Origin of the sequence: Flavobacterium sp. LAR06 (genome assembly GCF_041946075.1) — a bacterium.
Classification (GTDB): Bacteria; Bacteroidota; Bacteroidia; order Flavobacteriales; family Flavobacteriaceae; genus Flavobacterium.
Genome location: NZ_JAUTYT010000007.1, coordinates 172727 through 288069, shown reverse-complemented (window position 1 = coordinate 288069; position 115343 = coordinate 172727). Strand labels below are relative to the sequence as shown.

General features: G+C 34.0%; 100 protein-coding genes, 3 tRNA genes and 1 other RNA gene. 45 read left to right on the top strand and 59 right to left on the bottom strand.

Annotated elements, in window-relative coordinates; translation table 11 throughout:
• Positions 1-44: 44 nt before the first annotated feature.
• Entirely contained in the window at positions 45-1514 is a 1470-nt protein-coding gene (locus tag Q7C23_RS12570) for an MFS transporter (protein WP_375032844.1), read from the top strand.
• 90 nt (positions 1515-1604) lie between these two features.
• Here Q7C23_RS12570 and Q7C23_RS12565 read toward each other — a convergent pair whose 3' ends face one another.
• From Q7C23_RS12565 to ffs, 5 genes are all read right to left on the bottom strand, one after another.
• The gene (locus Q7C23_RS12565; protein WP_375032843.1) at positions 1605-2099 is read right to left on the bottom strand and encodes a hypothetical protein; all 495 of its coding nucleotides are present in this window, start codon (positions 2097-2099) and stop codon (positions 1605-1607) included.
• Positions 2100-2187: 88 nt separating this feature from the next.
• Positions 2188-2844: a fructose-6-phosphate aldolase gene (gene fsa, locus Q7C23_RS12560; RefSeq protein ID WP_375032842.1), complete on the bottom strand. Its 657-nt coding sequence runs from the start codon at positions 2842-2844 to the stop codon at positions 2188-2190.
• Between the two features lie 154 nt (positions 2845-2998).
• Positions 2999-3199: a hypothetical protein gene (locus Q7C23_RS12555; RefSeq protein WP_375032841.1), complete on the bottom strand. Its 201-nt coding sequence runs from the start codon at positions 3197-3199 to the stop codon at positions 2999-3001.
• A gap of 4 nt (positions 3200-3203) precedes the next feature.
• A complete protein-coding gene (locus tag Q7C23_RS12550) occupies positions 3204-4007 on the bottom strand; it encodes an SDR family oxidoreductase (RefSeq protein ID WP_375032840.1) in 804 nt (267 codons plus the stop codon).
• Between the two features lie 157 nt (positions 4008-4164).
• Positions 4165-4262, bottom strand: an RNA gene (gene ffs, locus Q7C23_RS12545) — signal recognition particle sRNA small type.
• An 88-nt stretch (positions 4263-4350) separates the two neighbouring features.
• Here ffs and Q7C23_RS12540 point away from each other — a divergent pair.
• Positions 4351-5403, top strand: coding sequence for a glutaminyl-peptide cyclotransferase (locus tag Q7C23_RS12540; RefSeq protein WP_375032839.1), 1053 nt, complete (start codon positions 4351-4353; stop codon positions 5401-5403).
• Positions 5404-5492: 89 nt separating this feature from the next.
• Positions 5493-6731 (top strand): imidazolonepropionase, encoded by a 1239-nt coding sequence (gene hutI / locus Q7C23_RS12535; RefSeq protein ID WP_375032838.1) that lies wholly within the window; start codon positions 5493-5495, stop codon positions 6729-6731.
• 83 nt (positions 6732-6814) lie between these two features.
• Here the strand turns inward: hutI and Q7C23_RS12530 are convergent, their stop codons facing one another.
• A complete protein-coding gene (locus tag Q7C23_RS12530; protein ID WP_072972025.1) occupies positions 6815-7693 on the bottom strand; it encodes a hypothetical protein in 879 nt (292 codons plus the stop codon).
• 96 nt (positions 7694-7789) lie between these two features.
• Between Q7C23_RS12530 and Q7C23_RS12525 the strand changes: the two genes are divergently transcribed.
• Complete coding sequence (locus Q7C23_RS12525; RefSeq protein WP_375032837.1) at positions 7790-8827, top strand: formimidoylglutamase; 1038 nt, start codon at positions 7790-7792, stop codon at positions 8825-8827.
• Positions 8828-8962: 135 nt separating this feature from the next.
• Positions 8963-10213 (top strand): DEAD/DEAH box helicase, encoded by a 1251-nt coding sequence (locus Q7C23_RS12520; protein ID WP_026984469.1) that lies wholly within the window; start codon positions 8963-8965, stop codon positions 10211-10213.
• Here Q7C23_RS12520 and Q7C23_RS12515 read toward each other — a convergent pair.
• Positions 10210-12396 (bottom strand): response regulator, encoded by a 2187-nt coding sequence (locus tag Q7C23_RS12515; RefSeq protein WP_375032836.1) that lies wholly within the window; start codon positions 12394-12396, stop codon positions 10210-10212. The genes Q7C23_RS12520 and Q7C23_RS12515 overlap by 4 nt on opposite strands.
• Positions 12397-12714: 318 nt before the next feature.
• On the opposite strand from Q7C23_RS12515, the gene Q7C23_RS12510 reads away from it, so the two are divergent.
• On the top strand, positions 12715-12843 hold the full coding sequence (locus tag Q7C23_RS12510; protein WP_375032835.1) for a hypothetical protein: 129 nt from the start codon (positions 12715-12717) through the stop codon (positions 12841-12843).
• A 72-nt stretch (positions 12844-12915) separates the two neighbouring features.
• Here the strand turns inward: Q7C23_RS12510 and Q7C23_RS12505 are convergent, their stop codons facing one another.
• Both Q7C23_RS12505 and aroC read right to left on the bottom strand, forming a co-directional pair.
• The gene (locus tag Q7C23_RS12505; protein WP_375032834.1) at positions 12916-14208 is read right to left on the bottom strand and encodes a dicarboxylate/amino acid:cation symporter; all 1293 of its coding nucleotides are present in this window, start codon (positions 14206-14208) and stop codon (positions 12916-12918) included.
• A gap of 52 nt (positions 14209-14260) precedes the next feature.
• Positions 14261-15319: a chorismate synthase gene (aroC, locus tag Q7C23_RS12500; RefSeq protein WP_375032833.1), complete on the bottom strand. Its 1059-nt coding sequence runs from the start codon at positions 15317-15319 to the stop codon at positions 14261-14263.
• A 188-nt stretch (positions 15320-15507) separates the two neighbouring features.
• On the opposite strand from aroC, the gene Q7C23_RS12495 reads away from it, so the two are divergent.
• The 3 genes from Q7C23_RS12495 to Q7C23_RS12485 all read left to right on the top strand — a co-directional run bounded on the left by Q7C23_RS12495 (position 15508) and on the right by Q7C23_RS12485 (position 17772).
• The gene (locus tag Q7C23_RS12495; protein WP_375032832.1) at positions 15508-16335 is read left to right on the top strand and encodes a UDP-2,3-diacylglucosamine diphosphatase; all 828 of its coding nucleotides are present in this window, start codon (positions 15508-15510) and stop codon (positions 16333-16335) included.
• Between the two features lie 161 nt (positions 16336-16496).
• Entirely contained in the window at positions 16497-16997 is a 501-nt protein-coding gene (locus Q7C23_RS12490; RefSeq protein ID WP_375032831.1) for a hypothetical protein, read from the top strand.
• Positions 16998-17274: 277 nt separating this feature from the next.
• Positions 17275-17772: a hypothetical protein gene (locus tag Q7C23_RS12485; RefSeq protein WP_072972045.1), complete on the top strand. Its 498-nt coding sequence runs from the start codon at positions 17275-17277 to the stop codon at positions 17770-17772.
• A gap of 102 nt (positions 17773-17874) precedes the next feature.
• Here the strand turns inward: Q7C23_RS12485 and Q7C23_RS12480 are convergent, their stop codons facing one another.
• The 8 genes from Q7C23_RS12480 to Q7C23_RS12445 form a co-directional block, all read right to left on the bottom strand.
• Positions 17875-18297 carry a protease complex subunit PrcB family protein gene (locus tag Q7C23_RS12480; RefSeq protein WP_375032830.1) on the bottom strand — a complete coding sequence of 141 codons (423 nt, stop codon included), beginning with the start codon at positions 18295-18297 and terminating at the stop codon, positions 17875-17877.
• A gap of 25 nt (positions 18298-18322) precedes the next feature.
• Positions 18323-19459, bottom strand: a complete 1137-nt coding sequence (gene bshA, locus Q7C23_RS12475) for an N-acetyl-alpha-D-glucosaminyl L-malate synthase BshA (protein WP_375032829.1) — start codon at positions 19457-19459, stop codon at positions 18323-18325.
• Between the two features lie 364 nt (positions 19460-19823).
• Complete coding sequence (locus tag Q7C23_RS12470; protein ID WP_375032828.1) at positions 19824-20270, bottom strand: hypothetical protein; 447 nt, start codon at positions 20268-20270, stop codon at positions 19824-19826.
• A gap of 103 nt (positions 20271-20373) precedes the next feature.
• A complete protein-coding gene (locus Q7C23_RS12465; protein ID WP_375032827.1) occupies positions 20374-20856 on the bottom strand; it encodes an ABC transporter ATPase in 483 nt (160 codons plus the stop codon).
• A 90-nt stretch (positions 20857-20946) separates the two neighbouring features.
• On the bottom strand, positions 20947-21738 hold the full coding sequence (locus tag Q7C23_RS12460) for a (Fe-S)-binding protein (RefSeq protein ID WP_056194314.1): 792 nt from the start codon (positions 21736-21738) through the stop codon (positions 20947-20949).
• 129 nt (positions 21739-21867) lie between these two features.
• Positions 21868-23205, bottom strand: coding sequence for a 4Fe-4S dicluster domain-containing protein (locus tag Q7C23_RS12455; protein ID WP_375032826.1), 1338 nt, complete (start codon positions 23203-23205; stop codon positions 21868-21870).
• 6 nt (positions 23206-23211) lie between these two features.
• The gene (locus Q7C23_RS12450; protein ID WP_375032825.1) at positions 23212-24177 is read right to left on the bottom strand and encodes an MlaD family protein; all 966 of its coding nucleotides are present in this window, start codon (positions 24175-24177) and stop codon (positions 23212-23214) included.
• A 50-nt stretch (positions 24178-24227) separates the two neighbouring features.
• A complete protein-coding gene (locus Q7C23_RS12445; protein WP_375032824.1) occupies positions 24228-25346 on the bottom strand; it encodes an N-acetylmuramoyl-L-alanine amidase in 1119 nt (372 codons plus the stop codon).
• Between the two features lie 82 nt (positions 25347-25428).
• Between Q7C23_RS12445 and Q7C23_RS12440 the strand changes: the two genes are divergently transcribed.
• Both Q7C23_RS12440 and Q7C23_RS12435 read left to right on the top strand, forming a co-directional pair.
• Complete coding sequence (locus tag Q7C23_RS12440; RefSeq protein WP_375032823.1) at positions 25429-28128, top strand: putative LPS assembly protein LptD; 2700 nt, start codon at positions 25429-25431, stop codon at positions 28126-28128.
• A gap of 24 nt (positions 28129-28152) precedes the next feature.
• A complete protein-coding gene (locus tag Q7C23_RS12435; RefSeq protein ID WP_375032822.1) occupies positions 28153-28533 on the top strand; it encodes a RidA family protein in 381 nt (126 codons plus the stop codon).
• On the opposite strand, the gene Q7C23_RS12430 is transcribed toward Q7C23_RS12435, so the two are convergent.
• The 5 genes from Q7C23_RS12430 to Q7C23_RS12410 form a co-directional block, all read right to left on the bottom strand.
• Positions 28514-28888, bottom strand: a complete 375-nt coding sequence (locus Q7C23_RS12430) for a methylglyoxal synthase (RefSeq protein ID WP_072973259.1) — start codon at positions 28886-28888, stop codon at positions 28514-28516. The genes Q7C23_RS12435 and Q7C23_RS12430 overlap by 20 nt on opposite strands.
• Positions 28889-28898: 10 nt before the next feature.
• A complete protein-coding gene (locus Q7C23_RS12425; protein ID WP_375032821.1) occupies positions 28899-29750 on the bottom strand; it encodes an N-acetylglucosamine kinase in 852 nt (283 codons plus the stop codon).
• A gap of 131 nt (positions 29751-29881) precedes the next feature.
• The gene (gene gap, locus Q7C23_RS12420; RefSeq protein ID WP_026984486.1) at positions 29882-30886 is read right to left on the bottom strand and encodes a type I glyceraldehyde-3-phosphate dehydrogenase; all 1005 of its coding nucleotides are present in this window, start codon (positions 30884-30886) and stop codon (positions 29882-29884) included.
• Positions 30887-30982: 96 nt separating this feature from the next.
• Positions 30983-31969, bottom strand: a complete 987-nt coding sequence (pfkA, locus tag Q7C23_RS12415; RefSeq protein WP_072972069.1) for a 6-phosphofructokinase — start codon at positions 31967-31969, stop codon at positions 30983-30985.
• 308 nt (positions 31970-32277) lie between these two features.
• Complete coding sequence (locus tag Q7C23_RS12410) at positions 32278-36765, bottom strand: translocation/assembly module TamB domain-containing protein (protein ID WP_375032820.1); 4488 nt, start codon at positions 36763-36765, stop codon at positions 32278-32280.
• Between the two features lie 206 nt (positions 36766-36971).
• On the opposite strand from Q7C23_RS12410, the gene tsaD reads away from it, so the two are divergent.
• The 8 genes from tsaD (at position 36972) to Q7C23_RS12370 (ending at position 43929) form a co-directional block, all read left to right on the top strand.
• Positions 36972-37994 (top strand): tRNA (adenosine(37)-N6)-threonylcarbamoyltransferase complex transferase subunit TsaD, encoded by a 1023-nt coding sequence (gene tsaD, locus Q7C23_RS12405; RefSeq protein WP_072972072.1) that lies wholly within the window; start codon positions 36972-36974, stop codon positions 37992-37994.
• Between the two features lie 2 nt (positions 37995-37996).
• Complete coding sequence (locus Q7C23_RS12400; protein WP_375032819.1) at positions 37997-38710, top strand: 16S rRNA (uracil(1498)-N(3))-methyltransferase; 714 nt, start codon at positions 37997-37999, stop codon at positions 38708-38710.
• 15 nt (positions 38711-38725) lie between these two features.
• Positions 38726-39364 carry a DUF4159 domain-containing protein gene (locus tag Q7C23_RS12395; RefSeq protein WP_375032818.1) on the top strand — a complete coding sequence of 213 codons (639 nt, stop codon included), beginning with the start codon at positions 38726-38728 and terminating at the stop codon, positions 39362-39364.
• Positions 39365-39375: 11 nt separating this feature from the next.
• Positions 39376-39870 carry a TrmH family RNA methyltransferase gene (locus tag Q7C23_RS12390; protein WP_375032817.1) on the top strand — a complete coding sequence of 165 codons (495 nt, stop codon included), beginning with the start codon at positions 39376-39378 and terminating at the stop codon, positions 39868-39870.
• A 158-nt stretch (positions 39871-40028) separates the two neighbouring features.
• Positions 40029-40979 (top strand): zinc metalloprotease, encoded by a 951-nt coding sequence (locus Q7C23_RS12385; protein WP_375032816.1) that lies wholly within the window; start codon positions 40029-40031, stop codon positions 40977-40979.
• A gap of 105 nt (positions 40980-41084) precedes the next feature.
• Complete coding sequence (locus tag Q7C23_RS12380; protein WP_375032815.1) at positions 41085-42176, top strand: AI-2E family transporter; 1092 nt, start codon at positions 41085-41087, stop codon at positions 42174-42176.
• A gap of 2 nt (positions 42177-42178) precedes the next feature.
• Positions 42179-43360: a class I SAM-dependent methyltransferase gene (locus Q7C23_RS12375; RefSeq protein WP_375032814.1), complete on the top strand. Its 1182-nt coding sequence runs from the start codon at positions 42179-42181 to the stop codon at positions 43358-43360.
• Positions 43361-43362: 2 nt separating this feature from the next.
• Entirely contained in the window at positions 43363-43929 is a 567-nt protein-coding gene (locus Q7C23_RS12370; RefSeq protein WP_375032813.1) for a hypothetical protein, read from the top strand.
• On the opposite strand, the gene Q7C23_RS12365 is transcribed toward Q7C23_RS12370, so the two are convergent.
• Entirely contained in the window at positions 43930-44583 is a 654-nt protein-coding gene (locus Q7C23_RS12365; protein ID WP_375032812.1) for a M15 family metallopeptidase, read from the bottom strand. It abuts the gene before it with no gap.
• 199 nt (positions 44584-44782) lie between these two features.
• Between Q7C23_RS12365 and Q7C23_RS12360 the strand changes: the two genes are divergently transcribed.
• Positions 44783-45313, top strand: coding sequence for a hypothetical protein (locus Q7C23_RS12360; RefSeq protein ID WP_375032811.1), 531 nt, complete (start codon positions 44783-44785; stop codon positions 45311-45313).
• A 68-nt stretch (positions 45314-45381) separates the two neighbouring features.
• On the opposite strand, the gene Q7C23_RS12355 is transcribed toward Q7C23_RS12360, so the two are convergent.
• The 16 genes from Q7C23_RS12355 to Q7C23_RS12280 all read right to left on the bottom strand — a co-directional run bounded on the left by Q7C23_RS12355 (position 45382) and on the right by Q7C23_RS12280 (position 71767).
• Complete coding sequence (locus Q7C23_RS12355) at positions 45382-46023, bottom strand: hypothetical protein (protein ID WP_375032810.1); 642 nt, start codon at positions 46021-46023, stop codon at positions 45382-45384.
• Between the two features lie 710 nt (positions 46024-46733).
• Positions 46734-47321: a hypothetical protein gene (locus Q7C23_RS12350; RefSeq protein ID WP_375032809.1), complete on the bottom strand. Its 588-nt coding sequence runs from the start codon at positions 47319-47321 to the stop codon at positions 46734-46736.
• Entirely contained in the window at positions 47321-57082 is a 9762-nt protein-coding gene (locus Q7C23_RS12345; RefSeq protein ID WP_375032808.1) for a SpvB/TcaC N-terminal domain-containing protein, read from the bottom strand. Before Q7C23_RS12345 ends, Q7C23_RS12350 begins: the two co-directional genes overlap by 1 nt.
• Before the next feature lie 80 nt (positions 57083-57162).
• The gene (locus Q7C23_RS12340; RefSeq protein ID WP_375032807.1) at positions 57163-59127 is read right to left on the bottom strand and encodes a T9SS type A sorting domain-containing protein; all 1965 of its coding nucleotides are present in this window, start codon (positions 59125-59127) and stop codon (positions 57163-57165) included.
• A gap of 30 nt (positions 59128-59157) precedes the next feature.
• The gene (locus Q7C23_RS12335; protein WP_375032806.1) at positions 59158-59889 is read right to left on the bottom strand and encodes an outer membrane beta-barrel protein; all 732 of its coding nucleotides are present in this window, start codon (positions 59887-59889) and stop codon (positions 59158-59160) included.
• Positions 59890-59903: 14 nt separating this feature from the next.
• Complete coding sequence (locus tag Q7C23_RS12330; RefSeq protein WP_375032805.1) at positions 59904-60605, bottom strand: outer membrane beta-barrel protein; 702 nt, start codon at positions 60603-60605, stop codon at positions 59904-59906.
• 265 nt (positions 60606-60870) lie between these two features.
• The gene (locus Q7C23_RS12325) at positions 60871-61974 is read right to left on the bottom strand and encodes a fatty acid desaturase family protein (protein ID WP_375032804.1); all 1104 of its coding nucleotides are present in this window, start codon (positions 61972-61974) and stop codon (positions 60871-60873) included.
• Between the two features lie 206 nt (positions 61975-62180).
• Positions 62181-63023 (bottom strand): DUF4249 domain-containing protein, encoded by an 843-nt coding sequence (locus Q7C23_RS12320; RefSeq protein ID WP_375032803.1) that lies wholly within the window; start codon positions 63021-63023, stop codon positions 62181-62183.
• 5 nt (positions 63024-63028) lie between these two features.
• The gene (locus Q7C23_RS12315; protein WP_375032802.1) at positions 63029-65641 is read right to left on the bottom strand and encodes a TonB-dependent receptor domain-containing protein; all 2613 of its coding nucleotides are present in this window, start codon (positions 65639-65641) and stop codon (positions 63029-63031) included.
• A 98-nt stretch (positions 65642-65739) separates the two neighbouring features.
• The gene (locus Q7C23_RS12310; RefSeq protein WP_375032801.1) at positions 65740-66585 is read right to left on the bottom strand and encodes a FecR family protein; all 846 of its coding nucleotides are present in this window, start codon (positions 66583-66585) and stop codon (positions 65740-65742) included.
• A gap of 267 nt (positions 66586-66852) precedes the next feature.
• Positions 66853-67374, bottom strand: a complete 522-nt coding sequence (locus Q7C23_RS12305; RefSeq protein WP_375032800.1) for an RNA polymerase sigma factor — start codon at positions 67372-67374, stop codon at positions 66853-66855.
• A gap of 329 nt (positions 67375-67703) precedes the next feature.
• On the bottom strand, positions 67704-68525 hold the full coding sequence (locus Q7C23_RS12300) for a phospholipase A (protein ID WP_375032799.1): 822 nt from the start codon (positions 68523-68525) through the stop codon (positions 67704-67706).
• A gap of 252 nt (positions 68526-68777) precedes the next feature.
• Positions 68778-68969: a cold-shock protein gene (locus Q7C23_RS12295; protein ID WP_056194237.1), complete on the bottom strand. Its 192-nt coding sequence runs from the start codon at positions 68967-68969 to the stop codon at positions 68778-68780.
• A 300-nt stretch (positions 68970-69269) separates the two neighbouring features.
• Positions 69270-70271, bottom strand: coding sequence for an NADP-dependent oxidoreductase (locus tag Q7C23_RS12290; protein WP_375032798.1), 1002 nt, complete (start codon positions 70269-70271; stop codon positions 69270-69272).
• A 25-nt stretch (positions 70272-70296) separates the two neighbouring features.
• Complete coding sequence (locus Q7C23_RS12285; protein ID WP_375032797.1) at positions 70297-71061, bottom strand: SDR family oxidoreductase; 765 nt, start codon at positions 71059-71061, stop codon at positions 70297-70299.
• A 115-nt stretch (positions 71062-71176) separates the two neighbouring features.
• Positions 71177-71767, bottom strand: a complete 591-nt coding sequence (locus tag Q7C23_RS12280) for a TetR/AcrR family transcriptional regulator (RefSeq protein ID WP_375032796.1) — start codon at positions 71765-71767, stop codon at positions 71177-71179.
• 239 nt (positions 71768-72006) lie between these two features.
• Between Q7C23_RS12280 and Q7C23_RS12275 the strand changes: the two genes are divergently transcribed.
• Together Q7C23_RS12275 and Q7C23_RS12270 are read left to right on the top strand one after the other, a co-directional pair.
• Positions 72007-72276 carry a hypothetical protein gene (locus Q7C23_RS12275; RefSeq protein ID WP_375032795.1) on the top strand — a complete coding sequence of 90 codons (270 nt, stop codon included), beginning with the start codon at positions 72007-72009 and terminating at the stop codon, positions 72274-72276.
• 55 nt (positions 72277-72331) lie between these two features.
• Complete coding sequence (locus Q7C23_RS12270) at positions 72332-72610, top strand: hypothetical protein (protein WP_375032794.1); 279 nt, start codon at positions 72332-72334, stop codon at positions 72608-72610.
• A 99-nt stretch (positions 72611-72709) separates the two neighbouring features.
• On the opposite strand, the gene Q7C23_RS12265 is transcribed toward Q7C23_RS12270, so the two are convergent.
• The 3 genes from Q7C23_RS12265 to Q7C23_RS12255 all read right to left on the bottom strand — a co-directional run bounded on the left by Q7C23_RS12265 (position 72710) and on the right by Q7C23_RS12255 (position 72989).
• A tRNA-Arg gene (locus Q7C23_RS12265) sits at positions 72710-72783 on the bottom strand.
• Between the two features lie 32 nt (positions 72784-72815).
• Positions 72816-72890: transfer RNA gene (locus Q7C23_RS12260), tRNA-Pro, on the bottom strand.
• Between the two features lie 15 nt (positions 72891-72905).
• A tRNA-Ser gene (locus tag Q7C23_RS12255) sits at positions 72906-72989 on the bottom strand.
• Positions 72990-73239: 250 nt separating this feature from the next.
• On the opposite strand from Q7C23_RS12255, the gene Q7C23_RS12250 reads away from it, so the two are divergent.
• The 3 genes from Q7C23_RS12250 (at position 73240) to Q7C23_RS12240 (ending at position 75755) form a co-directional block, all read left to right on the top strand.
• Complete coding sequence (locus Q7C23_RS12250; RefSeq protein WP_375032793.1) at positions 73240-74418, top strand: acetyl-CoA C-acyltransferase; 1179 nt, start codon at positions 73240-73242, stop codon at positions 74416-74418.
• 70 nt (positions 74419-74488) lie between these two features.
• Positions 74489-75250, top strand: a complete 762-nt coding sequence (locus tag Q7C23_RS12245) for an NlpC/P60 family protein (RefSeq protein WP_375032792.1) — start codon at positions 74489-74491, stop codon at positions 75248-75250.
• Positions 75251-75269: 19 nt separating this feature from the next.
• Positions 75270-75755: a hypothetical protein gene (locus Q7C23_RS12240; RefSeq protein WP_375032791.1), complete on the top strand. Its 486-nt coding sequence runs from the start codon at positions 75270-75272 to the stop codon at positions 75753-75755.
• 119 nt (positions 75756-75874) lie between these two features.
• On the opposite strand, the gene Q7C23_RS12235 is transcribed toward Q7C23_RS12240, so the two are convergent.
• The gene (locus Q7C23_RS12235) at positions 75875-76720 is read right to left on the bottom strand and encodes an AraC family transcriptional regulator (protein WP_375032790.1); all 846 of its coding nucleotides are present in this window, start codon (positions 76718-76720) and stop codon (positions 75875-75877) included.
• 119 nt (positions 76721-76839) lie between these two features.
• On the opposite strand from Q7C23_RS12235, the gene Q7C23_RS12230 reads away from it, so the two are divergent.
• From Q7C23_RS12230 to Q7C23_RS12215, 4 genes are all read left to right on the top strand, one after another.
• Positions 76840-77826, top strand: a complete 987-nt coding sequence (locus Q7C23_RS12230; RefSeq protein ID WP_375032789.1) for an aldo/keto reductase — start codon at positions 76840-76842, stop codon at positions 77824-77826.
• A 72-nt stretch (positions 77827-77898) separates the two neighbouring features.
• Entirely contained in the window at positions 77899-78504 is a 606-nt protein-coding gene (locus Q7C23_RS12225) for an NAD(P)H-dependent oxidoreductase (protein ID WP_375032788.1), read from the top strand.
• A gap of 2 nt (positions 78505-78506) precedes the next feature.
• On the top strand, positions 78507-78785 hold the full coding sequence (locus Q7C23_RS12220) for a putative quinol monooxygenase (protein ID WP_375032787.1): 279 nt from the start codon (positions 78507-78509) through the stop codon (positions 78783-78785).
• A gap of 59 nt (positions 78786-78844) precedes the next feature.
• Positions 78845-79312, top strand: coding sequence for a DUF3291 domain-containing protein (locus Q7C23_RS12215; protein WP_375032786.1), 468 nt, complete (start codon positions 78845-78847; stop codon positions 79310-79312).
• A gap of 89 nt (positions 79313-79401) precedes the next feature.
• Here the strand turns inward: Q7C23_RS12215 and Q7C23_RS12210 are convergent, their stop codons facing one another.
• On the bottom strand, positions 79402-80109 hold the full coding sequence (locus Q7C23_RS12210) for a class I SAM-dependent methyltransferase (protein ID WP_375032785.1): 708 nt from the start codon (positions 80107-80109) through the stop codon (positions 79402-79404).
• A gap of 198 nt (positions 80110-80307) precedes the next feature.
• On the opposite strand from Q7C23_RS12210, the gene Q7C23_RS12205 reads away from it, so the two are divergent.
• Entirely contained in the window at positions 80308-81186 is an 879-nt protein-coding gene (locus Q7C23_RS12205) for a LysR family transcriptional regulator (protein ID WP_375032784.1), read from the top strand.
• Positions 81187-81354: 168 nt separating this feature from the next.
• Positions 81355-82635, top strand: a complete 1281-nt coding sequence (locus Q7C23_RS12200; protein WP_375032783.1) for a DUF2130 domain-containing protein — start codon at positions 81355-81357, stop codon at positions 82633-82635.
• A gap of 213 nt (positions 82636-82848) precedes the next feature.
• Here Q7C23_RS12200 and Q7C23_RS12195 read toward each other — a convergent pair whose 3' ends face one another.
• Positions 82849-83622, bottom strand: coding sequence for an META domain-containing protein (locus Q7C23_RS12195; protein ID WP_375032782.1), 774 nt, complete (start codon positions 83620-83622; stop codon positions 82849-82851).
• Between the two features lie 292 nt (positions 83623-83914).
• Here Q7C23_RS12195 and nirB point away from each other — a divergent pair, with 292 nt between their 5' ends.
• From nirB to Q7C23_RS12140, 11 genes are all read left to right on the top strand, one after another.
• Complete coding sequence (nirB, locus tag Q7C23_RS12190; protein WP_375032781.1) at positions 83915-86428, top strand: nitrite reductase large subunit NirB; 2514 nt, start codon at positions 83915-83917, stop codon at positions 86426-86428.
• A 293-nt stretch (positions 86429-86721) separates the two neighbouring features.
• Complete coding sequence (gene nirD / locus Q7C23_RS12185) at positions 86722-87102, top strand: nitrite reductase small subunit NirD (protein WP_375032780.1); 381 nt, start codon at positions 86722-86724, stop codon at positions 87100-87102.
• Positions 87103-87238: 136 nt separating this feature from the next.
• Entirely contained in the window at positions 87239-87823 is a 585-nt protein-coding gene (locus Q7C23_RS12180) for a DUF4202 domain-containing protein (protein WP_375032779.1), read from the top strand.
• A gap of 6 nt (positions 87824-87829) precedes the next feature.
• Positions 87830-89635: an ATP-binding protein gene (locus Q7C23_RS12175; RefSeq protein WP_375032778.1), complete on the top strand. Its 1806-nt coding sequence runs from the start codon at positions 87830-87832 to the stop codon at positions 89633-89635.
• Between the two features lie 292 nt (positions 89636-89927).
• Positions 89928-90587 (top strand): response regulator, encoded by a 660-nt coding sequence (locus Q7C23_RS12170; RefSeq protein ID WP_375032777.1) that lies wholly within the window; start codon positions 89928-89930, stop codon positions 90585-90587.
• A gap of 97 nt (positions 90588-90684) precedes the next feature.
• Positions 90685-92163 (top strand): nitrate/nitrite transporter, encoded by a 1479-nt coding sequence (locus tag Q7C23_RS12165; RefSeq protein WP_375032776.1) that lies wholly within the window; start codon positions 90685-90687, stop codon positions 92161-92163.
• Between the two features lie 100 nt (positions 92164-92263).
• Positions 92264-92419: a hypothetical protein gene (locus Q7C23_RS12160; protein WP_375032775.1), complete on the top strand. Its 156-nt coding sequence runs from the start codon at positions 92264-92266 to the stop codon at positions 92417-92419.
• Positions 92420-92597: 178 nt separating this feature from the next.
• Positions 92598-92963, top strand: coding sequence for a hypothetical protein (locus tag Q7C23_RS12155; RefSeq protein WP_375032774.1), 366 nt, complete (start codon positions 92598-92600; stop codon positions 92961-92963).
• A 203-nt stretch (positions 92964-93166) separates the two neighbouring features.
• Complete coding sequence (locus Q7C23_RS12150) at positions 93167-93799, top strand: hypothetical protein (protein WP_375032773.1); 633 nt, start codon at positions 93167-93169, stop codon at positions 93797-93799.
• Between the two features lie 37 nt (positions 93800-93836).
• Positions 93837-94550 (top strand): endonuclease/exonuclease/phosphatase family protein, encoded by a 714-nt coding sequence (locus Q7C23_RS12145; protein ID WP_375032772.1) that lies wholly within the window; start codon positions 93837-93839, stop codon positions 94548-94550.
• A 3-nt stretch (positions 94551-94553) separates the two neighbouring features.
• Positions 94554-95177 carry a class I SAM-dependent methyltransferase gene (locus tag Q7C23_RS12140; RefSeq protein WP_375032771.1) on the top strand — a complete coding sequence of 208 codons (624 nt, stop codon included), beginning with the start codon at positions 94554-94556 and terminating at the stop codon, positions 95175-95177.
• Between the two features lie 59 nt (positions 95178-95236).
• On the opposite strand, the gene Q7C23_RS12135 is transcribed toward Q7C23_RS12140, so the two are convergent.
• From Q7C23_RS12135 to Q7C23_RS12115, 5 genes are all read right to left on the bottom strand, one after another.
• A complete protein-coding gene (locus Q7C23_RS12135; RefSeq protein ID WP_072972502.1) occupies positions 95237-96043 on the bottom strand; it encodes an ABC transporter ATP-binding protein in 807 nt (268 codons plus the stop codon).
• 114 nt (positions 96044-96157) lie between these two features.
• Positions 96158-97045 carry a nitrate ABC transporter permease gene (gene ntrB / locus Q7C23_RS12130; RefSeq protein ID WP_375032770.1) on the bottom strand — a complete coding sequence of 296 codons (888 nt, stop codon included), beginning with the start codon at positions 97043-97045 and terminating at the stop codon, positions 96158-96160.
• 23 nt (positions 97046-97068) lie between these two features.
• Positions 97069-98298, bottom strand: coding sequence for a CmpA/NrtA family ABC transporter substrate-binding protein (locus tag Q7C23_RS12125; protein ID WP_375032769.1), 1230 nt, complete (start codon positions 98296-98298; stop codon positions 97069-97071).
• Between the two features lie 28 nt (positions 98299-98326).
• Positions 98327-99766, bottom strand: a complete 1440-nt coding sequence (locus tag Q7C23_RS12120; protein ID WP_375032768.1) for an alginate export family protein — start codon at positions 99764-99766, stop codon at positions 98327-98329.
• A 364-nt stretch (positions 99767-100130) separates the two neighbouring features.
• The gene (locus tag Q7C23_RS12115) at positions 100131-100835 is read right to left on the bottom strand and encodes a Crp/Fnr family transcriptional regulator (protein WP_375032767.1); all 705 of its coding nucleotides are present in this window, start codon (positions 100833-100835) and stop codon (positions 100131-100133) included.
• Between the two features lie 187 nt (positions 100836-101022).
• Here Q7C23_RS12115 and Q7C23_RS12110 point away from each other — a divergent pair, with 187 nt between their 5' ends.
• The 3 genes from Q7C23_RS12110 to Q7C23_RS12100 all read left to right on the top strand — a co-directional run bounded on the left by Q7C23_RS12110 (position 101023) and on the right by Q7C23_RS12100 (position 106854).
• Positions 101023-104541, top strand: a complete 3519-nt coding sequence (locus Q7C23_RS12110) for a molybdopterin-dependent oxidoreductase (RefSeq protein WP_375032766.1) — start codon at positions 101023-101025, stop codon at positions 104539-104541.
• Between the two features lie 90 nt (positions 104542-104631).
• A complete protein-coding gene (locus Q7C23_RS12105) occupies positions 104632-106062 on the top strand; it encodes a rubredoxin (RefSeq protein ID WP_375032765.1) in 1431 nt (476 codons plus the stop codon).
• A 156-nt stretch (positions 106063-106218) separates the two neighbouring features.
• Positions 106219-106854, top strand: a complete 636-nt coding sequence (locus Q7C23_RS12100; RefSeq protein ID WP_375032764.1) for a hypothetical protein — start codon at positions 106219-106221, stop codon at positions 106852-106854.
• Positions 106855-107058: 204 nt separating this feature from the next.
• Here Q7C23_RS12100 and moaA read toward each other — a convergent pair whose 3' ends face one another.
• The 9 genes from moaA to glp form a co-directional block, all read right to left on the bottom strand.
• The gene (gene moaA / locus Q7C23_RS12095; protein WP_375032763.1) at positions 107059-108066 is read right to left on the bottom strand and encodes a GTP 3',8-cyclase MoaA; all 1008 of its coding nucleotides are present in this window, start codon (positions 108064-108066) and stop codon (positions 107059-107061) included.
• Positions 108053-108967, bottom strand: a complete 915-nt coding sequence (gene moaCB, locus Q7C23_RS12090; RefSeq protein WP_375032762.1) for a bifunctional molybdenum cofactor biosynthesis protein MoaC/MoaB — start codon at positions 108965-108967, stop codon at positions 108053-108055. Before moaCB ends, moaA begins: the two co-directional genes overlap by 14 nt.
• The gene (locus Q7C23_RS12085; protein WP_375032761.1) at positions 108960-109397 is read right to left on the bottom strand and encodes a molybdenum cofactor biosynthesis protein MoaE; all 438 of its coding nucleotides are present in this window, start codon (positions 109395-109397) and stop codon (positions 108960-108962) included. Before Q7C23_RS12085 ends, moaCB begins: the two co-directional genes overlap by 8 nt.
• Before the next feature lie 136 nt (positions 109398-109533).
• A complete protein-coding gene (gene moeB, locus Q7C23_RS12080; protein ID WP_375032760.1) occupies positions 109534-110610 on the bottom strand; it encodes a molybdopterin-synthase adenylyltransferase MoeB in 1077 nt (358 codons plus the stop codon).
• 9 nt (positions 110611-110619) lie between these two features.
• Complete coding sequence (locus tag Q7C23_RS12075; protein ID WP_375032759.1) at positions 110620-110856, bottom strand: MoaD/ThiS family protein; 237 nt, start codon at positions 110854-110856, stop codon at positions 110620-110622.
• Positions 110856-111647 carry a uroporphyrinogen-III C-methyltransferase gene (gene cobA / locus Q7C23_RS12070; RefSeq protein ID WP_375032758.1) on the bottom strand — a complete coding sequence of 264 codons (792 nt, stop codon included), beginning with the start codon at positions 111645-111647 and terminating at the stop codon, positions 110856-110858. Before cobA ends, Q7C23_RS12075 begins: the two co-directional genes overlap by 1 nt.
• A 5-nt stretch (positions 111648-111652) precedes the next feature.
• Complete coding sequence (locus tag Q7C23_RS12065; RefSeq protein WP_375032757.1) at positions 111653-112225, bottom strand: molybdenum cofactor guanylyltransferase; 573 nt, start codon at positions 112223-112225, stop codon at positions 111653-111655.
• Between the two features lie 182 nt (positions 112226-112407).
• Entirely contained in the window at positions 112408-113154 is a 747-nt protein-coding gene (locus Q7C23_RS12060; protein WP_375032756.1) for a sulfite exporter TauE/SafE family protein, read from the bottom strand.
• 166 nt (positions 113155-113320) lie between these two features.
• Positions 113321-114493, bottom strand: coding sequence for a gephyrin-like molybdotransferase Glp (glp, locus tag Q7C23_RS12055; RefSeq protein ID WP_375032755.1), 1173 nt, complete (start codon positions 114491-114493; stop codon positions 113321-113323).
• Positions 114494-115343: the final 850 nt, after the last annotated feature.

The window sequence follows — 115343 nt, the reverse complement described above, 5'->3', positions numbered from 1 at the left end:
GTCTTCAAAAAACAATAAATTAAAAAATTAACCTTATTACAATTATGAGTTCAGAAAATGTGCAAACCAAATGGGGGCAATTTATCTCATTGATAATCGTCTTCTTCTTTTGGGGTTTTGTTGGATCTGCCAACGATATCCTGATTCCGGTATTTAAAAAAGTATTTACTTTATCTCAGGTACAATCACAATTAGTAGCCTGGGCTTTCTACGTTTCTTACTTTGTAGGATCAATAATCTTTTTTTTAGTTTCTTTAAAAGTAGACGTTTTACAAAAATTTGGATATAAAAAAACACTTTCTGCAGGTTTGATTCTTTCTGCAGTTGGATCATTTTTATTTATTCCAGCCGCTACAATGGAAAGTTTTCCTTTCTTCTTAACTGCTTTGTTTACTGTTGGTTTAGGATTTTCAATTCAACAAATTGTAGCCAATCCTTTAGCCATTAAAATGGGAAGCCCTGCAACAGGGGCGCACCGTTTAACATTGGCAGGGGGTATTAACTCTTTCGGAACAACTATTGGAGCTATCTTATTAGGAATTGCTCTATTCGGAATGGGAGATAACAAGAAAACGTCACTTTCATTAGAAGATATCAAATTACCGTTTATCATCTTAGGTCTTGCTTTTATAGCTGTGGCTATTTTCATGAACTTCTCTAAAATTGAAGATCCCGCAAAAGAAGAGGAAGAAGTAGTTAAAGTCGCACACGAAAAATTCAACATTTTAGATTACCCACAACTATATTTAGGAATGTTAGGTATCTTTATTTATGTTGGAACTGAGGTAACTATCATTAGTAATTTACCGGCTTTATTGCATACTGCCGAATTTGGTAATGTTTTAGAAGACGCCATTGCACCATTTATTGCCCTTTATTGGGGAAGTTTAATGATTGGTCGCTGGAATGGTGGAGTAAACGTTTTCAATACATCAAACCTTGTAAATACTGCTCTTAAATTCATTGTTCCTGCTATCGCATTTGGAGTAATCATTGGAGCTAATATTTTTGCAGGACATGATGTTTCTTCATTTTACATCTATCCAATCTGGATTTTACTATTCATAGCTGTAAGTTTTGTGGGAGGTAAAAATGCCGGAAAAACTTTAATGCTTTTTGGTATATCAGGTGTATTAATGATGTTGATTGGATTGGTTTGTCCAGATCCTTCCATTGCTAAATTCTTCTTTATCTCGGGAGGTTTATTCTTATCTATCATGTGGCCTTCTATCTTCGATTTAGCCATTGCAGGTTTAGGAAAAAACACAGGAAAAGCATCTTCATTCTTAATTATGATGATTCTTGGAGGAGGAGTTATTCCTTTAGTTCAGGGAAGTATCTGTGATATTGATCTAACAAGCCCAGAAGGTATTTTCGGAATCACTTGGACACATTTCTCTTATATCGTTCCATTAATTGGTTTTGCATATTTAGGATTCTACGGGTACTACTGTCCAAAAATATTAAAGAGACAAGGAATTAATCATGTTGAAGGCGGTGGCGGAGGTCATTAATACCTAAAAAATAAAAAAAATCCCAAATTCCAATTTTTACCAATTGAGATTTGGGATTTTTTTTAGCTTATACAATAAGCCAATTGTATTTTATTTTTCCGTCATGATGTTACTCAAATTCTTTTTAAAAATCGCCTTATTTTGCTCTGATAATGTATAAACCACATCCTTATCAGCATGAACAATAACTTTAGCTATATTAGCTTCTAAAAGTGCTTTAGGATCTTTAATTTTTAGTGTACAGGCACCATCAAAGAATCCATCATCTTCAATTGTCTTTCTTGCCTCAATTACAGTTCCATCATTTAAAACAGCTGAAATCGTCATTTCTTTATTCAGCGTTTTAGAATAAAAACCATCCATTACCAATAATAAACGGTAAGAGTTTTTCATTTCCGGACCTTTGAACTCGTGGCGTGTAATGTTATACCTCAAACCTTTGGCAAGCGTCTGAAACTTTACTGTACAGTCTAATTCAAAAGTGGCGACATCACCCGCCTCATTTACTGATTTCAAAACCCTCGCTTGTGCATTTACCTGCAAACCAGCTACTAAAAACAAAAACATTACTAGTACTTTTTTCATATGTAGGTTATTTTTAAGAATAAAAATATAAAAAAAATCGCCACCTTTCACAAGAAAGATGGCGATTCTATGTAATGTTTAAATCCTATTACCTATTTCCTTTTTCGAAATCAGCAACAAACTGAGCTAAACCAATATCAGTTAACGGGTGTTTCAACAATCCTGCAATTGCAGAAAGCGGGCCTGTCATAACATCAGCACCAATTTTAGCACAGTTTACAATATGCATTGTATGACGCACAGAAGCTGCTAAAATTTGAGTTTCGTATCCGTAATTATCATAAATTAATCTAATCTCTTCGATTAAATTTAAACCATCTGTAGAAATATCATCTAAACGACCAATAAAAGGAGAAACATAAGTTGCTCCCGCTTTTGCAGCCAATAAAGCTTGTCCAGCAGAGAATACAAGCGTTACGTTTGTTTTGATTCCTTTATCTGAAAAATATTTTGCAGCCATTACACCTTCTTTTGTCATAGGTAATTTCACTACGATTTGGTCGTGCAATTCAGCTAATTCTTCACCTTCTTTGATCATTCCATCATAATCCAACGCATTTACTTCAGCACTTACATCACCTTCTACAAGATTGCAGATATCAACATAATGCTTCAAAATGTTGTTTTTTCCAGTAATACCTTCCTTCGCCATTAATGACGGATTAGTTGTTACACCATCTAAAACACCTAATGCTTGTGCTTCTTTAATTTGCGCTAAATTAGCTGTATCAATAAAAAATTTCATAATTTATATATTTATAATTGTGTTGAATATTATTTGGGCGTGACCCAATCCCGATAACTATCGGGAGGACTTTCAGCTATATCTTTTGTTCCGTTTCAGTTCACAAAAGGCTCTATTTCCCACGCAAATTCAGCTGCAAAATTACAACTTAAAATTATTTTGAAGTATCCTTTTTATTTAATTGTTTTAATTCATCTCTAATTTCTTCCAAAACTCTTAAAGTATCTTCTTTATAAACTTCTGAATTATTGATTTTATCACTTATCGAACTTAATATTCTGCGAATTACAAACCCTATAACAACAAAAACTAAAACTGCAAAAATAGCAAGTAAAAACTCTCTAATTTCATCCATAATTTTATAATTTATAGTGATTCATTAACATCTTCTCATAAACTTTATCTGGAAGAACACGTTTTAACACAATCGAAAATTTCTGCATAAAGGCACCAACTTTATAATGTCCTTTTGGATTTTTCTCCTGCATAATCTTAAAAATCGCTTCGGCCATTTCATTCGGATTACTTCCTGCATCAACATGCTCATTCATCGTTGCAAGAGTTTCTCCATAAACTTTTTCATAAGCAGAACCCTGAATAACTGGTGCATGATAACGCCCTGAAGCGATATTTGTAGCAAAATCACCTGGCGCCACGTTTGTAATGTCAATTCCAAAAGACTTTACCTCCATTCGTAAAGCTTCCGTAATTAATTCTAAGGCTCCTTTTGAGGCTGAATATACACTTCTGTAAGGCAATCCCATATAACCTGCAATAGAAGTAATATTAATAATCAAACCCGATTTTTGCGCACGCATTTGTGGTAAAACAGCTTTCATCACTTCAATTGGCCCAAAAAAATTAGTCTCAAAATTGTTTTTGATTTCTTCCATCGGAATTTCTTCTAATGGTCCCGTAATTCCAACACCTGCATTATTAATTACAACATCTAATCGCCCTGAAATCTCAATTATTTTTGCAACAGCAGACTCAATCGATTCTGTATTACGAACATCTAAAGTCAATAACGGAAAAATAGAATTAAGAACTTTCTCAGGATTTCTACTCGTTCCATAGACAACGAAACCTTTTTTATGCAAAAATTCTCCAATAGATTTTCCAATCCCTGAGGATCCTCCGGTAATTAAAACGACTTTACTCATTTTGAAAAGTTATGTGTTATGGGGTTATACGTTATGAGTTGAAGCATATAAGTTAAACTTCTGCCGTTTAACAAATAACTTTTAACTTCTGAAAGGTCCAAAAATAAAAAAATCCTCCCGAAGGAAGACTACTTTTGTATTAAATCTAAAAAATAAAAAATGGCAAGCGACCTACATCGCACCGCTCAACCACGTACCCTTGCTATGTTCCCATCCTGGGGGAGTCTGCAGGAGCTGGTCGTGTAGGACTTGCCGGTGCAAATATACAATCTTTTTATATTTTTGCAAGAGCTTTGTTGCTATAAAAATATCGTCGTATATTGGCTTATTCAAATTTTTAACTATGAAAAAATATAACTTCCTAACTGTCATTTTATTAGGAATCACATTAATTGGATGTGGAGATAAAAATAAAAGTGAAAATTCTTTTTTTACTATTGATGATTCTGCTTTTCCAGCACATTTTCTGCCTCAGGAAGCCGTTTCGATCGCAGTTTTAAATCCAAATACAAAGGAAATTGATAGCATTGCTTACTTCGTTAACGACAAAAAAGTTGGAAGTGCTAAAGGTGCAGAGAAATTCAAATTTGAATTAAAGGATCAAAAACTAGGTTACCAATATTTAAAAGCGAGTGTTTATTTTGATGGAGATTTTTCTGATGCAACAAAAAGAATTGAGGTAGTTTCTAATGTTGAACCTAAATTATTAAACTTTAAAATCGTTAATACCTATCCTCATGATAAAAAATCTTTTACCGAAGGTTTAGAATTCTATAAAGACACTTTATATGAAAGTACCGGAGAAAAAGGAAATTCGTTTTTAAGAAAATACGATTATAAAACAGGCAAAACTTTTAAACAAATAAACCTTGAACCAAAATATTTCGGCGAAGGAATTACTTTTATCAACGGCGAATTGTTTCAGCTAACCTGGCAGGAAAAAACAGGTTTTATTTATGACGCTAATACTTTAAAACTTAAAAAAACCTTTACTTACGAAAAAGAGATCGAAGGATGGGGAATGACAAATGATGGTAAATTTATTTATCAATCAGACGGTACAGAGAAAATCTGGAAAATGGATCCTGCAACACAAAAAATGGTCGATTATATCAATGTTTATTCAGGAAGTTCAAAAATAAAAGCAGTAAACGAATTAGAATTAATCAACGGGAAATTTTATGTGAATGTATTTCAAAAAGATGCAATTGCTATTGTAGATCCAAAGAATGGCGCTGTCGAAGGAATTTTAAACATGTCAAGTTTGCGTAAATTAATGACCGATATTGATTCTGGTGATGTTGTAAACGGAATTGCTTACAATCCAAAAACTAAAACCATTTTCGTAACAGGTAAAAACTGGAGCAAAATGTTTGAAATTACAGTTTCAGAATAAATCCATTAAATTTAAATACGAATTTCACAGATTTCACGAGTTAGTTCGTGATAATTTGTGAAATTTGTGTTTTATAACAATATCAATATATGACTACTTTAATTACCAATATAAAAGAACTGCTTCAGGTTCGTGAAACTTCAATTTCTAAGGTTTCAGGAGCCGAAATGGCAATTCTTCCAACTATTAAAAATGCTTTTTTAATTTTAAAAGATAACCTGATTGAAGATTTTGGATCGATGGATAATCTACCTGAAATTCAAGTAGATAAAATTATTGATGCAACAGGACGAATTGTTTTGCCCACCTGGTGTGACAGTCATACGCATATTGTATACGCAGGAAATCGCGAACAGGAATTTGTCGACAGAATAAACGGTTTTACTTATGAAGAAATCGCCAATCGCGGTGGTGGCATTTTAAACTCGGCTAAAAAACTAAACGAAACTTCTGAAGAAGAGATATACGAACAATCCAAACTTCGATTAGAAGAAGTTATGCATTTAGGAACCGGAGCTGTTGAGATAAAATCAGGTTACGGACTTACTGTTGAAGGAGAATTAAAAATGCTGCGCGTTATTAAAAAACTCGCAGAAAATTATCCAATCACCATTAAAGCCACTTTTTTAGGAGCTCATGCTTTCCCACTTCATTACAAGGAAAACAAACAAGGTTATATTGATGAAATTATAACAAAAATGCTTCCGGAAATCGCTCAAAACAAACTAGCTGATTATATTGATGTTTTTTGTGAAACAGGTTATTTTTCTGTTGAAGAAACCGAGAAAATTATGGAAGCCGGAATTCAATTCGGCTTAAAGCCAAAAATCCATGTGAATCAATTCAATTCTATTGGAGGAATTCAGTCTGGAATCAAATTTAAAGCCCTTTCTGTCGATCATCTCGAAATTATGAACCCAGAAGACATTGAAGCCTTAAAAAACATTGAAACAATGCCTGTTGCTTTACCGTCTTGTTCTTATTTTTTAAGTATTCCGTACACGCCTGCCCGTGAAATGATAAAAGCAGGTTTACCTATTGCTTTAGCAACAGATTTCAACCCTGGCTCTACTCCATCAGGAAATATGAATTTTGTTGTTGCAACGGCTTGTATTAAAATGAAAATGACTCCTGAAGAAGCCATTAATGCAGCCACTATAAACGGAGCTTACGCAATGGGACTTTCTGAAACCCACGGCAGTATTACAAAAGGCAAAAAGGCCAATTTAATCCTGACAAAACCCATTTCATCTTACTACCAAATTCCATATGCTTTTGGCAGTAATTTAATTGAAAGTGTTTTTCTGGAAGGAAAGATTTTAAATTAAAAAAAATGCAATAAAAAAAGGTCTGTGAAAAAAACTTCACAGACCTTTAATATTTTAGTGGTATTATTATCCCTCCGGACGTCTTATCTTAAAGAGAAACTAGTTTTAGAAACCAATTCATCATTATCAAAAACATTGATAAAGTAAGTTCCTTTTTCGAAATCTTTACCAATTAAGTCTTCAGAAACCTGTACTGTTTTATTTTCATATTTTACAGTAGTCTTAAAACTATAAGTTAAAGTATTGTCTCCAAAAGTCTCCGTTTTTTTATCTCCTAAAACATTGTTTTTACTATCAATAACTTGTACGTAATACGTTTTATCTCCAGATTTAGCGATTGAGTTTTCAGCAATTGTAAAACTAACTTTTAAAACGTCTGCACGGCTTGCTTTATCTGTTTCAACTTGTTTACCAGAACCTTTTACTTTGTAAGCAATAGTTTTAGTATTTAAAACTGATAATTTAGAACCTTTTTCAACTGTTTTAGCCAATTCTTCGTTTTGACCAACTAATACTTCGTTATACTTTTTAGACTCTCCTAAAACCACAATAGTACTATCTCTTTGAACTGTCAAAACACCATTTTGTTTTTTCAATTCGTCGTTTTCAGCAACTAAAGTTTTCATTTTACCTTGCATTGCCTGAACCTGAGATCTGTATTTAGACACATCTCCTTTAGATTTATTCAAATCGTCCATCAACGCTACTACTTTATCTCTTTCCTGAATTAACTCATCAGACATAGATGTGTTTTCAGCGATAGCAGCATCATAAGTTGCTTTCAATTCTTGCAAATCTTTCATAACAGATTCTTTCTCTGTCATGGTGGTTGTAAGTTCCGTCTTAACTACTTCTGTATCAGAAGACAATTTAAAAATATACACTAAGCTACCAATAAGTAGGACTGCTAAAACTGCGATTACCGCTTTTAGACTTGAGTTGTTGTTCTTTGGGTTTTCCATATTTAAATAATTTTCTTTAAAACAAATTTAAGAATTAATATATCCTAATAACGTAAGTTAATACAATTATATTATTTTTGGACAATATTTTTTTTTATGGAGAATTTAATTCCTTTTACTGTTAATGATTTAGCAAAAGTCACAAATCATCGAAGTGGTGAAATAAAGTTTGGAGAGAAGATGATTGTTATCCCTAAAGGTGCTGACAAGATTGCTTTTCTAAAAGAAAGTGAGGCTAAATATGTGCTTTTGGGAATTCCTGAAGATATTGGCGTGCGTGCAAACTACGGCAGACCCGGAGCAGCATCAGCATGGCAGTGTGCAATAAAAAGTATTGCTAATATTCAGCATAATCGTTTTTGCAAAGGCAGCCAAATTATTATTTTGGGCCAAATAAATGTTGCACAAGAAATGCGCGATGTTGAAAATCTTGATTTTAATGACATTGACGACCGATCTAAATTAAGCCAGTTAGTAGAAAAAATTGACAAGGAAGTTTCTCATATTATTTTCACGATTGTAAAAGCTGGAAAAACGCCAATTATTATTGGTGGAGGACATAATAATGCTTACGGAAATATAAAAGGTTCCGCTTTAGCTAAAGGAAAACCTATAAATGCAATTAATTTTGATGCGCATTCTGATTTCAGAATTTTAGAAGGACGCCACAGCGGAAACGGTTTTTCTTATGCTTATGAAGAAGGTTTCCTGAAAAAATATTTCATTTTTGGACTGCATGAAAATTATACTTCAAAAAGCGTTCTTGATATTATTAAAAAATTAGAAGATCGTGTTCGCTATAATACTTACGACAGCGTAAACATTCGAAAAGAAAAGGAATTCAATAAAGAAATGATCATGGCCTTAGATTTCATAAAAAATGATTCTTTCGGTATTGAAATTGATTTGGATGCCATTCCAAATATCGCCAGTAGTGCCATGACCATAAGTGGCTTTTCTGTAGAAGAATTAAGACAGTTTATCTCTTTCTTTGGACAACATAAAAATGCTACCTATTTACATATTTGTGAAGGTGCCCCAGATTTAGCTGATTCTCCAAATAACAATTTAATAGGAAAATTAATTGGCTATCTGGTAACCGATTTCATCAAGGCCAACAACGAAAAAATCTAATCTAAACTAAAATTTTAATTACTAGTAATTAGTGAATTTCCTAAATAAACCCCAATTCAAATAAACGATTGGCCGAATAAACCTATCTTTGCACAGAATTTTAGTACTTTAAACTAAAATCTTAATACCTAAGATATGTTATTCGAAGATTTATCACTTTCAAAAAGTATACAAAAAGCCGTATTTGAAGAAGGCTACCTAAACCCCACACCTATTCAGGAACAATCTATTCCGATCGTTTTATCGGGAAGAGATTTAATTGGTTGTGCACAAACAGGTACAGGAAAAACAGCGGCATTTGCTATTCCAATTATACATCAGTTACACCGAATTGTAGGCTCATCAAAAAAAGCAAAACAAATTCGTGCTCTTATAGTTACACCAACGCGTGAATTAGCGGTTCAAATTGGACAAAGTTTTGATACTTATGCCAAATACACCAACCTAACTCAATTGACGATTTTTGGTGGAGTTTCTCAAAATCCTCAGGTTGACACTTTAAAAAATGGTGTTGACATTCTGGTAGCAACACCAGGAAGATTATTAGACTTACAGAAACAAGGATTTCTGGATTTAGACCATTTACATACATTGGTTCTGGATGAAGCCGATCAGATGCTTGATATGGGTTTTATAAACGATGTAAAAAAAATCGTAAAATTAACACCTAAAAACCGTCAGACTTTATTGTTTTCTGCAACAATGCCAATTGCGATTCGCGAACTGGCTGAAATGTTTCTGCAAGATCCTGCAAAAGTAGAAGTTTCTCCCGTTTCATCAACTGCTGAAACTGTAGAGCAACGTGTTTATTTTGTTGAAAAAACAGAGAAAAGAAATTTATTATATCATTTAATAAAAAACGAAGAGTTATCAAATGTATTGGTTTTTTCAAGAACCAAACATGGCGCAGATAATGTTGTAAAAGCACTTCGTAAAAAAGATATTCCAGCTGAAGCCATTCACGGTGATAAATCACAAAATGCAAGACAGCGTGTTTTGGATGCATTTAAAAACAAAGAAGTTGGCGTTTTAGTTGCGACAGATATTGCTGCGAGAGGAATCGATATTGATCAATTACCTTATGTAATCAACTTTGATTTACCCAATATTCCTGAGACATACGTTCACCGAATTGGTAGAACCGGACGTGCAGGAAACGGTGGAATTGCTATTTCATTTTGTGGTAAAGATGAAGAACCTTATTGGAAGGACATTCAAAAGCTAATAAAAGTAGATGTAAAAACAATTACGGACCATCCTTACCCATGGCATTCAGGAAGTCCGGAGGCAACGGCTGAAAAACCTAAAAATTCAAACCGAAGCGGTGGCGCTCATAAATCAAGAAAATCAAATGCTTCTAAGCAAAATAAAAAACGTTGGTATTAACCAACGTTTTTTGTTTCTTTTATTAAATAGCTTATAATCTTAAATAGTTTAATTGGCTCAAACGGTTTTACTATAATATCGTTTATTCCTGACGAAATAGACTCATCAGTAATTTCGTCCTTATCAAATGCTGTTAATGCTACAATTGGTGTTGTTATCCCCTTTAAACGAATTCTTTTAGAAGTTTCAAATCCATTCATTAGTGGCATATTAATATCCATTAAAATTAGATCAAAATCTTCTTTCTCAATAATATCCAACGCGCCAAAACCATCATCAACTACTTTGCATACATAATTATTTTTCTCGATAATCTTCTTTGTAACCAACTGATTAATAAGATTATCTTCGACAATTAAGATTTTATAAACCTCGCTGGATGTCAAATCCACTTCTATTTCATCAATAATTTTTTTTGTTTTTTGAGGATCATGTTCAAACGGAATTACAAACGAAAATGAAGTTCCTTCACCAATATTACTTTCCAGATTAATTTTACTGCCAAACAATCCTAAAAGTCGTTTTACGATACTAAGTCCTAATCCGGTACCTTGATAATCCTCCTCTTTTCTTCCGACCTGAACAAATTTCTCAAAAATTTTGTTCTGATCAACAACTGCAATTCCAACACCATTATCTTTTATATGAAACTCTAAAAAATAAAATTTCTCCTCTACTTTATTCAAATTAACAATAATTTCTACTTCTCCGTCTTTTGTAAATTTCAATGCATTGCTAACCAGATTCATTAAAATCTGTGCTAATCTTAATTTATCGCCAATCAGGTATTCAGGAATACAGGGATCAATAAAAACCTTAATTTTGTTATTGTTTTTTTGAGAAAGAAAAGAAAGTGAATTTTTAATCATTGTAATTTCATCTGAGATATTGAATGTCAGATTTTCAAGAATAACTTTATTTTCTTCAATTTTATTAATCTGCAAAATATCATTTACCAAAGAAAGAAGGTAGCGTGCAGAAAACTTTAAGGAACTTAAATGTTGACTTTGTGCCAATTCTTTATGCTCTTCAAGCAGCATATTTGTAATACCCACAACGCCATACAAGGGCGTACGCAATTCATGGCTTATAGTCGAAATAAATTGTGTTTTAAGGAGAGAAGCTTCCTCAGCAATTTCTTTTGCTTCTACAAGCTCTAAATTATGCTTCTTTTTAAATCTGATATTCTTTATCAATGTAATTATCAAAACAAGAAGAATAAGCGAAATTAAAACAAAAAGAATTACAATGATTCTGGATTTTTTTAGACTTTGAGATTGTGAAATTTTTTCGTTCTCAATTTTATCAATCTGCCTTTTGTATTCATCCAATTCCAAATTAAAACCAGCAATAGAGGCTTTTTCCAGTTTTTGCTGATTGTATAATGCTTCTGTAATTTTATTGTATGAAGCCAGATTTTCATAGGCTTCTTTATATCTTTTCTTTCTGGTTAAAAATTTTGAATATTCTAAATGTGCGAAAGATAAATCTGATTGCTCCTCACTGTCTTGTCCCGCATGAATTGCACTTAAGAAATAAGCATTTGCCGTATCATCTTCATTGGAGTAACTTGCATACATTCCGTTAAGCATGTTTACAACAATCTCGGTGGTTTTATCACCATATTTTTCAGTATTGTTTCCAACAAATCTTAAATAGGGGTAACCTTCCTTGAATTTCCCAATATCAAAATAGGCCCAGGCAATATTTACATTCGTAAAGTAAATTTGATTCAAGTCATTAATCTTTAAACCGTACGCTATCGATTTTTTATAATAACTAATTCCTTTATCGAATTGCTTTTTTTCAAAACAATACATATTCCCCAAGTTATTATAGAGATTGTATTTTATAGAATCATTATCTGTTTTATTGGCATAATACAAACTTTTTTTATAGAAGAAAATAGCTTTGTCAACTTCTGACAATTCATTGTAATTAGCAGCAATGATATTATAAGAGCGGGAAATTAAAGAATAATTTTTAGCACTTGTTGCAGAATTTAATGCAACTCGGGATATAATTAATGATTTTTCAAAGTTTGATTCCCGGAATTTAACTAATGCTTCTTTTACAAGCTTATCTGCTTTAACTGAAGCTTCAGTATTAGTTTGTGCTATTAATTTTAATGAAACAATATTCAGTAATAAAGACAGCGCTAAAAATATTCGAAATCTAAACATAGTTAATATATTGCTCTCAAATATACATTATTAAGCTATAAAAAAAGACCTAAATTTTTACAAAATTAATCACGCTCAAAATATGGCAAATTTAGCTTGCTTGTGTTTTTTAAAGGTTAACATCTTAAAACAAGTAAAACCGTAAAATATTTATCAAAATTAACCAGACTCAAGCAACAACCTATATAACAAGAATTATATTGAAAAAATAATATCTTTTTTAACAGGATAATTGAAATAAAATTATACTCTTAACACCTATTTACAGATACAAACCCCAAGTGCCTTATCAAGATTGGTGCATTTAAAATTTAAACTATGTTAGAAAAAATTTTAAAATCTGAAGGATCTGAAAAATTAACAAAAGCACAATTGAAAACTGTTCATGGAGGTGATACGTCTGCTGAACCAGAAACGGAAGAAGGAAGAAAAGGAAAAGTAGCATAATTTTATGCAATAAAATTAAAGCCGTAATAACGAAAGTTATTACGGCTTTTTTTATGTAATTAAAGAAAAAAATTAATTCTCTTCTACTATATTTAATTTCTCTTCCTTATTACTTTCCCATTGCCCAACAACAGAAGTTGCAAGAGCATTTCCTAATACGTTTGTCGCACTTCTAAACATATCACAAAAGTGATCAATAGGTAAAATCAATGCAATCCCTTCAACCGGAATATCAAACATACCACACGTTGCCGCAACTACTACTAAACTAGCTCTTGGCACACCTGCAATTCCCTTACTAGTTAACATTAAAACCAAAAGCATTACCATTTGTGTTCCTAAATCTAAATGAACACCATAAAATTGGGCAATAAAAATACTGGCGAAAGTCATATACATCATACTCCCGTCCAAATTGAACGAATATCCAAGCGGTAACATAAAAGATACTACTTTGTCTTTTACACCAAATTCCTCTAATTCCTCCGTTAATTTTGGAAAAACAGCTTCACTACTTGTTGTTCCAAAAGCGATTGCCAATGGGCCTACAATACGTTTTAATAACTCGGTCATTCTTCCTTTCAAGAAGATGTATCCAATTGCAATTAAAAGAACCCACAAGGTGCTAATTCCGATCAAAAACGATCCAAAGAATTTAAAATAAGTAAGTACTAGCTCTTCTGCATCTCTAATAGCAAATACTCCTGCAATGGCACCAAAAACTCCAATTGGAGCAAAGTTCATTACATAATTCACCATTCTCAACACAATATGAGAAGCTTTATCTAAAGCATTTATTACCGGTTTTACAGTACTTCCTAAGGAAGCTGCAGCCAATCCAAAAAAGATAGAAAATATTACGATTTGTAAAATCTCATTGGTTGCCATTGCTTCGAAAAGACTTTTAGGCACGATGTGCTCCACAAAATTCTCAACAGAAAGTATTTTAGTTTTACCAGTCACTTCTGACGCAGCCGCCATATCAACATGGTCTAATTTTAAACCTACACCTGGCTGTAAAACATTTACATAAAACAACCCAATTAATAAAGATATAAAAGATGCTGTAAAAAACCATGCTAGCGCTTTTCCTCCGATTCTTCCAACCGTTTTAATATCTCCTAATTTTGCAATTCCCACTACTAAAGTGGTGAATACTAAAGGGGAAATTATCATTTGTACTAAACGAATAAAAATGGTTGCCAACATTTTTATTTTATTACTAAACGATTGTGCAGCTTCAGGCGAAATATAATTGTGCAATATAATTCCTAAAGTTGCTCCAAGAACCATAGCAATTATAATCTGCCCTGTTAATCCTGAAAGAAATGATTTTTTTTTGGTTTCTGTAACTTGCTGTTGCATTAATTTGTTGTTTTAAATTAAAATATTAAGACCCTCACTGTCTTAACTTTTATTAATACGTTTTGTTGATCAGGTAAAAATCAGCCAAAACAATCGCCACCATTGCTTCAACAATTGGCACTGCGCGAGGTACTACACAAGGATCATGACGGCCTTTACCGGTCATTGGTGTAATATTTCCTTTATTATCTAATGAATCCTGTGTCTGCATGATAGTCGCAACAGGTTTGAAAGCTACTCTGAAATATATATCCATTCCGTTGCTTATTCCACCCTGAATTCCACCTGAAAGATTTGTTTTTGTAGTTCCGTCTGGATTATATAAGTCATTATGTTCGCTTCCTTTCATCTCAGATCCTGAAAATCCACTTCCGTATTCAAAACCTTTTACCGCATTAATAGAAAGCATTGCTTTTCCTAGTTCAGCATGTAATTTATCAAAAACAGGCTCTCCCAAACCAACTGGAACGTTTTGAATGACACATGAAACAACTCCTCCAACAGTATCTCCTTGTTTACGGATATCGCGAATATATTCTTCCATAATCGCTGCTGATTTTTCATCAGGACAACGAACCGGATTGCTTTCAATTTTTGAAAAATCTAATTCCTGATAAGGAGTATCCAAATGAATTGGACCAACAGAAGAAACGTAAGCATTAATTTTAATTTCAGGTAACATTTGTTTTGCAATAGCGCCCGCTACTACTCTACTTGCAGTTTCACGTGCAGAACTTCTTCCGCCACCGCGATAGTCACGAAAACCGTACTTTTGATCATACACATAATCAGCGTGGCTTGGCCTGTAATTATCTTTTATATGAGAGTAATCGTCTGATTTTTGATTGGTATTTGGGATAATAAAACCAATTGGAGTTCCGGTTGTTTTACCTTCAAAAATTCCAGATAAAAACTGAACTGCATCTGGTTCTTTTCTTTGGGTTACAATTGCTGATTGTCCCGGTTTTCTTCGAGACATTTCAACCTCAATTGCTTCTAAGTCAAGTTCAATTCCTGATGGACATCCATCTATAATTCCGCCTAAAGCTTCACCATGAGATTCTCCAAATGTTGTAACTTTATATAGGGTGCCGTAGCTATTTCCTGCCATTGTAATTTGTTTTGAGCAAATGTAAGTTTTATGAATTAAATTAAAAAATTTAAAGTTGGTATTATTAAGTAAAGACTAAGTTGGATAAAAATCATAATTTATTAAAATTGAAGCCAAATTGGTAACCATTTGATAAAATGAAACTGACTCAAGTTTCTTTTATTTGCTAAACTTCAAATCAGGAAAAATTGAAAAAAAGAAATGTCGAGTTAGTTGTCCTTTCAGATGTTCACTTAGGAACTTACGGAAGCCACGCCAAAGAATTAAACAACTATTTATCAAGCATTAAACCCAAAACTTTAGTCCTAAACGGAGACATTATTGATGCCTGGCAATTTAGAAAATCTTATTTTCCAAAAGCACATTTACGAGTTATTCAACGTATTATAGGAATGGCATCTAAAGGCACAAAAGTGTATTACATCACTGGAAATCACGATGAAATTCTCCGCAAATTCAGCGACATGAACATGGGGAATTTTGCACTCCTTGATAAATTAGTTTTAGATTTAGACGGTAAAAAAGCCTGGATTTTTCATGGAGATGTTTTTGATGCCTCAGTACAACACTCCAAATGGATTGCAAAATTAGGTGGCCTGGGCTATGATTATCTAATCCTAAGCAATCGTTTTGCAAACTGGTGTCTGGCTAAATTAGGCCGCGAACCTTATTCGTTTTCTAAAAAAATAAAAGCAAGCGTAAAAAAAGCAGTAAAATTTATTTCTGATTTTGAAACTACTGCAACTGATTTAGCAATCGAAAAAAATTACGATTATGTAATTTGCGGACACATTCATGAACCAAAAATCACTACCATAGAAAACAAACACGGATCTACTTTATATCTGAATTCGGGTGATTGGGTTGAAAACTTAACCGCATTGGAATACCACAAAAAACGCTGGAAATTATTCACCTATGCCGAATCAAATTTGACTGAAGAAGAAGAAAATTTATTCGAAATGGAAGATATTTTAACTTCACAATTAATTACTTCAATGATTGTTAAAAGGTAAAACATTATATGTAAATAAAAACTCCCTTCCCAAATTTATTTGCTAATCAGTTACATAATAGCCACCAAATAAATATTAATTTACAACAATTTTTCTATTTTTGTAAATTGTATATCATTGTATAACACTAAATTCAAAAAAAATTAACAACCATTTTTTTTATGAAAAAAATTATTTTATCTGCCATTATGCTTTTGGGATTAGTATTTACGGCTCAGGCACAAGAAATTTCAAAAAACGCTTTAGGTTTACGTTTAGGAGACAACAATGGATTTGGTGCTGAAATATCATATCAATTAGGATTGAATCAAAAAAACAGACTTGAATTCGACTTAGGCTGGAAAAACAGTAGTGATGTCGACGCCATTAAGGGAGTAGCTCTTTACCAATGGGTTTGGAATATTGATGGAGGCTTTAACTGGTATGCTGGCGTAGGTGGTGGTCTATCAGCATGGGATTATAATTATGATGGATCTGGATCTCATTACGGTGATGATAGTGGAGTATATGTTTTTGCTGCCGGAGATATTGGTATAGAATATAGATTCAGTGAAGCACCCATTACGCTTTCATTAGATGCAAGACCTGAAATTGGTTCAGGATATTATGACGATGATAATTTTGGATTTGACGTAGGTCTGGGAGTCAAATTCAGATTCTAAAATAAAAGTGAAAAACAACTGTAAAAGAAATCCTGTCGCTTAATTACGACAGGATTTTTTTTGAATCAAGGACAAATTAAACTTCAATTTCTTAATTGGCTGATTGGTAAAAGCTAAATCATTACACGCAAGCAACTTACCATTTACAATGAGTGATTCCACTAATCACCCATATTAATCACCATAAAAATGTGAATTATATAACAATTTTAAAAAGTATTATACGTTTTATCCTTTCATATAAAAGTACATTTGAAAAAAATTAATAACCATTTTTATGAAAAAAATCATTTTATCTGCCATTATGCTATTCGGATTAGCGTTTACGGCTCAGGCACAAGACATTGCTAAAAACGCTCTTGGATTACGCTTAGGAGACAATAACGGATTTGGAGGAGAAATATCGTACCAAAGAGGATTAAACGACAAAAACAGACTTGAGTTCGATTTAGGATGGAGAAACAGTAGCGATGTTGACGCTATTAAAGCAGTTGGTCTTTACCAATGGGTTTGGAATATCGACGGAGGTTTTAACTGGTACGCTGGTGTTGGTGCTGGTATCGCTGCCTGGGATCATGATTATTATAACGGAAATGTTAAATATAATGACAGCGGAACTTATGTTTTTGCAGCAGGTGATATCGGTATCGAATATGGCTTTAAAGAAGTGCCAATCCTATTATCTTTAGACGCAAGACCTGAAATTGGTTCAGGATATTACGACGATGATAATTTTGGATTTGATGTTGGTTTAGGTATCAAATTCAAATTCTAAAATAAAATTAAAAAATAATTGTAAAAGAAGAAAACCTGTCGCTTAATTACGTCAGGTTTTTTTATTTGTAACATTAAGAATCTTAAGACTTCAGAAGAAGTACTATTTAATTATAATCTCTTTTTTAGAGCGCACTTTTACAACCGTATAAGGATAAGTAATTACCTGCATAGTCATAGCATCTGGAGCCGGATTGTTCTCTTTCACAGTGATAATAATATTTTTATCCGTTTCCTCGACTTTTTCAACTCCAATAGAATAGCCACCAGTATTTTTCTCACCCATATTCAAAATAACATAGTTCGAGTTACTAATATCATCCTGTTTCATTTTATCAGCCAAAAGAGGATCGTTTACTAACATTTTGATTTCGTTTGGTTCTGTCAAAATCTCATAAAATTTGATATTTCCACCCCCGTCAGATTGTGTTGTCAAAACTTCATATAATGCTTTTGAATCTGATGCCTTTTTTGATCCGCAAGAAATTAAAACAAAAACTGCTAAAACCGAAATTACTTTTTTCATTTACGTTACTTTAAAATTAATGTTTCTACTCTTTATAATCGTCAATTGCTTTCTGATACAAAGCCTCATATATTGGAAGTATGTTTTTGATATCAAATTTCTTTGCCACTTCAAGAGCATTCATTTTAAACTGATTTAAAACTTCATCATTTTCCAAAATCTTAATCGCATTTGCAGCCATTTCTTCAACATCTCCCACATTGCTCAAATATCCGGAAATACCGTCAAAATTAACCTCTGGCAAACCTCCCGAATTACTTGAAATTACCGGAACACCGCAGGCCATAGCTTCTAAAGCGGCCAAACCAAAACTTTCTGTTTCTGATGGAAGTAAAAACAAATCAGTCAGACATAAAATTTTATCGATTTCATTACTGTTTCCAAAGAAAATTACTTTATCATAAATCCCTAATTCCATGCATAAAACTTCCGCTTTTTCTTTTTCAGGACCATCACCAACCATCATCAATTTAGCCGGCATCACCTTCTGAATATTATAGAAAATCTTAATAATATCCGGAATACGTTTTACTTTTCTAAAGTTACTAATGTGGGTAATAATACGCTCATTTTCCTTCGCCATAACATAACGGTGACAAGGAGCAGTTGGATCCGTTTTTACTTTATCCAGCTCAATAAAATTCGGGATTACCTTTATTTTATTCTTGATTTTGAATAATTTCAACGTATCATCTTTCAAACTCTGAGAAACCGAAGTCACATAATCTGATTTATTGATACTAAAAGTTACAGCTGGTTTATAAAACGGGTGATTCCCTACCAATGTAATATCTGTTCCGTGAAGCGTTGTAATCATCGGAAGATTAATTCCTTCATTTTTCAGCATTTGCTTTGCCATATAACCTGCATACGCGTGTGGAATTGCATAATGCACATGAAGCACTTCTATTTTATATAATTTCACCATATCGACCAATTTACTTGACAAAGCCAATTCATAAGGCTGATAATGGAAAAGAGGATATTCAGGAACGTTTACTTCGTGATAATGAACATTAGGATTTAAAAGTGCCAGTCTAACCGGCTGACTGTAGGTAATAAAGTGGATTTCGTGTCCGCGTCTGGCTAATTCAAGGCCTAATTCTGTGGCTACAACCCCACTACCACCAAATGTCGGATAACAAACTATTGCTATTTTCATGTATTAAATTTAGTACTACGAAAGTACTCAAAAATCACGTTTATTCCCGTATTTAAAATGTTAGATTTTTGTGAATCTTAGAAGTATCAGATTACTAATGCTTTAAATTATATAATATTTATGTGCTGTGATTCTGAATTATGAACAGAAATTTTCTGCTTTAATTTTTATCAGGAGCAGAAATTTCATTTTCAAAAGAACGACCTGTCCCGCTGTCCGTTATATCTTTTATGCCGAACCCCGGCAAAAAAGGATATCACTCCCATCGGGGCTTCTAGATTAGAGGTCTTAGTTTTTATAAGAACTATTTACTGCAAATCTTGTTAAAGTTGAGCTTTTATAAAACCCCAAAAAACCACATTAATTACTTAAAAATTAATTCATTAAAATCCGGAATCTTTTTTTTATTACCATTATACCAACTAGAATAAACAAATTCCTCAATTTCCTGAATGATCTCATTACTTATGACAACATTTGTCTGTTCGATAAAAGCTAAAATACCTGTATAACCAACGATAGTAGGATTGGTATCCATAAAAGGTTTTCCAGATACCTCGTTTATAGTAATTGTCCAAAAGTCCTGACTGAAAGAAGCTGCAAATTTCAAACCGGCCTTCAAAGCAATTTTCCAATCTTCAAATCCATTTATTCCCACATCAATAGAATTATTACAAATTTTCCCTTCAGGATAATTCTCTATAATTTTATCACCAGTTCCGTTCTTTTGAATATTTAAATTTACAACCGCAAGATGCAATCTTCCATTTTTAATTTTCATCCAACGAAACTCCCGACCTGAATAAATCATTATTTAACACTTTTAAAATTATTTTTCAACTTCCTCAACCTTTGAAACAAAAAAAAAGCATAAAACCGAAATTTCATGCCTTTTCATATTTTATAATTTCCTCTTAGAAAAATCTGCTATGCCAGCTATCGGCAGCCGGGACTTCCCAGGACTCATTGAATTCTTCGATATTGTTGACCAAATTATTAAAAACAATCGTATTCTCAGAAACCGATTTATCTTTAACCATTTTCTTGAAATCGATTAATGTTTTATGTGCAATATGCTCCCCATTTTTAAAAGTTACGTTCATTTTATCTAACAAATCAACGTTATACTTTTTCTCCAAACTCTGGATAAATTCCACCGAACTATCTATAGAACATCCAGTAGCCGCTTGCACTTCCTGATTTACAGCCAAAATAATAAATCGGTTGTATTTCAATAAATATGAAGCTTCTAAACTAGTTCCGTGTGCTGCCCATTCTTCCACAAAAACTTTTAGGTCTGTTTCAATTTCAGAAAATTCTTCCTCAGAAAATTTTCTGTTTGATTGATAAATCCAAACTCTGGATTCACCAGGTAAATTTTCAAAAGGTATATACATTTTAATTTTTCTTTTAGTTTTTTTGTTTCAGGCTTCAAGTTTCAAGTTAAAACCTTTGTCCCTTTGAACCTTTGCTTCTTTGACCTTAAATTAAAGATCTTGCGCGTTTGCAATCAACTCTGCAATATCCATTACTTTCACCTGCCCTTCTTTCTCCTGATGTTTTATACCATCAGTTAACATAGTATTACAGAATGGACAACCTGCAGCAATAATATCCGGTTGTACTTCTAAAGCATCTTCGGTACGCAAAACATTCACTTCTTTGTTTCCTGGTTCAGCATCTTTAAACATTTGTGCACCACCTGCTCCACAACATAATCCGTTTGCTTTTGAGCGTTTCATTTCGACTAACTCAACATCCAATTTTTGAATTAAATCTCTTGGAGCTTCATATACTTTATTCGCTCTTCCTAAATAACAAGGATCGTGAAAAGTAATTTTTTTTCCTTTAAACTGACCACCTTCAACAGTCAGTCTTCCTTCATCAATTAACGACTTTAAAAACTCAGTATGATGAATTACATCATATTGACCTCCCAATTCAGGATATTCATTTTTTAAAGTATTAAAACAATGCGGACAAGCCGTAACAATTTTTTTAGCTTCATATGCATTTAAAACCTCGATATTCATCATGGCCTGCATCTGAAACAAAAATTCATTTCCGGCACGTTTTGCAGGATCTCCGGTACAACTCTCTTCTGTTCCTAAAACTGCAAATGAAACATTGGTACGATTTAAAATACGTACAAATGCTTTAGTAATTTTTTTCGCTCTATCATCAAAACTTCCTGCGCAACCTACCCAAAACAAAACTTCTGGTTGTTTTCCTTCGGCTAACATTTCAGCCATTGTTGGCACTACTAAACTTTCTGACATCTTCTTTTGTTGTTAAATCGGTTAATCGCTAAATTGGTTAATCGCACTCTTTACTATAACCTCACTAAAAACCTCAAATATTTTATTCAATCGATTAAACGGTTAAACAAATAACCAATTAAATCTTTTCTAATTCTCGTTTTTCCAGTTCAATCTATCTTGCTGACTGTATTGCCATGGTGCTCCATTGTTTTCAATATTTGTCATCATAGCATTCAACGACATCGGAGCAGCACTTTGTTCCATTACCAAATAACGGCGCATATCCATAATAATAGATAATGGACTGATATTTACTGGACATTCTTCAACACAAGCGTTACAAGAGGTACAGGCCCATAATTCTTCTGGTGTAATATAATCGTTTAATAACGTTTTATTATCCGGAACAAAAACACCTTTATTAGCATCAATGTTTTTACCAACTTCCTGCAAACGATCTCTTGTATCCATCATAATTTTACGAGGAGACAATTTCTTGCCTGTTTGATTTGCCGGACAAGATGATGTACAACGTCCACATTCTGTACAGGTGTAAGCATTTAATAACTGAACCCAGTTTAAATCCTGAACATCGCTTGCACCAAATTTACTCGGAGCAGCATTTTCATCAACCGGCGCCGCCGCAAACGGGTCAGCATTTGGGTCCATCATTAACTTCACTTCCTTTGTAACCGATTCTAAATTATCAAATTGCCCTTCTGGTTTCAAATTGGCAAAATAAGTATTTGGGAAAGCCAAAAGAATATGCAAATGTTTTGAGAAGTATAAATAGTTCATAAAAACCAAAATACCTGCAATATGCAACCACCAAAAAGCCTCAAACAATATAGCAACCAATTCATTTGACATTCCATTAAATACTGGAGCAATAAATTGGCTTATTGGAAAACTTCCTGCTTTATGAAAGTGTGAAAATCCTCCTGGTACATTTTGCAAATGCAAATCGGCAGCATCCATGAATAAAAACAAAAGCATTAAAACTGTTTCGAAATACAAAATGTAATTCGCATCACTTTTTGGAAATCCATTTAAATCCGGATTAATGAAACGTTTCAATCGGATCACATTTCTTCTAATCCAGAAAACGGTAACAGCAAAGATTACCAGTATTGCTAATATTTCAAATGAAGCAATTAAAACATCATAAACTACACCTAAAAAAGGAGCAAAAACTCTATGAGTTCCAAATAATCCATCAATAATAATTTCAAGTAATTCTATATTTATGATAACAAACCCAACATATACTACAATATGCAATGCTCCCGCAACTGGACGTTTCACCATTTTAGATTGTCCGAGAGCAATCATAGCCATGTTTTTCCAACGTGCTTTTGGATTGTCTTTTCGATCTACATCTACTCCTAAGTTTATATTTCTAATGATTTTCTTTATACTTGAAGCAAAAAAACCAAAACCAGCTATCAGAAGTATAGCGAATAAAATATTATCTAAATAACTCATTCTTTATTATTTTTTTTCAGTTGTAGTGGCTTCTTCCGTAGGTGCAACGTATGGTTTGTTTTTCTTTCCAAAAAGAGAAACATTCACATAACGCGTTGGATATAAACGAACATCCTGTAATAATAATTCAAGCTCTTTAGAAGTTTTAGCCAAATTATTATACAAAGCATCATCATTTAATAATTTACCAGCAGAACCTTTTCCAGCATTTAGATTAGCCATAATACCATCAACTTTTGCTAAAGTTTGGTTTAAACTTCTAACTGTTTTACCTAAGTCAGCTTTATTTAAGGAATCTGAGATTTTATTGAAGTTACTTGACATTTTATTAAAGTTAGTAACTGCTCCGTTAATTTGTGCTTTATTAGTATCTAAGATAGAATTAATACTTCCTGAAGCTTTGTGAAACTGCTCCATTGTCTGACTCAATTCTGCTAGTGATTTTTTAAGATCTTCCTGTCCTTTTTTATCCAGAACATTGTTTAATCCAGAAACTAGAGTATTAATATTCTCAAGCATCACATTCAGTTTCTGCTGAATTGGCTCGATTTTACCTCCTAAAGATTCTGTTAGACCTAATTCTACAGCTGGAGTTAACGTTTGCCCATCAACTGCAAGTTCCTTGTCTGCAAGATTTGGTATAATCTTTATCTGTTTTCCTCCAATTAAACTTGGAGAATATAAAGATGCAGTGCTTGATTTAGAAACTGGAAAATCTGTTTTCAATTGCAGTTCTACTAATAGTTTACCAGTATTTTCGTTGATAGTGATTTTATTTACTTTACCAATCGCCAGACCGTTTAAAGTAACGGGTGCAGACTGAGCCAAATCTTCCACATTATCATATTCTACATAAAATGTTTTGTAATTTGTAAAAAGATCTCTGCCTTTTAAAAAGCTGTATCCCCAAATAAATAATAAAATTGACGCGATGACTAAAATAGCCGTTTTAATTTCTCTTGTTAGTTTCAAAATTCTAAGTGTTTGTACAAAATTAATATAAATATTCGAACTTGTGCTTATTATTTAGTAGCGTCCTGAATACTGATTTTTTCGCCGTCCTTGTAAGCAATTAAAAAAGAAGCTCCATATCCTTTACTTTTAGCTTCTTGCAAATATTTTTGTGCCGCCTGGTAATCTGAAGTTTCCTGATAGAAATATTTATAAATATTATTTTCATACAACATTGTGACGTTTGTCAGCCCTTTAAAATTTTTAGGTTCTAATGGTGTTTTCTTGATACTGGCAATTAACTGTACTTTAAAAATAGTTCCTTTAGGTGTATTTTTATTTGCTGGAGGAGTAACAACCGTTTTTGGTTTGGCAGTATCTTTCACCGGTCGTGCATCTGCTAATTCTGGAACTCCAGAACCAAAATACTCTCTTTTATAACTTATAATAGCTTCAGCAATAGCTTTTGCAATATCGTTTTGCCCTTCTTCCGAATTTAAAATATTTCCTTCTGTAGGATTAGATACAAATCCTGTTTCAACTAAAACTCTTGGCATGTATGCTTTATGCAACACCATGAATGGTGCTTGTTTCACTCCGCCCTGACGAAGCTTTTTCCCTAACCTGTCAAAATTATCTTCAATTTTAGTCGCTAATGCGATACTATTATCTAAATATTCTTCCTGCATCAAGGTCATTGCCATCATAGATTCTGGCGAATTTGGATCGTAACCTTCATATTTACGTTTATAATCTTTTTCTAATGTAATAACCGAGTTCTCTTTTTTCGCTGCTTCAAGATTCGATGCTACTTTACTTAAACCCATTACATAAGTTTCAGTTCCATCTGCAGCCGTATTTTTATTCGCATTGCAATGTATAGACACAAAAATATTAGAGTTAGCACGGTTCGCAATATTGGCTCTTTCAACCAAATCGATAAAAACATCGGTTTTACGAGTATAAATAACATTAATATTTGGACTGTCTTCTAATATTTTTCCAACTTTTAACACAATAGCCAATGCAATATTTTTTTCAATTCTTCCGCTATATACGGCGCCAAAGTCATGATCACCGTGTCCGGCATCAAGTGTTACCTTAAAAACATTTGCCTGACTGTATGCGCAAAATGAAATTATAGTTAGAAAAAAACTAAATATTAGCCTAGTTTTGTTAAATATATTCATAAATCTAAAAGTTAATTTTAATAAAATGCAACTGCTATAATTTTTACAATTGATTATTTTTGCCAAAAAATTATATGTAAGTTTGACATGTCAAAAAACAAGCCATACTTTTACAAAAATAGCATTTAAACCTTTGCATACAAACTTATTTAATATCGTTTTATTATCATTTTTCCTAACACTAGGATGTGGTAAATTATATTCGCAAGAGATAAAATCAAAAAAAAACGCATTACCTGCTGTAAAACAAACAGATAAACCCGTCACTACTGTACTTGATACTATAAAACTGGATACTGTTAAGCCTAAAAAGACTTTTCTGGACGGAAAAGTAAAATATAGAGCAAAGGATTATGCGAAAATTGACCAGAAAAGCAAACGCATCACTTTATATAACGAAGCTGAATTATACTATAAAGATGTAGAATTAAAATCGGGTATAATCGTTTTGGATTATGAAAAGGACGAAGTATATGCCGGAAGAATAAAAGATTCTGCAGGTGTTCTGAGTCAATACCCTAATTTTAAGCAAGGAGCCAGTGAAGTTCAGCCAGACTCTATTCGTTTTAATTTCAAAACAAAAAAAGCTTTAATATTCAATTCCAGAACAGAACAAGGTGAATTTAAAATTAAAGCAGCAGTTACTAAAAAAGAAAACGATTCTGTTTACTTCTTACGAGGTGCCCGCTTCACAACTTCAGCAGATGTTGACAATCCCGAATATTACTTTCAAACTAACAAAGTAAAGTTTATTCCCGGAAAGAAAGTAGTTACCGGCTTAACTAATATGGTTATTGCTGATGTACCTACTCCTCTTGCCTTGCCTTTTGCGTATTTTCCAATGAGTCAGGAGAAAAGTGTTTCCGGAATCATCATCCCAAGTTATAACGACTCCAATACAAGAGGATTCTCTTTACAGAATGGTGGTTATTATTTTGCCTTAAGTGATAACTATGACCTGACTGTATTAGGAGATTACTATACCAACGGAAGTTATGCCATGCGTTTTGAATCTTCGTATGCTACAAGATACAAGTATCGTGGAAATGTAAATATCCGTTTTGAAAACCTGATCAACAGCGAAAGAGGTTATCCTGATTATTCGAAGCAAAATATTTATAATATCCAATGGTCACACTCAAAGGATACTAAATCAAATCCGAACTCAAGTTTCTCTGCTTCGGTGAATATGGGTAGTAGTAAATATTTTAAGCAATCTATTAATCAGGCAAACGTTGGATCAAATCTAAACAACACCTTAAGTTCGTCTATCTCCTATAACAAAACCTTTAATACAATCCCGGGAGCCCGTATTGCATTAACGGCAACACATCAGCAAAATACACAAACAGAAGAAATTCAAATGACGTTACCTTCCTTACAAGGTAGTATTGATCGTGTTTATCCTTTTGTGGGTAAAGATGGTGTTAAAAAAGGTTTTATTAAAAACATTAACTTACAGTACAATGTAACAGGGCAAAATAAATTTGTAACAACCGATTCTTTGTTCTTTAAACCTCAAATGTTTACAGATGCACAAATTGGACTGCAACAATCTATTCCGATTAGTACAAACTTTAAAATATTCAAGTACTTTAGTGCGGGAGCATCTACAAATTATCAGGAAACCTGGGTTACTAAAACTGTAGAAAAAAACTATGATTCGAATCAAAACCAAGTAGTTACTCAAACCATCAATGGTTTTGACGCTTACAGAACTTACAACTTTAGCTCTAACTTAGGAACCACAATTTACGGTACTTTTAACTTTGGTGATGACAAAAGAATTCAGTCGATTCGTCACGTCATGAGACCTTCTGTGACCTACGCATACACTCCTAGTTTTGAAAAATATTACGACAATTATTATGTAGATGCTTCAGGAAAGATATCCAACTCTTATTCACGCTTTGATGGAGGTGTTTACGGAGCCCCTAGTAAAGAAAACTCAAACATCGTAGGCTTTGCCTTAAGCAATACTTTTGAAGCTAAAGTAAGAGATCGCGACAGCACAAAGACCGAACCTAAAAAAATAATGTTGCTGAACAACTTAAATTTCAGCACCAGCTATAATTTTAATGCTGACGGAAAAGACATTCTTGCCTGGCAGCCTGTATTAGTAAGTGGAGGGACACAACTTTTTGACAATAAAATGAATGTCAATTTCGGCGCTACATTAGATCCATATGCGATTGACAATTCCGGAAAGAAGATGAATACGTTCAACATTGACAATGGTGGTAGTTTATTTAGAATGACAAGTGCCAACTTAACTTTAAACTATTCATTTTCCAATAAAGGAACAAAAGAAGAAAACAAACAAAGTGAGCGGAATGGTGGTCGTAAAGATGACTTGTTTGGTACCAATACGGACTTAAACGACAGTCGTAATAGCCAGTTTGCCCAAGATAAAGAGGATGACGGCGAAGATGTCATAACCGAATTCTTCAATTCGAAGATTCCATGGGATATGACAATGGCCTATTCCTTAACCTATTCCAATACGAATAGAGAAAGCAAGATCACCAATAACTCCATAATGGTTTCCGTTAATATGGACATTACTCCCAAATGGAAAGGTGGGGTTTCTACCGGTTACGACTTTGTTCAAAAAGGAGTTACCTTTACACAATTTCGTTTTGAAAGAGATTTATTAAGCTGGAGAATGGCTTTTAACTGGACACCACTTGGAGAAAACTCAAACTGGAACTTCTTCATCGGAATTAAATCCGGAGTATTAAGTGATATTAAGTGGAATAAACGAAGTACTTCAAACCGATAATTCACATCGATTAAAATAATTATTATGAAAAAAATCATCTTTACCGAAAAGGCTCCTGCTCCAATCGGACCATACAATCAGGCCGTATTATCTGGAAATACACTTTATGCTTCCGGACAGATTGCAATAAACCCAGCTTCAGGAGAACTTGTTACTGAGAATATCAATGATGAAACAAAACAAGTAATGGAAAACATTGCTGCAATCCTTGAAGCTGCAAATATGACTTTTGAAAACGTTGTTAAAGCAACTATTTTCATTATGGACATGAATAATTTCGCTGCTATCAATACAATTTACGGATCTTATTTTAACGAAAAAACCGCTCCAGCACGTGAAACGGTTCAAGTGGCATGTTTGCCAAAAAATGTCAATGTTGAAATCTCTATAATTGCAGTGCAATAGCATCTAATAATAATTGTGCCGTTGCTTCATTCGTTGCCAGCGGCACATTATGCACATCGCATACACGAATTAACATATTAATATCAGCTTCGTGTGGATGACTTGATAATGGATCTTTAAAAAAGAAAACCATTTTTGTAATACCTTCCGCCACTCTGCCTGCAATTTGCGCATCTCCACCTAAGGGTCCGGAAAGCATTCTTTGGGTTTTAAAACCCGCCGCTTCTGCTTTTCCTCCGGTAGTACCAGTACCAATAAGCTTAATTTTTTCATGGTGTAAAACAGCTTCATTTTTAATCAAAAAGTCAATTAAATCTGCTTTTTTACCATCATGAGCAATAATCGCAATCTCCATGAAACCAGAACTATTGATTAGCAACATGGTATGCAATTAATCCATCAATTGGTCTTCTTAGAACATTACCTAATTGAAGTTCATATTTATCAAATGTTTCTTGTAATTCGTCTTTTAAATAAAATGCGATAGAGCCTACAAAATGCACAGGCACTTCTTTACAATTATCATATTGCTTGATATAATTTTTAACGAAAGATTTCATTCCTTTGAAAATGATTTTTCTACAGAAATCAGAGTCTTTATGTTTGATTAAAAACTTTGCAAAAGTCGCTAAATACGCGTTTGGATTTGGCTCTTTGTATAGTTTATTTTTAATAAAATCAGGATCTAAATCATATTCTTTTTCAAATTCAACAGCCAATTCTTTAGGCATTTTATTGAAGTAATATTTTCTGATTAATTCTTTTCCAAAAACATTCCCACTACAATCATCCATAACGATATAGCCTAATGACTGAACTTTTTGATGCAATACTTTTCCATCAAAATAACTGCAGTTAGAACCTGTTCCAAGAATACTTACAATTGCTTCTTCTCCCTTTGGAGTTGTAGCATAAACGGCTGCATAAGTATCTTCATGAACTTCTACAATTGCGTTAACAAAATACTCCTGAAAGATTTGAGTCAATGCAATTTTCATTCTGTCAGTACCACATCCTGCTCCGTAGAAGAATAAATGTGAGGCATTTTTTTTATTTTGCAAAATATCAAAACGATCGTTTAATCTTTCAATAATTTCCGGACCGTCAAGAATTTCAGGATTTAATCCCAAAGTTTGTGTCGTGAATAATACTTTTCCATTATCATCAATTGCAATCCAATCGGCTTTAGTAGACCCACTATCAACTATTAATTTCATTTTTTTTTGTTTTTGGATTAGTTTTTCTTCAACAAATTAAAAAGTGTATTTTTTACATTAATTAAAGACGAAACAAAATAAGAAAATCCCGTTACTAATTAAATAACGGGATTTTGCAAAAATATATAATATTATTTTAAACCTGCGATATGCACAGATAAATCGATCAATTTACTTGAGTATCCGTACTCATTATCGTACCAAGACACTAATTTGAAGAAAGTTGAATTCAATCCAATACCTGCAGTAGCATCAATGATTGAAGTTCTTTTGTCAGAAATAAAATCCTGAGAAACAACTGCATCTTCAGTATATCCTAAGATACCTTTCATTGTAGTTTCAGAAGCATTTTTCAAAACAGCCATAATTTCTTCGTAAGAAGTCTCTTTAGCTACTTTTACAGTTAAATCTACTGTAGAAACGTCAGCAGTCGGTACACGGAAAGCCATACCAGTTAATTTTCCATTCAATTCCGGAATAACCTTTCCAACCGCTTTTGCAGCACCTGTAGATGATGGAATGATGTTTATGCTTGCAGCACGTCCACCTCTCCAGTCTTTTCTAGAAGGACCGTCAGCTGTCATTTGAGTTGAAGTTGTAGCGTGAACAGTTGTCATTAAAGCTTCTACAATTCCGAAGTTATCGTGAATAACTTTAGCTAAAGGAGCTAAACAGTTTGTAGTACAAGAAGCGTTAGAAACTACTAAATCAGTAGCTTTTGCAGTCTCGTGGTTTACTCCCATTACAAACATTGGCGCATCTGCAGATGGAGCAGAAATGATTACTTTTTTAGCACCACCTTTAATGTGCTCATTTGCAGTTTCGATAGTCGTGAAGATACCAGTACATTCAGCAACTACGTCAACGTCAACTTCATTCCATTTTAAGTCAGCTGGATTTCTTTCTGCAGTGATACGGATATTTCTTCCGTTTACATAAAGTTTTCCTTCTTTTACTTCTACAGTCCCGTTGAAACGACCGTGAACTGAATCATATTTTAATAAGTAAGCTAAGTGATCAACATCTAATAAATCGTTGATCGCAACTACCTCTACATTATCTCTATTGAAAGTTTCTCTAAAAACGATTCTTCCGATACGTCCGAATCCGTTTATTCCTAATTTTACTTTTGACATTTTACTTAATTTTTGCTTTTGTTTTTATTACACTAATTTAAAAGTCTAATTTCCTCACAATAAACTTCTTTCCTTTTTTAAACTTTTTATTTATTTTTATGTTGACATGATGTCAGACACTCTTAATAATTCTCTATCAATTTCAGATTTACCTTTAATTGCTTGCTCTAATGGCGTCAAAGTCACTTTGTCCTCACGAAGTCCAACCATATAGTTCGATTTTCCTTCTAATAAAGACTCTACCGCTTTTACTCCTAAACGGCTTGCCAGAACACGATCAAAACAAGACGGAGAACCACCACGCTGCATGTGTCCCAATACAGAAACTCTTACATCGTATTCAGGTAAATTAGCTTCAACATAATCTTTTAATTCGAAAACGTTTTTACCAATTTTATCCCCTTCGGCAATAACAACTATACTTGATGATTTTCCTGAAGCTTTACTTTTTTGAAGAGAGTCTAGCAATCTGTCTAAACCTAAATCTTCTTCAGGAATAAGGATTTCTTCAGCACCAGCTCCAATACCTGCATTAAGAGCAATGTGCCCTGCATCTCTACCCATAACCTCTACAAAAAACAGACGATTATGTGAACTTGCAGTATCTCTAATTTTATCAATACAATCTACTACGGTATTTAAAGCTGTATCATAACCCAAAGTATGAGTTGTACCAAAAATATCATTATCAATTGTACCTGGAATCCCCATTACAGGAAAACCATATTCTGAATTAAAAATTAAACCTCCGGTAAAACTTCCGTCTCCTCCAATAACAACTAATGCATCTACACCAGCCTTCACAAGATTTTCGTGAGCTTTCTTTCTACCTTCTGGGGTTCTAAACTCAAGAGAACGAGCCGATTTTAAGATCGTCCCACCTTTGTTTACAATATTATTTACGCTTCGAGGTCCCATTTCTTTGAAATCACCTTCGATCATTCCCTGATACCCTCTATAAATCCCTATGCATTCTATATTGTGATAAGCACATGTTCGAACAACTGCTCGTATTGCGGCATTCATTCCAGGTGAATCTCCTCCTGAGGTTAGAACACCAACTTTTTTTATTGTTTTTGGCATTATTTAAGTATTAAAGTGTAAAATTAGCAAACATTCACCACTTTTCGGGTTATGATTGTAATAAATTAATAAAATATGTTAAATTCAAACGTTTTCGTTAATAAGTTTTTTGATATGAAAAAATTCATTTAAAATAATAAAAGCACCTTATTTTAATTAAATCCTTAAAATTAACAATACATTAATGAAGTGTTATAAAAATATGCAACCGCTTGATTTGGTAAAAAAAATTGGAACATCTAAAATTAGCATAAAAAAACCATTCGTTGCTGCGAATGGTTTTATAATTGTACTTTTTTAACAAAAGCTTAAAAATCGTCATTATCCGGAATTAATCCCTGATTATTATTTTGAGGCTGTGGTGGCTTCTCTTCTTCTTTTTTATCGTTCTTCTTTTTATCCTTCCCGGTATCTTTTTTACTAGAGAAATTTATATAATCAGGATTCAGGTTAGAATCTTGCAAATCATCAGGAGAACCTTTTAATGTTCTTTCAAGCTTATGGCTTTTAAACAATTTATTTACCAATTCACTAAAAGTATCAAAATCGACTTCATATGAAATACCGACACCTTGCGTATAACCAATTCCTTGTCCTATATAATTAATATCATTTTCTTTATTAAATAAACGAAGGTTCATAGATCCATCTTCATTTACTCTGTAAAGTATTTCAATATCTCCTACAATCGCAGATTCATTCACTCCTCCAACCGGAACTCCAACTTTTCCGTTAATGGAGATTTTCTCATTAATCTGTGATGAAATATTGGCCACAAACTGACCATCTGCTTCCTGACCAATTCTCTTGTCTGCAGAAATAAAATTCAGATCGATATTAAACTTATCATTGTCCGATTTTATAATTCCGCCTAATAGACTGGCTGCCGTTTCTGCAAATGTTCCAGACAAATCACTTTGATTAAATCCGTCCGGACTCATAAATGAACCTGTGGACAGTAAATACAAAGCCTGAGTTTGTCGAACATCTTTATCATCCAATTTATATTGTATCTCTGATTTTAAAACACTGCTTACAGATGGAAACTGAATGTCAAAATTAGGTTCCGGACTAGCTAAATCCCCTCTTAAACCAATAACAACTTCAACTGGAACTTTTTTATTGAAAGAAGAATTTTCTAAAAGTACAGCTGGATTTGCTGCTGTTCTATACACAGCTTCCAAATTCAACTGGGCTTTCATAGGATTTCCTTCCCAAATGATAGACCCTCCTTTTTTAACCGCAAACTTTTTATCAATTAAACCTCCGTATTTAAAATTATAGGTTCCTTCATATGCCTGGAAATCTCCCCACATATTAAACTTACCAAGTGTATTAATCTTAAATAACAATGATCCATATCCTTTTCCTTTCATTCCATGACCTGAATTTCGATCCAGAATAACTTCAACTTCGGCATCTGGTGTAATATCAAAATCAAATTCTAACTCAAGACCGCCATAGTTTCTGGTTTTCTCAACAATACCATTGGCTAAATTGAACTTCTCTGTTGGCGTCACGAAATGTATCCAGCTGCTTTCACCAACACTTTGTACATTGTTGATCGGAATTTTAACCTGGGTACCTTTTTCTGATTTAGCTGCTACTTTAATAAACAGGCTTTCTGTTGGTCCTTTTATACTGGCTGTTCCGTTAATAAAGGCTGTACCAAAATAAGCTGCATCGTCACTATCTTTAGTGTCAAGTGCCAATAATCGTTTTGAAGTAATAGTTAAGTCTAATTTCCAGTCTCCAAAATTATGATGCTCAATAGCGCCATTCAGCAGCCCTTTTGTTCCGTATTTAGTATCTGTTAATTGATTATTTCTAAACAAGAACTTTTCATCTGTAAGATCAATAACAGTACGATCACTTAATTCGTAATCTGTATTCAGATATGGAATAGTCATCCCTGCTTTCTCAACATACAACCTTCCGTTTATTTCAGGTTTTTTAATATTCCCAACAACAGCTGCATTTCCAGAAACAGAACCACGGACATTAGACAAAACATCTTTACCAACTTTTCCTAAGGTTGCTAAATTAAACCCTTCCAGTTTAAGTTTTAAATCCAATATAGTTTCTTTATTTTCAATGGCAAAATTTCCGCTGGCATTGAATGATTCTGTAAAACCATTATGAATCGATGAGTTTATAGTAAATCTTCTCAGATTCTCATCTCCTGAAATATCAAAATCTAAAGTTCCTAATTCCGTATTATTTAAGTTAAGATGATCTATCTGTATAGATGCTGTGGGCTGATAAACATCTTTATTCTGCTTAAAATTGACGTTCCCGTTTAAATTTCCATTAAATACAAATTTGGAATTTAAAGGCGTTATCTTATTAATATCTACATCTTCAAAATTCAGCACTACATCCTTATAATCAGTACCACGCAAAACTCCATTTAAATCAATTTTTTGATCCTCATGACTTAGTACAATATTATCAATCGTAAAGTTTTTAAAGTTTTTATCAAAAACAATCTGATTGTCATCTCCTTCTTCTTCATTTAAGTACCACAAATAGTCCTTAAATTTCATTTCAGATTTTTTTATACCGACTACGTTATTTTTGTTTTTATCTATAGTGTGAAATAAATCAAGATTAAAATAATCTTCCCCTTTTTCTCCTCCTTTAAATTCTGAACGAACAAACAAAGTATCTTTTGACGTTACATTGATCAAATTAAAATCACGTATTTTATAATAGGGTGTTTTAATACTGTCTAACTCGATAAAGGCATTATAAAGCGGGTTCTTATTATCTATACTTATTCGGATATTATCAAAAGTATTTTTTGCAGCAGTAATTTTTTGCGACTTAAATCTAAACTTAAATTCATTTAAATCAGCATCAATTTTTCCACGTACCACAGTCGAAGAGTCTACATTTACTTCAGGATATAACATCTCAACAACCTTATCATAAACATGAAAATTGAAACGCAAAAATTGTCCTTTTTTAACTTTATAAGGCTTGTAATTGGTATAAAGGCTTCCAACGGAATTCATTACCAATTTACCTAATTGTGCAAATTGGAATTTACCCACAATTTTACCATCAACAATATCGGTTGAATTAACAGTTATAGTTCTCAACCTGTCTTCATCAAAACTTGAATTGATTGTTACTTCATCAAATTCGTAAGTTGCTTTTGGATTTTGATAAATAGCATCTTTTATGTAAATATTTCCGTGTAGATTTTCAATTGAATTTCCTGAAACCTGAACAACCGCATCGCCGGTAAAATGTGAAATAGAATCGTTTATGAATTTAAGTTTGCGTAAATCAGCATTCTCCACATTAATATGGAAATCATATTTGTTCTCACGCGTACTTAAATCAACTAAACCATCAAATGTTAGAGATAAATTAGGATCATTTACAGAAATTTGTCCTTTGTAATAAGGCAGTTTAAAATTCCCATTTACTACTATATTATTATAGGTGTATTTATTATAATCTAATTTTATAATATCACCTTTTATAATGGTGTTAAGATATTTCTGGGTAAAACCAATTCCATCAACATCTAAATTTAAGGTTGTTCTGCCAAGATCTTTTCGCTCAAGTAAAGTTCCGACATCAAAATTCTCCAAAACAATATTTCCTGAATAAGATGCCTTATCAATAAAATCCATGTTGTTTAAATGCAGATCAACATTACCACCACCTAAATCGGTAACCATTTTAAAATTAGCCTCCAGTGCAGTTGTAGAGACTTTGGCCTTTCCAATAATTGTAAATTTTCCAATCCTTTTAAGCTCTTGTGGAAGTCTTTTGCCTAACACAATTGGCAGTAAAGCCACCATATTATCATAACTGGAAACCAGTCTGTCAAATTTCCCATCCATTGAGAATTTTTGCTCTTTGGTTCCTAAGAGGTTTTTAAAATTTATGTTACCAATAATTCTTGAACCATTGGTATCCGTAAGCCTTAAGCCTTTTAAATTAAGATTATTAAGGGGCCCTTTTAATTTTGTTTTAAGCTTAAAATGCTGATTTTTGCCTAATCCATCATAAAAATAACGGATATCATTTGTTGCAATTGATGAGGAATCAATTCTAACATCAAACTTTACTTTATCAGTAAAATTTAAAAAATCTTCTACTTTATAATTTAAAATTGCCTGACCGTAAATAGAGGATCTCTTCGTTTTTATGGCAAGATTTTCAACTTTGATTTGCTTTTTGGTATAACTAAACTTCCCTGCAAAATTAGACACATAAAGACCGCGGTGATCCAAAAATGAGAAACGATGAATTGTCGTATTTACATCAGGTCCATACAGTTTAAAATCACTGATGTAAGCGTTAAGTTTTGTGAACGATAAAAATTTAGGTGTCTTTTTATTTTCATCAACTACAGAAAAAATCCCTTTTGAAATATAGGCGTTTTTAGCCGTCAGTAAAAAATGTTTGTTTGTTTTTGATGGCTTATCAGAATCAAAAAGTCGTATAAACTTATTGATATTGTTTTCGTTTTCGTTTTTGTACGTTTTCAAATTAAAAATCAAACCTGTTAAACGTAAATCACCAAAAATCAAATCACCATCCAGCAATCTTTTGATACTTAAAATGTCTGTAGAAATAATATCAGAGTAGATTAAAACTTTTTTGTGATGGTCATAAATCAAAACTTTTTTAAGTTTTACACCTCCAAAAATGTTTATTGCAACCTTATCAACATGAATATCTGTTTTAAAATCTTCATTCAGGGAATTGGTTACATATTGTGCAATTTCAGTCTGAACTACAGGCAAAGACAGCGTTATAGCAAGTGCTAACAAAAGTAAAATTAACCCAATTAGGGTTCTTGATATTATTTTCTTTACTTTTTTGATAGCTTCTTAATTTTAGTTTTCTTTTAAATTCACTTTGAACAGACAAAGAGCGACTGTTTTTGATAAAAATTCTTTAATTTTGGCTTCTCCTTACAATCAAAGAAAATTAAAAATTTGATTTGTCAAATATAATCCAAAATTCGTGCCTTTATATGCAAAATTCAGAGGTTTTTATTCTTGCCATCGAAAGTTCTTGCGATGATACTGCTGCTGCAGTTCTACATAACGATAAAGTACTCTCAAATGTTGTGGCCAATCAGCTTATTCATAACCAATATGGCGGTGTTGTACCTGAGTTAGCTTCAAGAGCTCATCAGCAAAATATTGTTCCTGTTATTGATGCTGCACTACGCAAAGCAAATGTACAAAAAGAACAATTAACAGCCATTGCATTTACGCAAGGACCTGGCTTAATGGGATCTTTATTAGTGGGAAGTTCATTCAGTAAATCACTATCATTAGCATTACAAATTCCGTTAATTGCTGTCAATCATATGCATGCCCACATTTTAGCACACTTTATTGATGAGGAAGGATTTGACAAACCTGAATTTCCATTTTTAGCGCTGACAATTAGCGGAGGTCACACGCAGATTGTAAAGGTAAACGGCTTTTTTGACATGGAAATTATTGGCGAAACCACTGATGATGCCGTTGGAGAAGCTTTTGATAAAAGTGCCAAAATTCTTGGTCTTCCCTATCCCGGCGGTCCGTTAATTGATAAGTATGCGAAAGAAGGAAACCCAAAAGCTTTTGCTTTTACCAAGCCAAAAGTACCCGGATTAGATTTTAGTTTCTCCGGATTAAAAACGGCTATTTTATATTTTATTCAGAAGAAAAAATTAGAAAACCCAAATTTCATTGAAGAAAACCTGAATGATATTTGCGCGTCTATTCAATATACTATTATCGAAATTTTAATGGATAAATTGAAATTAGCGGTAAAAGAAACCGGAATAAAACAAATTGCAATTGGCGGAGGTGTTTCGGCAAATTCAGGAATTAGAACCCGATTAAAAGAAAGTGAAAGCAAATACGGATGGAAAACTTTTGTTCCGAAATTTGAATACACTACAGATAATGCTGCAATGATTGGAATTGTGGGTTATCAAAAATATTTATCAAATCGTTTTGAAACTCAGGCAGTAGTTTCAAAAGCACGAATTCAATTTTAATTATGCAATTATTTTACAATCCTGATATAGATGAAACGACCGAAACTTTTTCTTTTGACAAAGAAGAAAGCCGACATATAATAAAGGTTTTACGAAAAAAAGACTCCGATATTCTGCATGTCACAAATGGTTTAGGTTTATTGTTTGAAACTGAAATTACATTGGCTTCTGACAATAAATGTATTGTTGAAGTGCTGTCGATAAAAAAATCTCCGGAACCAAAATTCCGTTTGCATTTAGCCGTGGCTCCAACCAAAATGAATGATCGTTTTGAATGGTTTTTAGAAAAAGCTACAGAAATAGGTATCCAGGAAATCACTCCTGTTTTTTGTGATCGATCAGAAAGGAAAGTGGTTAATTTAGAGCGTTTTGAAAAAATAATTCTATCGGCAATGAAACAATCCAATGAAACGTATCTGCCAAAATTAAATGAAGCAATTTCATTTAAGGAATTCATCAAACAAAAGAATGAAGGCTTACAATTAATCGCGCATTGTGAGGAAACGGATAAAAAATCGTTGAAAGAAGTTTTGAAACCGAATGAAAATGTAACGATTTTGATTGGACCAGAAGGTGATTTTTCAGACAAGGAAATTGCATTGGCTTTAGAAAATAATTTCCAGCCGGTTATGCTGGGGAATACACGTTTACGTACTGAAACTGCTGCTGTTGTAGCTTGCCATAGTGTTGTTTTTTTTAATGAAACTCCAAATTAACTGATCTAAAATGGTATGAAAAAAATATTCTTTTTGTTTTTATTGGTATCTATTTCTTCCTTTTCACAAGAAATTGCTTTATTAAAATATAGCGGTGGCGGCGATTGGTATGCAAATCCAACTTCGTTACCAAACCTTATTAGATTTTGCAATTCAAATATAAATACCAGAATAAAAGCAAAACCATCAACGGTTGAACCAAGTAATCCGGATTTACTTTCCTATCCTTTTGTTCACATGACCGGACACGGGAATGTTGTTTTTAGCGATGCCGATGTAGCAAATCTTAGAAATTACCTGACTGCCGGAGGTTTTCTGCATATCGACGATAATTACGGAATGGATCAATACATTCGAAAAGAAATTAAAAAAATATTCCCTAATAACAGCTTAGTAGAAATTCCCGCAAATCATCCTATTTTTCAAAAACCTTTTCAATTTCCAAACGGATTACCAAAAATTCACGAACATGACGGCACACGTCCTCAGGCATTTGGAATCTTCATAGAAAACAAACTGGCTTTACTCTATACTTACGAATGCGATTTAGGTGACGGCTGGGAAGATTCGGAAGTACATAACGATCCTGCTGATGTTCGTGATAAAGCCTTAAAAATGGGTGCAAATATCATCAATTATATTTTTACTAATTAATTCTAAAAAAAGTGCAGCTTACTCACAGAGAAAATCAATTTGAAAGAAAAACATTTCCAATAACACTGGTTTGTGACAATATTTACTTTCAGCAAAACATTGGTTCCCTTTTTAGAATAAGTGAGGCTTTTGGTGTAGAGAATATTATTTTCTTAGGAAAAGACATTCCCTTAACACCTCGAAAAATCAATAAAACATCAAGAAGCACTCATCTTCATGTGCCCCATACTATAATCGAAGAAACATCTGATTTAGTTACCTATTTACTACAAAATAAATTCGAAATTATTGCGTTAGAAATTGCAAGTACCAGCAAACCCTTAAAAGAAGTCAATATTCCTGAAAATCAAAAAATTGTACTTATCATAGGAAGTGAGATTGATGGAATTTCAGATGATCTTTTAAAAATTTCAAATCAAATTGTACATATAAATATGTTTGGTAAGAACAGCAGTATGAACGTAGTACAGGCAACCAGCATAGCTTTGTACGAATTTACTTCTTAATTAATACTTGTTAATTTTTGTAGGAATCAAGCTGTACGGGGTTTTCTTAAAATTCTCACAAAAAAATGTTATTAAAATTTGGTTAAATATCTATTTTGTTATAAAATTGTCAAATCATTAACCAAATGTATTTTTTTATAACAAAAAACCAAACTATTATGAAAAGAATTTTTATTACCGCATTTACAGCATTAGTGCTGTTTTCTTGTCAAAATGAACAAACAGAATCGTCTGATTCAGCTGCAACCGCTGCCGCTCACCGTGGTTGTGCAACCCAGGAAGTTTTAGAAGCGCAGTTAAAAGAAGACCCAACATTGGCTATTAGAATGAATGAAATCGAAGCTTTTACAAACAATAGATTATTAACCAACCGTTTAGTAAATGGTAAAGTTGAAATACCTGTTGTAGTAAATGTATTGTACAAGACTGCTGCTGAAAACATTTCAGATGCTCAGATTCAATCACAAATTGATGTTTTAAATGCAGACTTTAATGCTTTAAACTCAGATTACAATAGCGTACCGGCATTATTTTCAGGTGTTAAAGCAAACGTTGGTATTACTTTTGTTCTGGAGAAAATCAACAGAAAATCAACTACCAAAACTTCATGGGGTACAAGAGATGCTATGAAGAAAACCAAACAAGGTGGTTTAGATCCTACTTCTCCAACTACAAAACTTAACTTATGGGCTTGTACTATTGGTGGTGGTATTTTAGGATATGCACAATTTCCTGGTGGATCTTCTGCAACTGATGGAGTTGTAATTGACTCTAAATACTTTGGTGTTTCAGGATCTGCAAATTATCCTTATAATTTAGGAAGAACCGGAACTCACGAAGTTGGTCACTGGATGAATTTACGCCATATTTGGGGAGATGCAAGCTGTGGAAGCGACTTAGTATCTGATACTCCAACACATAATACTGCAAACTATGGTGTACCAGCTTACCCACACTACAGTACTTGTACAGGAACACCTGTAGAAATGACCATGAATTATATGGACTATACAGATGACAGAGGAATGTACATGTTCTCATTGGGTCAAAAAAGCAGAATGGCAGCTATATTTGCTTCTGGAGGTCCAAGAGCAGCATTTGGAATCTAAAGAAAAAAACATACCAAACAGGAAAGCGAGATCTCACCATCTCGCTTTTTTTATTCGTAAAAAATTTCAAAAGCTTTTCCTATATTTATAGTCTAAAAGTAAATCATGATAACATCCAAAATTATTTCAAACGGAATTTTAAGAGCCTTAACTACAATCCTGGTCGTTGCTGCTATTTTATATTTTTTATATGAAATACAAACTGTAATTGTCTATTTATGCATTTCATTAATACTATGTCTGATCGCAAATCCTCTGGTTCAATTTTTAAAAAATAAATTAAAGTTTAGCAATTCATTAGCAGCAACCACAACTATTATATTTTTTATTTTACTAATGGTTGGTTTCATTTTGCTGTTTGTCCCGTTAATTATCTCGCAGGCAAACAACTTGTCTCTTTTAGACACCAATCATCTTCAACAGCAATTCTTTGAAACAGAGCGCAGTATCGAAAGCTATTTCAATATTCAGCATGTTGATCTGAATAAAGTTTTGAAAGAATCAAAAATTACTACTGCTTTTAGTTTTGGTTATTTTACAAGTTTTGTAAATTCAATAATGGGTTTTATGGCTGATATGGGAATGGGACTTGTTTCTGTATTTTTTATCACTTTCTTTTTCATAAAAGACCAGGAGAATTTTAAAGCAGGAGCCAAAAGGATTCTTCCAGATTCTAACGAAGATAAAATCTTAAATTCTATTACCAAAATAAACCATTTACTCACCCGCTATTTCATTGGATTACTGCTGCAATTAACCGTCGTTTTTATTTTATACTTAATCGTTTTAATGATTTTCGGAAATAAAAATGCGTTGGTAATTGCCTTTTTATGCGCCATTTTGAATATCATTCCGTATATCGGACCAATTATCGGCACTATATTAGCCGCCATATTAACCATGATCAGTTTGATTGGCAGTGATTTTCAATCCGAAATTTTACCAACAACTATATATGTAGTCATTGGCTTTTTATTGGTTCAGGCTATTGACAATAATATCAGTCAGCCTATAATTTCATCAAAAAGTGTAAATTCGCACCCGTTAGAAATATTTTTGGTTACTTTAATTAGTGGAATTACTTTTGGAATTGTTGGGATGGTGATTGCAATTCCGGTATTTACCATGCTAAAAGTAATTTTAAAAGAATTTTTTCCTGACAATAAAATTGTTTCCGTATTAACTGAAAAAATCTAACATTGAATTCGTCCATTTTAAGCAAAAACATTCAGGAATTTATCGCTAAAAATACTGGTGCATCCCTTACGAAGCTTGCACTTCAGAAAAATCCTTTTCCAGAAGTAGACTGGATTTTGATTCTGACCCAAATAGAAACAAAAACAAAAGCAAAAGACAAATTACCAACCTGGTTTGCAACCGAAAACATAATCTACCCAAGTAAAATATCAGTCGAACAAACCTCATCTGAAAAAACAGCCGCTTATAAAGCTTCTTTGATCTCAGGGGAAACTTTAATTGACCTTACAGGAGGTTTTGGTGTTGATGATTATTATTTTTCGAAAAGATTTGAAAAAATTGCCCATTGCGAAATAAACAAAGACTTATCTGAAATTGTTAGACATAACTTCGAACAATTACAAATAACAAATTGTGATTTTTTTACTGATGACTCAACGAATGTCTTAACGGAACTGAATCAAAAATGGGATTGGATTTATATTGATCCATCAAGAAGAAATGATGCTAAAGGTAAAGTCTTTATGCTGAAAGACTGTTTGCCAAATGTTCCCGAATTATTAAATTTTTACTTTGAAAAAGCAGACTCTATTTTAATAAAAACGGCACCATTATTAGATCTTTCCGCTGGTTTATCAGAATTACACTTTGTCAAAAACATTCATATTATTGCTTTGGAAAATGAGGTTAAAGAATTGCTCTTCGAAATTCACAATCATTATTCAGGTGAAATAACTATTAAAACAGCCAACATCTTAAAAGATAAATTCGAAACTTTTGAATTTATTTTAGGTAATGAATCTCGTTTTGCATCGTATGAATTACCACAAAAATACTTGTACGAACCCAATTCGGCCATAATGAAATCGGGAGGTTTTGACGAAGTAAGTTTTATTTTTAAAATAAATAAACTTCACAAACACTCGCATTTATATACTTCTGAAGAGCTAATTGAGTTTCCGGGAAGAACTTTTGAAATAGAAAAAGTGATCTCCTACAACAAAAATGAGATGAAAACCGAGCTTTTAAATCAGCAAGCCAATATTACAACCCGAAATTTTCCGGACACGGTAGAAAACATTCGGAAAAAATGGAAAATAAAAAATGGCGGGAATTTATATTGTTTTTTTACAACAGATAAAAATGATAACAAAATAGTTTTAATTTGCAGAAAAATAACTTAAAAATGAAACAACTAATTACACTAACTTTTTTTCTATTAACCTTTACCACATTTGCTCAAAAACCTTGTGAATATAGTGCCAATGTTACTGATTCGATTGGTACCTATAAGATTACAAATGAATGCCTAATCAGTGAAAAGAACTTTGGAAACACGTTTAATTACGTATTCTTTGCATTAGCGCAAACAGATGGTTTACCAACCCTAAATTTACAATTGATTCAAAAAAGTAAGGACTTTATAAAAGCCAATTGCTTTGATAAAAATTCAAGAGTATTTTTACAATTACAAAATGGCAAAGTTGTGACTTTAATGCATGTTGATCAGGAAAACTGCGGCACCTTAATTCGTGATGACAAAGGTTATGATAATCGCGTAAATACAGGGATCTTTATGTTCCTGAAAGATAATTTTGAGGAACTAAAAAAATCTCCGGTGAACATCATGCGTATTAAATATTTAACCTCCACCGAAGATTATATCGTAAAAAATGAATTAAAGTCTGAGATGAACGGAAAAGTATATAAACCCGATACTTATTTGATGGAAAACATCAGATGTGTGGAATAACTATTCGCAATTCCATTTTTGATTAGAAACTTTATCTTTCAAACCTGTTTTTAAATTATAATGCCACCATTCCGAATCAAATGAATTGAAGCCATTTTTAATCATTACTTTTTTAAGAAACTTTCTGTTCGATTTCACCTCATTTGAAAGTTTAGTATAATTATGACTGGCCTGTATTCCAAAAAAATCAAAAGGAGTTCCCATATCAACTTCTTTTCCATTTTTATCCACTAATGAAATATCAACGGCTCCTCCTCTATTATGGATGGAGCCTTTTTTGGGATCGGCCACATACTCCGGGTTCGACACAATCTCCCACATCTTTTTTTGGATTGATAAGGGTCTGTAACAATCATATAATTTGATTTTATAGCCTTTTTTCTTAAAATCATTATTGGCTGCAACGAGCGCCTGAACTGTTTTATAACGTAAAAAACATTCAGCGCAATCATAGACTTTTGCTTTCAGAAAATTATCATCCGTTGCATATTTCATATCATAAATAAAATCCTGGCTAAAGTCTTTTAAATTTACAAAAACGGTATCAGCAATCCCTTGTTTTGCTTCACTTGTATATACTTCATTCTGAGCATTGGTAACTAATCCTGAAAAAACAGCAATTAAAAAAAATATAGAGTTAATGTATTTTGACATGACGGACATTTTAGATTAAAAGATTTTCTAAAAAGTAAATATAGGAATAAATAAGCCTATTCGGGACCTGCAAAAATCCTTTTAAAGAAGAATAAGCATTATTTTTTTATGCTTTTTCATTACAAGCATCTGACACTTTTTTATTAAATTAGCAAAACAAGACTTTATAAATCAATTATTTAATTAAAAATAGATAAATATGAAGAAAGAAACAAGAATGTATTTATTTATAGTTGCTTTGAGTAGTTTTACTTTGATTTCATGCAAAAAAGAAGTTATTAAAAGTATTCCTTCGACAGATTCAACATCGATTAAAATAGACGCCTTAAAATCAGATTCGGCCATAATTAATCCATCGGATACTTTAAATAATTTAGTTGACAAAAGTGTCATTGGAATGCATCTATTAACCGAAAGCAGTATCACTCCCAGACTAAAAACCCTTTTAGAAAGTGATTATGATCAAATGGTTAAACACTGGAACACAGAGACACCTTTCACAAAAGAAGGAAACATTTTACATGCCAGCGGTTGCAAACAACACGATTGTAATTCTTACTCTTACGATCTTTATATTGATACAAAAAACAATAAAATCAATGTCTATAAATTTAGCCAATCTAAACTCACTGTTTTTGCCGAAGATGATTACCGCATCGTATTAAAAGATTCCTTATTGCAGGATTTAAATACAAAAAAAATCAATGCAAATATTCCGAAAGAGAAATAGAACAACTGTCTTCAAAAAAAACAAAACCCACTCTATTTGAGTGGATTTTCGTTATTGTACTATAAATTTTATTTGCATTTATATTTTTCGAAGATTGCTTTTAACTGGTTCAAAACATCACCGTTTTTAAAGTTTTCTTTTTCAATTGCATCAATTAGTTTGGGACAGCCTGCAAAAGCTTCTTTTGCCATTTTTCTAATTAATGAATCTGTTCCTATTGCAAAACCGTTTGAGGCTGTAGTAGCATTACCAAAAACAAGTTCTTCACTGTTCTTTTTACCAAAATAATACGCTGTATTGGCAAAAGTAACGACAGAGCTGGTCCCGCCTGCGTTTGGTCGTCGGCCACCTTCAGCACCAATACCGCCAATTTTTACGTCTTTGTCATATATAATATAAAACCAAACCTTTTTTTTGGATCTCGAAAATTTCCCTGTCAAAAGATTCGCTGTAGTTGCATATAATCTTTCGGCAACATACTTTTTATCATCAGATTCAAATTCTATTTTTTTAATGTCAGTACTTGCAATTTTTTCTTTTTTAGCTTCTTCATCTGTTTTAAAAACGACTTTAGAATCATCGCTCTCTACCATTTCAGCAAGTCCTTTTTTTGTTGACCCGTCTTCCATATACAAAGTTGCTTTGCTAAATTTAGCATGTCCTGTAGTTGCAAATAAAAGTGCAATTACCAGTAAAATTATTTTTTTCATGTTTGATTATTTTAACAGTAAATATAGTATAAACTAATTTTATCAAACAAATAAAAACACAAGAAAAATCAAACAAAAATAATCAGTCTCTAATACTTTTTGATAACTGATATTTAAACATTAATTATCTGTTAACTTCTTTTTCATTATAGAAAAAACTAGCACAAATAATACGCTTAAGATTGTCATATAAATTAACCATCTATTCGTTTCTTCCGGAATATTATGACCACTACCATAAGTAATTAACCATAGAAAGCATATACACAGAAAGAAAACATAGGCTAATACCAATAAAGTATAAATTATTATTTTCATTAAAAATTTTCTTTAATTATATAATGCCCTTTATCTTTCATAGCCTCTAATGCGAAATACATTATCATAAAAAAGGTCTGTAATAGTTCCCGCTCTGTGAAGTCTTCTTATTTAGGCTGCACAGTCCCGAAAACCCTCGGGACTGACTTTACGCCATTTCAAACAAATATAATTGAAAACAGATACCTCATAAAATCTCTGACTTTCAAAGTAATGTTCTTAGAATATTATTTGTTGCACATCAAAAAATAATTCAAAGGAGCCTTACTTAAAAATAAGCGTAAAAAGTCAGGAGACTTTTATTAGGTTTACAATTTACGAGAACAAAAAAATTGCGCAAAGTCAGAGACATTTGCCAGCTTTATATGAGAACACTTTGGAGAGCAAAGGTTTTATTTTATCATTCCTGAGCTATCGGGCTTCACTTCTATAAATTTAAAATTATTATCAATTTTAAATTTCTCAATTTCAATTTTTTTCAAAAACTCTTTTCCTTTAGGAGGGTCTAATCCATTCGGGATTTTATTATAAGTGTTTTCAATTATTAACACTTCATCTTTAAAGTAACTTTTCCTACTCAAATTAAAATCATTTACCATGATTTCAATACTAGAAGTGATTTTTTGCTCATCTTTATTATAAATACAGGATAATATCATTGATTCATGATAATTAAAAAATATCTTACATGAAATAATATAGTGTGTATCATTCAACTTATATCTTCCATAATAATAATATTTATTCTTAATATGGAAATCCGAATACTTTACCTTATTTATAGGTATTAAAAATTTTGACACAACATCATCCAAATTTATAGTGTCATTTTTAATGATTATCTCATTCTTCATAAAAAAATCACTTGTCGGAAATTCTTTTATTTCGACAAATTTATTTAAAAATGGATCATTAATATTATTCTGTGACATACACGAAAAAAATATAAAATTTAAAAAAAAGCAAAAATATTTTCTCATTATTGATTGGGTTTGATTTCAGTTATAGTATAATTCATATTTCCATATTGAGCATGATTTGGTCCAGTAATTGTTGTTGGCGTACTATCCACCAAAATTTTATTTTTATCATCATAATAAAATCTATTTAATGCAACGTCAGTCCCTTTACTTTCTCTGTCAGCGGGAGTCGGAGATGAAGTTGGGTCAACATAATTATCATAATACGAAAAATAAACTCCTTTGTTATCTTTACCCATTCCTACTACGTTAACATAATGATCAGTTGCAACATTATCATTACCAGGGGAATCCGAATCTTTATAATTGACCCCAACAACAACTGGTTTCCCTTTTTTTAGATTATCGACTAATGTATTAATCCCTTTACTTATATTGACAGCTGCGGTTTTACTTTTATCTAATTTATCTTGTACATCTTGCCTTTTTTTATCAATTACCATGTTTATTTGGCTGCCGTCATAAACAGGACTAGCATTTTTAATTTGATTATTTTGCTGCCTCGCAGCTTTTCCGCAAACATGTACATCTTGATAATCAATCCATTTTTTTCCTTGCAAAACATTTTTAACATTGGTAACTGCATTCAAAGCATCCTTTATAGGATCTATAGGTTGCTTACCGTCTGGATCAATTAAATTTATCGGATTATTAAAGGCATAAACATAGCTTCCAACATTCGGCATTTTCTCTGCTAACGGGTCAATATTTAACCAAATAGAGGTTTTCATATCCAAATACCTAGCACCATAATAGCTTAAATTCGTCTCCCTATCCAATTCCTTCCCATTAAACAAATAAGGTGAACTAAACGATGAACTATGCTCCTCAAACAAAACCTCTCCAAAAGCGATATATTCCACATGCTGCGAAATAGAACCATTTCGAGTGGTAATATACGAAGTACTTCCCAAATGATCAGGGTGAAAATAAAAAATATCATTCTCTGGCAAACCAATTCCGGTAAATCCCTCTCCTGGCTTTACAGTAGTCGGTTCTACTGGCGGGCCAAATTGTACCGGTGGTCCCGGAACATCACCCGGAGCATTGAAAACAGGATTTCTAGGCCAGCCTTCGGGAGGCTCTTGATTTTCCTCAACTGGTTTTAAAACCTCACTCGGATAAGGATCTCCCGTAAATTCAGGCGTTGCATAAATACCCTGTTGCGTTGGTGGCCCGGGAGGAACTCCCAAACCTCTCACATAATTGTCTAAAGCTTTTTGCTGTTCGGCTGTTAATTTAGAATAGTTTATACCTCCGGCTGTGATGCCTAAGGGCTGTGCAAAAGTTCCATTACCCAGTTTACTTACTATGCGTCCTGCACCTTCAAAATAATGTTTAGTAAACTTCCCTTTGCTTATTACAAAATACGGAGACACGTAACCCGTATAGTCATCAGTATGTACTATTGTGGCAGCGGTCTCACCATTAATGGCTACATTTTGAGAATCGCCACTACTTTTTATTACTCGTTCTCCTCCAGCATCATAAGTAAATTGGTGAATTCTTCCGTTATCGTTAATACCGGATAAACGGTTTTCTTCATCCCATGTCATTTTTCTGAAACTCTTTTCTTCTGAATAACCTGTTGGGTTTCCATTGCCATCGTAAACATATTCTCTCGGAATAGCTTTCCCTGTTTCCACAATTTTGTTGGGCGCGTTAGGATGCAGTTCGTTATCGTAGTTATAATCTAAAACATAACCTTTCTGCTCATTGTTTACGGTATGGACTAAATCTTTCTTCGTAATATTATGCATTTTATTATAGCTCATATTCAGCTCATAACTCGCTTTGGTAAACTCGCCCTGATAGGTTGCTTTTGCCGATTTTAATCTATAAAAATCATCGTATTGATATTCGTGGCTTGATGTTCCACCCAAAGTATTATTTACTATCGGGGCAGTATTTTTAATTCCTAAAACATTTCCAACCAGGTCATAACTATAACTGTTATTCATGACTTGTCGTGTACCGCTTTTTACCTGCAATTGCTGTAATCTTCGCATAACAGCATCATAGTTATAATTCGTTTCGGTATCGTTCCCGTATTTTAAATACTTACGCTGTTCAAATTCATCATAACTCAATTGTTTGATGTAATCGTAGGTATGGCTTTCTTTTTTCCCCTGCATACTTTGCAGATTTCCGGCACGGTTATAAGTGTATTCTACTACCTCACCATCAGGATAGGTCATTTTCTGGATTCGGTTCCAGGTGTCGTATTCGAATTGCGAAATATACGTCTGCACATCGGTTGGCGTAATACGAAGGGTGCGAATTTCTTTTTCGACCTCACCTAATTTTCCGTAGAAAAATTCCTGTCCGCCACTGGCATCCTGTACAAACCATAATCGGCCACGGCGTGCTGCAGTTCCGTCTGCTTTGCCATAATTGTATTGTACATTGTTTTGTGGGTTTTTAGGATATTTAATAGACTCTAATCTGTTAAAATTGTACTCGTATTGTATAGCGCCGCCATTAGGCACGGTATTTTTGATATCCTGTGTAATACGAGAGGTTAAATTTCCTGCCAAATCATATTGCATCGTTGTAGTTCCTGCATCAGGATGCGTAAACTCAATTCGTCTTCCCAACCAGTCGTAACTGCTTTTGGTAACATGATCCATAGCATCGGTTACTTTTATCATTTCACCCAATGCGTTAGTCTCAAACTTCGTCAGCAAATCATTTTGCATACTGGCCATATTTTGTCCTGTGGCGTCGGTATAAGTCTGACTTGTTTTATTTAGGGCATCGGTTTGCGTCGTACGTAAAACTGGTACACCATCATAATTTTCTAAAGCAAAAGTTGTCGTATTGCTGCTTCCATCAGGCAAAGTAACTTTTACAGCACGTCCCACTTCATCATAATCTGTTTTAGTTGGTGTTACGTTGGATATTGCTGTACTAAAATTATTGTCTATAGTGGTAGTTGTTGTGGGGTAATAACTTGTTGTGGGTCTTCCCAATCCGTCATAAATTATTTTTCCGGATACTATTTGGGCTTCCTGATCCGGGCTTCCGGCTACAGTAAATAAACTGGCTGTTTTCTTCACCTGCAGGGCTCTACCTAATCCATCAGTATACGTAAACGTTTCAATATCTTTGCCTAATTCCGGATCGTAATTTTTAGTTTTGGCATACGGTACTTTTGCTTCAGGGAAATATTCATACGCAATGGTATATGGTTTACCTGATGCAATTTCGTAAGGTGCTTTGATGGTAGCCATACGACCTTTTGCGTCTAACGTATAAATTGTACTTTGGTCGTTACGATCTGTTGTTTTTAACGGTGCTCCAAAACGATAATCATATTCCATTTTGTTCTGGTACCCGAAAGCATCTTTAATTTCAGTCATGAACTGATGATTGTCTGCGTCATAGGTATAATCCAATGTCATACGCTGGCCTTTGTAATTAGCAGGACCGGTTATTTTTTGCAGGTTTCCGTAAGTATCATAGGCAATATCCGTTAACGCTATTTTATCGGCAGCACTGTAGTTTTTAATTTGGGTAACTTCAGCCGTTGTTGTATTGATGGTCGTGGCTCTTTTACGGCGCAAACCTTCCGAGGTAAATACCTCTAATTGTTTTGGAATTCCACCATAATAAGGTGTTGTGCTTTCGTAATAACTGATTTTTGCGGTCACTTTATCAGTAGCAGTTCCATTTCCTAAATCTTCATATTGTGTGATGTTTCCATTAGCATCATAAGTATTAAAAGTATTGGTCTCCAGATAATCACTTCCACCTTCATATACTTTTTGATTAGCGTGAATCAATCCTACAAAAATACGTTTGGCATCGCATGAAGGTAAATTTAGTTCAGATGTTGGAACGCTGGCCTGCGTCGCCACATCAATAAAACTATATTCGTTTTCTGACTCCTGGCGTATTTTGTTGTTTTTGTCCAGCGTATAGCTGTGTTTCAAAAGATTTTTACGGAAATAATCCTGATTGTAAAATTCCTGAACCGTAGTTGAGAAAATCGAATTGTCTGCCGCATCAATCTGCTCCTGAATTACTTTTGCAAAACCATAAAACTCTCTTTCACGACGATCGTGATAACCTTCTTCGTATCTGAATTTTGCAATTGAATGATCGATACCATCACCAACATGTCCGTCAAAAACATCCACTGATTGTAAAACCCATTTTGCTGAAGGGTTTTCGTAACTCGGTTTTAATAAATTATAATCAACCACATAACTATTTCCTGCGGCATTGGTTACGCTTTTTAGTTTATTGGTTCTTTTAATGTTTGAAAGCTGTACGGTAAGATTATTATCATCTTTTGAAACGATATAATCCAAATTTCCGTCACCATCAATATCCATATAAGTCCCTTCAGAACGGCTTGTACTCCATCCTTTACTTCCTCCAACGGTTGGTGTAATACGCAGCAGCCAAACGGTAATATCAAAGGAGAAATTGGCATTCATACCATAACTCACCCCTTTATTTAAATTCATTTCTGAATATTTTGGATAAACAACCGGTGTATCAAAAGAGCCTCCTAAGTTAAACGCCACACGCATCGTATTGCTCTGATAGCTAATTTTATCGGCCAAACCATCACCATTTATATCTAAAAATGATTCATCAACATCTGATTCTGATCTTGCATAATTGGCTCCTCCTGAGATTGATCCCTGCTTAATACTAAAACCTAATCCGGCACTCCAGTCTGTTGAAAATCCTTTATTTAAACTTCCAAGGTTCCAGTTTCCGCCTGCAACAAATCCATAACCGGTATTTAACAAAACATCACCTGAATCTGTGATTTTATCCGGCAAACCATCGCCGTTAATATCACTATGCACCATTACGGCACGATCTGTTCCTTTACCCTGCGAAGCACTAACGGAGATCTGGTCTTTTGCTTTTTCTGCTTCTTCATCTGCACAGGTTTTTGAAGCTTCTCTTTGGGCCGCAACTTTTCCTACTGTCATACCTAATCCGCTTTTAGCTGAACCGTGACTATAACTTCCTCCAAAATTTGGCCCTTCAGAAGTTGTCTTTGCATGACTGAAATTGTCTCCAATATCTATAATTTCATCTGATATTTTTCCAACCGGAGCAGTAAGCTGAACACTTCCTCCACGAATATAATCCGGAAAACGGTCTCCGTTAAAATCACTCATCGTCTGAGTAACATACGAATCTCCCTCTATCGATTTGCTGTAACCTATATTGGCAAATCCGGCAGAAGCGCCTGCAGAGATACTTTTACTTTTGCTTTCGCTAATCATATCAAGTGCAGTGGTGCTTCCTCCCTGTAAAGTTGGCAATGAAAAATCAGCATAATCAGCAATATCGTCTTCTCCCAATCTTGAAGTTCCGATGGTTTGTCCTTTGATATAAATTCCTTCCTCAAGACCTTCCCATTTCAATTTTGTATAAGAAGCATTTAAAGAAACAAAATAACTGTCTGCGACTTCATAACCTTTACCATCATAATTATCAGGATCGGTATTATTTAAATCCGGCTCAGTATTATAAGCGTCTGATTGTTTTAATTGTGTTTGGTCTATGGTATTGGAAGCTAAATTTCCATTAATAACAAAACCTCCCCAATTTCTATGGTACAATCCTAAAGTTCTTTCATCCGGATTTAAAAGACTGTAAATAGAAAAATCATCTGTAGCGGTATTCCAAATTACATCATCTAAAAGATCAGTCAAATCTTTTAAATCGGTAACCTGAACCTGAATATTTAAAGCATTTTGTTTTGGATAATTTCTAAGTATAGCAACTGATGCCGGATTAGAAATGGTTACTTCTAATTGAATGGGAACTCCCGATGCTGCTGAAGGATAATCAACTGCATTGTCAAAAGCACTGATCACTTCGATCAAAGTTCCGGCTGTTAGTTTATATCTTTTACGTGCTAACAATGTATTATTTTGTTTAGCTGAAAGAATTACATCGCCATTGTAAGTGTTCAGAGATCCCGGAGGAAACGCTGTTGCCAAAACCAAATCAGCAGGCAATATATTTAGTTTTACTTTTCCGCTTGTGGTTGAAGTAATACCCGGCATTGTATAATTTCCTTCTCTCTTATTGTACAATAAATGAGAAACCTCCATAGGTACTTCTTCTAAGGTTCCGCCCGGATAAGCCGGTACTGTTACTGTTGGCGCAAAAGAAATGGTTTGCCAATTGATATTGGTATCTGTTTCTAAGGCAAGACTAATTTGTGTTTCGGCTTCGAATGCAGGTAAAGCAATGGACGCCAGATTAAAAGCAGCAACTTCATTTGCTAAAAAAGTCTTTTCGAAAACAACCACAGGAGCGCTTGACTGATCCAGATATGTTTTGGTAATGACAAGTCTGACGTGATCTGAGGTGACCGGCTTATTTAGAATTCCTTTTACTACAACATTTCCGGCTGTGGAGATTGTTTTCCCTGCCAGAGAACTACTGAGGAAATCTGTACTTGCCTGATAGGTTGCTAAGGAGTAAAAATTGACATCTTTCAAAGTGGCTGGTACTGCAACATCGCTGTCCACCAAATTTCCGTTGACATTGCGGTCATATTGTTTTACCTGTGAATAGGTAATAACTGGATCCCAAACTACCGTATCAAAACTTCCATCTTTTAGAGAACTCACCCTAAAATACAAACGTTCGCCTTTTTCTACAGCAATTGCAGTATTTTGTTTGCTTTTACTAGTATAATCAGCCGCGTTGATGGCTTCATTCCACAACAATTGATTTCCTTTTTGAAAATACAAATGAACACCATCTGCCTTATCATTTCCGGCATTATTAACATATTCTGCACGGGCTTTAATTCCTTCCGTAGTTGATTCCTGGACCAATTGATATTGATGCGAAACAGAGATAATTCCTTTTACAGGAGCCTCCCACATACGAACGACATCGTGTAACGGATTTTGTTTTTCGATCTCCGCCGCCGAAATGGATGTATAACCGGGAATAGTTACATTTCCTCCTCCAAAAACAGGTGACGGAGTTCCGGTACTACTCGCTTTGAATGTTGGAATTCCGTTTTCTAATCTATTGTAATATACTTGTCCGTTTCGAACAAAATCAATCAGTCCGTCTCCGTTAAAGTCCATAAAATAAACTTTCGTTTTACTGCTTGAACGCTGTTGGTCGTACCCTATATTTCCGTATTTTAAATTTAAATCGACACCCCAGTTAAACGAAGTTGATTTCGAAAATCCGACATCACTAATATTAATCGACTGCAATTCTCCGAAAGCGTTTTGCCCGGTTGCTGCCAGATTTTTTCGGTAATAAACACCGTCTTTGGTTTTAAAAACCTTATCTGGTAACCCATCTCCATCTAAATCTTCTAATATGACAGCCGTATCTGAGGTTCCCCAGCTGTTTCCTCCATGACCACCAACGGTAAAACCTTTTAAACTTCCGGCATTAGTAGCTAAACCAATTCCCAGTCGGTAACTTACACCATTTGTAGCACCTTCAGAACTACTTACCAAAGAATGTTTTCCTGAAAATAACACATCACTAAAGGAGGGAATAGAACTATTTCTAAGATTGTCATTGGGTACACTCCAACTTTGAGCAGCCCCAAACGGATTGTATTTTCCTGATGCATCACGAACATCATCAAAATACTCCATAGTATTGGTATAAAACAATTTTGACTCCGAATCATATTCTGAAACAGATTTTAAAAGTGTTTTTTTGAAAGCGCCTTCCTTATAATTCAGTTCGTAGCTGCGAACCATGTCGCTTTTATAGCGTACTTCAATTTTTCGTAATAATTGATTGTTCAGTTGTCTGAATCCAAGTCTGGCAGAAACCTGAACATCCGGACGATTTGCTTCTCCTAAATCGCCACTTTTTACGAAAGTAACATTGTAATTTCCTTTTTCAGAGCCAAAACCGGTATAGTATACTTTTTTAAGATACAGTTCTCCGTCTTTTTTATCGTATTCGTACGTAACCGTATTTCCTTTTAAATCGACTTGCTGGCATAAGGCCCAATGCCCAATATTTCCGGATGCATCCTGCAAAATACCATCGGCCGAAAGTCCTAAAACTGTTCCTCCGTAATAACTCGCCACACCACTTTTATCCCGTACAACCCAGTAATAATTTTTAGGAGAAGATCCTTTACGGATGATCTGCTGAAAAGCACCTTCGCGTCTCGGATAAAATTGTTTGTCTGTTGTTCTGCCAACCCAGTCCGCTCTATGCGAATTCGGGATCAACTGTTCTCCGGCGATTGAGTAGGTTTCTGTTTCTTTTGATGCATCATATCTCGGTGCTCCCCAACGGGTTTCAATACTAACAGCTGGTGCCGAAATATCCCAGCCCATACCTGCCCAACTATGACCACCGTCGCTATCGTACTGCAGGTTAAAGGATGGCTGCATACCACCTCTTCCATTTGGAATAACGATAGAAAACCCAGTACTTGCTGTACCTCTTCCATTTGCAGAAGGCGGCGCTATTGACTGAATGCCAACCAATGGACTTGCTGCTTTTAAATCTTTTATGCTGGTTGGTGTATATCCCGAAGTTTCAGGTGATTCCGGCATCTTGATGATTCCGGCAATAAAGTCGGTAAAATGCGTGGTTTTGGCTTTAATGATTCCTTGTTTAATGTCCAGAGAATCTTTGGTAACTTCCTGCCACAATCTTTTATTTTCATCAAAATAAAATACATTGATGTCTTTTTCTGTATAGCCTTCCGGAATTGCTTTTTTGTCAAATGGCAGCGATAAGGTCACGGCTTTTTCGAAGATAGTTCCGTGTGGTAATAATCGATATCCTGCGTTTGTTCCGGTAACATTTACCATTGCCGAATTTAGTGGTGCAATGTCAATTTTTCGTAAAGCACTTACCGAAACTGAAACATTGTTTTTTAAAGCTCCTACTGGAAAAACAGCTAGAAATTCTTTGTAAGCCAGCCTATTTTCAGACTGAAAATCAATTATTTTCGAAATGCGTTCTTTTGCGTTTTCGATTGGCCTGAAACGATCTACTTTTAAAAACTGACTGACTTTTAATTTTTCATTTAAAAGCACACCTGAAGTAGTTTCTTTGGTAACGTGAATCGATTTACCTGCAGTTAAAGCATCTAAAATCAATTCAAATTCAGGCTGATTGACGTCAATCGAAACTCCGCCAATAGTCATTTTTTTGATCTGCGAAGGAAAATTAGTTCCTTTAATGTACAGTCTATTTTCTGATTGTAATAAAGTATACTGAAATGCAGGTGTTGCAGATCTGTATACAATTCGAACATTTTTAATTCGGTATCCGTTCGAAATTCCTTCCGGCACGGTGAACAACAAAACGTTATCACCCGCTCTTAAAGACTTCTCAGAAAGCAACTCCGATTGCTTGGTCCAATTTTTATTTTGAGATAAAAATTGTCCTCCAATACTAGGCTGATTATTTAAACTTCTTGAAACAGAAGCGGCCTGATCATAACCATACAATTCATATTCCAAATAAGCATTTTCATTTGTAGAAGGAAGTACGTCTACTTTAAGATGAAAAACGTTATCATACGCATCATCGACATCGGACTCATCCTTAACTCCAATTATACCTTCCGCAATATCGGCACTAAATGATTTTGTGTTTTTATTTTCTTTATGAAGAACTGCAGCCGAATCTGTTACGGAAACAATTGACTCTTTTTCCGAATTATTTTCAGTAAAAAAAGCAGCTATCTTGTAAGGTCCAAAATTGGCCGCAAACAAAAAGGAACCTATTAAAAATACCAGTATTATAATTTTATTTTTCATAAAGTATGATAATCGATTATGGGGAATCGGTTTATTTTTAAATTTCAGCCTCTAATTTTTTCTGTAAAAACAGAACTCAATTACTTCACAATTACTTTGAAAGTTTTAGTACCAAAATCAGAATTTACAGTAACCAGATACATTCCTGCGGCGCTTTTTATAACCTCATCATGCAAATAGGTTTCAATTTGCGAGAATTGCTTTTGTTGTACAAGGGCTCCGGTTGGTGAATAGATGCTGATTGTTGCGTTTGTCTTTGTTGGAAATTGCATTGCTATAGAAAAGTGCCCGTCAACTGTTGGGTTTGGATATAAAATCAATACACTTGAATCCGTTATTTCTTTTCCATCTGTTGCAACGGCAATTTTGGTTGCGGTTTTACATTCGAGATCGTTTAGTAATCTCAATTCGTAAGTACCCGGCTGATCGATTAATATTTTAGGATTATTATCTAGAAAATCACCTTCATAGTACCATTGGTATTCGTAATTCCCTGCCGGCAGACCGGCACTTGCATCAAGTGTTAAAGCGTTTCCGTCTGTTAACAGATAATCTGACTTTAGATTCGGAACTGTTCCCTGTTTATCTGCGACAAACACAGTTTCAGTATACAAATTTCCTTTTGCATCCCTTACAACATAATCGTAAGTTCCCGATGAAAGTTTCAGTCCCGAAGTACTTTTTGCAGCCTGATTCCATTGCTTAACAATAGCCTCGCTGCCTTCTTTTTTTACAGTAACGGTAAATGGCGCTTCTCCGCCTTCAATCGTATAATTTAATTCACCAGATCCGGCTATCCCACAAGTCGCTTCGGCAATCCATACTCTGCTAAACATTGCCGGTGCTACTTTGATCGTGAATTTTGCTTTACCAGATTTTTGCTTGTCCCAATTAAAATCTGTCAAAACCAATTTTTCTTTACTGGAAGTACTGGCTAAACGAATGTATTCTGAATCTTTTTCGTCATATGTTCCTTTGCCTGAATAATCTACCAGTAACCAGTAATACGTATCTTTTGGTAATTCACTTTTAATAAAGTTTGGATTAAAACTCCAGTCCAGACTTAGATCCGTTGGATTGCTAAAGTCTAACTGCCATTCTCTTGAAACTCCAATTGGTTCGCCCTGTTCCTGTTTCTTAACCAAAAGGTTTTTTCCGTTGTCACTCCAGAAAACAAAAAAGTTATCAGGAATCGTATTTGATTTACTTTTAAGACCAATTGTCAAAAGTCCTTCTTCGATCATATTACTACTTTTGGGTTGTAATAATCCGCTGGCCTTATCGCGGCCAATTCCGGTAATCGAATTTTCAAATCCCTTATGCTGGTTGATATCCCAGATGGTTTGTCCCTGACTGTTTAAATAGTTTTTGATATCAAACTGCGAAAGCGAGATACCATATTTAATAGCTAAATAACTGCCTACTTTTTGAGTTTCAACACCCGATAAAACGCGGTTATAAACCAAAATTTCACTTATATTTCCTTTAAATTCTTCCGGTGGCAGTTTTTCAAATTTTGATTTTTGACCAATTGTTAATGACGATGACTTTGCGAGACTATCGGTTACATTCTGCTGAAAAAAATGAATATTGGCTTTGTGGGCTTTAATTTTTTCCTGGTACGCCTGATAAGAATATCTTTTTAAATCCACCAACCGTTTATTGGTTGCAACAGCAAGTGTTTTTTGAGGGTCGTTTATAGTCCACAAAAATTGCTCTTTCAAACTATCTTTGACTTTGTAAACCATAAATAACGTCTGCTTTCTTTTACTCTCAACTCCCAAAGGTAAAACCAGAGAATCCTGTGATGTATCAAAAACAATACTCGGATTAAAATTAAAAGCGCTGCCATCGTGCTTTTTGCCAGATATTTTAGCTTCTTTTTTTGTTAGACTTTCCCAATAATAAGCGTCACCACTATTTCTGGATTTAATCCAATATAGTGGTTCTTCAACTAATCCAGGCAAAACTTTTTGCTGCGAAAAAATGGGATTGTTTGTCAACAAGGTCACAACAGCTGAAATCAAAATAATCTTTTTACACATAATCTCTATGTTTTAAAGGATAAGCAACGATTAGAAATTGGCTAAGTCATCAAAATCAAAAGAGTAGCCGATAATCAATGAAATACTATTGATCTTGTTTTTATTTTCGCTGTAACGGTGTCCGTTTTCCTCCGTAGTTAAAGCATCTGTAAGTCCCAAAGTATATCGGGCACCAATGCTTAAATTGGAATTAAATTCATATCCTAAAGCTAACATCCCATAAAAATAATTTTTCCCTGTCAGCGACTCTTTCAGTACTTTTTGCACATTGGCGTCCGGTTCAAAATAAACACCTGAGTTTCCAAAAACTTCCTGTGCATTAGAGGTATATTTGATATTATCGCTTGCGATGTTGAATCCTACGTATGGACCTGCCCCAATGTAAAATCCTTCCACAGGATAATACTTAAACTGAGCTCCAACATTAATATAACTGTAACCAAAAGTCATTTTATATTTAAGCCCTTTTTCGTCTTCATAATTCAAATCAGTACCTTGTCCTGAATAGGAAAGCTCTGTCTGGATGCTGACTTTTGCATATGGATATTTCCAATTGATCAAAAGACCTGCCGTACCGCCAAACTTCCCTTCTTCTTCTAATGTATAACCTTCATAAATTCCTTTTGGAACTATCACATCAGGAAGATTGGACATCGACGAATAAATTCCACCTGCAAAAAGACCATATGTTATCTCTCTGTCACCTTGTGCAAATAATGATTTTGTACTTACTAGTAAAAGAAGTAAAATAATTTTTTTCATGTTTTTTATTGAAATTACCATTGATGAAAACTATAGCCTAATGAAAAACAAATGACACTGCTTTTGTTTTGATTTTCGATAAACTGAAACGAAGAAGAATTACTTTTGACCACATCTTTTACGCCTAAATAATAGCGTAAATCGAAGTGAATACTTTGGTGTAATTCGTATCCAACTGCAAAACAGAGAGCGAAGTCGTCTTTTCCCTCCAGGCCGTCTATATAAAACTGTCTGGTGGCAACATCGTACATGCCATCTGCCTCATTGGATTTGTAAGTAACATTATTAGCTGATAAACTGATTCCATAGAATGCGCCAAATCCTAAATTTAAGCCTTCATAAGGATAGACTTTGTACAAAGCCCCTAATTGCAAATAAGAATAATGCAGGCCTAGTTCAAACTCTTTTCCGGTAGTATCATGATAATTAACGGTTTCTCCTGCTTGCCTGAATAAAATTTCAGGCTGAATGGCGACGCGGGTATCGTAAAGTTTGCAGTTCATGAAAAATCCACCTTCTAAGCCATACGCTCCTTTGCTTTCCATTACACTATTATCAAAAGTGTTATCGCGGCCTTTTATACTTTCTGGCAGATTACTGATTTTAGAAGACAGCCCGCCCAACTTTAAACCGTAGGTTATGTTTGTTTCATTTTGCCCATGAAGAGCCACGTTAAAAAAGCAACCAAATATTAATAAGTATACTATTACTTTCATCCACAAAAATTTTTGCGAATATATGTATTAATATTCAAATAACTAGCGGAATAAAATCGATTAAAATCAAAATAATCCGACGAATTACACATTCTTATAAAAAAGGATTGAAATAAGAGAATTGACAAAAAAGATCTTAATTTACAATCAAATATTTCTTTGTTATGTTAAATAAATTGAAGTAAACTTTAAGAAAGGGCACTTCGAAACAAAAAAATCCACTCTTTCCAGAGTGGATTTAATCAAAGCTTTTATAAAAAAAATCTCATATCTCCCCGGTCATCAAAATATTCGCGTGCACACCTTTCTGTTTCAGCATTCTGAAATGGGAACGTACGGCATGATAAAAAGGATACGAGGTGTACGGAAGATCATATTCTTCAGCATATCGTTTTATGATAGGTGTAATATAAGGATAATACGTATGGCCAACGTTTGGAAAAAGATGATGTGCCACGTGATGTGTGAACCCGCCGTATAAAAAATTAGCTAATTTGCTGTTTGTACTAAAATCTTTCGTCACAATCATTTGATGCATCGCCCAGGTAGCCGAAAGATTTCCGTCTTCATCTGTACCCGGAAAGTGTGCATCCTCATCAACATGCGTTGATACCAAAGCTACGACACCAAGTGCGCTTCCACACATATGCATGGCAAACCAACCTCCTAAAACTATATACCAGTGCTGATTTAAAAGCAGCATTGGCAGAAATAGTATATAAAATAGATTAATTATTTTGGCAGCAAACATTTTATAGATTTCTATCCTCGGGATTTTCTCCACCACTTTTTTTACATAATTGTCTTTCTTCCCAAAAAAATCTTTAAAATCTCTAATATAAATCCAATTCAAACTGTAAAACGGATAAATAAGCCACATGTAAATATGTTGGTATTTATGGTAATTAAACAGCGGGCTATTAGGGAAAATCCGGATAATATCACTTTGTTTAATATCGACATCCCAATCCGGCACATTTGGAAACGCATGATGCAGATTGATGTGGCGGCGTGTCCAGAGCCAGTGATTACCACCAAAAAGTTCCAGCACATACATAAACCATTCGTTATGCTTAGGTTTTTTAAACAATGCGCCATGCGCAGCATCATGAAATGCATTTATAAAAAGTACGATCATAGTAATACCGCACAAAATATAAAAGAGAAATAATAAAGATGTGCTGTTTCCGAACAGCAAAATACAGGAATAAAACAAAAAGAAAAGTACAACTAGTCCTATAGACTTAATTACGTTAAACCGATACAGAGATGTTTTTTTTAAAACCGTTTCATTTACTTCCTTTCGAATCTTTTTAAAAAAATCATCAGTACCAGGTTTTACATAAACCGGGCGATTTAATTTTTCCATAATGATTATTGGCTAGAAATTCTTACATCAAATGTAATAAAAAAAAGTTAAATCACAGTGTAAGAAAAGGTTACTAATAATTAAAAAGAATAAAATAATTTTACTATTAGAACAAGGAAGAAATATTTTCGTGAGACTTTAATAGATACAAAACAAAAAAACCATTCGTTTGAATGGTTTTTAGCTTTAACTTAAAATGCAGTTTCTTATTTTACTAAATAACTGACTTTATCTGCTTCGCAGAGTCTGAAATAACCAAAAGCAAAATTATTAGAATCACTTGTATTGACAATATTACCTCTGATATTTCCTGGCGGAATCGAAAAAGGACTTCCACCATATACTTCTAAAATTAAGTTCATATAATTATAAAAGTTTTTAGAAACACCACGGTGTGTAATGTTAACCGTATTTCCCGCTTTCATTTTGTCTGAGTCTGAGTATCGCGTACTAATTTCATTTCCATCAAATAATTCATCATCTGTAAGCTCATATTCTGGAAAAAGCAGAAACTCACTTTGATAATCAGTAAGGTAGTAGTTCATTTCATTAGCTGGATCTTTGTAATAAAATGTAAGTTCGATCACATCTTTTCCATCAAAATCAGGAACAATCGCCTGCTCTACTTTATCAATAGGCGTTACGGAAGTCAGTTTTTCAACCGCGGTGAAGCTTTGTCCTTCTGCGGTTACATAAAGTGTATAATCCATGTCGATAACCGGTACAAAATTAGTACACACATAAGAACCTGGTTGCGTTTCGTTAAAAGTAAAAACATCACCATCTGTATTCTCAATTCTTACCTGAGCACCAGAAACTTTTGGTGTAGTATTATTATAATAGGGTGCGGTTTTACTAATCGTAATGGTTTGTTCGTTTCCGGTTGTCCCTTTTTGCCAGATAATTTCTGCGTCCACAACTATTTTTGTTTCACCAGTTTCCAAATCAAGAGTTACTGTATCTTCACAAGATGAAAAAAACAGCACAGAAAATAAACTCACTAAAGTCAATACTTTATTTCTAAAATTATATTTTTCAAGCCTTTGCATAGTCATTAAAATTTAAAATTATAAGATATACCAGGAACTATCCCAAAAATAGATAGTCTTCTGGTCTCATTCGCTCCTGTATCTTCATTTGTCGCAAATGTCATCGAAGCAGCATTTTTTCTGTTGTAGATGTTATAAATACTAAACACCCAGTAACTTTGCCAGCCTTTCTTTTTATCCGGTTTAGGTGTGTAAGTTGCGGCCAGATCTAAATGATGGTAAAGTGGCAACCGATTTTCATTTCTGAGCGAAAAATTAGGGATATTGATTCCTCCAAATTCATAATAACCATTTGCATACGTTACTGGCTGGCCGGACTGCAAAGTAAAATTGGCATTAAAAGACCATTTCGGATTGTATTGATAACTTCCAACAATATTCAAATTGTGCATTTTATCATATCCGGATAAATACCAGTCACCATTTGCAATACCAGGTTCTTCAGCAGTTCTGCCAGGAGTTTTTTGCTCTGCCCTTGATAAGGTATAAGAAACCCATCCTGTAAAATTACCGGTATTTTTTCTAAATAATAATTCCATACCATATGATCTGGCCTTACCGTTTAAAATAACCTGCTCTATATTATTATTAGCCAATATATCAGCTCCATCTATGTAATCGATACGATTTTGAATATTCTTATAGAATAACTCTCCTTCAAAAGAATAAGTATCATCCTTGAAATTCTTAAAATACCCTGCTGCAAATTGATCCAGCAACTGCGGTTTTGTAAAAGGCCCGCTTGGTGTCCAGATACTCATTGGTAATGGAGACTGCGTATTGGATAATATATGAATATATTGCGCCATTCTGTTGTAGCTCGCTTTTACTGAAGTATTTCCGTTAAAAGCATAAGACAATGCAGCGCGTGGTTCTAAATTATTAAACTTACTTATTGTTTCTCCGCTTTTGTATGAGATACTTCCTGTTGGAGTACCTTTTTCATAAATATTATACAACGGATTATAAACTACCGATTGGCCGTTTTCATAAGTACTGATATCTTCACCTCCTAAACGATAAAACATACTGTAACGAATTCCGTAGCGAAGATTCAGTTTCTCTGTAATTTGATGTTCGAAATCAAGATAAGCAGAAGATTCTAAAGCATATTTTTTATTGAACTGTTTGTAATTAAACTGCGAATCTGAACTCGTAGGCTTAACAGTACCGGGATTAAAATCATAATACTGGCCATCAATTCCGTAATTAAGCTTCAGCTTTTCAGATAATGAATGATTCCATTTATAAGTAAGTCCGTAACTTTTTATAACATTATTCCACTCAAAATTCTCTGTAGTAATATCAAGATTAAATTTATAATCACTGTAGAAAACAGCTAAATTCGTGTTTATATTGTCTGAAAATTTATGCTTCCAGCTTACGATTCCCATTGTATTTCCGTAGGTGCTGCCAAAACGATCATTTATATCGAAAACGTCATTCCCAAAATATCCTGAAAAGGCAAGTGTGTTATTAGCATTCAGCCGATAATTTAATTTAGCATTAATATCATAAAACATAGCCGAATTATTATTATCTGCCAATTTCAAAAATAGATGTGCGTACGAAGTTCGCCCTGCCACAAGAAAAGAGCCTTTATCTTTCTGAATAGGCCCCTGTACCAATAAACGGCTTGATATTAAACCAATCCCACCATTTACTTTGTAATTTTCAAAATCACCAATCTGCTGCGTTACATCTAGTACAGAAGAAACTCTTCCCCCAAATTTAGACGGAATTCCACCTTTATACAAATCCAGCCCACTAACTACATCTGCGTTAAAAATCGAGAAAAACCCAAACATATGTGAGTCTCCATAAACAGGAGCACCATCTAAAAGAAGTAAATTCTGATCGGCTGCACCTCCGCGGACATTAAACCCCGAAGAAAGTTCTCCTGCATTTGTAACTCCTGGCAAGGTCAAAATTGATTTTAAAGGATCCGGCTCACCCATTGCAGACGGAATCTTTTTGATTTCCTCCATAGTCAGCTTATTAACACTCATTTGAGTATTTCTTACATCAACCGCTTTAGAGGTTGTTACAATAACCTGATCTAATTGCTGACTGTCCGCTTCAATGTTAAAATCAGTTCGTACATCACCAGAAACCGTAATTTGTTTTTCCTTGTTTTTAAAACCTACATAAGTAATTAAAACAGTATAGTTTCCATTATCAAGTTCTAATGAAAATTTTCCATTTGCATCTGTTGTAGCCCCAGTCGAAAGTTCTTTAATAAAAACATTAGCACCAATAACAGGTTGCCTGCTTTCATCAAGAACCTGACCGGTTAGCTTACTCGTTTTTTTAGCTGCATTTACCGGCTTTTGCTTGACAAAAATATTATTGCCTACGATCGAAAACTGAATTGGTGTAATGCTATTCAGCTCATTGACAAACTGTTTTATTTCGATACCGTTATACGACTTTTTTTTAGTAAAATACTTTCGGCTTGTATCTATCTGATCAGTAAAGGCAAATTTATAATCTGTCTGATTCTCAATTTGTTTAAATAATTCTTTTAGCGTTACAGTTTTATCTACAGTTACGGTTATACTTTGGGAAAACACAGACCAACTGAATAAAAAAAAGCACGCTGAAATTATATGCTTCATGAAATTTTGTATTTTTGGATAATATTAAATGGGATAGCTCTTTGCTGCCCTGATTATGAGGAGGATGTGTAGTTTCGCGGCTTGCATCCTTTTCTTTTCTATCGAAAAGTAATTTGTTTTAATTCATCATTTATTTCAAAGTTTAGGTTATACATTTCTGATAGTAATTGCACAATTGTTTTTAAATCTTCTTTTTTATTGATTCTAACTGTAATTCGCTGGTTGCTATATTCCTGCGGAATTATCATTTTATATCCATAATTTGATTCAATATAAGCACTAACTACTGTTAGTTTTTCGTTATCAAAATCGGTAAATCTGTTGAATTCTATTACCGAAGCTATTTTATTTCCGTAAGTAAATTTTTCTCCTGGTTTTAATATCCATTTTTGCGTCTGGTCTTTTACATTCATCTGAACACTTCCTTCATAAAGCTGTACTATTACACCATCTTTATCTTGTCCGGTTACAGTAAAAGATGTTCCTAATACTGTTGTCGTAGTCTCATTACAGAAAACCTGAAAAGGATGTTTTTTATCTTTTTTGACTTTAAGGTAAGCCTCTCCTTCAACCTCAATTTTTCTGTTACTCTCAAAATTATTCGCATAAACAATTTTAGAATACGGACTTAATTCAACCCTGGAATTATCAGGTAACAAAACAGTTTTTACTTTTGAAGTAGTATTTTTAACAACATTTGAAGCCACATAGATAGTATCTTGCAAAGGACTGCTGTTAAAATAAATTCCCGTTCCTATAAGTCCAAAAATTAAAATTGCAGCAGCAGAAGCATAATAACGCCAAGCCTTAAATTTTTGTTTTTTTGAAGGAAATGCTTCAGATTGAAATTTCTCCCAGGAAGCTTCTTTTGTATCATTAGAATGTGAAAAAGGAGTTTCTTCCCAGACCTTCTTTAATTCTTCTTCTATATTTTTTTTATCCATGACTTTGGAGTGTTAAGTTTTTGACAATAAAAACCCTGCTTATTAAAAACACCATAAACTAATTCCTTAATATTTCTGCTGGTTTCAATTTTTAAAATATGATTGTGATCTTCCAAATCAAAATTCATTTTACAATCAGAAATAACGAACTGCAAAAGAATTACAATAAAGTTTGCATCTTCTTTCGTTTTAACGTCAGTTTTATAAGACTCAATACGCATATTTATGTTTCGTTTTTATATATAACAAACGAAAACAAAAAAGTTCCTAATGGTCTTCTATTTTTTTTCGAATAAATTTACTGGCAAGATAAATATGATTGGCAATGGTCTTTTCAGAAAGATCCGTCATAGCCGCAATCTCCTTATAGCTAAGGTTTTCCAGTTTATGTAAAGTAAATATTTTTTGCTGTTGCTCAGGAAGCTGATTTATAAAGCTGTGTAATTTTTCTCTTCTTTCTTCAAAAGTACCAGTTTCTACAGTTTCTTCCACCATTTCAACTTGCGAAGGATCAAGTTGTATTATTTTATTCTCGCGATTAACATGATTAATGATAATGTTCTTACAGATAGTGAATAATTGTTTATCAAACAAAACATCTTCATTAAGCAATTCCCTTTTATTATATAATCTCAGAAAAGTCTCCTGAACAAAATCTTGTGGGGTAAGAACCGTAAAATTAAAACGTCTGGCAATATTTATCAGTTTATCGTAGTACTGCAGATAAGCCCCTTTGAAAGAAGCTTCATTACCTTTTTTTAAACTTAGTATAAATTTTTTATTGTCCATCCTAATATAATCATTAGTCTTAACTCAATGCTCAGAATAATATTGCATTCGTGTTAATAGCTGAAGATTCTCTTAATAAGCCGTGAGTGCAAAGAACTGAATTTTTTATACCAAAATTATCTAATAGGAAAAATATAATTTTAAAATTTTGTAATCTTAACATCAACTCTATATCGATTCTAAAGAGAAAAAAGTGTCCGATTAAAGAAATTAGAAACCGAACTCTCTTATTAAGTAACTAAAAAAGCGTTGTTTAACAATCATAAAAAGCCACTCGATTGGAGTGGCTTAAATGAGATATAATTGTGTAAAATTCGAATATTTTTATTTTAAAAAATACCCATATTTTCAGGTTTTATAGTAAATCCAATCCGTATCATATTTTTGTGTTCCTGATAGTCGATTAAACTTTCAGTATAACCTATAAACCATTGAAGGGTGAGATAGTAATTTTCGTTTTTATAAGGCCTCCAGTTTAGCTGTGTCTGTAGAGAACCATAATTAATAAGCCCACTTCCTTTCCTGAAAAGTATGTCGGCACTCCATCTTCCCGGCTGTATCTGATAGGTTGCACTTGCTTCACCGTAACCTACATATTTAGTCAGTTCAGGATTATCTTCCTTATCCACAATCGGAATCCATCCTCTCAACCCGACAATCCATCGTGGTGAAATTTGCGATTTTAAAGAAAAAGCAAGCATATTCCAGGTTCTCGAATAAATGGAATCTCTACCGTTTGATTCGTGTTCCAGAGAAATTGTTCCGTAAGTCAATCTTCCACCTTTTAAATAAAATGGACGAACTACAGCTACTCCCGGATTAAAATTAATTTCTGCAAATGGTTTTGAACTCGCATAGATATCCCAAAAGGCTTTTTGAGTATACATTAAATAAGGAAAAAAACCACCCCATAAAGGTTTTGATTTTAATCGCAATTTAAAACTTATCTGATATTTTACATCGGCAGAGTTGCGATCGATAGGCTCATCCAAAGGTACTCCAGTTAAAAAATAATTGTCTTTATGAACAGAAAAACTAGGTTCTTTCAAAAGTGAATCTGCTGCACGGAAATTTTTCTTCTCTTCTAAAATTTGTGAATTGGATTGGATTGAAAAGAAAATCAAACAAAGGAATAGGTATTTGAAATACATTTATAAGTATTAAATTGAGATTATTTTAAACTTTATAAATGTCTATTATTTTAATGAAGGATATTGACTCAATAAAAATGAGAGTTGTCTCAATCAATCATTATTGAGTTAAATTTATTATTTAGATTATTTACTCTTAAAAAAAAGCAGCCTTATTTACAGTCCCAGACCAACTAAATAAAATTAATTTAGGAATATAAAAAAAGCACCAGCCATAGGCAGATGCTTTATACTTTTTGTAGAGAAGTAGTATTAAGCTACAACTACATTTACTGCATTAGGTCCTTTTTTACCTTCTGCTACGTCGTAACGTACTTCATCATTCTCACGAATGTTTTCTGATAGACCAGAAACATGAACAAAGATTTCACTTCCTCCATTTTTTGGTGTTATAAATCCAAAACCTTTTTCTTCATTAAAGAATTTTACTGTACCTTCTTGCATATTAATAATTATTTGTTGAGCGTAAATGTAAGACAATTAATAGTACCATACTGAAAAAGAATAACTTATATTTAAATTAAAAAAACATTTTTAAATTTAATAAACAATTCCAATTCAAAACAAGCATTTGGTTATGGTCTAAATCAGTTAAGTCCCATTCCCAAATTTAAATCTTAATTGATTTTTCTTTAAATTACATATAGGGCCACAATGAATGAAATCACAAAATTTCATTTATAACTATTTGTAAATTAGGCACTCATTTCAAATTGGAAGTTTGTAATTAATTTTCTGAAAAAATTATTTTATCTTAATAACAACTTTTCCTTTCGCTCGTCCGCTTTCTACATAAGATAAAGCTTCATTTGTCTCCTGAAAAGAAAAGACTTTATCAACTGTTGGCTTAATTATTTTTGTTTCTATAAGTGATGTAATTTCGCTTAATTGCTGACCGCTAGACTTCATAAATAAAAAAGAATAATCAACATTTTTATTTTTGGATCTTTTGCGAATACCTGAACTTAGTAAAGAAAGAATTATTTTTACAAACCGGGGCGCTTTAATTTCTTTGGCAAAATCAGGCGTTGGGGGACCGGAAATCGAAATGAGTTTTCCTCCGGATTTCAATATTTTTAACGACTTTTCAAGCGTTTTTTGATCCTGACTATTCAAAACAACATCGTAATTACTCAGTCTATTTTCGAAATCGCTATTTTTATAATCAATTATAAGATCAGCTCCAAGTTCTCTTAGTAAATCAAAACTTTTGGCACTTGCAGTAGTAGCGACTGTTGCCCCAAAATATTTTGCTAACTGAATTGCAATTGTCCCCACTCCTCCCGAACCTGCCTGAATAAATACTTTTTCTCCTTTTTTAATTTGTGCCCTTTCAACCAGGACCTGCCAAGCCGTTAAAGCTACTAATGGAATAGAAGCTGCCTCTTCCATCGAAATATTTTTAGGTTTAAGCGCAACATCTCTTTCATCGATTGCAATAAACTCGGCAAATGTACCAATGCGATGATCTGCCGGCCGAGCGTAAACTTCATCACCAACTTTAAAATTTTTTACATTTTTTCCAACTTTTACAACAATTCCTGCTACATCGTGCCCTAAAATTAATGGCAATTTGTATGGCAGAATGAGTTTAAACTCGCCCGTTTTTATTTTAGAATCTAAAAGATTGACTCCGGCTGCGTAAACATCAACCAGAACATCATTGTCTTTTACTTCAGGAACAGGCATTTCGGCAAGTTGCAAACTTCCTTTTTTAATATATTTATTAATTACAAATGCTTTCATTTTATCGATTTTAGAGTTTTACTTATTACTTTAGACGTGTGTAAATCTTTTTAGGGTTTACCAAATTGAAAGCCAGTTGCGGAAAAAATCTATTTAACACATAAAGCAGTTTTGCATCGCCTACGCGAATGGTATATCGATCCTTTTTAATAGCGGTAATTAATTCTTTTACCAACTGTTCCGGAGTCATTTTCTTATCCTTTCTTTGAACCGTCATCTCTGTCGCTACAACAGGCGGAAGCAGCTCAAACACTTTTACGACACTGCCTAAAATTTCTAAATTCTTTCTAAGTGTTCTGGTATAAAAGCTCAAAGCGGCTTTAGTTGCCGCGTAAGTTGGTTCTTCCAAAGCCGGTACAATACTCAAAATTGAAGTTGTATTTATTATTGCACTTTCTTCTTTTGACTTCAACATATCGATAAAAAGATTATTCAGTCTTAAAACTCCAAAATAGTTAATGTTCATTTCGTAAATGGCATTCTTCAAAATTTGGTCATTTTTAATTCCGAGATTAAGCGCCGGACTTCCAACGCCTGCATTATTATACAAAATATCTATTCCGCCTAAAGAAACTACTGTCTCAAAAAGTAATTTTGAATCTTCAGGATTTTCAACATCGCTTTTTATAATGATTACTGACGGAAGTAACTTTTTCGCCGCCTCTAATTTATCCTGATTTCTGCCCGTGATAATTACTCTGGCACCTTCGTCCAAAAATTGTTTCGCAGATTCTAAACCAATTCCAGAACCACCTCCGGTAATTAAAATCGTTTTTCCTTCAATAGTCATAATTTAATTATTTAGATTGTTTAGCATTAGCAACAGGAATAACCTGAATATTTTTTTTATACTTTTTAGTCTATTTTTAAATATACTAAAAAGTATATTTTATAGTAAAAAAAAGTTATACTGTATATTGTTCTAATTCTAATTTTAAGCTTTTAATAAGACCTTGCATTGGTTTTGCCGTGTCCATAACCCTGCACATTACAATGCCTCCTTCAACTGAAGCTACCAATTTAAAAGCAAAAACTACCGGATCAAGGGCCTTTGAAAATTCCCTATTATCAATTCCATACTGAAGCAAAGCAGTCAATTCCTGTTGGCCAATTTTGAACACTTTTGCAACTTTTTCCTTTATAACCGGGTAGTTATCGTCCACTTGTACAGCAGTATTAAATATCGGACATCCCCCAGAAATAAACGTTTCAAAAGGATTTTTATAAAAATCTAAAAAGGCAAATATTTTATCTTTAGTCGTTTTTCCTTTGTAAACTTCTGCTCTAATTTTATCCGAAACCATTTTAAGTGCTAAATCAATAACTTGTTCCGACAAATCATCTTTACCTTCAAAGTGGCCATAAAGACATCCCTTTGTGAGTTTTGTTGCTTCCAGTACATCGTCAATATTCGCTCCTGCAATGCCTTTCTCATTGTATATTGGCACCGCAGTTTCTAGTATAAATTGTTTTGTTCTTTCTGCCTTTGTTAGCATTGTAATTTCTAAATTAGAGCACAAATATACTAAAAAGTATATTTTAAAAGCATTAAAATATAAAAAAAGTACTTTACTGTTAAGCGTTATAAAAAAAGCCAATTAAATTGATTAACTTTTATTTCTGACAATTAAATCTACTGTGAATTATATAATTACACCTAATCTATTATATAAAATGATCTATTACTAAACAGGTAATTTTATTTTATAAAGTTATTAAACTTAAATAAAAACATATGGAAAACTTAATTAATCAGGAAAACCTCGAAGATATAAGAGAACTTATAGAGAACAAAATAAAAGATATCCCCGGAGAATTGATTCTTGCAGGTGCACTTGGATCTATACTTTTATCTTCTTATTTAAATAAAACAGGCCATACGCAGGCTGCTTCTATAATTGGATCACTGGCTGTGCCTATAGCAGGAATAGGTCTTGCAAAATATAAAGACGTCTTAAAATCAGGAATAGCAAGTTTTGAAAAACCTGAACAGGAAGTTTCGTAACCTGTCTAACTGAAAAATAGTTTGCCTACAAACTACTAACTTTAAACTTATTCATATGAAATCTGAAAATTATTTTTATTCGTCTGAGGAACCTATAGATGATATAACATATTATGAAGAGCAGTTGTTATTAAATTATGATGATTATCTGAATAACGCATTTGAGGCTGAATTGACTGCCAGCAACCATTATAACCTGGAACTTGGCGATTTGGAAGAAAATCTTTCAGATGATATGGATTCTGAATACGATGAAAATGACTGGGAAGAATTGGAATCTATTGGGCTCGAAGGTGAATATGATAAAAATGAAGGACAACCAGGAGCTTTTTAAATGAAAAACTAAAACATTCAAAGATAAAAAGAATGTTTTCAAATTTTTACAAAAATATGCAAAAACAAAAAAGCCACTCAAATTGAGTGGCTTTTGTTGTGATCCCAGAAGGATTCGAACCTTCGACCTACGCATTAGAAGTGCGTTGCTCTATCCAGCTGAGCTATGGAACCATTTGTTTTAAAACTTTATGGTAAAGTTTCTGTCGGGGTGGCAGGATTCGAACCTGCGGCCTCCTGCTCCCAAAGCAGGCGCGATAACCGGGCTACGCTACACCCCGAAGGCAAAATTTAAGCGGAGAGACAGGGACTCGAACCCTGGCGACGGTTACCCGTCGACAGATTAGCAATCTGCTCCATTACCGCTCTGGCACCTCTCCAAGCTCAAGAAACGTGTTCTGTTTTGCGGTTGCAAATGTAAGACAACATTCCATATCTCACAACTATTTCTGCGCTTTTTTTAATCTTTTTTCAATCTTTTTTTTAAACCACTTCACAATCAAACGAATAGAATTAACAAAAAATTGATATTAAATTTAAAATCCAATGAAACTGATACATATTGATACAAAATTTGAATTTATTTAAATAAAGAGTAAATTTGCTTGATTAACTAATATTAAACAGAAAATGAACAAAAGAGTTGTTATCGTTTCTGCCGTTAGAACACCTATCGGAAGTTTCATGGGAGGGTTATCTACCGTACCCGCACCAAAATTAGGTGCTGCCGCTATAAAAGGCGCACTTCAAAAAATTAACCTAGACCCAAAATTAGTTGATGAAGTTTTTATGGGCAACGTTGTTCAGGCAGGAGTCGGACAAGCCCCAGCTCGTCAGGCTGCGCTTTTTGCCGGTTTGTCTGAAGAAGTTGCTGCTACAACTGTAAACAAAGTTTGTGCTTCCGGAATGAAAGCTGTAATGTTCGCTGCTCAGGCTATTGCTTGTGGTGATGCCGAAATTGTAGTAGCCGGAGGAATGGAAAACATGAGCTTGATTCCGCATTACGTTCAAATGCGTAACGGAACTAAATTTGGTCCGGCATCTATGCTTGACGGAATGCAAAAAGATGGTTTGACAGATGCTTACGATAACAACGCAATGGGAGTTTGCGCTGACTTATGTGCGTCTGAATACAACATCAGCCGTGAAGACCAAGACAATTTTGCTATTCAATCGTATGAAAGAAGTGCAAAAGCCTGGGATGCCGGAAAATTCGATAATGAAATCGTTCCTGTCGAAGTACCACAAAGACGTGGTGAACCAATCATCTTTTCTAAAGATGAGGAATATACTAATGTAAAATTAGACAAAATCCCTTCATTAGCAGCTGTTTTTACAAAAGACGGAACGGTTACTGCCGCAAATGCTTCTACAATTAATGATGGCGCTGCTGCTTTAGTTTTAATGTCTGAAGAAAAAGCAACTGCATTAGGATTAAAACCTCTAGCGTATATCAAAGGTTACGCAGATGCTGCCCAAGAACCAAAATGGTTTACAACGAGTCCGGCAAAAGCATTACCAAAAGCATTAAACAAAGCTGGAATCGCTATTGGAGATGTTGATTATTTCGAGTTCAACGAAGCTTTCGCTGTTGTTGGATTAGCCAATTCAAAAATCCTTGATCTTGATAATGATAAAGTAAACGTAAATGGCGGTGCTGTTTCATTAGGACATCCTCTAGGTTGTTCGGGAGCCAGAATCATCGTAACTTTACTGAATGTTTTGGAACAAAACAATGCTAAAACCGGAGCTGCTGCAATTTGCAATGGCGGTGGTGGGGCATCTGCAATTGTTATCGAAAGAGCTTAAATAATAACACAATAGATTGGGAGTTATTGCTTTAAGTAACTCCCAATTTTCAACTTATAAATTACCCTAAATGTTCGGAATTTGCAATCTCGCCATAGTACCCGTTCGATCTGAACCAAGTGACAGAAGTGAAATCGTTACACAACTTTTGTTTGGCGAGCACATCGAAATTTTAGAGCGTCAAAATCAATGGGCCCGAATAAAAATTCAGTTTGATGATTATGAAGGCTGGGTAGATTCAAAACAATATCAGGTAATTTCTGAAGCCAATTATAATCAGTTAAGCAAAGAGGCGATTATTCTAAATGCTGATTTGATTGATTACATCACAGCTCCGGACAATTTATTATTGCCAATTCCGCTTGGCGCTTCCCTAACCTTTTTAAATAATAGCGAAATCAATACCTCAAACTTTGATTTCGAAGGAACAAAAACCAGTGGTGTAAAACCTAAAAGCGCTTTAATAAATACTGCTTTTATGTATTTGAACGCTCCGTATCTTTGGGGCGGAAAAACACCTTTTGGAATCGACTGTTCCGGTTTCACACAAATGGTTTATAAACTAAACGGCTATAAAATTCATCGCGATGCCTCACAACAAGCACTTGACGGAGAACCTCTAAGTTTTATTGAAGAAAGCGAAGCTGGAGATTTAGCCTTTTTCGACAACGACGAAGGAAATATCATTCATGTCGGAATCATTATGGACAATAATTACATCATTCACGCCAGTGGAAAAGTTCGCATTGACCGTTTAGACCACTTAGGAATTTACAATCCCGAATTGAATAAACACACGCACAAACTAAGAGTTATCAAGAAGATTATTTAATTTTTCAACTAACAAAAAAATGAAATTTTTTGATTTTCTACTAAAAGCAAAAGATAACAAATCAAAAGATTTTATAACTCCTAGTTTTTCAAGCTCAGTTGAAAAAGCAATACAACTCATTGGTTCTTTAGAGAGAAATTTCGAAAATGATGAATTATTAGAATTTTTACGTGGAATTTGTAAAAATGAATTCGAAGCAGAAGAGATACATATTTTTCTTCCAATAGCTTTTGTTCGATTATGTTTTCCAAAAATAAATTGGCATGAAACATATAACGAAATTAACTCAACTAAAAAAGAAACTAAAAGAGAGTTTAAAAACACAGAATCTTATCAAATAATTCTCCAGGTTTCTAATAAATACTTCCAAAATCCATCTAAAGAAACCGTAATGAAAATTGCAGGAAGAAGTGCCGAATTTCATGCAATGAACGAATTACTTCTTGACAATAAAGATTCAAAAGTCGAAGATATAAAATTTACAGAAACTACAGTTATTAGATAGAAACATACATTCACAAATTAAAAATCATTCTAATCCTTTAATCTGTGGCAAAAAGAAAAAATAATCCGTGATAATTCGTGTTTTCGCTTGCGAATCAGCGTCATCCGCTTGCCAATTTATCACGCACTAATACGTATCGTCTTCCTAAACTCCGAAGGACTATTCCCTCTTTGCTTTTTAAAGAATTTATTAAAGTGGCTTTCATCCGTAAAACCAAATTCATAAGCAATTTCATTAATTCGTTTATCACTGAATTGCAAACGATGTTCGATCAGTTTGGTTTTGTAATTGCTGATATATTGTTGCATCGTTTCACTCGCATGCTTCTTAAAATAACGACCTAAATAAGTATTCGAAATTCCAAAATACTCGCTTAGGGATTCCGCTTTTATTTTCTCCGGATAATAAATATTATTCTGAATATATTGCAGAATATCCATCGCTTTTCCTTCAGTGCCAACATTTACCTGTTCCGGTAAATACTTCGCAATATTTCTTGCGACAATAATAATCAGTGTGTTCACCAATTGCTGAATCAATTCCTGATTGTAAACATCTTTATCCTGATGTTCACGACAGATCGCTTCGATCATCACTTTAACCAAACATTTATCAGCCTGATTCTTCAAAATACAGCCCGGCTGATGATTTGCATTCTGTAAGATATATTCTAAACGCTGAATATTTTCATTCTGTAAACTGGAGTTCTTCAAATAAATATCATTGAATCTCAAAAAGAAAAACTTCGTTTTCGTCTCAATAGTAAAATTATGACAATCTTCTGGTGTTAATAAAAACATATGTCCCGCATCATATTCAAAAATATTTTTATTGATGCACTGTGAACCCGTTCCGCCCAAAATATAAACCAATTCAAAGAAATTATGACGATCTCCTACATCCGGATATTCATCCAGAGTTTCAAAGGAAACGGTAAACGGCTCGTATAAATTTTCTTTTTTCATGAGGTATAAATTATTTGAAGTTGCAAATTTACATAAAAAAGACAAATATATACAAGTTATCGCTCTTAAAAATGGTATAATTTTGCCAAGTGAAATTTAAGATTTAAAAATACAACATTATGGAATATAGAAAATTAGGCAATACCGAACTTGAATTATCAACTATTACACACGGCGCATTTGCCATTGGCGGAAACATGTGGGGCGGAAACGAAAAAGCAGATTCAATCGCTTCCATTCAGGCTTCAATCGACCACGGCGTGACCACAATCGACACCGCTCCTTTTTACGGATTTGGTTTAAGCGAGGAAATGATTGGCGAAGCTATAAAATCTCGTGATCGTTCAAAAGTTCAGTTATTAACCAAATTTGGTTTGGTTTGGGACGGAAGCAATAACGGAAAAGGCGATTTCTTTTTCGATGCCGATGACAACGGAAAGAAAATCCCGGTTTACAAATACGCTTCAAAAGGCAACATTATTAAGGAAGTTGAAGAAAGCTTAAAACGTCTTCAAACGGATTATATCGATTTATTGCAAATTCACTGGCCAGATTCGACAACGCCAATTCACGAAACGATGGAAACGCTTGAAACTTTGATCAAACAAGGAAAAATCAGAGCAGCCGGAGTTAGTAATTATAGTCCTTTACAAATTCAGGAAGCACAAAAAACAATTCAATTAGCATCAAACCAGGTTCCGTTTAGTATGCTAAATCGCAAAATCGAAACCGATTTGATTCCGTTAACAATCGCAGAAAACATCGGAATAATTGCTTACAGTCCGATGGAAAGAGGTTTATTAACCGGAAAATATTTCACTGACAGCAAACTAAAAGATAACGATCACAGAAACGGTTATTTCTGGCAGTTTGATCTTCAAAAAGTAAAAACTTTGGTCGAAGAATTGAGTTCACTGGCCAATGCAAAACACATTTCGATCTCGCAATTGGTTCTGCGCTGGACGACTTTACAAAAGGGAATCACAATTGTTTTGGCCGGAGCAAGAAATGCAGAACAAGCAATTTCAAACGCAAAAGCAATGGATTTTGATTTATCTGGTTCAGAATTAGATTTCGTTAATCAGGCAATTTCAAAAGTAAAATAATAAGACGATTATGGGTGTGACCCCGCAGAAAAAGCGGGGTCACACCCACGAATTCATAAGAACATTAAAGACATGAAAAAAATATTTATCATCAACGGAAGTCAAAATTTCGCTCATTCAGGCGGAAAATTTAACCAAACCGTTACCGACTGGACAATCGAATACTTAACAAACAGCAAGCAATTCGAAATTAAAACAACCGACATCAAACAAGATTTTGATCTTGATGAAGAAGTCGAAAAATTCGTTTGGGCAGATGTAGTCGTTTATCACACACCTGTTTGGTGGTTTCAACTACCAAACCTTTTCAAAAAATACATTGACGATGTTTTCACAGCCGGACACAACAAAGGAATTTACAGAAACGACGGAAGAACCAGAAGCAATCCGGACATTAATTACGGAACTGGTGGGCAATTACACGGACGCAAATATATGCTTACCACAAGTTGGAATGCACCTGCAACCGCCTTCACACTTCCGGGAGAATTTTTCGAAGAAACATCTGTAGATGAGGGAGCTATGTTTGGTTTCCATAAAATGAATAAATTTGTAGGTATGGAAAAACTAGACAGTTTTCATTTCCACGACGTTGAAAAAGGTGCCACTGCCGAAAACATTGATATCTTTAAGAAAAACTATACCAATCACTTAGAGCAAACTTTTAAAACCTTATAATCATGATCTCTATTACCGCAATTATCAAAAGTAAAAAGGAAAACATCGAACAAGTTCGAAACATGGTTCATCATTTAGTTACCGAAACCAGAAAAGAAGCTGCATGCGTGCGTTACGACCTGCATACAACCGAGAATGTTTTTATAATTTGGGAAGAATGGCAAGACCAGCCTGGCCTTGATTTTCACAACAATCAACCGTATTTACAGGATTTTATCAAACAAAGTGAAGACTTGGTCGCCTCTCCTATTCAGGTTTATAAAACAACACAATCATTATAAAAAGTTACAATAATTAAGTGCCAAAAAGTTAACTTGCGTTTATCTTTAACTAGTTAAATATGTGTAATTATCATCTTGCCGAAATTAATATTGCCAAAATGAAAGGAGTCAACATTAACGATCCGATTATGAAAGAATTTGTAGACAATCTGGATCTTGTCAATACGTTAGCCGAAAACAGCGAAGGTTTTGTCTGGAGATTGAAAGATGACAGTTACAATGCCACAAACCTGAATCCGTATAATGATGAACAGATTATTGTCAATGTTTCGGTTTGGGAAAATATTGAAACTTTGGAACATTATATGTACAAAACCTTTCATAGCGAGTTTTTAAGACGTCGAAAAGAATGGTTTCTAAAATTTGGAAAAGCAGCCACAGCAATGTGGTGGATCCCAAAAGGGCATATTCCAACGCTTGAAGAAGCCGTAGAAAAATTAGATTATTTACAGCAAAACGGCCCTTCGCATTTGGTTTTTGATTTAAGGAATAAGTTTCCTGAGCCAGAATTAGAAAATAAAGTATAAATTAGTTTTAACCACAAATTACAAAATTTTCACTAATTAAATTTTTGTTTATAATTTGCGACAATTTTGTAATTTGTGGTAAACCAATTTTATTTAATTCCACCAAAAGCACCAAAACACATATTCTTGTGTAAAATTTCAACACTTGTAAAACCAACTTTCTTCATCAAATCCAATTGATAATTCATCGATCTTGGTGTATCTTCTTTTTCTACATAATCCAATACTTTCTGACGGTATTCTGCTCCGCCAATTCCTTCCAAATAATCGCCATAACGTTGCCAGGTATATTCATTTAATAAGTCCGTATCTTGTGTAATCAAGTCCGAAATCATGAAGCCTCCTCCTGGTTTTAATAACTTAAATATTTTAGTAAAAGTCGTTTCCCAATCCTGATCATCTCTTAAATGATGCAAAACCGCTCCGGCCAAAATAATATCAAAATGATTTTCGGGTAAGTCAACTTCACGAATATCGCCTTGCTTCACTTCTACTCTACCAATGGTTGCTGCCGAAACTCTTTCAAAAGCTCGATCCAACATTGGTAAACTCAAATCGACTAAAGTGCAATTTAAATTGGGTAACTTAGATAACATTTTTAAAGTATAATTCCCAGCGCCACAGCCAATATCCAAAACATTTATGGCATTTGGAACAATCCTTTTAGACGCTTCTGTAATTAATTCTAAAGAAATGGTAGCGTCGATTGTGGCTACTTGTCCGGTTTCTAAATTTGAAAATCGTTCGACATCATTATCAAAACGTTCTCTGATCTCTTCAATAGTTGATTTTTTCATAGTTTTTGTTTTAAGGTTTTCTCGCAGATTTAGCAGATTATCATAAATCAAAATCATTTAAATCTTTTAATCTGTGTATAAAAAATACCTGCTAAATCTCCAGAATCTGCGAGAAACATTTTTTTTATCAAAAGTATTCTTTTGATATATACTTCAAAAATACTTATTTTGTCAATTATTAATACTTAATAGGTATTTATGGAATTACGTCACTTGAAATATTTTTTGGCTGTAGCCGAAGAATTAAACTTTACCAAAGCGTCAGAGAAACTATTTATCTCGCAACCGCCTTTGAGCCGTCAGATCATGGAATTGGAAGAAGAACTCCAGGCGCGCTTATTCAACAGAAACAACAAAAAAGTAGAACTAACCGAAGCTGGAAAATATTTTGAAAAAGAAGTAAAGGAACTTTTTCAGAATTTGGAGCGTATATCGCTTAAAACAAAAAAAATAGCGGAGAATGTTTCTGGCGAATTCAGAATCGCGTATATCAGTTCGATTTATTCTTCTGTGATTTCAGATTTAATCAAACATTTGAAAGAACAATTTCCTTATGTGAATTTCAAATTATTTGAAGTATCAACTACTAAACAAATTTCCGCTTTAGAACAAGGAAAAATCGACTTGGGAATTATTCGGTCTCCTATAAAATCTCCTAAAATAAAAACGCAATTATGGTTTCAGGATGGATTCTCAGTAGTTTATAATAAGAGTTTGATTCAAATTAAATCTGAAGAAGGAATCCCGAAACTAAAAGACGAAACTTTTGTGTTTTTCAATAAAGATTATGCGCCACATTATCATGAAGTTCTTTTGGAGCTTTGTTCTTTTTATGGCTTTGAACCGCAAGTTGTTCACGAATCGAACAACATCAATTCGATTGTACAATTAGTCAAAAATGGTTTGGGAGTTTCTATTGTTCCATCGAACATTGCGAAGAATAATCAGGATCCAGAAATTGGCTTTATCGAATTGAAAAAAGTCAATTTATTTACTGATGTTTCACTAATAACTTCAAAAGAAGACGAATCCGAAATCACAAAATCTGCAGTTGAGTTTTTATTGAAAAAAGGATAGCCACGAATTCACGAATTTTTATTTTTTAAAATCTATGCGCAAACTAAAAAAGAAATTCGTGAATTCGTGGCGAAAAAACGTTACAATTTAGCACATCAATCTATGAGTTTAAAAGAGAACTTTTAAATACCTTAGCAAATTATAATTCTCGTTAAAAAATCAATAAAAATGGCTGAGCAATCTTCAATTATATGCCCAAATTGCGGGACACCAATCGATGTAAATGATGTATTAAAACATCAGTTGGAAGATAGTATCCGTAAAGAATTTCAACAAAAAGCCAATGCTCAAACCAGAGAATTGGAATTAAAAAATGAACAATTCGAAAAAGCCAAAGCCGACTTTGAAGCCAAAAAGAAACAGGAAAATGAACTTTTTGCTGAACGTTTAGAACGCGAGAAAAAGACAGCTGAAAAAGAGATTACCGAAAAGCTAAAAACCAAACTCGAAGAAGAAAATAAAGATCGTTTGACCTTAATGGAAAAGGAACTTTCCGAGAAATCCGAGAAGCTTCGTGAACTGAATAAAATGACAGGCGAAATTGCAAAACTCCAACGTGAAAAACTGGAAATGAAAGAAGCCATCGAAGCCGAAGCTCAAAAACAATTGAACGCTACTTTGGTTTTAGAACGTGATAAAATCCGTAAACAGGAAGAAGAAAAAAACGAGCTTAAAATAAAAGAATACCAGAAACAATCTGACGATCAGAAAAAGCTAATCGAAGAAATGAAACGCAAGCAGGAACAAGGTTCTATGCAGTTACAAGGTGAAGTAATGGAATTAGCAATCGAAGAATGGCTGGCGAATAATTTCCCGCTTGACAGTATTGATGAAGTTAAAAAAGGTGCCAACGGTGCCGACTGCCTTCAAATTGTAAATACACGCGAACTGCAAAATTGTGGTTCTATTTATTACGAAAGTAAACGCACCAAAGCTTTTCAACCTTCATGGATTGAGAAATTCAAAAATGATATTCGAACTAAAAGAGCCAATATTGGCGTTTTAGTAACCGAAGTGATGCCAGCCGGAATGGACCGAATGGGAATGCGCGACGGCATCTGGATTTGTACTTATGAAGAATTTAAAGGTTTGAGTGCCGTTTTGCGTCAGTCTTTGATTCAGGTAAGTCAGGCAGTTCAGGCACAGGAAAACAAAGGCGATAAAATGTCGATGTTATATGATTTTTTAACGAGCAACGAATTCCGTTTGCAGATTGAAGGAATCGTAGAAGGCTTTACACAAATGCAAGGCGATCTTGATGCTGAAAAAAGAGCAATGCAAAGAATCTGGAAACAGCGTGAAAAACAAATCGAAAAAGTGGTTCATAATACTTTAGGAATGTACGGCTCCATTCGTGGTATTGCCGGAAACGCGGTTCAGACGGTTCGTGCTTTAGAACTGGATTTTATTGAAGAAGACGAAGAAAACTCTAAGGAATTATTAGAATAACAATGCGAATATAGAACGCGGATGATATGGATTCGCTAAAGCGAAGACGCGGATTTATACGGATTTTTATTTTTTTCGTCCCGTATTGTCATTCCGAGGAAAGAGGAATGACAAAAAAAACAAACCATCTTAACCCTGATGGGAAGGAAAATCCTTTTGTGCCGGGGTTCGGCACAAAAGATTGGAAGAACAGCAGGAAACATCTCCCAAAAACTAATCAACCTTTCTAAATACCAACAATTTCCCTGAAGGATTTGAAAGTGTCAATCTATTATCTCCAATTGAATAAGTGGTCGTGCTTTGAAGCGCTTTGGTAAATTCGCTTTCTTTATTACCCGGCGCGCAGGCCATTAAAGTCGAAATTACTTTGGTAAATCTTAAAACATCTTTTTCATAGAATAGAGTTCCAGAAATTGAATTACAGCCTCCAAAACCCATAAAAGTATTTTCTTGTGCATGAATTTCGATTCTTGGTAATTCTCTTTGATAATCGGCTATGAAAACTTTATAACCATTTAATTCTTCCAAAACCCAAATATCATGCAGGCGGTAATCGGTGATATATTTTCCGCAGCCTTCTACTTTTTTAGACTCCAGCTCTGCATTATTTTTAATTTCAACTGACACCTTATAAGGCGAAATCGCTCCCGACATTGAATCCTGACAATCTACTTGCTGAATCGTCACTGTCGCCGTTGCCTTTTCATTACTCAATTTATACATTTTAACATTAGCATCCATTGCTTTTATCGGTTCAACCGATGAAAAAATGATTTTCTCTTTACCAGGAATCAGCGACGTAAAAATAGTTTGCTCCTTTCCTAGTGTTATTCCCCAGAACGGTTCATTTCCAGTTGCTTTAAAATAGATGGTCATATCGGCTTCCTGAGAGTTTGTTGCTGAAGCTGTTTCTTTTGAACCTGTTGATGTTGCTTTACAACTTACTATCAAAGAAGATAAAACCAAGAATACAAATATATTTTTCATGAGATTGCTATTTAAAATGAATTGAATTTTAAGAACCAAATTCAAAAATTGAATTGAATTTACGACAATTTTCTGAAATCCTTATTTAGAATCCTTTCAAATTTAAGAAAATCTGTATCAAAATCACAAATTTCACGAAGATGAAAAACCGTCTGAAATCCGCACTACTTAAGAGATTACGATAAAATACTTATTACTTCTCATTATTTTTCTAACAAAAAATCAAATTATATACGTATTTGTATAAGTATAAATACTTATATTTGCTTAGTAATACTTAATTAAAGAAATCATGATTAGAGTAATAGTAGTTGGAAACGGCATGGTTGGTTACAAATTTTGCGAAAAATTCATTGCAAAATCAGGACAGGAAAAGTATCAGATTACCGTTTTTGGTGAAGAACCAAGACGTGCTTACGACCGTGTTCACTTAAGTGAATACTTTGGAGGAAAAACCGCAGATGATCTATCAATGTCAACTAGCGAATGGTACACAGAAAACAATATTATTCTAAACACTTCTGAATTAATTACAGATATTAATCGTGAAGAAAAAACAATACATACACATTTAGAAAAAACGCATACGTACGATTACTTAGTTCTTGCAACGGGATCTTCGGCATTTGTTCCGCCAATTGACGGCGTTGAAAAAGAAGGCGTTTTTGTATACAGAACGATCGAGGATTTAGATGCCATAATGGGGTACGCCAAAAAAATAAAACAAAAAGGTGCTACAGAAGCTGCCGTTTTAGGAGGCGGTTTATTAGGTCTTGAAGCTGCAAAAGCGGTTCGAGATTTAGGACTGAATCCGCATGTGGTTGAATTTGCTCCGCGCTTGATGCCAAGACAATTGGACAAAGGCGCCAGCGACATGTTACAATCTAAAATTGAAGAATTAAATATTGGCATCCATTTAAACAAAGCCACACAATATATTGATGGAAAGGAATGCATAACGGGAATGATGTTTGCCAACGATGAATTGTTAAAAGTTGATATGTTGGTTATATCTGCAGGAATTAAACCTCGCGACGAATTAGCTCGCGTTTCAGGACTTGAAGTTGGCTTAAGAGGCGGTGTTGTGGTAAACAATCAGATGCAAACATCAGATCCTTCTATTTATGCGATTGGCGAAGTGGCTTTATACAATCAAAACATTTACGGACTTGTTGCGCCAGGTTACGAAATGGCTGATGTAGCTGCTGAGCAAATCTTAAATGGTTCTAAAACCATGAGAGAAACCATCGATATGTCGACACAATTGAAGTTAATTGGTGTTGAAGTTGCGAGTTTTGGTGATCCTTTTATCGAAAATGATGATGTAACGGCCATTATTTATGAGAATAAATTATCTGGCGTTTACAAAAGAATCAACGTTACTAAGGATTCTAAAACTTTATTGGGCGGAATTTTAGTTGGAGATTCCAGCGATTACAATTCACTTTTTCAGATTTACAGCAATGCAATGGCTTTGCCTAAAAATCCGGAAGATTTGATTTTAGGATCAAGAGACGGTTCTGAAGGTTCAAGTTTAGGAAGCGTTTTAGACTTGCCAGATACCGCTGTAATCTGCTCTTGCGAAAACGTAACGAAAGGTTCTATCTGTTGTTCCCTTTTAGATGAAACCTGCTCTAGTTTTTCAGATGTTGTAAAACATACCAAGGCAACTTCGGGTTGTGGAGGCTGTAAACCAATGGTTTCTGATTTGGTAAAAGCCACTCAAAAATCACTTGGTAAAGAAGTAAAAGAGGTTATCTGCGAGCATTTTAATTATAACCGTCAGGAATTATTTGATTTGGTAAAAATCAATAAATATGAGAATTTCTACGATGTAATTGATCATCATGGAAAGGGTGACGGCTGTGAAGTTTGCAAACCAGTTATAGCTTCGATTTTCTCTAGTATTTACAACGATACTGCTAACAAACACGTAACCACGCAAGATACTAACGATAGATTTTTGGCTAACATTCAACGAAACGGAACTTATTCAGTTGTTCCTAGAGTTGCCGGTGGAGAAATTACTGCTGAGAAATTAATCGTTATTGGAGAAGTTGCCAAACAATTCGATTTATATACTAAAATCACGGGTGCTCAACGTGTAGACTTATTCGGAGCACATTTGAATGATCTTCCAAAAATCTGGAAAATCTTAATTGATAATGGTTTTGAAAGTGGTCACGCTTACGGAAAATCACTTCGCGCCGTTAAAAGCTGTGTCGGAAACGCATGGTGCCGTTACGGAATGGACGACAGCGCCGGATTTGCTATAGAACTTGAAAACAGATATAAAGGAATTCGTTCTCCTCACAAACTAAAAGGCGGTGTTTCAGCCTGTATTCGTGAATGTGCGGAAGCCCGTGGAAAAGATTTCGGATTGATTGCTGTTGAAGGCGGATGGAATTTATACATCGCCGGAAATGGTGGAGCCAATCCAAAACACGCCGTTTTATTAGCTGAAAAAATTGATAAAGAAACGGTTATCAAATATATGGATCGCTTTTTAATGTATTACATCCGTACGGCTGGTCCGCTAATTAGAACCTCAACCTGGCTGGAAAAATTAGACGGCGGTTTAGAGTATCTGAAAGAAGTAATTATTGAAGATAGTCTAGGCATCTGCGAAACCTTAGAAGCCGAAATGCAAACATTAGTAAACACTTTTGAATGTGAATGGAAACAAGTATTAGAAAAACCAAGATTATTAAAACGTTTCAATCATTTTGTAAACTCTGACGATAAAGATGATAATATTGTTTTTGTTCCGTTAAGAGATCAAAAAGCGCCAAAAGCGTGGTCGTAAAACTTTATAAATAATTTTTAAACACATAGAAACATAGATTTTAGAAGAATATAAAAAAGGCGTTTTCACTTACATATAAACACATAATTATGTGTGAGAAACTAGTTTCTTTTTGCAATCTTTTTTAATAAACAAACACCTATGTTTTCTATGTGTTTAAAAACAGCTCCAAAAAAAAGAAAAAAAATATCACAAACGTTTGCTGTCCTCTTACCCTCTTTTTTACTGCGCCATCAAAAACTCTCTTGATTGTAAAAAGAGGGATAAGAAACAGGAACAAAAAAATGCTCAAAATGGAAGAAATCTTAAGTCAATACGAAACAGTACATCCAAACGATGCTACAATTTGGTTCAAAGCCGGAAAAGTAGAAGATTTTCCAACCAATCGCGGAGGCTGTATCAAATACAAAAACAAGCAAATCGCTATTTTTAATTTTACACGCCGCAACGAATGGTATGCTTGTCAAAATGCCTGTCCACATAAAATGGAAATGGTTTTGGCCAGAGCAATGACGGGATCTGCAGATGATATTCCGAAAATTGCCTGCCCAATGCACAAAAAAACCTTTTCATTGGTTGACGGCTCTAATTTAAATGGTGATGATGATTTAAAAATTGCAACGTATCCGATTAAAGTCATTGAAGACGAAGTGTTTGTTGGGTTTGTAGACTAGACTTTTAAGAGGCAAGAAACAAGAAGCAAGATTTGAAAAACTTTATCATCTTGCTTCTTGCTTCTTTCATCTCACTTTCGGCTTTCTACTTTTATACTTATTTACGTATATTTGAAATCTATTATCTGACCAAAAAATGACTACACCTTTTCAAAAAGCAAGCGAATGGATTGATGCCGAAAACGCTCAGGATCCAAATATAGAAATCGATCAAAACAACGAATATCCTAAAGAATTACTCTATTCTAACAGGATGTACGAAAGGCTGATGCAATTTGAGTCTGAAGCTTCAGAAGAAGTTCAGATCGCTTCAAAAGCACAACACATTTGTCGATGGAAAGTCGCACGCGAATCGTACCCAATGGATCGTGTGGGATACTTGAGATGGAGAGAAGAATTGAAAAAATTTCATGCTAAACTTACTGCCGAAATATTAGAAAAAGCAGGATATAATCAGGATTTTATTGATCGTGTTTCTTTTTTAATCGAAAAAAAATTGCTTAAAAAAGATGCCGAAACACAATTGCTTGAAGATGTAATTTGTCTGGTCTTTTTAGAATATTATTTAGATCCTTTTGTACACAAACACGATGCCGAAAAACTAAAAAATATCATCAAAAAAACCTGGGATAAAATGTCGGACAAAGGACATCAGGAAGCCTTAAAAATTAATTATTCTGAAGAAAATCTAAACTTAATAAAAGCTTCTTTAGAATTGTAATTTATTATGAAAAAAAGCAATCAGGAAACTGCAGATAAAATTACTTTCAAAAATTTACGCCGTCTGTATTTTTTTGCACTCTGGACTATTGCTGTAACCATAATTATAAGTCAGGTTTTAGTTCAATACAACTTAAAACAACAACTTAGCGATTCTAAAATCATTAACATTTCCGGGAAGCAGAGAATGCTGAGCCAGAAGATTGTAAAAGAAGTTTTGATTTTACATTATGTTTCTGATACCACTTCTCAAAAACAAATTGCCCATCTAAAAAAAGTTTTATCACTTTGGAAAAACAACCAGAATTCACTCGAAAATGGAAGTGATAGCCTGGCTTTTCCGAAAGAAAAAAGCGAAACGCTTGATAAATTATATCTTGAAATAAAACCTAGTTTCAATAATATTGTTAAAACTACCGATTTGTTTCTGCTGAATTTAGAGCAAAAAAACAACTTAGCAACGAATCAAAAACTGGTTGAAACTATTCTGAAAAACGAAGGCCTTTTTCTTTCAAAAATGAATCAGATTGTAAGTCAGTATGATCTTGAAGCACACGAAAAAGTTACAGAACAACGCAGAATCGAATACTGGATTTTTGCCTTTACCTTATTTGTTTTGCTGCTGGAGTTTTTCTTCATCTTCAAACCAACCAACAAAAAAATCGAGCGACTAATTGCTAAACTTTTATCTTCTGAAAAGAAAGCTTTAAAACTCGCGTACGACACCGAGATTATCAGCGAAATAAAAGAAAACTCGGTAAAAGAATTAAAATCTCTGAATTATGCCATGGAAAATACACTGCTCTATTGCCGTATTGCGCCTGATGGTTCGATTATTCATATTGGAGAAAAATTTGCCAAGCTTTTAAACTACACCAAATTCTCTTCCAATAAAAAATTCTCTGAAGTTTTAACTACTGATGAAAAAGAGCAATTAAATATTGACCGCATTATTTTCGAAAAACAGCGTAGTGGCTGGCAAGGTGAAATTAACATTATCAATAAGGAAGCGCAAAATATCTGGTTAGATTTATCAATGGTTCCGGTAACTATAAAAAAGGACGAATTAGAACTTCTAATTGTTTGTTTCAATATTACGGAGCGCAAAAAAGCACAGCGTGAAGTCGAACGCTTGAACATTGAAAATAGTACGGAGAAAATCAACCAGCAAAAGGTTATTTCGAGTAAAATTGTTGAAAATCAGGAAAACGAACAAAACCGAATTGCCAAAGAAATTCACGACGGAATTGGCCAAATGTTAACTGGTTTAAAATTCAGTTTAGAAAGTATCAATTTGGATGACAAGGAAAAATCGGCTCAAAAAATTGAATACTTAAAGAAATTATCGCTTGATATTATCAAAGGAGTTCGCACCGCAACTTTCAATTTAATGCCTCCGGAATTAAGCGATCACGGTATTGTTTCCTCTTTAGCAAAACTAACTCAGGAATTATCAAAATTAACCGGAAAAGAAATCCTTTTTTATAACAAAACCGATTTTAGTCAGCGTTTGGATTCCTTAATTGAAATCAACATTTATCGCCTTACTCAGGAAGCCATCAATAATGCCATTAAATACGCTGAATCATCGCATATTATTGTACAGCTTTCGCACAGCAATACTTTACTAAGCATTATTGTAGATGACAATGGTAAAGGTTTTGATGTAGCTGCTGTCGATAAAAAACGAAATAGTGAATCCGGAATGGGAATGTTGTTTATGCAGGAAAGAATCCAATACATTAACGGACGCGTTTTCTTTAAATCGATTCCGGGTGAAGGGACCAGGATTACTTTTAATATTCCGATTTGAGTAATTATATAATTTGTCAATTAGATAATTTTCCGTTGTATCTTTCAATCACACACGAAATTCCGTAATCAAAATCTCCAATCTTTGTCGAGCCACGAGTGTGATCTCTCCTTCGTCGAGATGACAAGACTGAGCAAAAAATAACCAATTAACAACGTTATTTTCACATAATCCAATTATCTAATTACCACATTTTCTAATTATCTAATTTAAAAATTCAAAAATTACGTATATTAGCATCTTCTTTATAGATGAATATACGTAAAAATTCAGAATCAAAATTAAGTAAAATATGAGTGCTACTATTCGAGTTGTCCTGGCAGATGATCATGTATTTGTAAGAGATGGAATAAAATCTTTACTGGAAAACGAAGCAAACATCGAAGTTGTGGGCGAAGCTATTGACGGTGCCGATGCTCTTGAAGTGGTTGCGGACAGTAAACCCGATTTACTTATAGTAGATATTCGTATGCCCAACTTAACCGGTATTGAGGTAGTAGAAAAACTTAGAAGCGAAAATAATGAGGTAAAAATCATTATGCTTTCTATGCACGAATCTGAAGAATACGTATTGAAATCGATTAAAGCCGGAGCTGACGGTTATTTATTGAAAGGATCAAGCAAAGAAGAATTCTTAAAAGCCCTCCATACTGTTGCTGCTGGCGGAAAATATTTCAGTGGAGATATCTCATCAATACTTATTGGACAACTAACCAACTCTTCTGCTTCATTAGAACCTAAACAAAACTTAGGTGAAGAAATGATGATTACAAAAAGAGAAAAAGAAATCCTTACGCTTTTATTATCCGGTAAAGGAAACAAAGAAATTGCTGAAGCTCTTGATATTAGTAAGCGTACTGCCGAAGTGCATCGTTTTAACCTGATGAAAAAACTGAAAGTAAAAAACCTGATGGAACTTTCTAATAAGGCGACTGAGTATTCTTTATTATAAAAACTACGTATAATTACGTAATTATTTTTTAAAAACTGCGTTTTAGCAGTTTTTAACTACGTTATAATACTTATTTTTGTTTAAAAATATAAGTACTATGAAAAATACAAACTCACTATCGCAATCACACAAAATTTTATTTTTAAATACCCTGGCTTTCACTGTGTGTTTCGCCTGTTGGACTTTAAATGGTGTTTTAGTAACCTTTTTAGTTGATAATGGTATTTTTCACTGGAGCGTTGTTCAGGTTGGCTGGCTGCTGGGAATTCCGATTCTGACCGGATCTATTATGCGTCTGCCAATTGGTATTTTGACGGATAAATTTGGCGGGAAATATGTTTTTTCGCTTTTACTCCTACTCTGCTCGATTCCGTTGTTTTTACTGCCTCTTGCAGATAGCTTTATAACATTCGCCTTATTAAGTTTTTTATTCGGAATGGTCGGAACCAGTTTCGCTGTCGGAATTGGATATACTTCAATCTGGTATCCAAAAGAATGGCAGGGACGTGCTTTGGGAATATTCGGAATGGGAAATGCCGGCGCTGCCATCACTACCTTTTTAGCGCCTTCACTATTAAATCATTTCTCGATAGAAGATCCGCAAAACGGCTGGAAAATACTTCCTTTAATATATGGTGTCGCATTGGTTGTAATTGGAGTTGCTTTCTTAATTTTCGCTAAAAACAAAAAAATAGAAAACAATACCAAAAGCGTTTCTCAAATGCTTCGGTCTTTAAAATCTGCCAGGGTTTGGCGATTTGGAGCTTATTACTTTCTAGTTTTCGGATGTTTCGTGGCTTACTCACAATGGTTGTTACCGAATTTCATGAACGTGTATCAAACGAGTTTGGTTATGGGTGGTTTGTTTGCAACACTCTTCAGTTTACCTTCTGGTGTAATCAGAGCCTTTGGGGGTTACTTATCCGATAAATTTGGAGCACGAAAAGTTATGTATTGGGTTTTAAGTTCTTCTGTGGTTATAAGCGCTTTATTAATGGTTCCGAAAATGGAAATCACCACTACAGGACCGGGAGTTTTGGCTACCAAAAAAGGGACTATAACGGAGGTTTCAAACGATAAAATTAAAGTTGGAGATACTGATTTTGCTGTTGCTCAGAAAAACGAAACTGATGCTGAAAACGCCATTTTCCCAACCAAAACTTCCTGGCAGCAAGTTGTAGTGTCACAAAACCAAACAGTGAAGAAAAAAGAGCTTTTAGCAAAAGGAATTACGGTAATTAAATTTGATGCCAATATGTGGGTTTTCTTGGTTTTGGTTATTCTAATCGGGATTTCGTGGGGAATTGGAAAAGCAGCGGTTTACAAACATATTCCGGAATATTTCCCGACTGAAGTGGGTGTTGTTGGCGGAATGGTTGGAATGATTGGTGGATTAGGCGGTTTCTTCGGACCTATTATTTTTGGATACCTATTAACGGCAACCGGAATCTGGTCTAGTTCATGGATCTTTATCCTTGTATTCTCTGCTATTTGTTTGATTTGGATGCATTATACCATCACTAAAATTATGAACGAAAAACAACCTATTTTATCCCGTGTTATTGATCGAAACTAACCTCTTGTCGCCTCTTAAAACATGATCTTTGTCAGTTAAAAAGTAAAAATGGAGCGCACGTGCAGGCCGACAAGTATTAGCCTACGATAATCAACGAATTATGGCCGAAATGGATTGGGCACAACAAGGACAAAGTCATGATGCGTTAGTGGTTTCTTTTCGTCCTAAAAATCATCAATTAGATTTAGGAGCAGCTTATAATTCAACCGCAGAAAACATTATTCAGCTGGTCATACAAACAATTGGGCGTGGATGATGGTTTCTGTGAATCCCCGAATTTTTAGCTGGAAAAAATAATTTTTCTTCAAAATTAGCTTAGATATTTTACCCTTTTCCTATTTCGGAAAGGGTCTTTTTTTTTTATCTTAATAAAATGTTATTATTTGCTTTAATTAATTATATTTGAATCGATTATGAACCCCAATTCTATCCAAATGAAACAATTTTTAAAACTATCTATGTTGACATTTTTTGTCACGCACACTGGCATTGGTCAAAAATTCAATGACACTTTAATTTCAAAAAACTCAGAAATTAATTTTGCTAAAACACAAAAAAGAGGAATTAAAAAAAACAACATTATTTATTATGTTGAAAACGACCTACAAACCATATCTGCTTATAAAGGAAGCAAATTGAAATGGCAAACCAATGTAATTTCTATTTGCGGAAAACCAAAAAATGGGAATCCTGAAATAAGATATGTAGGATATAATACAGACAAGCTACTTATCGTTATGGGAAAACACAATTTTGCCGAAATTGACATTAATAGTGGTTTCACAAAACTTGTTGGTTAAGATTAAAAATACAAAGCGATATTTAATCTCATTTTCTAAAATATACATTTTTAATTTACCCTTTTTCAGTTTTGAAAAAGGGTATTTTTTTTGATTTACATAAATTATTTTGCCGTTTTAATTGATATATTTGGTATATGAAGAGAATTATAAAACTAATATTCATAGTAGTAGTCATTCTTTTTTCTAGCTGTGAAAAAAAAATGACTGATTTAGAATTTGAGAAAAAAGTGATGACCGAAATCTTCCCAAGTTTAATCGATTCAACTTGTATTGATATAAGATTATATACAAATTTTCCGCCAGAATATGGAGAATCAATATATGATAAAACTGGTCATTATATTGGCGTTGACAGCACAAAAGCTACGAAAGAACAGAAGCAAAAATTGTTAGAATGGGAAATCAATACAGAAAAAATTAAGAAAGATACTTCTAAAATTATTGTTGCATTTGATCCCGTTATAAAAGACAGCCATGAAGACCTCAATAAAGATTTTCAAAAACACTTTAAAACGCAGATCGTCAAATCAAAAGACAAAAACAGTGAATATTTGTTTGAATTTGAAAACATTAAACTTCATAATAAATTTGAACTTAAAAATATTTCTCAATTTCCAAAAGAAAGAGGTCTACTTTGGATAACCAAATACGATTTTGTTTTTTCTGGAGCAGTTTTCTTTTCTAGAATAAAATTTGATAAGAATAAAAAATTTGGAATTTTCGACGGTGGCTTTGCTTGTGGTGGACGTTGCGGACAAGGTTATCGAATCTACATAAAGAAAGTCAACAATAAATGGATAATTGATAAAATTGAGAATACTTGGGTTTCATAAATTAAACCTAAAATAGTTTATTCAAAATCTTCAACAAATGAAACTCATTACCTGGAATTGCAACATGGCGTTCAGAAAAAAGGCAGCATTCATTCTGCCTTATAATCCTGATATTGCGGTAATTTCTGAGTGTGAAAATCCTGAAAAACTCAAATTTCCTGCTGATTCGAAACCACCAACCGACATTCTTTGGCATGGTACAAATCCGCATAAAGGAGTTGGTGTTTTTTCTTATGGCGATTATAGATTTCAATTGCTCGATTGTCATAATCCGAGTTTCAAAAATATTCTCCCGATTGCCGTTACTGGCGGAGCAATTGATTTTACTTTGTTTGCCGTTTGGGCCAATAATCCTGAAGATAAAGACGGACAATACGTCACTCAGGTTTGGAAAGCCATTAATTATTACGAAGATTTAATTCGGGAAACCAAAACGATTTTAATTGGTGATTTCAACAGCAATACCATTTGGGACAAACCACGTCGGGAAGGAAACCATACTACAGTGGTAAACAAACTCGAAGCAAAGAAAATTTATAGTACCTATCATAAATATTTCAACCAAATTCAGGGTAAAGAAGAACATCCTACTTTGTATCTTTATCGTCATGAAAATAAACCTTATCATCTTGATTATTGTTTTGCTTCAAATGATTTTATAGAAGTGCTGGACCATGTCGAAGTTGGAACTTATCACGACTGGACGATGCACAGTGACCACAAGCCTTTAATTATTAACTTTAATCTATAAATAATGAATGACACCTGGACGGAAAGATGGAACGACCGCTACAGCAACGCAGCATTTGCATATGGCGAAGAACCCAATAATTTCTTTAAAGAACAAATCGAAAAATTAAACGTCGGAACGATTCTTTTTCCTGCTGAAGGCGAAGGCCGTAATGCTGTTTACGCAGCCAAATTAGACTGGAAAGTTGCTGCTTTTGATATCAGCGAAGAAGGAAAAAACAAAGCTTTAAAACTCGCTGAAGCCAACAATGTAAAAATTGATTATAAAGTTGGGGAATTAGAAACGCTGAATTATCAACCGGAGCAATTTGATGCCATCGCTCTAATTTACGCTCATTTTCCAGCTGAAATCAAATCTCATCTTCATAAAACACTTGAAACTTATTTACGAAAAGGCGGAGTTATTATTTTTGAAGCTTTCAGCAAAAAACACTTAGAATATCTGGAAATTAATGATAAAGTAGGCGGCCCAAAAGACATTGAATCCTTATTTTCGATTGAAGAAATAAAAGCTGATTTCCCAAACTATGAAATCATTCAATTAGAAGAAACAGAAATCGAACTGAACGAAGGATTGTTCCATAATGGACAAGGTTCTGTAATTCGATTTGTTGGAAAGAAAAAATAAATCATAATGTTGAGACGCAAATATTTGCGTCTCAACAGAACATCTCAACTAAATTCTCTTTAATTTTTATATTTCATTCCCATATCTTCAATAGAGAATTTGTCTGTCAATAAATGCAATAATTTATCTCTCAAAGCAATATACTCAGGCATTTTTACGATTTCAATTTTGTTTCTCGGCCTTGGCAAATGCACTTCTACAATTTCTCTGATGGTTGATGCCGGACCATTATTCAACACCACAATTCTATCCGATAAAAACAACGCTTCTTCGATATCATGCGTAATCATAATGATTGTTTTTTCTCTGTTGTCTAAGTTCCATAATTTCAAAACTTCTAATTGCATCGATCCTTTTGTTAAGGCATCTAAAGCTCCAAAAGGTTCATCTAAAAGCAATACTCCCGGATTAATCGCAAAAGCTCTCGCAATGGCAACACGTTGTTTCATTCCACCCGAAAGTTGTCCCGGTAATTTATCTTTATGCTCAAATAAATTAACCATTTTAAGGTTCTGAATCACAATCTCGTGTTTCTCTTTTTTAGAACAATTCATAACCGAATCAACAGCCTGAAAAATGTTCTGCTCCACTGTTAACCAGGGTAAAAGTGAATAATTCTGAAAAACGATTCCGCGATCCGGTCCCGGCCCTTTTATCTTTTGATTGGCTAATTCAACTGAACCGCCAGTTGGCGTTAGCATTCCGCCAATAGCATTCATAATAGTCGATTTTCCACAACCTGAATGCCCGATAATCGAAATGATTTCTCCTTTCTGAATGGATAAATTAATATCACGAACAGCAATGTATTTCCCTTTTGGAGTTGGAAATGATATCTCTAAATTTTTGATTTCTAAATAACTCATGTGTGTAATTTTAGATTGTTGATTTTAGATTTTAGATTTCGGAGGGTTTCAAGTTTCAGGTTTCAAGTTGCCTGCCTTTGTCCCTTTGAACCTGTGCTCCTTTGCTCCTTTTAACTAAGCTTTATAAGAAACTTTATTTTCTATAAACGTGAAGAACTTATCGAATATCAACCCCACTATTCCAATAATAATGATGGCTGAAATTACTTTTTCTAAACTTAAAGCGTTCCAGCTGTCCCAAACGAAAAAACCAATTCCTGCGCCGCCAGAAAGCATTTCTCCTGCCACAATTACCAACCATGCAACGCTGATGCTTAAACGCAATCCGGTGATAATATGAGGCAAACTAAACGGAATTAAAATCTTAGTCAGATAACGCATTTTAGAAAAACCGAATGCTTTTGCTACATTTTTATGGTCTTGTGGAATCGAGGCAATTCCGAAAGAAGTATTAATTAAGGTTGACCATAACGAGGTAATGAAAACGATAAATATCGTGGCCATACCGGTATCCTTAAAAACTACCAATCCAATTGGAAACCATGCCAAAGGTGAAACCGGTTTTAAAAGCTGTACGATTGGATACATAATTTGTTTGCAAATTGTACTGGCTCCCATCAAAATCCCAATTGGAATTGCTACTACTGAACCTAATAAAAAGCCCAATAAAACCGTTTTTATCGAATTGAATAATTGCAGTCCGATTCCTTTATCATTCGGTCCGTAATCGTAAAACGGATCACTCAGCATTTCTTTCAAAACTGTAAAAGTTGCCAAAGGTCCAGGAAGGGCATCTTTCGTATATAAACTCAACAAACTCCAAAAACCAATAAATAAAGCAATTCCGATTCCTGCAAATGCAGTTGATTTTAGTTTGATTGCAATTGAATTTAAAATCAATTTTAATTTCTCATTTCTTACCGTATCAATCGAGGTATTTTCCATCAAAACTTCTGTTTGATCCGCGATATCGTTTAGCGTTAAAGTATCTTTATTAGACATGATATTCTGATTTAAATTAAAAATTATTTTTTAACCACTTTTAAGTAAGCCGCCGGATTTGAAGGATCAAAAATCGTTTTATCCATTGTTAGCGAGAAAGGTTTCATGTCATCATTTGGCACTTTTACTTTCATGCTTTTCGCCACTTCTTCGTATAAATCCTGTAGAATCAATTTATCAGCAATCGCTTTATAGTTTGGTGCTTCTTTCAAATAACCAAATCGAACATATTGCGCCATAGCCCAAATCGCGTATGATTTTCTAGGGTAATTCACCAAACCGCCTTTGTAAAACAACATATAATCTTTGGCATAAACTTCCGTTCCCTGGTTGCAGCCCAAATCGTAATTCCCCATTAATCTATTTTCGATAACATCTGCGGGAGCGTTTACATAAGGGGCTTTTCCAATTATTCCAGCCGCTTTTTTACGATTTGCAGGATTGTCTAACCAAATACAGGCTTCTAAAACGGCTTTCATCACTTTTACAAGATCGGTTCTTCTTTTCTCGCTGAATTCTTTATTCACAACCAAAGCTTTTTCAGGATGATCTTTCCAGATATCTTGCGAAGCGACTTGCGTAAAACCAATTCCCTGCTTCACTGCAACACCACCCCAGGGCTCTCCTACACAATAACCATCCATATTTCCTACTTTCATATTAGCTACCATTTGTGGAGGCGGGATCGTAATAATTTTAGATGTTTTTTGATTTACGCCGGCAATAGCCATCCAGTTTCTCAACCATAAATCGTGTGTTCCTCCTGGAAAAGTCATGGCAAAAGTCACTTCTTTTTCTGCCTTAAGCTTAGCAGCCACTACGGGTGCGATTTTACTCATTTGTTTGAAACCTACTTTTCCACAAAAATCATTTGAAAGTGTAATCGCCTGCCCGTTCACATTCAACATCATGGCAATTTTCATTTCAGAACCTGCTTTTCCTCCTACCCCAGTATAAACCGAAAACGGCATTGAATACAGACAGTGCGCTCCGTCTAATTCACCGGTTAAAATCTTATCACGAACATTGGCCCATGACGATTCTTTGGTCACCACTACTTCGACTCCATACTTTTTAAATAATCCTAATTCTTTTGCCATTACAATTGGCGAACAATCAGTTAGCGGAATAAATCCAAGTTTTACTGGATCATTCTGAGCTGATACTTCCGAAAAAGAAACGGCTAAAACGAGTATTAAAGTCAGTACTATTCTTTTAAAAACTTCAGTAGTATTTATCTGTATTTTTTTCATTTTTAAGAAATTTAAAAGTTATTTATTTTTATTTTTTAGCTAGAAAATTAGGCTTGATATTTAGCATTACATAAGCAAACTGAGGGCTTAAATCGGCGTTGGCAACATTTTTAACTGCTGCAGAAGCCATAGAATTCGTAGCTTTCATGAAAGAATAACCTGCTTCGATATTGATGATTTTGGTTAGGTTGTATTTTACAAGTAAATCCAATTCGGTTCCTAAATAAGAGTTTAGTTTTCCGCCAGCTCCGTTAGATAAAGTGTTAGCCGATTCAAAACCATGGATATCTAATGCGAAACTTAGATTGTCTTTGGCATTGTATTTTATTTTGAAGAAGTAATCCAGTAAACCTTGTTTTCCAAAACCGTTTGCAGCATAAAAATAATCCATGCTTCCCCAGAATTTATGAGGCGTTCCGTAAAGCGGATCAAATCGATTGTCTTTTGAATCAGCTGTAACAGTTTTTGTTCCGTCATCACCCGATAAAAAATCAACTCCAGGTCCGATAAACAATTTTCTTCCTACTTGTAAGGTTGATGTAATCGAAAACAAATTGGCATTTAAGGATCTTCCATCTTTGTTTTTTCCACCTTGATAGTAGTAACTTCCCATCAAATTTAATTTTCTCGTCACATTGGTGTTGAAATAAACCCCTGTCGTATTTCGGCTCCAAACTCCCGTTCCATTCACTTTTGTAGTTACTGCTGGCGTTCCTGCAGTCACTAAAGTATATTTATTGAAATCATCTTTGAAGAATAAAAAAGAGAGGTCACCAAAGAAGATTTTTTTTCCAACATAAGCATATTGAAATGATTTGTACATTGTTCCAATTCCGTTAGTTCCTGCACCGTAAGCCGGATTTGTACCATTGTAAATTGTTCCCGCATTATTTTCTTTGTTCTGATTGAAAGCAGCTCCAACATCAGCAATCCAGCCTTTATTGGCGAACTTGAAAACGATCGCATCATGACGTCTTCCTTGTTGTAACCAATCTAAACTCCCTAAGACTTTTTGATCGTCATAAGAGATTTCCTGACGACCCGCTTTTATTGAAAGATTCTGAATCGTACTTACCGTATCATTCAAAAAAATCTCTGCCCAGGCTTCGTGCAATATAATTCCGTTATTAGCTTCTGTTGTCGTTCTGTTGATAGAGGAAGCATCTTGTCCCCAAACGCGAACGTCCTGTAAAGCGGTAAAAATTTTAAATCTATATCCGGAATATCCTGCGTTTAATCTTGTTCTCTGACTTGTAAATATAGCGGCCTTATCGCCTTCTTGTTGTAAAGTTCCTTGTCCGGCACGCATTTCAACACGGTCTCTTAACTGACCTGTAAGTGTAAATTGCGCTTGTGCTTCGTAGCTTCCGAACATCGTAAGCACAAAACCTACCAGTAAAGATTTTGAAAGTTTTGATGAAAAATTAATCTTGTGGTTTTTTAATATCGGATTGGTTAATTTGCTCATAATAATTTGTTTTGATTTGTATGAAGCAAATTTATATACGTACAAATACTTAAGTACAATACTTATACCATATCAAAACATTTTTTTTAACCAATAAAAACCGTTTGAAAGTCAATTTGTTTTCTGCGTTTTCGCATGAAGTTGCGATTAAGTCCAATAAAATAAGAGGTTTTGGGGATTACGTAATTTAACTTAATTAGATAAGTACTGGGATTGTGAAAGAAGAAAATAGAAAATAGAAGAAAGAAGTAAGAAGTAAGAGGCAAGAATATGGAATATAGAGAAAAGAAGAATGGGGTTGTATTTAGTATCGGAGCAAACCTGAAACCTGAAACCTGAAACTTGAAACAAAAAGAACCTGAAGCTAAAAGTATTTATGTTCCATGATTTCTGATTGGAGTTTTGGAATGGCCAGAATGCCTATTCTTTTGCCTACGGTTTTTATTAGTGATTCTTTTTTGAGGCTTGAAAGCACTCTAATCACTTGCTCTTCAGTAGTACCGGCGAAGTCTGCTATTTCTTTTCTTGAGAGTTCGATGTCTATTAAACCGTTTATTTGGCCGAATTTTCTGTGGATGTATAATAGCAAATCTACAACACGCTCACGTACGTTCATATGGGCGATTTTGCGAATGTTGTTTTCGCTTTTATTGAGTTCATCTGCATAAAACAACATTAAGGCGTACGTAAATTCGGGAACATTTTGCAGAATTTCCATCATGGTTTCATTGCTGAAATTACATAGTACGGTATCTTCTAAAGCATAAGCACCAATAAGATAACGTTTACTGGTTCCGAAACCACGAAAGCCAATTGTGTCTCCATTTTTAGTAAGACGAACAATTTGCTCGCGGCCGTTAATTCCGGTTTTAACCGTTTTTACTTTTCCTTTACAAATGAAATAAAGTCCCTGAATTGGAGCTCCTTCGATGATAAACTGCTGCGTTTTTTTACAAACAAAACTATGTTTCTTCTGAACATATTGTTTCATTTGCTCAAGATGCAGATGTTTTTTAATAAAACAGTTTTCGTTGGAGCAGGAATAACAAATGGCTTGCTCGTCTTTCATGAGTCCTAAATTTTAATCGATTTAAAAACTAATTTGTTGTTCCTCATTTATTTTCATCAAAAATAGAAAAATAATTTCAAAAAATACGTATTTATACGTAAAAATACTTATTTTTGTCTAAGTCAAATACGTGAGGCATTTAGGACTGGGCATAATTACTATAGTTGTATTTAAAAAAGAAGCTGTAATGCAAAATACCAAAATCAAAACTACCTGTTCATATTGTGGCGTCGGCTGCGGAATTATCGTCACCAATGACGCCAAAAATGGTGTGATGGTAACGGGCGATAAAGACCATCCGGTAAATAAAGGAATGTTGTGTTCTAAAGGAATGAACTTGCATTACGTAGTCAATGATACTTCTGACCGAATTTTATATCCGGAAATGCGCGGCAGCAAATCCTATCCACTGGAACGCGTAAGCTGGGACACGGCTCTTGATCGCGCCGCAGCGGTTTTTACATCTATCATAAAAAAACACGGACCAGACAGCGTTGGGTTTTATATTTCTGGCCAATGTTTAACAGAGGAATATTATTTGGTCAATAAGTTGGTAAAAGGTTTTTTGAAAACCAATAATATCGATACCAATTCGAGACTTTGCATGAGTTCTGCGGTTGTGGGTTATAAAAAGACTTTTGGTGAAGATTCTGTTCCAATTTCTTATGACGATATCGAACTGGCAGATACGTTCCTGATTACCGGTGCAAATCCGGCCTGGTGTCATCCTATTTTATTTAGAAGAATTGAAAAACACAAAGAGAATAATCCGAAAATAAAAATTATTGTTGTTGATCCGCGACGAACAGATACGGCCGCTTTTTCTGATTTACATTTACAGATTCTTCCTGGAACTGATATTATTTTATACCACGCTATTGCCAAACGTATAATCGAGAAAGGATTTGTAGATCATGATTTTGTAAAGAATCACGCTGAAAATTTCAAACAATATAAAGACTTAGTTTTAGGCACTTCGCTTGAAAAAGCGTCTAAACTATGCGGAATTTCCGTAAACGATATCAAACTTGCCGCAGATATTATCGGAAAAGCAAAAGGTTTTATTTCGCTTTGGGCAATGGGATTAAATCAAAGTGCTGTGGGTGTTGATAAAAATACCGCTTTACTAAACTTATCTTTATTGACAGGACAAATTGGAAAACCAGGTTCTGGTCCCTTTTCCTTAACCGGACAACCCAATGCAATGGGCGGACGCGAAGTGGGCGGAATGGCAACACTTCTGGCAGCACACAAAGACATTGCAAATCCGGAACATCGCAAAGAAGTAGCTGACTTTTGGGGAGTTGACGAAATCTCAGACAAACCGGGATTAACAGCAACCGAAATGTTTGAAGCTTTGGAATCTGGAAAAATGAAAGCCGTTTGGATTATTTGTACCAATCCGATGGTGAGTTTACCCAATTCCCGTCGTATTGAAAAAGCGTTGAAGAATGCCAAATTTGTGGTGGTTCAGGATATTTCACATAATGCCGATACGTCTAAATATGCCGACCTTTTATTGCCTGCCGCCGGTTGGTTAGAAAAAGAAGGTACCATGACGAATTCAGAGCGTCGTATATCTTATTTACCAAAAGGAATCAATGCTCCCGGAGAAGCACTTCCGGATATTGAAATCTTAATTCGCTTCGCTAAAAAAATGAATTTCAACGGTTTCAATTTTAATAGCGCCGAAGAAGTGTATAAAGAACATTGCGCGCTGACAAAAAATACCAATATTGATATTTCATTTTTAAATTATCATCGTTTAAGAACCGAAGGCACTTTTCAATGGCCCGTTCCTGATTATGGACATCCGGGGACTCCTCGCCTTTTTACAGATAAAAAGTTTTATACCCCATCAAAAAAAGCAATTTTCAATTTACCAACGGCTATTGAAAATACTTCGGAACAACCAAGTCCACAATTTCCATTTATCTTAACTACGGGAAGGGTGCGCGACCAATGGCATACAATGACTAAAACAGGTAAAGTATCTCGATTGATGACACATACACCAAGTCCGGTTTTAGAAATAAACCCAATTGATGCTTACAAAAACGACATCAAAAATGGTGATATTGTGATCGTTTCCAGTAAAAACGGAGAAGTTAGAGTCAAAGCAAAAGTAACCGATTCAATCCGGGAAAAAGTAGTTTTCCTGCCAATGCATTGGGGAAAACAACTTGATAATGATTTGAACCGAACCAATAATTTAACCAATACAGTGGTTGATCCTGTTTCAAAAGAACCTGATTTTAAATATACCACGGTTGCCATTACCAAATATGTAAAACCTTTCCAGAAAATTGCAATTGTTGGTGCCGGAGCTGCGGCTTTCCGATTTATTCAAAATTATCGCGAATTCAATTCAACCGATGAAATTATCGTTTTTTCGAATGAAGTAAATCCGTTCTACAATCGCGTTTTACTACCGGAATACATGACTGGCGAATTTAGCTGGCAACAATTATTAAAAGTAAAAGATGGTGAAGCTTTAAATAAATTAAAAATCACCATGAAAGCGGGCGTGGCTATTGATAAAGTAAATGCTTCCGCTAAAACCATAGTCGATAGTCTGGGTGAAACGCACACTTTTGATTCTTTGATTTTAGCAACAGGAAGCCGTCCTTTCATTCCTGAAAATGCACAACTTCATTTACCTGGACGTTTTACAGTTCGACGCAAAGAAGATGCTGACCGACTAAAAGCTTATTTAGATAATACCAATTTACCTCCAGAAGAGCAACATGTAGTTATTATTGGCGGTGGTTTATTAGGATTGGAATTAGCAGCTGCCTTAAAACATAAAAAAGTAAAAATCACTATAATTCAAAGAGCTTCTCGTTTGATGGAACGTCAGTTGGATTTGATTTCCAGTAAATTATTGGCAGAAGAAGTTCAGCTTCGTGATATCCAGATTTATTTCGATAATGAAGTTAGCACCGTTTTTGAAACCGAAAATCCAAACGAACTTGAAATTGCCCTTAAAAGTGGCAGAATAATTACGGCAAATACTATCGTTTATACTATCGGTACCATTCCAAATATCGAAATTGCCCGCGAAACAGGACTTGCCTGCGGTCGTGGTGTAAAGGTAAATCAGTATTTACAATCTTCAAATCCGGATATTTATGCGATTGGAGAAATTGCAGAATTTGATAATAAACTGTTCGGAATCACATCTGCTGCTGAAGAACAGGCTGATATTTTAGCTAATTATTTAGCCGGTGATATCAGCAGTTATTACAAAGGTTCTGTTTTAATGAACATTCTGAAACTGGAAGATATTAATCTGTGCAGTATCGGAGATATTGAAATTCCGGAAAACGATGATTCCTACGAAGAAATTGTTTTTGCCGATCTAAAACAGCGATATTACAAAAAATGCATCGTTAAAAATGATTTGCTTGTCGGAGCCATTTTGATGGGAGACAAAAATGAATTTGCCGAGTTCAAAACGATGATCGAAAGCAAAATCGAATTATCAGATAAACGAAATTCATTGTTAAGAGGAAGTTCAAATGCCAAACCGGTTTTAGGAAAACTAGTGTGTTCCTGCAGTCAGGTTGGCGCAGGAAACATTGAAGAAACCATTAAAGGCGGTGTCAACAATTTCACCGACTTATGTAAAAACACCGGAGCCGGATTAGGCTGCGGAAGTTGTAAAACAGAGGTAAAAGAGATTTTAGCGAAATGTAAAGTATAGTTTCTTTTGTTTCAGGTTTCACGTTTCAAGTTGTTGGAACTTAAAGAAACTTGAAACTAAAAAAACTTAAAACTTGAAACAATTAAAGACATGGAATTGACAAGATTAATAGTAAAAGGAGGCGTTATTTCGCCGGGAGAATTACGTGAAGTAGTCAACATGGCAATGGATCATGGTTTGGATTCGATTTCATTTGGTTCAAGACAGGATATCATTTTTCCAAAAGGATTAAATCTTTCCAGCAAAGAAAAAATCGGGAAACATCATTTTGTTTTTCCGAATGAAAAAAGCGGTAACAACATTGTTTCCTCTTATGTTTCAACTGATATTTTCAGAAATACCAATTGGCTCACGGGAAACAAATTCTTATATATTTTAGAGCAATTTAAAGACCAGCCAAAACTAAAAGTCAATATTAATGACCCTAAGCAACAGTTAGTTCCGTTGTTTACGGGCCATTTAAATTTTATCGCTTCAGAGCATGAAGATTATTGGTATTTATACATTCGCTTGCCAAAATGGGAACGTATGGAAGTCTATCCTGTTCTGATTTACAGTTGGGATGTTGCTACTTTTTACTACGAAATCGAAAAAATAGTTTCTGAGGAATCATATGGAATTGATATGATTTTCAGCTTAGTAAGCGAAGCTCTAGACACTAATAACAGAACAATTGACAAGCCACTAAATGTGCCGTTTTATCCCTTTCCATACTACGAAGGAATGAACCGAATGGGAATTGATCAATATTGGTTGGGTTTATATTGGAGAAATAATTTATACGATTTAGATTTCCTAAAAGAAATGTGTGATTTATGCTTTGATTGCAAAATCGGAAAAATATGTATTACGCCTTGGAAATCGTTTATTGTAAAAGGAATTCCGAAGGATCGAAAATTGGAATGGGAGAAATTTCTCGGCAAAAAAGGAATCAACGTCCGACATTCTTTATTAGAATTAAACTGGCATTTACCGGTTGCGATGGAATGGGCTTTGAACCTAAAAACCTTCTTGGTTCGAACGCTTGATCAGTTTGACATCAGTACCTACGGATTGACTTTTGGCATCTCCGAGTACAATCGTGATGGTCATTATTTTACCTCAATCGTAGTTGAAAAAAATGAATTACCAGCGGCTTTAGAATCGATTAAAATCCGTGATACTTATAATGTTTTGTTTGCAAAGAATTTTGATCCAAATACACGCGAATATATCGTTCATTCACAAGATATTGACAAATTAGAATTGCCAACTATCCTGATTGAATTAAGTCGAAAATACTTTGAAGAATTAGGGAATTCAATTCCGGAATCAACAGAAAACACACAGAAAAAAGAGAAACCTCAATTGGACATTTACCAATGCCAGGAATGTTTGACACTTTATAATTCGGAATACGGTGATGCAAGTCAGGGAATTCCAAAAGGGATTTTATTTACCGATTTGGCTGAAAGTTATTGCTGTTCTTTATGTGAAGCACCTAAGAGTAATTTTAAGATTTTGGAGGTTGTGGAAAATTAATGCTTTAGAAATTAAATTCTTAAGGGAAATCTTAACATAAACGTATTCAAATATTACTTAAATTTAGCTTAACTAAAATTTATATCCAGATTGATTATTTAAATCATCATGATTATCATCTAGTTAAGATCTATTTTACTAATAAAACATACCGTTATGATAAAAAGAACAACCAGAACAGCCGTAAAAAATACCGCAACACCAGCAACAGAACCTATAAATGAAACTACTGAAAATACGCCAGAAGTTAAACCAGCAACACAAGCCCCCGCACCAAAAGCTGCAACTCCAAAAGCTCCGGTTAAAAGAGCGCCAAGAACTGCAGCTAAAACTCCGGCAGCCACTGTAAAAGCAACAGCTCAAACTCCGGTAAAACCAGCTTCTAATGCGACTCCAAAAGCAGTAGTTAAAAGAACAACAACTTCTACACCAAAAACAGCAGAAGTAACGCCGGAAATCATTGAAATTAGAACCATTGAAAAACCTCAGGATCATCAGGCCATCTTAAATATTGATGAAATTGCCGTAGAAATTGTAAAGAATAAATCGAAAGACAAAAAGATTAAAAGCAAGCTAAAAGAGAAAAAAGAAAAGGCTAAAAAAAGAGAAAAAGCGATAAAAGCGGTTATAAAAAAACTCGAAAAAGCCAAAAAAGCAAAGCTAAAAGCTGAAGCTAAAAAGAAAGAAAAAAAGGAAAAGGAGAAGATTAAAAAAGCCAAGGCAAAAGCTAAAAAGGCAGAAAAAGAAAAAGCTAAAAAAAGCAAATCAAAGGATAAAAAGAAGAAAAAATAATTATTTGAAGAAGGTTTGACTTGATTAAAGTTGAACCTTTTTTTGTGATTGAGATTTACCTAAGCGTCTCGCTTGTCATCCCGAGGAACGAGGGACCACACTAGAAATTCCGTACAGAAATTCGCCAATCTTTGTCGAGTTACGCGTGTGATCCCTCGTTCCTCGGGATGACAAGATTGTGTACAGAATTGGAAGTAAAAAAAATTACCCCCCAATCGCAATCATACTACGATTATCAAAATGCAGCGCAGGATCATCCATTTCAGACACAGTAACCATTCCTGCCCTAACCTTCTTTTTATTTTTAATGGATTCTGAAATCAAATCGGTAATCGATTCGCCATTTCTAAAAGCCGTCAACAAATCAGTTTCTGAATTAGAGAAAAGGCAGTTTTTGATTTTTCCATTTGCTGTCAGGCGGATTCGGTTGCAGCCATCACAAAACGGATTCGTAATGGAACTTATAATTCCGAAATCGCCTTGAAAATCTTTTATTTTATAAGTTCTTGCCGTGAAGTTTTTTTCGTCTTCTAATTTTTGAATGTCCTCTGATGAAAATACATTATTTACTTCTGATAAAATCTCATTTTGCGATACCATTTTGCTTCTGTCCCACTCGTTTCCCGCAAAAGGCATAAACTCTATGAAGCGAACTGAAATCGGTAAAAACTGCGTTAACTGAACAAAATCTGCAATTTCATTTTCATTGAAACCCTTCATCAAAACCACATTTACTTTTACATAAAAATCGTTATTCAAAAGCAAATGCAAATTATCAATAACTTTTTCAAACTGATTTCTAAGCGTTATAGTATGAAATTTAGACGAAACCAAAGTATCTAAACTCAAATTGATTTTTTTGATGTTAGCTTCTTTCAAAGCATCAATATGGCGATCGATTAAAATACCATTTGTAGTAATCGAAAGCGACGTTTTTAAAATCGATAATTTTGAGATAATCTCCGGAAAATCTTTTCTTAATAAAGGTTCTCCACCCGTTAAGCGTATTTTATCTACCCCATTTTCTACGAAGATTTGGGCCAATGAAAAAATCTCTTCAGCCGTCATTAAGCTGGCTTTTGGAGACAAGGCGATTCCGTCAGCAGGCATGCAGTACGTACAACGCAAATTGCATTTCTCCAGTAACGAAATACGCAAATAATTGTGTTTTCGCCCAAAATCATCCGTTAAAATGGCTTTAGAGGGTGTCATGATTTTTTCCTTTTAAAATATGAAAAACATGCATTACATACGGAAAAACAGCATCCATTGATTCTCTGGCTCCGTTGGTTGATCCCGGCAAAGCCAAAACCAAACTTTTTCCTAATGTTCCTGCCACGGTTCTTGATAACATGGCATATGGCATTCTTTGTTGTCCGTAATTGCGAATCGCTTCTTCAATTCCCGGTATTCTGCTTTCCAATAACGGTGATAATGCTTCAGGTGTTACATCTCTTGGCGATAATCCCGTTCCTCCGGTAAAAATAACCAACTGATTTTCTTCGGCGAAAGCCTTAGTTCTTTCCTGAATAATATCAATTTCATCCGGAATAATTTCGTAATGCGCTGTTTCAACTCCGTAAGATTCCAGTTTTTCAACTATGATTTTACCTGAACGATCTTCCTTATCACCGGCAAAAATAGAGTCGGAACAAACAAAAACTGCCGCTTTTATTACGTTTGGAAATTTATTTTTGAAAGAAGATTTTCCGCCTTCTTTATTAACTAATTTAATAGTCGAAATTTCGATTTCTTTATCAATAGGTTTCAGCATGTCGTACATCGTCAATGCTACAATCGACGCACCGTGCATAGCTTCAACCTCAACACCTGTTTTGTAAACCGTTTTTACATTGAAGATAATCTGAATGGTCAAACCTTCAATTTTATATTCCACCGAAGTAAATTCAATTGGAATAGGATGACAATCCGGAATGGACAAATGAGTGTTTTTAACTGCAAATAATCCGGCCGTTTTTGCCATTTCAAGCACATTCCCTTTCGGAACCAAATTATTAACCACAGCATCAATCGTTTCCTGCTTGCTAACTTTGAGAATTGCTGTAGCCGTTGCAGTTCTTAAAGTATTTATTTTATGCGTAATATCAACCATTAGTATTTTGTTTCCAGGTGAATGTATCGTTTTCAAACATCTCTTTACCAAAAATCGGTACATCTGTTTTGATCCAGTTTACGATGGCTTCTGTTGCTTCATAAACTTGTTTTCTGCGCGTTGCCGAAACAAATACAAACAAACAAATTTCGCCTGCTTTCACAACACCTAAACTGTGATAAATGTGCATACAGGTTAAATCGAATTTAGCAAAAGCTTTTTCACGAATTGCGTGCAAAGCTTCGTTTGCCATATCGGTATAAGCTGAATAATCAATGGCAACAACAGTATTGTCGTGAATAACATCCGCGCGAACTTGTCCCAAAAAAATATTATGTGCTCCAATCGTGTGTTTCACTTGATGTTTAGCGATAGATTCGGCTATGAAATCAGGAGCAATTGGTCCTTCTACAAATACATTTTTACTCATTGTTTTATATTTTACCACACTTTATGTGGATTATGTTCCCGCAGATCTCGCAGATTTAATATTTGAAATCTTTAACCAAAACTAATCTGCCAGATCTGCGAGAGAAATAAAATTTTTAAATTCTTTTAATCTGTGACTATATTGTTATTTTTTCTTTTACTATTTGGCTTAAAGCCAAAGCTCCTCCGGCTATACTTTTTACACTCTTGAAATTCTTTCTTTGAAGCAATTCAGCTGCGATTTTACTTCTGATTCCGGATTGGCAATAAACATAAATGGTTTGATTTGGATTCAGTTTTTCTATTTCGCTTTCTAAATTCATGAGCGCAATCTGAATTCCATTTTTGAAATTAATTTTAGGAAGTTCCTCTTCATTTCTAATATCCAAAAACAAAACCTCATCATTATCTATTTCATCTAAAATTGCTGAAGCGGAAATTTCTTCTATTTGATTTTCAGTTACTTTGTATTTTTCTTCAAAAGCCTTTTTATCAAGTTTAGCAATTGTATTCTTCTCAAAGTCATACTTTTGCTGTTCGTTATTTAAAATACTATAAACCAATATTTTACCACTCAACACCTCTCCTATTTCTAGAATCATTTTGAGTACTTCATTTGCCTGAAGCATCCCTATAATTCCAACTGAAATTCCGATTACTCCCGCATCTTCACAATTTAGAGATTGACTGTTTTCATCCGGATATAAACAGCTGTATGTTGGTCCGTTTTGATAATTAAATACCGAAACCTGTCCCTGAAATCTAAAAATAGATCCGTAAACCATTGGTTTATTTGTAACGATACAAGCGTCGTTTATTAGATATTTTATCGAAAGATTATCTGTCGCATCAACTACAATATCATATTTTTCAAATAAGGCAATCGCGTTTTTTCCTGAAAGTTTCTCAGCAATCGCATTAACTTTCACTAATGGATTTAATTCGGAAACCATTGCTTTAGCTTCATCAACTTTATAATTTCCAACAGTCGAAGTTTTATAGATAACCTGACGCTGTAAATTAGAAACTTCAATAACATCATCATCCACAATTCCGATTTCGCCTACGCCAGCCGCAGCCAGATAAGGCAAAATAGCAGCGCCCAAACCGCCTGCACCAATTATCAAAACTTTTGCTTTTGATAATTGGTGCTGGCCAGCTTCTCCAATTTCCGGTAGAATTATTTGTCGGTTATAACGTGTTGAATCTTTCATAAAACTATTTTATCCCCCAGCAAACGGAGGCAACAATGCAACAATGTCACTTGCTTTTAAAGCAAAATTCGTTGCTTTTGGTATTATTTTTTGATTTACTGCAACGCTAAAAGTAAGTGAATCGAACTGATATTTCTCCTCTAAACCCTGCAATAATTGTTGCAGTGAAACTTCAGAAAAAGGGATTTTTTCGAATTCACATTTGGTCTTTTCAGCCACAGCTCCAAAATATTTAACTTCAATCATTATTCTAAATTTAAATTCTGAAAAATAAATTCGTCATCAAAATGCTCTTGAAAATAAGATGTCAATTTTGAAGTATTTTTTACCACTTCTCCAATCACAATAATGGCTGGTGAAGAAATCTTCTTTTCTGATACCAATTTAGTAATTGAACTGATAGTTCCAACTACTTTTTGCTCTGTATTTTTTGTTCCGTTTTGAATGATGGCTATTGGCAAATCATCACTTCGGTTTTCTTTATAAATCGAAATTATTTCATCGAGTTTATGCATGCCCATCAAAATCACCACAGTTGCAGCCGACTTTGAAGCCAAATATATGTCTTTCGATAATTTGTGATCTGAAGTTGTTCCTGTAATTACCCAGAAACTTTCTGCAATTTGGCGTTGTGTCAAACTAATGCCAACCGAAGCCGGAACTCCTAATGCAGATGAAATTCCAGGAACAATAGCAGTTTCTAAACCAAATTGGGTTACATAATCAATTTCTTCGCTTCCCCTTCCAAAAATAAAAGGATCGCCGCCTTTCAGTCGCACGACATGACCGTAACGATTTCCCATCGAAACAATTAATTCGTTAATTTGATCCTGCGTATAAGCATGACATCCTAATCGTTTTCCAACAAAAACAATTTCTGCGTTCGTAGCGTATTGCAATAATTCTTCGTTTACTAATGCATCGTATAAAACAACATCAGCACCTTCTAACGCTTTTATCGCTTTTAATGTAATCAATTCAACATCTCCAGGACCTGCTCCTACAATTGTTAATTTTGGTGTTTTTGAGTTTCGCATAACTTCTAACTTAAATTGATATTCAGGTCGTTTAATTCGTCAACCGAATTAATGTTTGTTAAATGAAAGTTTTCACTTTCGTCAATATTGAGAATTTGATGCGGAATTTTCGCCAGCAAATCCATCATTTTTAATTCATCGTTATCAATTGCGCTTTTGATAACGGACAATACTTTTTTAGAATAAATCCCGATCAACGGATGTAATCTGCTTTCTGAAGCAAAAACGGTAATTTCAGCTTCGTTATTATGTTTTGAAATTAGTTCTGATAATAACTCTGTTGATATTAAAGGAATATCACAACTTAAAATCAAATTAAATTCGGTTTCAGAATTCATCAATGCCGTATATATTCCTCCCAATGGTCCCTTATCTAAAATGATATCGGGTATTTTTTGATACGGCAAATAATCGTATTCTTTAGTTGCTGTTATTAATTTTACTTGCTTTGTAATAGGCAAAATCGCCTGAATAATATGTTCAATAAATGGTTTTCCCTGAAACAGCACTAATCCTTTTTCTGACTGCATTCGGGAACTTTTTCCTCCACAAAGAATAAATACTGTTAGTGTTTTCATGACTTTTTTTATTTCAGGTTGAAATGAGAAAAAATTTTACCGCAAAGAGCGCTAAGTTTTTTTTTATTACTTATTGACTTTAAATAAGTTCGCAAAGCTTAAATTGCACAAAGCTTTGCGAACTTTGCTATTTCTATAAACCGCTTTGTAAACCTTGCGTACTTTGCGGTTAATTTTAACTATTAAGGAAAAATCAATTTAATGCTTGCCATTAAAATCACTGTTCCTAAAACAATTTTTAATGTTTTATTGGAGAAATAACCACTACCATAATATCCACCCAAAACACCACCTACAACGGCAATCGGGACCAAGTAAAAACTTTCTGTCGGAACTGTTTTTCCTCCTAAAAAGAAGCCCATAATTCCGGCCAATGAATTCACAAAAATGAACAAACTCGAAATCGCTGCCGATTCTTTAATCGAAGCCCATCCCAAAAACAATAAAATCGGACTCAATATAATTCCACCGCCAATACCCAACATTCCAGATAATAATCCGATAACAAAACCAATTGCCAGGGCAAAAGGTAAATTAATCTGAACCGCTTCTTTTTCTTTAAAATTGAATATTCCGAACAATCTTAGCGCTGCAAAAACCAATACAATTCCCAAAATAATTTTATAAACTGTATTATCTAAAGTGATAAAACCACCAATAAATGCAGCTGGTATTGAAGCTATTGCAAACGGATAAAACAATTTCGGTTTAAAATAATTCATTCGATAATAAAAGAAAAACGAAATACTCGAAACAAATAAATTTAATAATAAAGCCGATGGTTTCATAACTGAAATCGGAAAAGCAAAAATCGTCATCAAAGCCAAATAACCTGAAGCTCCACCATGTCCAACACTGGAATATAAAAATGCAATCACAATTAATGCGAAGCTGAAAAGGAGGATATTTTCGGAACTAAGGAGATTCATAATTTTTGTTTCAGTTTTTTTTGTTTGCTTCGTCAGTTCAGCTAAAGCCTCGTGTCAGGTTTCAAATTAGGCTATATGTTTAAAATTACACACTGCTATTTAAGCTTGAAATTCTTTATTCTTTATTCTTTATTCTTTATTCTTTATTCTTTATTCTTAAAATCTTCTAATTAATCGGCAATAAAGTTACTAATTGTCCTTTTTTAAGCGCTTCAACATCATCCGGAACAATCAATAAACTATTTGCAATTGCAAACGTATTTAGCATTGATGAAGCTTGGCCATCTAAAATTGTTACATTGGTTTCATCATAAAGTGCTTTTAAAAATAGTGTTTTTCCAGTTGTATTGGTTATCGGCTCATTTAACTTGCGAACTAATTTTGGCAAATGAATATCTGAGAATCCCATTCGGTTTTTAATTGCAGGATAAACATATATATAAAAATTTGTCAATGATGAAGCCGGGTTTCCAGGCAAAGCAAATACTAAAGAATCCTTTTTAGATCCAAAAAACATTGGTTTCCCTGGTTTTTGGCTGATTTTATAAAAAAGCTCTTCTACTCCATTTGCTAATAAGGCATCTTTTACAAAATCATAATCTCCAACAGAAATTCCACCAGAAATTAAAACTACATCATATTTTTCAAGAATTCCTTTTAATGCTTTTTTTGTGGCTTTAAGGTTGTCTTTTACCTTATAGACTTTTGTCTTATTGATTCCGATTGTTTGAAGCGCGGCTTCCAGCATAATCGAATTACTTTCGTATATTTTACCCTTCGGTAATTTTTTACCTGGTTTTACCAATTCGTTTCCGGTTACTAAAATAGCCACTTTCGGCTTTTTATAAACTGTTATTTCCGTAATTCCCAAGCAAGCTAAAAATCCAATTGCAGCAGGCGTTATTAAAGTATTGGCTTCAAAAACAACTTCTTCTTTTGCAATTTGTTCTCCTTTATTACGAATATTAGAAAATTGCGGTGGCATAGCAGCAATTAAAATCGAATCCTTATTTGCTAAAACATGCTCTTGCATTACCACTGTATCTGCGTTTTTTGGAACAAAAGCTCCGGTAAAAATACGTACAGCTTCATTTTCATTCAGTTTTATATTGGAATGATCTCCAGCCTGCGAAGTACTTATTACATCATATTGATGTTTTTCGCTGTGAATGAAGGCATAACCATCCATAGCCGATTGGCGAAAAGGCGGCATATCAATTGGAGAATATAATGTTTCTGCCAGGATATAACCCAGTGCTTTACGAACCGGAATTATTTGAACCGGCATATTCGAACTGTTTTCAGCCACTATCGCTAAAGCTTCACTTACTTTTATCATTTTAAAAATATAAAACTACGTATAAATACTTATTACAAATATAAGTATTTTTCCATAGGATGAGTTAAAAATTTTAATTTATTTTAATATCTATAAAATTAGTCTAATTTATTCAAAATCAACTTCAAAAATGAAGCTAGTTTTTGCATAAAAACTTGTAGCGGAATATAAAATAGTCTTTTTTAGACGTTTTCATTTCCATTCTTTACTCTTTTGAGAGCTTTAAAACTTAAAAAAAGATATAAAATACTTACTTTTTCAGGTTTACGAACTATCGTTTTTTAACATTTTACACATTAAGAAAATTACACACAAAATGCTAACAATCAATAATTTACATACTTTAAAAGAATTAAAACAATAGACTTTTCCAACTAATTTCAAAAAAAACTTTAGAAATTTTTGGTTTTTATTAGATTAAAATTAACTTTGTCTATAGGATTAGTAGAGTTTAAAATCATATTTAAAACCAAAAAAACTATATTTTGAAAACAACCGCAAGCATATCGCATTTTAATCTTCCAAAAAAATATACTTATAACACTTTTTGTTATATGTGCTTCTGTTGCTAAATCTCAGCATTTTTTTTCGTTAACCGATGATTTTCTTATTCATTCTAAATCGGAACCAAAAACGAATCGTTTTAAAATTCACCAAAAGAATTCTTACTGAAATTACAATAATCTATTTGATACATCTCTGTATTAATCTGATTCTTGAAACTATATCTATAAATCAAAAAATAATTAATAACTAAATAAACTAAAAATGAAAAAGATGCATCGCTACTGTATATAAATAAAAAAAGCCATTTCTGCGGCAACAGAAATGGCGAGGCTTAAAGAATATT

Excerpts from the sequence above, each read along its gene's own strand:
- Q7C23_RS12570 (WP_375032844.1), top strand. The coding sequence starts at position 45 with ATGAGTTCAGAAAATGTGCAAACCAAATGGGGGCAATTTATCTCATTG.
- Q7C23_RS12565 (WP_375032843.1), bottom strand. The coding sequence starts at position 2,099 with ATGAAAAAAGTACTAGTAATGTTTTTGTTTTTAGTAGCTGGTTTGCAG.
- fsa (WP_375032842.1), bottom strand. The coding sequence starts at position 2,844 with ATGAAATTTTTTATTGATACAGCTAATTTAGCGCAAATTAAAGAAGCA.
- Q7C23_RS12555 (WP_375032841.1), bottom strand. The coding sequence starts at position 3,199 with ATGGATGAAATTAGAGAGTTTTTACTTGCTATTTTTGCAGTTTTAGTT.
- Q7C23_RS12550 (WP_375032840.1), bottom strand. The coding sequence starts at position 4,007 with ATGAGTAAAGTCGTTTTAATTACCGGAGGATCCTCAGGGATTGGAAAA.
- Q7C23_RS12540 (WP_375032839.1), top strand. The coding sequence starts at position 4,351 with ATGAAAAAATATAACTTCCTAACTGTCATTTTATTAGGAATCACATTA.
- hutI (WP_375032838.1), top strand. The coding sequence starts at position 5,493 with ATGACTACTTTAATTACCAATATAAAAGAACTGCTTCAGGTTCGTGAA.
- Q7C23_RS12530 (WP_072972025.1), bottom strand. The coding sequence starts at position 7,693 with ATGGAAAACCCAAAGAACAACAACTCAAGTCTAAAAGCGGTAATCGCA.
- Q7C23_RS12525 (WP_375032837.1), top strand. The coding sequence starts at position 7,790 with ATGGAGAATTTAATTCCTTTTACTGTTAATGATTTAGCAAAAGTCACA.
- Q7C23_RS12520 (WP_026984469.1), top strand. The coding sequence starts at position 8,963 with ATGTTATTCGAAGATTTATCACTTTCAAAAAGTATACAAAAAGCCGTA.
- Q7C23_RS12515 (WP_375032836.1), bottom strand. The coding sequence starts at position 12,396 with ATGTTTAGATTTCGAATATTTTTAGCGCTGTCTTTATTACTGAATATT.
- Q7C23_RS12510 (WP_375032835.1), top strand. The coding sequence starts at position 12,715 with ATGTTAGAAAAAATTTTAAAATCTGAAGGATCTGAAAAATTAACAAAA.
- Q7C23_RS12505 (WP_375032834.1), bottom strand. The coding sequence starts at position 14,208 with ATGCAACAGCAAGTTACAGAAACCAAAAAAAAATCATTTCTTTCAGGA.
- aroC (WP_375032833.1), bottom strand. The coding sequence starts at position 15,319 with ATGGCAGGAAATAGCTACGGCACCCTATATAAAGTTACAACATTTGGA.
- Q7C23_RS12490 (WP_375032831.1), top strand. The coding sequence starts at position 16,497 with ATGAAAAAAATTATTTTATCTGCCATTATGCTTTTGGGATTAGTATTT.
- Q7C23_RS12485 (WP_072972045.1), top strand. The coding sequence starts at position 17,275 with ATGAAAAAAATCATTTTATCTGCCATTATGCTATTCGGATTAGCGTTT.
- Q7C23_RS12480 (WP_375032830.1), bottom strand. The coding sequence starts at position 18,297 with ATGAAAAAAGTAATTTCGGTTTTAGCAGTTTTTGTTTTAATTTCTTGC.
- bshA (WP_375032829.1), bottom strand. The coding sequence starts at position 19,459 with ATGAAAATAGCAATAGTTTGTTATCCGACATTTGGTGGTAGTGGGGTT.
- Q7C23_RS12470 (WP_375032828.1), bottom strand. The coding sequence starts at position 20,270 with ATGATTTATTCAGGTCGGGAGTTTCGTTGGATGAAAATTAAAAATGGA.
- Q7C23_RS12465 (WP_375032827.1), bottom strand. The coding sequence starts at position 20,856 with ATGTATATACCTTTTGAAAATTTACCTGGTGAATCCAGAGTTTGGATT.
- Q7C23_RS12460 (WP_056194314.1), bottom strand. The coding sequence starts at position 21,738 with ATGTCAGAAAGTTTAGTAGTGCCAACAATGGCTGAAATGTTAGCCGAA.
- Q7C23_RS12455 (WP_375032826.1), bottom strand. The coding sequence starts at position 23,205 with ATGAGTTATTTAGATAATATTTTATTCGCTATACTTCTGATAGCTGGT.
- Q7C23_RS12445 (WP_375032824.1), bottom strand. The coding sequence starts at position 25,346 with ATGAATATATTTAACAAAACTAGGCTAATATTTAGTTTTTTTCTAACT.
- Q7C23_RS12435 (WP_375032822.1), top strand. The coding sequence starts at position 28,153 with ATGAAAAAAATCATCTTTACCGAAAAGGCTCCTGCTCCAATCGGACCA.
- Q7C23_RS12430 (WP_072973259.1), bottom strand. The coding sequence starts at position 28,888 with ATGGAGATTGCGATTATTGCTCATGATGGTAAAAAAGCAGATTTAATT.
- Q7C23_RS12425 (WP_375032821.1), bottom strand. The coding sequence starts at position 29,750 with ATGAAATTAATAGTTGATAGTGGGTCTACTAAAGCCGATTGGATTGCA.
- gap (WP_026984486.1), bottom strand. The coding sequence starts at position 30,886 with ATGTCAAAAGTAAAATTAGGAATAAACGGATTCGGACGTATCGGAAGA.
- pfkA (WP_072972069.1), bottom strand. The coding sequence starts at position 31,969 with ATGCCAAAAACAATAAAAAAAGTTGGTGTTCTAACCTCAGGAGGAGAT.
- tsaD (WP_072972072.1), top strand. The coding sequence starts at position 36,972 with ATGCAAAATTCAGAGGTTTTTATTCTTGCCATCGAAAGTTCTTGCGAT.
- Q7C23_RS12400 (WP_375032819.1), top strand. The coding sequence starts at position 37,997 with ATGCAATTATTTTACAATCCTGATATAGATGAAACGACCGAAACTTTT.
- Q7C23_RS12395 (WP_375032818.1), top strand. The coding sequence starts at position 38,726 with ATGAAAAAAATATTCTTTTTGTTTTTATTGGTATCTATTTCTTCCTTT.
- Q7C23_RS12385 (WP_375032816.1), top strand. The coding sequence starts at position 40,029 with ATGAAAAGAATTTTTATTACCGCATTTACAGCATTAGTGCTGTTTTCT.
- Q7C23_RS12380 (WP_375032815.1), top strand. The coding sequence starts at position 41,085 with ATGATAACATCCAAAATTATTTCAAACGGAATTTTAAGAGCCTTAACT.
- Q7C23_RS12370 (WP_375032813.1), top strand. The coding sequence starts at position 43,363 with ATGAAACAACTAATTACACTAACTTTTTTTCTATTAACCTTTACCACA.
- Q7C23_RS12365 (WP_375032812.1), bottom strand. The coding sequence starts at position 44,583 with ATGTCAAAATACATTAACTCTATATTTTTTTTAATTGCTGTTTTTTCA.
- Q7C23_RS12360 (WP_375032811.1), top strand. The coding sequence starts at position 44,783 with ATGAAGAAAGAAACAAGAATGTATTTATTTATAGTTGCTTTGAGTAGT.
- Q7C23_RS12355 (WP_375032810.1), bottom strand. The coding sequence starts at position 46,023 with ATGAAAAAAATAATTTTACTGGTAATTGCACTTTTATTTGCAACTACA.
- Q7C23_RS12350 (WP_375032809.1), bottom strand. The coding sequence starts at position 47,321 with ATGAGAAAATATTTTTGCTTTTTTTTAAATTTTATATTTTTTTCGTGT.
- Q7C23_RS12345 (WP_375032808.1), bottom strand. The coding sequence starts at position 57,082 with ATGAAAAATAAAATTATAATACTGGTATTTTTAATAGGTTCCTTTTTG.
- Q7C23_RS12340 (WP_375032807.1), bottom strand. The coding sequence starts at position 59,127 with ATGTGTAAAAAGATTATTTTGATTTCAGCTGTTGTGACCTTGTTGACA.
- Q7C23_RS12335 (WP_375032806.1), bottom strand. The coding sequence starts at position 59,889 with ATGAAAAAAATTATTTTACTTCTTTTACTAGTAAGTACAAAATCATTA.
- Q7C23_RS12330 (WP_375032805.1), bottom strand. The coding sequence starts at position 60,605 with ATGAAAGTAATAGTATACTTATTAATATTTGGTTGCTTTTTTAACGTG.
- Q7C23_RS12325 (WP_375032804.1), bottom strand. The coding sequence starts at position 61,974 with ATGGAAAAATTAAATCGCCCGGTTTATGTAAAACCTGGTACTGATGAT.
- Q7C23_RS12320 (WP_375032803.1), bottom strand. The coding sequence starts at position 63,023 with ATGCAAAGGCTTGAAAAATATAATTTTAGAAATAAAGTATTGACTTTA.
- Q7C23_RS12315 (WP_375032802.1), bottom strand. The coding sequence starts at position 65,641 with ATGAAGCATATAATTTCAGCGTGCTTTTTTTTATTCAGTTGGTCTGTG.
- Q7C23_RS12310 (WP_375032801.1), bottom strand. The coding sequence starts at position 66,585 with ATGGATAAAAAAAATATAGAAGAAGAATTAAAGAAGGTCTGGGAAGAA.
- Q7C23_RS12305 (WP_375032800.1), bottom strand. The coding sequence starts at position 67,374 with ATGGACAATAAAAAATTTATACTAAGTTTAAAAAAAGGTAATGAAGCT.
- Q7C23_RS12300 (WP_375032799.1), bottom strand. The coding sequence starts at position 68,525 with ATGTATTTCAAATACCTATTCCTTTGTTTGATTTTCTTTTCAATCCAA.
- Q7C23_RS12295 (WP_056194237.1), bottom strand. The coding sequence starts at position 68,969 with ATGCAAGAAGGTACAGTAAAATTCTTTAATGAAGAAAAAGGTTTTGGA.
- Q7C23_RS12290 (WP_375032798.1), bottom strand. The coding sequence starts at position 70,271 with ATGAAAGCATTTGTAATTAATAAATATATTAAAAAAGGAAGTTTGCAA.
- Q7C23_RS12285 (WP_375032797.1), bottom strand. The coding sequence starts at position 71,061 with ATGACTATTGAAGGAAAAACGATTTTAATTACCGGAGGTGGTTCTGGA.
- Q7C23_RS12280 (WP_375032796.1), bottom strand. The coding sequence starts at position 71,767 with ATGCTAACAAAGGCAGAAAGAACAAAACAATTTATACTAGAAACTGCG.
- Q7C23_RS12275 (WP_375032795.1), top strand. The coding sequence starts at position 72,007 with ATGGAAAACTTAATTAATCAGGAAAACCTCGAAGATATAAGAGAACTT.
- Q7C23_RS12270 (WP_375032794.1), top strand. The coding sequence starts at position 72,332 with ATGAAATCTGAAAATTATTTTTATTCGTCTGAGGAACCTATAGATGAT.
- Q7C23_RS12250 (WP_375032793.1), top strand. The coding sequence starts at position 73,240 with ATGAACAAAAGAGTTGTTATCGTTTCTGCCGTTAGAACACCTATCGGA.
- Q7C23_RS12245 (WP_375032792.1), top strand. The coding sequence starts at position 74,489 with ATGTTCGGAATTTGCAATCTCGCCATAGTACCCGTTCGATCTGAACCA.
- Q7C23_RS12240 (WP_375032791.1), top strand. The coding sequence starts at position 75,270 with ATGAAATTTTTTGATTTTCTACTAAAAGCAAAAGATAACAAATCAAAA.
- Q7C23_RS12235 (WP_375032790.1), bottom strand. The coding sequence starts at position 76,720 with ATGAAAAAAGAAAATTTATACGAGCCGTTTACCGTTTCCTTTGAAACT.
- Q7C23_RS12230 (WP_375032789.1), top strand. The coding sequence starts at position 76,840 with ATGGAATATAGAAAATTAGGCAATACCGAACTTGAATTATCAACTATT.
- Q7C23_RS12225 (WP_375032788.1), top strand. The coding sequence starts at position 77,899 with ATGAAAAAAATATTTATCATCAACGGAAGTCAAAATTTCGCTCATTCA.
- Q7C23_RS12220 (WP_375032787.1), top strand. The coding sequence starts at position 78,507 with ATGATCTCTATTACCGCAATTATCAAAAGTAAAAAGGAAAACATCGAA.
- Q7C23_RS12215 (WP_375032786.1), top strand. The coding sequence starts at position 78,845 with ATGTGTAATTATCATCTTGCCGAAATTAATATTGCCAAAATGAAAGGA.
- Q7C23_RS12210 (WP_375032785.1), bottom strand. The coding sequence starts at position 80,109 with ATGAAAAAATCAACTATTGAAGAGATCAGAGAACGTTTTGATAATGAT.
- Q7C23_RS12205 (WP_375032784.1), top strand. The coding sequence starts at position 80,308 with ATGGAATTACGTCACTTGAAATATTTTTTGGCTGTAGCCGAAGAATTA.
- Q7C23_RS12200 (WP_375032783.1), top strand. The coding sequence starts at position 81,355 with ATGGCTGAGCAATCTTCAATTATATGCCCAAATTGCGGGACACCAATC.
- Q7C23_RS12195 (WP_375032782.1), bottom strand. The coding sequence starts at position 83,622 with ATGAAAAATATATTTGTATTCTTGGTTTTATCTTCTTTGATAGTAAGT.
- nirB (WP_375032781.1), top strand. The coding sequence starts at position 83,915 with ATGATTAGAGTAATAGTAGTTGGAAACGGCATGGTTGGTTACAAATTT.
- nirD (WP_375032780.1), top strand. The coding sequence starts at position 86,722 with ATGGAAGAAATCTTAAGTCAATACGAAACAGTACATCCAAACGATGCT.
- Q7C23_RS12180 (WP_375032779.1), top strand. The coding sequence starts at position 87,239 with ATGACTACACCTTTTCAAAAAGCAAGCGAATGGATTGATGCCGAAAAC.
- Q7C23_RS12175 (WP_375032778.1), top strand. The coding sequence starts at position 87,830 with ATGAAAAAAAGCAATCAGGAAACTGCAGATAAAATTACTTTCAAAAAT.
- Q7C23_RS12170 (WP_375032777.1), top strand. The coding sequence starts at position 89,928 with ATGAGTGCTACTATTCGAGTTGTCCTGGCAGATGATCATGTATTTGTA.
- Q7C23_RS12165 (WP_375032776.1), top strand. The coding sequence starts at position 90,685 with ATGAAAAATACAAACTCACTATCGCAATCACACAAAATTTTATTTTTA.
- Q7C23_RS12160 (WP_375032775.1), top strand. The coding sequence starts at position 92,264 with ATGGCCGAAATGGATTGGGCACAACAAGGACAAAGTCATGATGCGTTA.
- Q7C23_RS12155 (WP_375032774.1), top strand. The coding sequence starts at position 92,598 with ATGAAACAATTTTTAAAACTATCTATGTTGACATTTTTTGTCACGCAC.
- Q7C23_RS12150 (WP_375032773.1), top strand. The coding sequence starts at position 93,167 with ATGACTGATTTAGAATTTGAGAAAAAAGTGATGACCGAAATCTTCCCA.
- Q7C23_RS12145 (WP_375032772.1), top strand. The coding sequence starts at position 93,837 with ATGAAACTCATTACCTGGAATTGCAACATGGCGTTCAGAAAAAAGGCA.
- Q7C23_RS12140 (WP_375032771.1), top strand. The coding sequence starts at position 94,554 with ATGAATGACACCTGGACGGAAAGATGGAACGACCGCTACAGCAACGCA.
- Q7C23_RS12135 (WP_072972502.1), bottom strand. The coding sequence starts at position 96,043 with ATGAGTTATTTAGAAATCAAAAATTTAGAGATATCATTTCCAACTCCA.
- ntrB (WP_375032770.1), bottom strand. The coding sequence starts at position 97,045 with ATGTCTAATAAAGATACTTTAACGCTAAACGATATCGCGGATCAAACA.
- Q7C23_RS12125 (WP_375032769.1), bottom strand. The coding sequence starts at position 98,298 with ATGAAAAAAATACAGATAAATACTACTGAAGTTTTTAAAAGAATAGTA.
- Q7C23_RS12120 (WP_375032768.1), bottom strand. The coding sequence starts at position 99,766 with ATGAGCAAATTAACCAATCCGATATTAAAAAACCACAAGATTAATTTT.
- Q7C23_RS12115 (WP_375032767.1), bottom strand. The coding sequence starts at position 100,835 with ATGAAAGACGAGCAAGCCATTTGTTATTCCTGCTCCAACGAAAACTGT.
- Q7C23_RS12110 (WP_375032766.1), top strand. The coding sequence starts at position 101,023 with ATGCAAAATACCAAAATCAAAACTACCTGTTCATATTGTGGCGTCGGC.
- Q7C23_RS12105 (WP_375032765.1), top strand. The coding sequence starts at position 104,632 with ATGGAATTGACAAGATTAATAGTAAAAGGAGGCGTTATTTCGCCGGGA.
- Q7C23_RS12100 (WP_375032764.1), top strand. The coding sequence starts at position 106,219 with ATGATAAAAAGAACAACCAGAACAGCCGTAAAAAATACCGCAACACCA.
- moaA (WP_375032763.1), bottom strand. The coding sequence starts at position 108,066 with ATGACACCCTCTAAAGCCATTTTAACGGATGATTTTGGGCGAAAACAC.
- moaCB (WP_375032762.1), bottom strand. The coding sequence starts at position 108,967 with ATGGTTGATATTACGCATAAAATAAATACTTTAAGAACTGCAACGGCT.
- Q7C23_RS12085 (WP_375032761.1), bottom strand. The coding sequence starts at position 109,397 with ATGAGTAAAAATGTATTTGTAGAAGGACCAATTGCTCCTGATTTCATA.
- moeB (WP_375032760.1), bottom strand. The coding sequence starts at position 110,610 with ATGAAAGATTCAACACGTTATAACCGACAAATAATTCTACCGGAAATT.
- Q7C23_RS12075 (WP_375032759.1), bottom strand. The coding sequence starts at position 110,856 with ATGATTGAAGTTAAATATTTTGGAGCTGTGGCTGAAAAGACCAAATGT.
- cobA (WP_375032758.1), bottom strand. The coding sequence starts at position 111,647 with ATGCGAAACTCAAAAACACCAAAATTAACAATTGTAGGAGCAGGTCCT.
- Q7C23_RS12065 (WP_375032757.1), bottom strand. The coding sequence starts at position 112,225 with ATGAAAACACTAACAGTATTTATTCTTTGTGGAGGAAAAAGTTCCCGA.
- Q7C23_RS12060 (WP_375032756.1), bottom strand. The coding sequence starts at position 113,154 with ATGAATCTCCTTAGTTCCGAAAATATCCTCCTTTTCAGCTTCGCATTA.
- glp (WP_375032755.1), bottom strand. The coding sequence starts at position 114,493 with ATGATAAAAGTAAGTGAAGCTTTAGCGATAGTGGCTGAAAACAGTTCG.